This is a genomic window from Roseibium porphyridii, assembly GCF_026191725.2.
Classification (GTDB): domain Bacteria; phylum Pseudomonadota; class Alphaproteobacteria; order Rhizobiales; family Stappiaceae; genus Roseibium; species Roseibium porphyridii.
This window is the reverse complement of record NZ_CP120863.1, coordinates 910,001-1,025,343: the sequence shown is the minus strand read 5'-3', so window position 1 is coordinate 1,025,343 and position 115,343 is coordinate 910,001. Positions and strand designations below refer to the sequence as shown.

The window sequence follows — 115,343 nt, the reverse complement described above, 5'->3', positions numbered from 1 at the left end:
GTTCACCGGCCGCATTTGTCCCGCGCCTTGCGAAGAGGCCTGCACGCTCAACCTGGAGGACATCCCGGTAAACATCAAAAGTGTTGAGCAGGCAATCGCTGACAAAGGATTTGAACAGGGCTGGATTGTACCAGAACCGTCGGCGACCAAAACCGGCAAGGCCGTTGCCATCATTGGGTCTGGTCCGGCAGGCATGGCGGCTGCACAACAGCTCGCCCGTGCGGGCCATACGGTGCATGTCTACGAGCGCGAGCCTCGTGCTGGTGGATTGCTGCGCTACGGCATTCCCGACTTCAAGATGGAAAAACACTATATCGATCGCCGTGTCGAGCAAATGGAAGGCGAAGGTGTCACGTTCCATTATGGGGTCAATGTCGGCGTGACCGTCAGCATGGAAGAACTGACCGAGCGCCACGACGCCGTGATCCTGTGCGCCGGCGCTGAGCGCCCCCGCGACCCTGGCGTCACCGGAATGGAGCTTGAAGGCTGTCATTGGGCAATGCCCTATCTGGTTCAGCAGAACCGACGCGTTGGCGGCGAACCTGAAGGCGATGAAGCCCCGATCTGGGCAGGTGGCAAACATGTCGTCGTCATCGGCGGCGGCGATACTGCATCCGACTGTGTCGGTACCGCTTTCCGTCAAGGTGCACTTTCCGTCACTCAGCTCGATATTCGTCCGATCCCACCGCTGAAGGAAGACAAGTTGACGGTGTGGCCATATTGGCCGACCAAATTCCGTACGTCGTCATCGCAGGCCGAAGGGGCTGAACGTGAGTTTTCCGCCGCAACACTTTCCCTTGTTGGCGAAGACGGAACGGTTACGGGTGTGAAATGCGCACGCGTCGATGAAAAACGCCGGCCGATCGAAGGCACGGAATTTATCCTCCGCGCGGACCTGGTTCTGGCTGCCATCGGATTCTCTGGCCCCTTGCTTGAGACCTATATCGCTGAAGCCGGCGACAAGCTGGAACTTGACGGTCGTACAAACGTGAAGGCCAACACCGACGACTACAAGACCAGTCTCGACAAGGTTTTCGCTGCCGGTGACGTGCGCAAAGGGCAATCTTTGGTGGTCTGGGCAATCCGGGAAGGCCGTCAGGCAGCCCGCGCCGTGGACGAATTCCTGACCGGTTCGACCGATCTGCCTCGCTGATCGACTACCGACTTTAAAAAAAAGCCCGGTCTGCTCAGCTGACCGGGCCTTTTTTTGGAACTATCGCCTTTGCTCAGGAACCGCTTGGCCGTTGCCCTTCAGTAAGAGCAGAAGTGCCCTCAACCGCAACCCGCGGATCGTCAACGCGTCCGGGCATGGGTTTCAGCGGTTCGCCTTTGACAAAAAACCGATATGCGGCACTGTCGGGGTCTATCGCCTTGTCTTCCTCTCCGCCCAGGAGCAATGCTTCCGGAGACGTTGTTCGCCCCGTCAAAACGATGAAATTCGGATCGTCTTCGACGCCTTCAAAGGCCAGCCCTCCATAGCCACCAAGAATGCGTGAGAGCTCTCGCTCAACGAAGAACGCAACTTTTCGATAGCCTGCCCAGGTGAAGCCAATTCTGTCATTGGTTCTAAGCCGAGCATTTTTGCCATCGACATCCGGACCGAAGGAGGAATAACTGCCGTCTTCCGCCAGAAAGATATCCCAGATGTCGACATACCGAACACGCCGGTCAGCGGCGGCTCCCTGAAACAGCGAATTCAATTGTGTGAAATCACCGTTGGTCAGCTCGTTATTCGTCGGTGGAAGACCGGCCCAGATAATCGGTTTCTTCTCCTGCCTGACCACCCTGACAAGCGCTTCAACCTTATTGCGGTAGGTATCGAGCCATTCCGCGGTCATGAATTCGATTGGCGGGTCCCCGGGAAAGGTTTTTCCAAGATCGCGGCGCCCGATCATGACGACAACTGCCTTGACGTCCGCACCTCTGATTTTTGACAGAACCTGGGTTGACCAGTCCGGAGGCGTTTCACCTGTGAAACCAGCTTTGTCTTCGGTGATCCGCTCCACCTTGATCTGCGGTTTTTCCGCCAGTGTGAACTTCAGCCCTTCAGCCACTCCTCGTGCCATCCGGTCACCAACAACGAGGATCAACCCCGCATCCGGGTCTTTCGGCAAGACTTCAAATCTGGGTGCAGCACCTGCTGGTCGTGTTGCTCTGGGACGTTTCTTGACACGTTTCTGAGGCTCCCGGCGTCTTTCAGCGCCTCCGCCGAAGAGCCTTTGCAGTGGAGCAAACGGATTGAACCCGCGCAGCGGTCCGTTTTGCGCCACCACTATTTCTCCCGCTGGAGCGGACTGCGACAACGCGGTTGGCACCTCACCAAAGAGGATAGCCAGAACACAGGCCAGTCCAACCCGTGTTGACCGGATTGCCGGGGTCCAGTTTCTCGCCATCGGACCAGTAAAACGCAAGGAAGCCTCCTGTCCGGCGCCGTCATCTTAGAAGGCGCGATGGCGGCAGTTTAACTGTCGACTTTCAAACGTGCCAGCAAAACAACGGATGCATATCCATCCGGGATCATGCCACGCGAACGTTGATATGCCCGGATGCCCCGACGTGTCGCTGGACCGACTTTACCGTCCGCTGTCCCGACCGAGAATCCCCGGCTGTTCAGCAGTTTCTGGAGTTCTGCGGTTTCAGTTCGGTTGAGGGGCATGTGCTCGCGTGACCAGTCGCCGGCAAGCGGACCACCGCCGATGATCCGATCCGCCAGATGGCCTACAGCCAGAGCATAAGCAGTCGCGTTGTTGTATCGCTTGATGACGTAAAAATTACGCAGCATCAGAAATGCCGGACCACTAGCGCCTGCGGGCAACACAAGAATGCCCTTGTCCGAGGGACGCGGAAAACCCTTGCCATTGATCCGTTTAACGCCAGCCTTGCTCCATGCACCGAGCGTCTTCGTTTTCTCGCCATCGGCAAGATTATAGTCGAAACCTGCCGGCAGCCGCACTTCATACCCCCAGGTCTTGCCTGTCTGCCAACCATGCTTTTTCAGATAATTCGCGGTTGAGGCAAGCGCATCGGGTATCGATGTCCAGATATCGCGGCGGCCATCGCCATTATAGTCGGCAGCATAGGCTTTCCAGCTGGACGGCATAAACTGCGTGTGACCCATGGCACCGGCCCAAGAGCCTTCCATGTCCTTGAAGCGAACATGGCCTGCCTGCACGATTGCCAGGGCGGTCAGCAACTCTCGTTGCCAAAAACTCTTTCTGCGAGGCGCAGCATAGGCAAGCGTCGCCAGGGCTTGAATGACATTGTGGCGTCCCATGAAACCACCGTAGTTGGTTTCCATGCCCCAGATCGCCAGCACCGCTTCCCGGTCAACGCCGTAGCGAGCTTCAATCTGTCTGAGGACAGGACCATACTCCTGCAACAGTTCACGGCCTTTTTCGACCCGTGTGTCAGAAACAGCGCTGTCCAGATAGTCCCAGATGGGTTTGACAAATTCAGACTGCTTGCTCATCAGCCTAAGCGTGTCGTTGTCCGGCTCCATGCCGGTAAAGACGGCATTATAGGTATTGGCGGAAATCCCTACAGCCTGGGCTTTTGGCCAGAAACCTCGAACAAACTTATCAAATCCGGCATCTGCGAATGCTGTATTGGCAGAAACCGACAACACGCCTGCAAGAAACAGCCGCGTGAGCCGATGCTTTCCAGCAGACCGGTTTGGTTTTGTTCGCGACGCCATGAATCGGGACAGCGTCTTGATCACGTTAGAAGTTTGCCACGCAAAGCTCCGCATCAGGGCCTCCTTAACGCCCAAGTCCGTGTTGTACTGCCCCCGGCACTATCAATGCTGCTTATTTGGTTAGCTTATAGTTAATGCCGGAAACGAAGACCGGCTTCAATCGCATTTTCCGAGTAATCGCTACCGCTTTCGGAGCTGTCAAACCGGCGATGTGAGTAGTCGGCCGTAATCGCCACATTTTGCGTCAATGCAAATGTGACACCGCCAAAGCCGGTCAAAGTACTTTCCTCGATCGATATACCCTCATAGGTTCGATAGCTGTACCCTACCCCTGTTTCTCCGACCAGGCGGTCGCTGAATGCATGGGCAAGCCGAATATCGCCAGAATAGATAATCGACCCGCTGGCGCCGTCAATATCGGTCGCCTCAAAGCTTGTTCCAAGCCCTGCAGTTACGGATGTGAGCCGGCTTGGAGACCAGACCAGTGAACCATCGATAACGAGACCGGACAAACTGTCCAACCGATCATCGTCAATGTCTTCAATCCGCCAGCCAACGCCAACTTCCCCATTCATTTTGGGGCCCGAAGCAATTGTGACACCACCTCTCAACTCATACCCGTTTGCATCGCGGTTTTCGCAAAGACTGTCGTTACAGGCCTCTTCAAACCGGCGCAGCAACAACGACCCTTCCACAAAGGGCGCAATGACACTGCCTGTATTGGCGTCGAGCCTCAGGCTTGCCGAATAAAGTGTATTGTCGCGGTCACTGTTCGTAGTGCCACCTTCGTCAGCAGTATAGATGCTGCGGTCCGCGCCAAGCGCAGCGGTTGCGGCCAGAAGACCGACACTTCGCGTTGCGCTGAGGCTTCCGGATAGCTGGTGAACATTATCCGTTCCGCTGGCTGATTCTGCGCTGCCATCTTCTTCGCGGGTGAACGTATAAGCCAGGCCCGTCGTGACCTGTGTCGCCTCGCTGACATCCAGCCTCAGGTTCGCGGCTGCAAATATCGAGGCGTCATTGTCGTCGGAGTTTTCAGGGTAACCTGTATAGGTTCCGCGCAAAGAAGCGTCGAACTGGTGCCGTGACCATCCCGAGGTAAGCGAGATATCCGGTGAAATCCGGTAAAGCCCGCCGGCGGTTCCGTCCGCCGACTGGGCGGTGTTGTCCGAATAACCGGTCATGAACGTCACTTGCGGTACCAATGTGAACGAACCAAGGCGTATCCCGTCCGCCGCATCAAAGGTCGTGTCGCCGCCAAATACGCTCGTGTCGAGTCCAGGACCGGAAACCGGTACAGCCCTCCCGACAGCCGCAATCCGATCAGAAAACGGGCGGATTGGCGTCACCCGGCCATTGGTACCAAGACCGGTCGATCCGGTTTCAGCGGCAGCTGCATTAAGGGTGCGGCGAAGCGCGAAAACGTTGGCTTGTGTCGGGTTGGATTGAGAGTTTGCTGCCTGATCCGCTGTGTCTTCCGCATCCAGAGCGTCTGCCGGGTCACCGCTGCCGCGCAAATCCGTCACAGCAGTCTGCGCAGCAGCAGGTGCCACCTGCAACGCGGCGAAACAGACAAAAAGGGGCAGAATGCGGCGCATATAGCTTGTAGAACCAGTCGACGTCGGGATCTCGTTCAAACTGACGAAGGTTGGTTAATGCTTCGTTTCTTTTTCGCATTTTGATAGTTTGAACAAAGATTCAAATACTAATGCATTTAAAAGATCACAGGTTCTTGATCCTCTGAAGAGACTGGCCTAGAGCTACACCATTCAAGAAAAAGAAAAGTTGCATTCAATGACCAAGCCGTTGCTCGATGCCGTTTCAGAAGAGACAAATGACATTGCGTCTCATTGTCTTGTTTCCGCAGAACGCACATTGGAAACAGAAATCGCAGGCTTGAGCGCGGTTAGAGCCGCATTGAAAAACGGTCTTTCCGCCAGTTTCCAGCAGACTTTCGACCTGATCCGAAAGAGCCCAGGGCGCGTCATCGTTACCGGGATCGGCAAAAGTGGTCACATCGGCACGAAAATCGCCGCCAGTCTGGCGTCGACCGGAACACCTTCCTTTTTTGTGCATGCAAGCGAAGCCAGCCATGGCGACCTTGGCATGATTACCGATCAGGACGTTGTACTGGCTTTGTCGTGGTCTGGTGAGACCCAGGAACTTGCCGGTATCGTCAGTTACACCCGCCGATTTAAAGTTCCTCTTGTCGCCATCACATCGCGCCAGGACAGCACGCTGGGTCGCGCAGCGGACCTCGTTATGAAGTTGCCAAGCGTGACCGAAGCATGTCCTCATGGCCTCGCACCAACGACATCGGCGCTTATTCAACTGGCCATCGGCGATGCCCTGGCAGTTGCATTGCTTGAAGGCCGCGGGTTCACGGCGCAGGATTTTCGGGTCTTCCATCCAGGTGGGCGCCTCGGTGCAAGTTTGAAATCCGCGAAAGACATTATGCATTCGGAAGATCGGATGCCGCTGACACCGGCCTCAACCTTGATGAGCGAGGGGATCGTGCTGATGACTCAGAGAGGCTTCGGCGTTCTGGGTGTCACGGATGAGCTGCGCCAGCTGGTCGGGATCATTACCGATGGTGACTTGCGCCGGCATGTTGCTTCCAACCTGCTGGAAAAAACGGCCGGTGAAATCATGACACCGGCACCGAAAACCGTTACGCCGGATACCTTGTCCGCGTCTATCCTGGAACTTGTGAACTCACTCTCGATCACGTCCGTATTCGTTGTCGAGGATGGTCGTCCGGTTGGTATTGTGCACTTGCACGACCTGCTGCGTATCGGCGCGGCCTGACACCCGAATAGCCTTCACAATTGCGTCACGTACGGGAAAAACTGAATGTCCCGGCGCGCATTCTGCCGTTCATTAGGATTTGATTAGCCATAACCCACTTACACTGACCCGAAGTTTCAATGGCTTGAACGCCACAAACACTGGTGTGTGTACAGAATGGATCTGGCGACATTAATCGGCATAATCGGTGCATTCGGCGTCGTGATCACCGCCGTTTTCCTGGGCGGTAGCTTCGGTCAATTCATCGACATCCCGTCGATCCTGATCGTGCTTGGTGGCGGCCTTGCCGCCACTCTGATTCGATTTCAGCTATCGGATATCCTTGCCGCCTTCGTAACCGGCTTCAAGGTTGCTCTTGCGGGAAAAAACGCGAGTCCGCGAGATCTTATCTCCGAAATTACGAACCTTGGCGAAATCGTACGCAAGTCCGGTCCTCTGGGACTTGAAAACGTCGATGTTTCCGATCCTGTACTGGCAAAAGGCGTACAATATGTCGCCGACGGTTATGAACTGGAATTCATCAAGGAGGCGATGGAGCGCGAACGCGACCTTCAACTCTCTCGCCTGTCGGAAGGAAAACGCGTTTTCAAGGCACTTGGTGATTCGGCACCGGCCTTCGGAATGATCGGGACGCTTGTCGGTCTGGTGCAGATGCTGGCCAACATGGATGACCCTGCAGCCATTGGTCCATCCATGGCTGTTGCGCTTCTGACAACGCTCTACGGTGCGCTCGTTTCCAATATCATCTGTCTGCCTTTGGTGGACAAGTTGGACGCAAAGTTCGATGTCGACGACCTCAGTCAGACTCTGATCATCGACGGCGTTTGCCAAATCAGAGAATCAAAGAGTCCAGCGCTTATCAAAGAGATGTTGGTGGCATATCTGCCTGAAAAGATGCGAACCGAGCTTGCGGAAGCCGCCTAACGCGGACAGGAAACCATGGCTAAGAAGAAAAAGGCACAAGGCGGTGGCGGCGCTCCAGATTGGCTGGTCACATTCGCTGACTTGATGTCGCTGCTTGTTTGTTTCTTCGTTTTGATCATTTCCTTTTCCATTCAGGACAAGGAAAAACTGCAAGTCGTCGCCGGTTCGATGCGTGAAGCCTTTGGCGTCAAGGATTCAGCTCGCAAGACCGGGATTATCGAGGTCGAGGGCATCCCGATCCGCGATTACATGAAGGACATCAGTCAGGTCGAACAGGAAGTAGACTCCGACTTCGCCACGGAGCGTCACGAAAAGCGTCGCAAACAGGGACCGGAAGCGAACACGCACGACACGTTGGAAGCGGAAATCGAAAAACCGCGCCAGTTCGCGACCGCGGCTGCCTCTTTGCGCCAAGCCTGGCAGGAGATGCCCGAAATTACGGAGATCTCCAACAACATCATTCTTGAGGAAACCGAAGACGGGCTCAACATCATGCTGGTCGACCAGGACGGCCGGTCAATGTTCCGCGAAGGGTCCAAGTACCCCTATGAAACAACACGGCGTCTGATCGCAAAAATGGCGCCTGTCCTGGCAAAGATGCCGAACCGCGTGGAAATTACAGGCCACACGACCGCTGGCCAAATCCCTTCCAACCCGAGTTACACCGGTTGGGACCTATCCAGCGAAAGAGCCAATATCGCGCGTCAGATCCTGGCGGAATATGGTGTTCCCGGCGATCAGTTCTATGCAGTCGTCGGTAAATCGGATACCGAACCGCTCTTTCCAAACGACCCATATCTTGCCGCCAACAGGCGCATCGGCATCCTTCTCAAGGCAGAAGAGCCACCAATACCGCCAGGCCACAAGCCCTGAGTCTTTGAAAACAAGCCTCGGCAAACTGACCGGGAAGCACAAGTTCACTCAGCTGGTGAAACAACCAGGCGAGCGCCGTCGATCGAATCAACGCGCACTTTTGTTCCTGCCGGCAAATCGGGACCCGTAATCCGCCAGATCGTGTCGTCGATGGATAATTTGCCGGCGCCTTCATTCAGTGGCGCAGCCAGTGTGAATTCTCTGCCGATATACCGGCTGCCGCGTTGGTTGAGACCCGGGTCTCCCTTTTCTGAAGCCAGGTTTCTCATCAAGCGTCTGCCGATCAACAGGCTGGCCAACGACAGCACCAGAAACAGTCCGACATCGACCTGCCAGGCAAAATCAAAAAGGAGCGATACGACCCCAACGACCAGCGCCGACAGTCCGAACCAAAGGAAAATCGTACCGGGCGCCAGGATTTCCAACCCGAGTAGAAACAGGCCAAGAACGAACCAGCTCCATGGCCCGAGCGCCGCAATTGTGCTTTCGACCAGACTCACCGGTCATCCCCCTCGTTCGGGCCCGTATTCGGTATGCCGGACGCGTTTCTTGTTCCACCCTTGCTGTCACCGAACGCTTCCTTCGCGATTTCGCCAATACCGGTCAATGCACCCAGTAGCGATGTCGATTCCATTGGCAAGATCAGAGTTTTCTGATTTCTGGATGTAGCGAGAGCCTGGAACGCTTCGACATATTTATTGGCCACGAAGTAGTTGATGGCCTGAACATCGCCCGCCGCGATCGCCTCACTTACCATACGTGTCGCGTTGGCTTCTGCTTCTGCCTCGCGTTCGCGCGCCTCTGCATCACGAAACGCGGATTCCCTGCGGCCTTCGGCTTCCAGGATCAGCGACTGCTTTTCACCTTCGGCTTTGAGAACCTCCGACTGACGCTTGCCTTCAGCTTCCAGAATGGCGGCGCGTTTGTCTCGCTCAGCCTTCATTTGCCTGGCCATCGCATCAACAAGGTCGCGCGGTGGATTGATGTCCTTGATCTCGATACGCGTGATCTTGACCCCCCAGGGCTCCGCCGCAGCATCCACGACCCGAAGGATCTTGGCGTTGATTTCATCGCGGTTTGACAGGAGGCTGTCGAGATCCATCGATCCCATGACCGACCTGATGTTGGTCATTGTCAGGTTCAGGATCGCGTTCTGCAGGCCAAGCACTTCATAGGCGGCCCGTGCGGCATCCAACACTTGATAAAACGTCACCCCGTCTGCGCTGACCGTAGCATTGTCACGCGTAATCACTTCCTGGGTGGGAACATCCAGAACCTGCTCCATCATGTTCAGCTTGTGACCGATCTTGTCGACAAAGGGCACAATGAAATTCAGGCCGGGTGTCAGGGTCTTACGATACTTCCCAAAACGTTCGATCGTATAGTTATAGCCCTGCGGCACGGTTTTCACGCCTGCGAAGAAAACCAGAATGACCAGCAGCACGAGGCCGATCAGAAAAATGTCAAATCCCGCGATTGGCATGAATATCTCCCGGAAATAATTGAAGTCTGCGGCCACTATGCGTTGTTTCACCGCCCTGTTCCAGCGTCTTCCCCTTGTGACCCGAGCAAACGGGTGTTGCAACCGGTAATATGCAATTTTGTCAATGCTGTCGCCAAACGCAGTTAATCGCGAACTACCCCAACTTCAAAGAGTTTAACGCCGAAGGCTCCAACGCATTGCGCGCACTTTTTGATGGCTTGTGTTGGCACAAACCTAAAAACGCGCGCTCATTCTTGGGGGATGCGTCGTAACTTTGCGGATTTATGGCCGGATCTCAGAGCCGTTCTGTGGCAATTGGCCTTCAGATCCAGCCACCCAGTTCGCGGCGGACAATATGAGCAATCACGTCCATGCCGAGTTCGCTGTCATTCAGACACGGAATATGAGTGAAGTTCTCTCCTCCGCTTTCCTCAAAGATCTCTCCGGCTTCGCCGGCAATCTCTTCGAGTGTTTCCAGACAATCCGATACAAAACCCGGGTTCATGACGGCGACGTTCTTCACGCCGTCCTTGGCAAGTTTTTCGACGGTCTTGTCGGTATAAGGCTGGAGCCATTCCTCAGGCCCGAACCGTGACTGGAAGGTCACGCGCAGTTTTTGATCATCCCAGCCAAGGACCTCACGCATCAGGCGCGTCGACTTCATACAATGACAGTGATAGGGGTCCCCGCGCTTGAAGTAGGACTGCGGAATGCCGTGATATGATGTCAGAACGACATCCGGCTCGAAATCCAGGCTCTCAAGGTGGTTCTCAACCGATTTTGCAAGTGCCTTCACATATACGGGATCGTCGTGATAGGGCGGAACGGTGCGGATAGCTGGCTGCCAGCGCATTTTTAGAAGAGACTTGCAGACCACATCATTGACCGTCGCAGTCGTGGTTGCCGAATATTGCGGGTAAAGCGGGAAAACCAGAATTCGGTCGCACCCAGCGTCTTTCAGAGCCTTGAGCCGGTCCGGTATCGACGGCTGACCGTAACGCATTGCCCAGTCAACGTGGATCCGCCCGTTGTCATCGCCAAGGATGTCTGAAAGTTTGTCGGACTGGCTTCGCGTGATTGTGCGAAGCGGAGACTCGTCCTTGTCGTGGTTCCAGATTTCATCATATGCTTTGCCCGACTTTCCAGGTCGGGTCATGAGCACTATCCCGAAAAGGATCGGATACCAGACCGCCTTGGGCCACTCGATCACGCGTTTGTCCGTCAGGAATTCGCGCAAATATCGGCGCATCGACCAGTAGTCGGTTGCATCCGGCGTCCCCAAATTGACAAGCAAAATGCCGACCTTGCCGCTCTTTACCGAAGGGTGGTCTTCCGGCAATTTGACGGTCTTGAAATCTGCCTCGCTTTCAGCAGTCAAGGGAGCGGACGGTTGCACAGTCATCGGCGGGGGTTTTCCTCAATCTCTCGGTCACTCTACAGCCTTACATAAGCCACGCACGCGATAAGGCCAATGCGGCATATGTCATACGAGTGAGGAAAGCACCGGATCACCTGATGGCATGGGTTCCTTCAGCCCAGCCGAGGCTGGTGTCAACCATACTCCCGCTCATCAGCGATGACCTTGCCATCGTTTGGCAATCCTCCTGGTGGGACGAGATGAATTTCCCCCTTCAGGCGCGTGACATCGCGTAAGGTTGCGGCCACACGTTCAGACAATCCGTTCTCGACAGCCTCCGTTTCAACAGACAATGTCATCGCGTCTGCTTCACCTTGCCGCACAACGGCAAGACGCGCCTTTTGCACTTCCGGATGGGCCGCCACAATTTGCGCAATCTGCGCCGGGTCGACAAACATCCCCTTGATTTTGGTGCGCTGATCCGCGCGTCCCATCCAGCCCGCAAGCCGCATATTGGTGCGCCCGCAACCTGACCGACCAGGCACGATTTTGGAAAGATCACCTGTTGCAAAACGGATCAACGGATAGAGAGTGTTGAAATTGGTCACAACCAACTCACCCACCTCACCTTCGGCGACCGGCTCGCCCGTCCCTGGACGAACGATCTCAACGATATAGTCCTCATTGACCACCATGCCGTCTTGGCTTTCTGTTTCATAGGCAATCACGCCGAGGTCGGCAGTCGCATAGCATTGCCCGACCCAGATCCCCTGGTCTTCGTATTCCTGCCTGAGTGACGGAAACAGAGCGCCGCCGGAAACAAGGGCTTTCTTGATGGAGGAGACATCCCTGCCCTGTTCCCGGCCGCGGTCCAGGAGGACCTTCAGATAGTCAGGTGTTCCAACGAAACCGGCTGGTTTGAGCACTTCTATTGCTTCGACCTGCGTGTCGGTATTGCCCACGCCGGCAGGAAAAACCGTGCAACCAAGGGCAATTGCGCCTTGATCCAAAATGAAGCCACCGGGTGTCAGGTGATAGGAAAACGCATTCAGTACGACGTCTCCTTTCCGAAATCCGGCAGCAAACAGGCTGCGCGCGCCGTTCCAGGCGTCAAGACCCGGTGCCTGCGGCTCCCAGATCGGGCCTGGCGACATGAAAACTCTGGCAGCGCCTTCAAGCGTTCCGGCCAGAAAGCCACCAAAGGGCGGATTGGCCTTTTGCTTTTCCATGAGGTCGGATTTTCGCAGGACAGGCAAACCTGCCAATGCACGCCTGTCACCGATTTGGGCAATATCCTGGCCTTGAAGATGGGCCGCCCAACCGGGCGCGTTGGCTACCGCGTTCTTAAGAAGATCCGGCAGTTTGGCAAAAAGGTCCTGTTCGCGCTGAGCAGGGTCTTGCCGCTCGCGCGTGTCAAACTGTGTGTCGCTCATGGTCGTCTCCGCCTGTTTCGGCCTGCTTGGTCAGGCCAGCCAGCGCTTCCTTCGCTTGTAGTGCTTGACATTTCGGAACGAGCGGCGGCCTTCGCCACCAACGCCCAGATAGAATTCCTTCACGTCCTCATTCTCGCGCAGAGCCTTGGCATCGCCATCAAGCACGATCCGTCCGGATTCGAGGATGTAGCCATATGTTGCGTATTTCAGCGCAACGTTGGTGTTCTGCTCCGCCAGGAGGAAAGAAACGCCTTCATTCTGATTGAGCTGCCGGACAATCTCGAAAATCTCTTCAACGAGTTGCGGCGCCAGTCCCATGCTGGGCTCATCGAGCAAGATCATCTTCGGTCGGCTCATAAGCGCCCGGCCGATGGCACACATCTGCTGTTCACCACCGGAGGTGTAGCCCGCCTGACTGTTGCGCCGCTCGCGCAGGCGCGGAAAATACGTATATACCATGTCAAGGTCTGCCTTGATGGCACCGTGACCGTCTTTTCGAGTGTAGGCACCCGTCAGCAAATTCTCTTCTATGGAGAGGTGCCCGAAACAGTGGCGGCCTTCCATCACCTGGATACAACCGCGCCGGACCAGATCATTCGGCGAGAGCGCCTGAACTTCAGACCCGTCAAACAGGATCTTGCCCTTGGTGACTTCGCCGCGTTCAGCGCCAAGAAGATTGGAGACAGCCTTCAAGGTTGTCGTCTTGCCGGCGCCGTTGGCTCCGAGCAAAGCGACGATACCGCCTTGCGGAACTGTCAGCGAAACGCCCTTGAGCACGAGGATCACGTGGTCGTAGATAACTTCGATATTGTTGACCGACAGGATCGTTTCGGCCGTCTCAACGGCTGCTTCCCCACCAGGCTGTTCTGCATCCAGCAATGCCATTCCGTCTTCTCCTGTAAGGCCCCGCCGCACGATTGAGCGCGGCGGGGCAGACTGCCGATCAGTTCGGGCAGGGTTCAGTGCGTGCCGGCCAAGGCGCATTCTTTTCGGCATATTCAGCCGCGGCCTTTTCCAGCATCGGACGAACCAGATCGGTCATCGGCTCAATCCAGCCGGATGCCTGGCGCCAAGCCTTGCCGTCCCACTCCTGGATAAACACAGGATGGCTGCCGGCATGGTCCTCACATGTGACCTTCATCGGATGCGCGAAGCCTTTCAGGCCCAACTCTTCCAGACGAGCTTCATCCAGATTGAGGGCTTCAAGACCCATACGCATGTCTTCGCCGGTGATGACTTTCTTACCGGTCAATTCCTGTGCGGTCCGAATGCCTTCCGCAATGATCACGGAGTTCAGAACACCGCGGTTGTAAAGCGTACCGCCAATGGTTTCCGCGTCGGTGGAGCTGAGGCCAGCGTCAACGACATGTTTCTTGATGTCATCAAGCGCAGGGAAATCGCTGCCGACACCGGAGAAATTCATCGCCTTGTAGCCCTTTGCGCCATCGCCGCCAGCCGCTGCATCGTCGTCACCTGCGGACCACCACACACCGATGAACTTGTTCATCGGGAACCGGATCTTGACCGCTTCCTTGATGGCGGTCGGGTTCATTGCTCCCCAACCCCACATAACCATGTAGTCCGGACGGTCACGGCGCACATTCAGCCATTGCGAGGACTGGTTCTGCATTTCTTTCACGCCGACCGGATATTGCAGCAGTTCAAAGCCATATTTTTCGGCAAGCTGCTCCAGAAGCGGGATCGGCTCACGGCCATAACCGGCATCCAGGAAGATGTAGCCGATTTTCTTGCCCTTCAGGTTCTCAAGGCCGCCTTCCTGTTCACCGATATATTTGATGACGACGGAAGCGCCGTCCCAGTATGTATCAGGAACATTGAACACCCATGGGAAAACCGAGCCATCGGCAGCAGCGGAAAGACCGTAGCCCATGGACAGGACCGGGATCTTGTCGACGCCCGCCTTCGGGATCAGCTGCAGCGTAATACCGGTGGAATAAGGGTTATAGACCAGCGCTCCCTTGCCTTTGGTCGCTTCGTAGCATTCAACACCTTTCTGGGCGTTGTAGCCGGTCTCACATTCTTCCAGCTCCAGCTTGACACCGCCGATACCACCGTCGCGCTCGTTCAGCATCTTCAGATAGTCATGCATGCCGTTCGCGATGTGAATGCCGGAAGCTGCAAACGGACCGGTCCGGTAAGTCAGCAGCGGCACATAGTTGCTGTCTTCTGCCTGGGCCACCGTTGTCATGGCGCCGGAAAGCCCGACCCCAAGAGCAACAGCGGTTCCAAGCGCAAGTTGCATGATAGTTTTCATATTCACCTCCCATGCGGAGCCGGACCACCCGACACCGCCAGACCAGTTGCGCCATTCCTCCCCGGATCGGTCCAAATCCGGATGGCGGGCGAAAAGGCTGGCATTCCCTAGTAAGGGAACGGCCAGACCCTTAGCTTTTGCTTCGCGATTTGCCAGAGCCTGGCAAAACCATGCGGCTCGACAATCAGGAAGAAGATGATCAATGCCCCGACGATCATGAACGTGACATGTTCAACCGTTTCAGCAGCGATTTGGATACCAAGTGTCCCTGGAATGAATTTCAGGAACACAGGCAGGATCCAGATAAAGGCAGCCCCCATGAACGCACCGCTGAGGCTGCCCAACCCACCCAGGATCACCATGAACAGGACCTGGAAGGACAGCGAGATCGAATAGGAGGACGGCTCCGCGGCATTCAGCCAGAAGAACACCATCATCGCACCGGCAACGCCGCAGATGTAGGATGACACTGCAAAAGCCATCAGCTTGGTCTGTAGCGGCCGGATACCCATGAGTTCGGCGGCGATGTCCATATCGCGGATCATCATCCAGGACCGCCCGATACGGCCCCGCAGCACGTTGGCCATCAGAAATGCAATTCCCGCGGTGATGCATAGCACGATGAAGTAGCGAACAATCGGTGTTGCTTCCGCACCGGAGGCAACAATGCCGAACACTTCGCGGTGCGGGACTTCAATCGCACCGGAGGCGTTGTAGTTGTAAAGCCAGCCGATCCGGATGAAACACCATTCCAGAAAGAACTGGGCCGCCAGGGTTGTCACAGCCAGATAAAGGCCCTTGATCCTCAGGCTCGGCAAACCGAAGATTGCGCCGATAGCTGCCGAAAAGACACCCGATAGCAGAACCATCAAGATGACATTGGCGTCAGGGAAGATCGTGGTCAATTTGTAGGCCGCATATGCGCCAACACCCATAAATGCGCCGGTACCCAGAGACAGCTGTCCGCAGTAACCGGTCAGGATGTTGAGCCCGATCGCCGCCAGTGAGAACACCAGGAACGGGATCATGATGGACGTCAGGAAAAAGTCGTTGGCAAATGCCGGAATGATCACAAAGGCAACGACAAGGATGACGCTCAGACCGATCCGGTCCTGAAGGATCGGCATGAGAGCCTGATCCGCCTTGTAGCTTGTCTTGAACTGGCCAGCTTCACGATAAAACATTGTTCAGGAGCCTCTTTGTCTTAAATCCGCTCGATGATGCGTTCACCGAACAGGCCTTGAGGCCGGAACAGCAGGAAGATCAGTGCGATGATATAGGCGAGCCAGGATTCAATGCCGCCACCGACAAGGCCTCCCCAATAGAGCTCGCCAATCTTTTCGCCGAAACCGATGATGAGACCGCCGACAATAGCGCCCGGAATGGAGGTAAAGCCGCCCAGGATGAGAACCGGAAGGGCCTTGAATGCAACGATTTCAAGCGCGAAGGACACATCGGAGCGCGCGCCCCACATGATGCCCGTTGCCAGCGCGACCAGACCTGCAGCGAACCAGACAATCGCCCAGATCTGATTGAGTGAAATGCCGACCGACAGAGCTGCCTGGTGATCATCGGCAACCGCGCGCAGCGCGCGGCCAATCCGTGTCTTGTTGAAGAAGACCCCAAGCGCGGCCACCATGATGACAGCAATGACGGCCGCGGCAATATCGATATGCTGCAGAATGACAAGCCCGCGCTCGCCGAATTCAAACGCCGTCGACCCTGTTGGCAGACCGAGCTCCTCGGTAATCATCTGCTTCGGCTCACCACCGAAAACAAATTCGCCAAATCCGATCAGGAAGTATGTCAAACCGATGGTCGCCATCAAAAGGATGATGTCAGGCTGGTTCACCAGTGGTCGCATCACAACGCGTTCAACGCCATAGGCCAGTATGCCCATCACGCCGATGGTCAAGAGCAGGGCAACATAGGCGGGAACCCCGTTTTCGTGCAGTCCAACCAGTGTAAGACCTGCGAAAACGACCATAATGCCTTGGGCAAAGTTGAAGACACCCGACGCCTTGAAAATCAGCACAAAGCCGAGTGCAATCAGCGCATAAAGAATCCCGGCGACGAAACCTTCCCAAAGAACCTGCAGGAAGAAATCCGGCATCTCGTACATTTGGACGAAGGGGTCGATGAAGATGTCGTAAAGCATGGTCCAGTTTCCCCCTAGTGGCTCACGCCGAGATATGCATCGATCACATTCTGATTGGCCTGAACTTCCTCAGGCGCGCCATCAGCGATCTTTTTGCCGTAGTCGAGAACCACCACGCGGTCGGAAAGGTCCATGACAACTCCCATGTCATGTTCAATCAGCGCGATGGTTGTTCCGAATTCCTGGTTCACATCGAGAATGAACCGGCTCATGTCTTCTTTTTCTTCCAGGTTCATGCCGGCCATCGGCTCATCAAGCAAAAGAAGATCAGGCTCCATGGCGAGCGCTCTGCCAAGTTCGACCCGCTTTTGCAGGCCGTATGGCAAACGCCCGACCGGCGTCTTGCGGATTGCCTGAATTTCGAGGAAATCGATAATATCCTCGACCTTCTTGCGATGCTCGATCTCTTCACGCTCGGCCGGGCCGCGCCACATCAGCTGCCAGAAGAAATTCTTGTTCATTTTCAATGATCTGCCGGACATGATATTGTCCAGAGTGGTCATTCCCTTGAACAGGGCAACATTCTGGAATGTCCGGGCAATTCCCTGGCTGGCGGCCTCATAGGGTTTCATTTTCCGCCGCACTTTTCCTTGCCAGGTAATTGTCCCGTGCTGGGGATGATAAAACCCGTTTATGACGTTGAGCATCGACGTCTTGCCGGCACCGTTCGGGCCGATGATCGCGCGAATCTCTCCCTTCAAGATATCGAAGGAAATATCCGTGATCGCTTTGACCCCTCCGAAAGACAGCGAGACGTTGTCGACACGCAGCAATTCCTCGCGCGCGGACGGTTCAGAGGAGCCGGCCGGCTCCAGTTCCTTTTCCGATACCAGGGCATTCATTCGGCAGCCTCCTGAAAGCCCTTGCCGGCCTCGTAGGAATTCATGTCGCGGATCTCGACGGTGGCTTCGATTGCGCCCTTGCGGCCATCTTCGAAGGTCACTTCGGTCTTCACGTGTTTGGAAGTCGAACCGTCGTAAAGCGCTTCGATCAGCGGGTCATAACGCTCTGCGATGAAGGAACGACGGACTTTCTGCGTCCGTGTCAGTTCTCCGTCATCCGCGTCCAGCTCCTTGTGCAGGATCAGGAACCGTCTGACTTGAGCGCCCGCCATCATTGGCTCTTTGGAGAGGTCCCGGTTTACCTGATCGACATGACTTTCGATCATCGCATACACATCGGGATTGGCGGCCAGCTCCTGATAGGAGGCATAGTTGACGTTGTTGCGCTCCGCCCAGGACCCGACGGCTGTCAGATCGATATTGATAAAGACGGCAACCATGTCCCGCTCATGCCCGAAAGCAACGGCTTCCTTGATGTTGGGGAAGAACTTGAGCTTGTTCTCGATGTATTTCGGAGCGAACAGAGCGCCGTCATTGAGCTTGCCGACATCCTTGGCCCTGTCGATGATTTTCAGATGGCCGTTTTCGGCAATGATGCCGGCGTCTCCGGTGTGAACCCATCCGTCTGCGGTCTTGGTCTTTTCAGTCGCCTCGTCATTCTTGAAATAGCCCACAAACACGCCAGGCGACCGGTACATGACTTCGCCGCTGTCGGCGATTTTTAGCTCCACATCCGGGGCGGGCTTTCCGACCGTGTCTCCGAAGATCTCTCCATCCGGCTGTAGTGTGATGTAAACACTGGCTTCAGTCTGGCCATAAAGTTGCTTGAGGTTCAGACCGAGCGCCCGGTAAAACTGAAAAATTTCGGGGCCGATGGCTTCGCCCGCGGTGTAGCCCACCTTCATACGGGTCAGGCCCATGCGATTCTTGAGTGGCCCGTAGACGCAGAATTCTCCCAGCTTATAGAGAAGACGATTCTTCAGGCCGACGTCTTCGCCATTGAGGATTTTCTCGCCGACATTCCGCGCCAGATCCATGAAATAGTTGAACATGGAGCGTTTGGTTTTTCCGGCATCCTCCATCCGCACCATGATCATGGTGAGCATGTTTTCAAATACGCGCGGCGGTGCGAAGAAATAGGTCGGTGCAATTTCGCGACGGTCTACGTCAATGGTGTCCATGCCTTCTGGACAGTTGACGCAGTATCCAGCAGTAAAAGCCTGCGCCAGGGAAAAGACGTGGTCGCCGATCCAGGCCATGGGCAAATAGGCCAGGACTTCTTCGGTCTCATTCAGATGGTCGAAGACATTGGCGTTTCTGGCCGAGATCACCAGATTGTCGAATGACAGCATCACACCTTTGGGGCGCCCGGTCGTGCCGGACGTATAAAGCATCACCGCGATATCGCTGCCTTTGCTCTCGGCAAAGCCCTGCTCCCATTCGGCTGCAAGAGATGCGGATTTCGACAATTGCTCACGGCCCAGATCGCCGACGGAGTCAAAATCGTGCAGATGGGTGTGGTCGTAATCGCGAAGTCCGCGCGGTTCGTCATAAACTATGTGTTTCAGCGACGTAACTTCGTCTGTCATCGACAGCAATTTATCGACCTGTTCCTGGTCCTGAACAGCGGCAAACTTGACCTCGGCATGTCCGAGAACATACGCCATCTCTTCCGCAACACTGTCGGCATAGACGGGCACGGGCACTGCGCCGATGGCCTGCGCTGCGACCATGGACCAATAAAGTCGTGGCCGATTCGATCCGACGATTGCGATTTTGTCTCCTGGCTCTAAACCCAGAGTTTTCAATCCGATGGAGAATGCGCGTATTTCATCTGACACCTCGGACCAGGTCCAGCTTTGCCAGATGCCCAGATCCTTTTCCCGGAATGCTGTCCGGTTTCCGAATACCTTTGCGTTGCGCATCAGGATTTTCGGAAAAGTGTCCTCCCCGCGCGACGAGGCGCTGGCCGACCCTACCATATTCGTTTCTTCCCTTTAGAAGGCGCCCCGGTTTGTTCGAGGTCGTTTCCTATTGGGTATGAAACTACCTGAGGTAAGAACCTTCAACCGATAAATTCCTAAAGGCGAAGTCTCAGGTTGTCCCAGCCCGTTAAAGAGAAGCTAGTCCGGCCGATTTGCAGCAATATGTGTCAATCATTTCGAAATGTTTCATTCGCGCTGCACGTGCGAAAAACAGAGTGTCTTTCATTTGAGATCGAAGCCCGCCAGTGTCTCAGTAGTCTTCGCCGGCATAGCGGTTTGGCTGACCCACCGCAGCTTCGCTGCCAATGAATTGCGCCCAGTCATTTCCAGGCCGCCAGATGCCATCCATGAGAGAAAAGGCGTCTGCTTCGGAAAGTCCGCGTCCGGATTTCGCGTATCGGTAAAAAAAGGCGCTGACACGCGCGTTGTATATGCAATGCACATGGACTTGTGTCGCTGGAAGGCCTTCCAGAGCATCGCAGAAAGCTTCGAAATTTTGATCAGTCGGATCATCAAACTCCACTGGTATATAGATGTAGTCCAAACCAAGCTTTGAAAGGGTCCCCGGCTCGTCTTCAAGCGCGCCCTTGTTATGATGCGGTCCAAGATTAATGACATGGGTCACGCCCAGCTTCTTCAGATCTGCAAATTGCTCTTCCGTTGGCTGACCTGAAGATGTGATCCGCTCGGTCAGTCGTCGCCAGTTCAATATGTATGGCAAGTCTCGCATCACACCCTCCGGAGTTCATGCATAAAGGTCTGCGCATTCGGCATGAGCCTTCGTGAACCGTTTCGTGGATGCCGGGTTCTTCAATAGATGCCTTTCAGGGCGGATCGGCCGCTCAACGAGGTTCCCGCCGCAATTTGGGCAGATGTTTCCAAACCTCGTTTCGGCGCAATCTGCGCAAAGCGTGCATTCAAATGTGCACATGCGCGCATCGGCGGCGCTTGGTGGAAGGTCTTTGTCGCAACATTCGCAATTCGGTTTGAGCAACAGCATGACGTGTCTCCTTCATGTCTTCGCATAGACTATCAATCAGCATCATGGCATGAATGACAATATGACCTCGTTTTCAGCCAAATCCTCTGAGAGCACCATTAGTCCGAGACTGGTTGTCTTTCTCGTTTATCCCGACATCGTCCTCCTTGATCTTGTTGGCCCTTTGCAGGTTTTCAGTCACGCACTTGAGCAGACCACAGGTAAAAACGGGTATGCATGTGCCGTGGTATCCAGCAAAGGCGACATGGTCAGAACGAATACGGTGGTTCCAATCCCGAGCGAGCCGGTTTCCCGATACCGCGATCGCCAGATCAACACACTCGTTGTCGTCGGGGGAGACGGTGCCAACCAGGCCATGCTGGATGTGAGTTTTCTTCAGCAAGTAACGTTGCTGGCATCCAAGGCCGAGCGTGTCTGTTCCGTCTGCTCAGGTGCACTGGTCCTCGCAGCTGCCGGTCTGCTTGAAGGTCGCAGAGCCGTAACGCACTGGGAAGACTGCAAGATGCTTGCCGAAACGTTCCCAGGAGTGCATGTGGAAATCGACCCCATCTACATCAAAGACGGCCACATCTGGACATCCGCCGGCATCACCGCAGGGATGGATCTGGCCCTTGCTATTGTCGCTGAGGATCTAGGTCGGCAATCCGCGCTCAAGGTGGCCAGATCCATGGTCACTCATATGGTTCGATCTGGTGGTCAGTCGCAATTCAGCCCGGTTCTTGGCCGCCAGTTGCTTGATACGACCGGGCGGTTTGAAGAACTTCATCATTGGCTTGCCGATAATCTGCAATGCGACCTTCGAGTGGAGGTTTTGGCGGAGCGTGTGAACATGAGTGCCCGCAATTTCTCCAGGCTCTATTCCAAACAAATGGGACTGACGCCGGCCAAGGCCGTTGAGGCAATTCGCACGGAAATGGCCCGGGACCTTCTGGAAACCACGGACATCAGTATCAAACGGATTGCGGCACAATGCGGTTTCAACGACGAAGAACGCATGCGCCGGGCTTTTCTGCGCCTTCTGGGTGTTGCCCCCTCAGACTATCGGCAGGGCTTCAAGACGCAGTAGCCGTTGTTGACTTTTCCCTATCGTCTTGTTGCCCATGGACGTGTGGTGGGAAAAGACGGCCAATGCAGCTTGCCCCTCACTAAGTCAGTTCATTCTCAAGCCAGCCCAACAAGCGCTCCGTGCTCTTGTGTTCGTCACGTCCAGTGGCGCGATAGACGGAAATCTCGGTTGGTCGCGATACGAATTGAGCGCACGGTCGGACCAGTTTGCCTTCACTGATCATGCCTTCAGTTGTCCGCCGCCATCCAAGCGCAATGCCTTGACCCGCGACGGCTGCCTGAAGTGCAAGGGGATAGCTGTCAAACTCGACGAAACGGGGCTTTACCGGCATGGATGCACCAACACCTTTGAACCACTCCGGCCAGGTCATCCAGTCCTGTGGGACGACAACATGGGTCAGGAGCGGATAACTCACAAGCGATGCCGGTTCGACAGGCCGATTAGCTTGCTCGACTAACGTTGGTGCGCAAACCGGAAAGACCTCGTCAGCTGCTGTGAAAGCCAGGCGGGCGGAACCGGACGCGCGTCCGGACGTCTGGATCGCGACGTCGAAAACGCCTGAAGCGTGCGTCAATGGCTTTTGCGCACTCACGACCCGCAACTCGATACCCGGATTTTGTTGATGAAACCGGGAAAGGCGCGGCATGAGCCAATAGAATGCCTCACATAGCTGGCAATGAAGAACCAGTTCACCACCGCGTCGGTTACCGCGCAAGATCGCAATTTCCGCGGCAATTTCCGACAGAGCAGAACCGACGACCTGACCTAGCCTGCGTCCATCCTCAGTCAGGAAAACGGCCCGATTTCGACGTTCAAACAACGCCAATCCCAGCTCAGCCTCCAAAAGGGCAATTTGCTTGCTGACCGCTGTCTGTGTCAGCCCGAGCTCTTCAGCAGCCAGTGAAAAACTCTCACATCGGGCAGCTGCCTCAAAGGGCTTCAGACGAGAAAGAGGTGGCAAATTGGACGTTGAATTATCCATTCCATTTTCTCATGCAAATTGGAGAAAAACTCCTTTTTCTTTCGAGATTTTACATGATTTTTGTTCCTTTACGAGATCATTTGGAGCTGAAACGCAATGTCGCCCACACAAGTTGGCATAGTCTTTTGTCTTGCTTTTGTGACGCTTGAAGCGTTTCAGGCGGTCTATCTCGGCACTGTCTTTCAAAACGTGAGTTCGTTTCTCGTTGGAGCTTGGGTCTTTGGCATTTCTGTTTGCGGTTGCACGCTTGCGACACTGCTGGTGCGGCCAAATGAAATCGTGGCTTCCGTTCGCGCATGGAAAACGGTTGTTGCCCTCAACCTCTTCGCAGCACTCACATGGACATCCTATTTCGCTGCCGTTCAACTGATCGAACCTGCGGTAGTCTTCACCATTTTTTCCGGGATGGTTCCACTGGGAACAATCATGGGCGCCAGGCTTGGATTGCCGGAAGCAGCCTCCCCCTCGACACGGGCAAGCCAGGTCGGGCATCTGACCATTTTGATATCGTTGCTTGTACTGGCCGCTATAACCATACTCGGTTATTCCGGCTTCGTTCGCGGAGGCATGATCGATGCTCTGGTTGGCTTGGGCCTTTCAGCCTTTTCCGGTGGCTGCACAGCGTTCGTTATTCTCTACTCCGTACGCCTGAACACCCGAGGAGTTGGACCTCTTGCACAATTCGGTCTGCGCTTTGTTCTATATGCACTTGTCGCCTTTACAGCCTTCAAGTTTGGCATAGATGACAAAGCTCAAGAGACACCTGCAGGTGAGCTGACCTTGATCGTACTCGTCGGTTTGGCAGTTATCGCCTTCCCGCTATATCTGGTCCAAAAGGCCGTTCCACTGGTCTCTGCATCCGTTATTGCGGCCATCACCGCCCTCGGACCCGCAATGGTCTTTGTGCTGCAGCTGTTTGATGGTCGGACACATTATTCAATGCTAACCCTGACTGGTCTTTCCATTTATATGACCGGAGCGTTGTTGGCTGTCTTTGGAACGATCATGCCGAAGGCACAATCAACGAAATCGGCAGTCATCTATTTGGAAGCAAAGACCGAGCACTCCGACAAGGTCGAGCATGTCTCCGGTCAACTCTCCTGAAAAGTGATGTGCCAGCCAGCCCCCTTCTGGTCAGCCGAACTCCACCGAACTTTTGCGCACTTCGAGCCAGGGCTCAAGCAGGGCACTGCCTTCATCGGGACGCCCACCTTGAAGCAGTGTGAGCAATAGCTTGGCAGCCCGTTCGCCAATGGCACGCCGGGGCTGATGAACCGTCGTCAACGGCGGCACGAAATGGGCAGCGATATCGATGTCGTCGTAGCCGACGACCGAGACATCTTCCGGAACACGTACTCCCGCAGCACTGAGTGCCGATATGAACCCGAATGCGGTGCGATCGCTGGCGCAGAAAACAGCGGTTGGCCTGTCCTCCAGCTCCAACCATGCGGCAGCGGCCTGTGTTCCGATTTCCAGTGTGTAATCACCTTCAAATACCCAATTTGCCGCCGGATCGAGGCCCGCACCCGAGAGGGTCGCCTTGAAACCGTCGAGCCTGTCGCAACCCGGCTTGTGCGTGAGCAGCCCCGTGACATGCCCGATCTTCCTGTGTCCGAGTTCCAGCAAATGTGCCACGGCCAATTCCGCGCCGAGCAGATTATCCACCACCGCGATTGGTACGGCGGGATCATCACTCCATTCGCCTGCGGTGACGATAGGCGGCAGCTTGGGATTGGCTGCGCGAATGCCCGCTATCGAAAAGTGACCGTCCATAATAACGATCCCATCGCAATTGTTGCGGCTGAAGAAGTCGCTGAGACTGGAGCGTGACATGGAGGGTTTGCGTGTATCCGCAATCAGAACCTTCAGACCTTTTTCCGCGCAAACGGTTTCGATCCCTTGAAGAATGTTTGAAAAATGGGAATTGCCGATATCAGGCACAAGAGCGACGATGGCCCCGGTATCGCGCCGGCGCAAGTTGCGGGCGGCATGGTTCAGAACATAGCCGGTCTGCTCGATCGCCAGAGCAACCTTTTTGCGGGTTTCGACCGAGACACGGTCCGGCATGGACAGTGCGCGGCTCACTGTCGCCGAGGAAACCTTGGCGGCGCGTGCAACATCCTGGACCGTTGGATTTGTCTTCTTAAGGTCGGGTTTCGTCATTCTGCTCTTTTGGTCAATGGCAATCTGAATTCGTCGCCATTCTTCAAAATTCGACCTGAAATGCAATGTCTGTGACACGTTTCTGACTGAAAAGCGCAGCCCTCTTGGTCGAAAAGGCATTCTTGCGTCCTTCACAGGAGAGCGCAAAGGAAACTGAAATCAGCGCACCTTTAAAATGCTTACTGCCGTCTTTCCAAAACTCACCATCTGAGTTCTGATTGCCAAGAGATCGCGCCCAAACTCTGCGAAAGGCGGTCCAATTACGACCAAGCTGGGCCTGATATCGTCTAGATCGCTCGACTGAATTGCACACATCTTCAGAAGACTTCGGTCCTCAAGGCTCACCTTTCGGACTATGTTTCTTCAGTTCAGTCTCCATCGATTTTGAACTATTCTCGCCACATGGAGGAGACACAACAGCTGAGAGCACAGATAGACCTGCTACAGGCAGCGCTCGATCACATCAGTCAGGGGTTCACGGTGTTCGACAACGAGCTTCGGCTTGTTGCGTGGAACCGCGGGCTTTACGACATGCTCGACATGCCAAGGGAAATCGTCAAACGCGGTTCTCATCTGGAAGCGTTCATTCGCGTCAATGCCGAGCGCGGCGAATATGGCGAAGGTGACATTGAAGGCAAGATCGCCCGGAGGATCGAACGAGCCAAGCTGTTTGAACCACACTATTTTGAACGGGTTCGTCCGAACGGGCAAATAATCGCTGTCTCGGGAACACCTCTGCCGCAGGGCGGTTTCGTCACGATCTATTCCGATGTTACCGAGGAACGGCAGCGTCAGGAGAAGCTCGAACGCACGGTGCAGGAGCGCACACGTGCGCTGCAACAGAGCGAGGACTGGTTGCGTCTCGTCACCGACAACATTCCGGCTCTGATTGCTTATATCGCACCTGGACCTGTATTTCGGTTCGCCAATCGCCGGTATGCAGACTGGTTTGGACATTCCGTCGTTTCGATTGCTGGAAGACCAGCACCTGAGGTTGTCGGCGAAGATCTTTTTTCCGAGCTCGAACCGCACATCAACCACGCATTTGAGGGCAACGCGGTTTCATATGAATATCAGCGCAAGCGGCCCAACGGGTCCACTGCCTATATGCGTTCCACGCTCATTCCGGACATGACCCAGGACGGTCGAACGCTCGGCATTTTTGTGTTGTCTCTGGATGCAACCGATCAGAAACAGGCGGAAGCGGCCCTCGTCCAATCTCAGCGCATGGACGCGGTGGGCAAATTAACCGGCGGCCTTGCGCATGACTTCAACAATCTGCTCGCCATCTTGATGGGCAATCTGTTGAGCCTCAGCCGGATGGAGGAACCCGTTTCAAAACAGGCGCTGGACAGCAAGGTGGCGCCCATGCGCGAGGCGACAAAAAGAGGATCGGACCTCATCCAACGCCTTCTGGCATTCAGCAGAGGCGAAGCAATCGATCCTCAAACCGTACCTTTGGCCCAGGTTCTGACCAATGTCAGCGGATTGCTGGAAGGGTCCTTGCCGTCAGCCGTCAGGATGGAAACCGAGATAGCGGATGTGCACATAGCCGCGTGTATTGACCCCACCCAGATGGAAACGGCCCTCATCAATCTGGCTTTCAACGCGCGTGATGCAATGCCAGAAGGCGGCACGTTGCGCATTGCGCTTGCCGAGACGCGCCTCAACAAGCGAGAGGCCGACGATCTTGGTGTTCAAAAGGGACGTTTTGCGGAAATCCGCGTCGAAGATACCGGAACGGGCATGGATGAAGATACTCAGCTCAAACTGTTCGAACCATTCTTCACCACCAAGAATTTCGGCACCGGAAGCGGGCTTGGTTTGTCCATGGTTTATGGCTTCATGAGGCAATCCGGCGGTGCCATCAGTGTCAGCAGCGCGCTTGGCACAGGCACTTGCTTTACGCTTTATCTGCCTTTCACACGGCTCGAAAAACAAGACGGTCCACCTGGTCAGGAAGCTGATGCAAATGACTTCAAACAGGGTGAAGGCGAATTGTTGCTGTTGGTTGAGGACGATCCCGATGTTGCCACGACCGTCACCGATCAACTACAAAACCTTGGCTACAGTGTGCTGCTTGCGGAAAGTGCCGAGGATGCCCGTTCACTCGCTCTGGACCTTCCCGAGCTTCGCGGTGTCTTGAGCGACATTGTCATGCCAGGACAAATCAACGGTCTGGCACTGGCCCGCGAAATTCGTCAAAAGCGCACCGATCTCGGCATAGCGCTCATGTCGGGCTATGCAGACTGGTCCTCGCTTTCAGGTCATGGGCAACAATGCGAATTCCCGGTCTTGGCGAAACCGTTTGCAGATGATCAACTTGCGGACACGCTGCAGCAGATTCTTTCACCCAAGAGGTAGGCTTCCATTGCAGACACACTCGGTTCAAAGCGCCAAACGCTCGGTGTTCATCGTCGATGATGAACCGGAGATCGGCAATTTGCTGATTGACGCCATGCTTCAGTTTGAAATGGAAGGCAGGGTTTTTTCAACTGCGGCGCAGGTGCTTGATGCGCTGCAGCGGGAAACTCCGGACGCCTGTATCGTGGATCTGGGACTTCCGGACATGGAAGGCATGGCCCTCATCAACGAAATCAGACGTCAGTCCTCGGTCCCGATCATCGTCCTGTCGGCACGCGGCCACTCTACAGACCGCGTTCTGGGGCTGGAACTGGGCGCTGACGATTATGTGGTCAAACCATTCGACCCGCGCGAGGTCGTGGCAAGGATCAGATCCATCTTGCGGCGCAGTTCAGATCAGGTTCAGTCAGTATCAAAGGTCGAGATTGCCCGGTTTGACAATTGGGCGTATCGACCGGCATCGCACTGCCTGACGTCTCCCGAGGGAGAAGAAACATTCCTTTCAACCGGCGAGGCCACTTTGTTGGAAGCCTTGCTACGCGCGCCGAAGCGGGTCCTGACGCGTGACTATCTGCTGGAGCATGGCGGGCGGGATGAAAGCCTGGATCGCTCGATTGACGTGCGAGTCTCGCGTCTCAGAAAAAAGCTGACGAGAAAGGGCGAAGCTGAAGTCATCAGAACCGTTTATGGATCGGGCTATATGTTCGCAAGCGGCGTAAATTGGACCGGATGAATACCGGCAAAAGCCTGAAGCCTGCTTCTTCATTTACGAAATTTGTCCCTGAACTCGGCGGCCGTCAGGTGGCTGGTATCGTTTGAAAACGCATAATTTTCAGGCTTCTCGTCAATGAAGAACTCAGCCTTGAATGGCAGATCCGATTGATCGTCGAAAAGGCCAATCGGGATGCCATGCAACCCGCTGCCGATCGGGTGAAAGAAGAGGTTGGATCCGCAGGTCTCGCAGAATCCCCGCTCAAAACCTTCGCTTGAAGCATACCGTTTGACGGGTCCTTTGAACTCGGCCCTTTCGCAGGGAACGGAAAGGAACGGGCCTCCAACCCATTTGCGGCATGAGGAACAATGGCAAGCCTGAAAGCGCGGCATCGCCTCTGCCGAAAAGGTTACCTTGCCGCAAAGGCAACGTCCTGTTCGTCGCATATCGCTCTCCCCTGTCGATGAACTGGCCGCACTGTCTGGCCTCAAGGCCATCTTGCCGGGTCCAACCTATTTAACCGGAGAACCAAAGAAAAGAGCAGGAGGATTGTTCCTCCCGCTCCTTTAAAACGTGTGTTCTGATGATCAGAAGCTCAGGGAAATGTCCCTGTGATCGGACAGACAGGCTGCTACGTCCAGAGCCATGTCATTCGGCAACCGGTTTTGCTGACGCAAACCGATATTGTTGACAATCGCAGCGTCATAGGCGGCAATTTGCGGCAGGATTTCATTTGCCGCTTTCTGGCGCCAGGCAAGATCCGCATCGAGCGCCGCCAGAGATTTGTTGATCTCTTCAACGGCGGCTTCCGCATTCGGCTCACGGCTCCGCATGATCTTGCGTGCTTCGGTCAGACCCTTTCGGATATCGCTGGTCCCTTCTGCAGCACCGACCTTTGACCGCATGGCAGCAATGGCTTCCACTGCGGCATCCGGCTCAAGCTGGGGAACCTCCTGCTTCAACGCTTCCAGCTCAGGTTTGAAAGCTGCAACCGTATCGGCATCGGCCAGGATTGCCTTCAACTCCAGCATCGGTTCATAGGCCTGGTCAACTGTCCTGCGATAGGTCAGCCGGGCTGTGTTTTCCGCTTTCTGGATCTGGGAGAACTCGCCATAGACACTTTCCCAGGTCTCGGGGATCTCGGCCAACAGGGCGTCATGCTCTTTCTGAAGAGCCTCGATACGCGCCTGCGCACGCTCGCCTTGCTCAGGAGAATAGACACCCCCCTCGCCGGACCTGTCGACAACAACCTGCAGTTCTTCGATGCGTTCGTCGATCCGGCGCGCATCGCGCTCCAGCGCCCGCACCTGAATGTGCATCGGTCGGTAGTCGCCGGAGGCTGAAGCAACCTGGTTCTCTGCGTCCTTGATGGCTTGCATCAAGGGCAGAGCTTCTCTTGCCTTCGCAAAACCCTCGGCCATGTCTTCCTGGAGATCTTCCGGAAGATAACTCATGTCGATACTTTCCGCATTCTGGATCGCGGTCAGAATCGAGCTGCCGTTCTGCTGGAAATCCTCATGAACAAGGCGCTCCATGCAGTATTGCAGACGCGGGTTCTTGGGCGGCGGCGCAGTCTCAGACAGAAGTGTCGACCGGTTCGGCAGATAGTTCACCAGCTGCGGGTAAAGGCCGACAATACCAAGCGCCAACAATTGCAGGCAGATAAAGGCGATCACGCCCTTGTACATGTCCAGCGTCTTGACGACTGCCGGCGCAACGCCGCGCAGGTAAAACAGCGCAAACCCGAACGGCGGTGTCAGGAACGATGTCTGGATGTTGAGACCGATCATCACACCGAGCCAGACGGCCGTCACGTTTGCTGACGGATCTGCAAGCAGAATGGGCGCGACAATCGGCACGACCACCACGGCGATCTCAATGAAATCGAGGAAAAAGCCCAGAATGAAGATCACCAGCATGACGATCAGGAACTGAGCCCAGAAACCTCCCGGCAAACCCTGCAGGAAGTCCTTGACAAGCTCCTCCCCACCAAAGGCCCTGAAGGCCGATGTGAGCATGGCAGCGCCGAGCAGAATGATGAACACCAGTGACGTCGTCTTGGCGGTTTCCACCATGACACCACGCAAGGTGTTTTCAAGTTGCAGCGTACGCCAGCCGGACCAGAAAATGGCAATCAGCAGCAGAGAGACAGCTATGAGCGCAAGCACCAGACCAAGCACATCCTGGCTGGATGTAACCAGTTTGATGTTCACCGCTCCGATGAAGCTGATCACCATCGCAAGTCCAAGCAGAGCGATCACAGCAAGGATAGCCGGCGAATAAGCGCCCTTCTTGCCTTCGCGGAGACGGTAGCCGGCCATGATCATCGCACCGACAGCGCCAATGGCACCGGCCTGGTTCACTGTTGCAATACCGGCAATGATGGAGCCGAGCACCAGGAAGATCAGAGCCAGCGGCGGCACCAGGGTGATAACCACTTTGCCCGCAAACTTTCGTGTGAAAGTACCTTCCTCATGGACGGCCGGTGCCGCCTTGGGGTTGAGCAGGGCAAAGCCGAGAATGAACAGCATATAGAGGCCGACCAGAACAAGACCCGGCAGAAACGCCCCGAGGAACATTTCACCGGCGCTGGTCGAGACAACCGAGAAATCCGACGGCATGGAAATCTCGCCGGTACTGTCCTTGTAAAGTGTCTGGCGCAGCGACCCTGCCTGATCCACCGCACTTGCCAACTGGTCGGCCAGAATGATGAGAACGATGGACGGAGGAATAATCTGACCGAGCGTGCCGGACGCGGCAATCGTGCCGGTCGCCAAGGGAACCGAATAGTTGTTGCGCAGCATCGCCGGAAGCGAAATCAGGCCCATGGCGACAACAGTCGCACCAACGATACCTGTGGTCGCTGCCAAAAGAGCGCCCACGAACACCACCGAAATGCCGAGACCGCCGGGAACCGGACCGAACAGACGCGCCATCGTCACGAGCAGATCTTCAGCAATCTTCGAGCGCTGAAGCATGATGCCCATGAAAACGAAAAGCGGAATGGCGATCAGCGTATCTCGTTCCGCCTCCCAATAGATGCCTCGGAAGTTCGTGACACCTGCGCTGAGCCACTGTCCGGCTCCGCCATGGGCGAAATAGGCTGCCGGATCACCGGCAAACAGGTATCCCGATCCTGCAGCAATGCCGATGGTCAGAATGGCCGACCCGGGAAGGGCAAAGGCGACCGGAAAGCCGGACCCCAAGGCAAAAGCCATCAGGACGACAAGAAGGAAGAGGAAGAAAAGTTCCATATCAAGTGGTCTCGTCAGGCTCTATTGAACAGAATGGCTGTCATGATCCCGTCCGCCGGGCTCACCGCGAATGTCGGCGACAGCGTCTAGGAAATAGGCCACGAACTGGACCATCATGGTCACGGCAAAGACACCGAGGAAACCCGCCATGAGATACTTCACGTAAAGACCAAATCCGGCCTGGGTCACTTCGTAACTCAAGATCGGGCTGTTGATGATGTTTTGCTTGCCGCCCATGCCGATAACCAGGATCACAGTGCAAAGGCTCATGCCCAAGACCACGGAACCGACGGCATTGACATACCCCTTGGTCCTCGCAGCCATGCCCGCATAGAAGACGTCGACCCTCACGTGGCCTTCTTCCAAAAGCGTATAGGCACTGGCGAACAGGAACAGTGCCGCATACCAGAAGCGCACGAGGTCAGCCAGAAAGGCCTGTTCGTAGGAGAAAACGAAACGGCCGATCACGATCATGAGCTCGGCACCGACAACAAGCAGTGCCAGCCAGGTAAAACCGAGCGTTCTGGTGAAAGCGGCAATCACCACCGATGCAGCGATCAGCGGCATATGAACATATGCGCCACGGAAGCGCGATTTGCCGAGATCTTCCGCCAGCTGTTCGCCAACCACACCTGCGAGCAAACCTTCCACACGCAAAAATGAGATAGCAGCATCGACAAGGCCTACGATCAGCACGGCAAAAAACGCGGCTCGGATCAAATAGGCATTGATCTGACTGATCCTGGCGCTGTCTTCGCGCAGTGTTGCGCTTGATCGCGATACGTAGGAAATGCCCCAAAGAGCGAATGCCGCATAGATTGCCAGTTGCAGCCAGGACCAAAGGATCGGCATCGATCCGTTTGCCTTTCCACCGAAAATGGGGGAAATCCCGGGCAGGTTCTGCCAATACGTGAGGTAGTTGTTGATCAGAAACGCTGCCATGACTGCAAGCACAACCCACCCGAAAAGGCGGTAGATGCGAGCACTACCGGACGAATGTGAACCGTCGGAATTTATGGCAGACGAGCCGTCTTGAACCCCGTCCAAGGCCGTCATCGTGGCTTTGCCTTTTTTAGTCTTGTCAATGCGAAGAGGGACGGGATTTCTCCCGCCCCTTTAGCTCCGAACCATGTTTAGGACGGAATGCCCAGAACGCGGTTACGCTTGTTGGAATAAGCAACGTCGGAGATTGCCATCCAGCTGCCGATTTCCTGGCGCGCATTGACAACGCTTTCGAAGATCTTCTTGGACTCTGGAGAGTGATCCATTGCCTCTTCGAGAACTTCCTGTGCAGCTTCACCGAACGCATCGTAAATCTCGTCATTGAACTCTTTCAGTTCAACGCCGTGTTCTTCGATCAAGCGCTTCAGATAAACACCGTTGTTGGCATTTGTTTCCGCCATGGTGTTGGCGTTTTCTTCCGCACATGCTGCTGCAATGATGGCCTGGTCGGTCTTGGAAAGTCCGTCGAACCAGTCTTTGTTGCAGCCCATGGCCAACATGGCACCCGGCTCATGCATACCCGGATAGTAGTAGTACTTGGCCGCTTCGTAGAACTTCATGAAGTAGTCGTTGAACGGGCCAACCCACTCAGTCGCGTCAATCGCGCCGGAGACAAGGTTTTCGTAGATCTGGCCACCTGGCAGAGATACCGGAGATGCGCCGAGTTTCGCCAGAACGTCACCGCCCTGACCCGGAATACGCATCTTCAGACCTTTCAGGTCGTCAGCAGTTTCGATTTCCTTGTTGAACCAGCCGCCCATCTGAACGCCGGTGTTACCGCAAGCAAAGTTTTTCAGACCAAAGCCAGCTGCCAGCTCATCCCAGAGCTCCTGGCCGCCGCCGAACTTAATCCAGGCGTCCATTTCGGTGACAGTAAGGCCGAACGGTACAGCAGTGAATGCTGCCCAACCCGGATGCTTGCCTTTCCAGTAATAGTCGGCGGCGATGTAGGCCTGCGCGTTACCGGAAGCAACTTCGTCGAAGGAGTCAAACGCGCCAACGCGCTCGCCAGCAGCGAAATACTGAACGTTGATACGGCCTTCGGTCAGCTCGGCGATACGAGCGGCAAGGCGCTGTGCCGGAATACCCAGTCCTGGGAAATCCCGCGGCCACGTGGACACGATCACCATGTCGGTGGTGCCCTGCGCAATTGCCGGAGCAGCAAGAGCGGAGCCAGCAGCAATACCGCCAGCGCCCAGGCCAGCCTTTTTGATAAACGAACGACGATCCATTAGTTTCCTCCCTAAACGGACCCGATTTCAGATCGGAATACACACTTGCACCGATCTCGACGTATGTCTAGTTGACGGAGTGACCGCAAATCTATTCGTGGTTCTGCGCAACTTCTCAGTAGTTCTACCGAGATGTGCGCAAGAGATGGCAAGAGCAATGAGTATTGGTGCAACAAGAGGGCGAATTTAGTGACATTTAAGACCAAATTGCTGCTCATCACCATTTTACCGCTGATCGCGGTCTCGCTGCTGATCGGGGGGGCGACCTACTATCAATCGCTTGAACTCATCAATGCTGAAACCCAGTCCGTCGAACAACGTATTCTCGCCGCCAAGCGGCAGGAAATTCGCAACTATGTCAGCCTGGCACTGACGTCCATTGAACAGATTTACAGAGACGAGCCGGACGGCCGTGAGGCAGCCCAGGCCGAAGTGAAGGAAATCCTCCAAAACCTCACCTTCGACTATGATGGATACTTCTTTGTCTATCAGCTGGACGGCACCAATGTGGTTCACCCGAAACTGCCGCATCTGGTCGGGGGCAACTGGTGGGACCTGCAGGACAACAACGGCGACTACGTAATCCGCAATCTGATAGGAGCAGCCAAGGAAGGTGGAGGATTTCATCAGTATGTCTGGCACAAGCCTTCAACCGGGTCGGTGGAAGAAAAGCTCGGCTACGCGATCCTGCTGAGCAAGTGGGACTGGATGCTCGGTACCGGTCTCTACACGGACGATATTGCACGCGAAGTTGCTGCGATCCGGACGGAGTTCGCTCTCAGTATCCGACAGACCCTGTTTGTTATTTTCATGATCACGCTTGCGGCCATCGTGATTGCAGGCTCGCTGATCGCCGGCGTGCGCTTCTCCGAACAACGGTTTGCTGACAGCAAACTGAAAGAGTTGACCAACCGGATTTTCCAGGTCCAGGAACAGGAGCGCAAGCGGGTTTCAACGGAACTGCACGACAGCATCTCGCAATTGCTTGTCTCCGTGCGCTATGGCGTTGAAATGATCCATAGCGAAGCGAACAGGGATCCGGATCTTCAAGTCCAGGCAGCCAAGTGCCTGAAGACACTCGACGGCACGATTGCAGAAGTTCGGAGGATCTCCCGCGACCTTCGACCAAGCGTTCTTGACGATATGGGACTTGCCGCAGCTCTCGGCAGTTTGGGCAAGGAATTTCAAAATCAGTCCGGCATAACCGTAAATGTGACCGCAGAGCAATGTCACAGCCGATTGTCGGAGGGTGCAAAAACCGCCCTTTACCGCGTGGTCCAGGAATGTATGACGAACGTGGCGCGACACTCCCAGGCAAACGAGGTCAGCATCAGCCTGAAAGTCGGATTGCAGTCGCTTGTTCTGTCCGTCGAAGACAATGGCGTCGGACTTCCCCGACCGCTGCCGAAATCCGGCGGGCTAGGCTTCCGCAACATGCGCGAACGGATCGAGACCTATGGCGGCAGCCTCTCCCTGAGCCGGCGTTCCTCCGGCGGCACCCGGATCAAGGTTCAGATGCCGCTCGACAATGCGGCAGCAAAGGCGGCATGATACCGGCATGACGATGCATCCACCGCCGCCACAAGCCACCACCAAACCCATTCGAGTGTTGTTGGCTGACGACCATGAACTGGTTCGGGACGGTATCCGCGCCCGTCTCCAGAAAGTTCCGGAGCTGGAAGTCGTCGGTGAAGCAAAAAACGGTCGGGACGCGCTGGCGCTCGCGCAGGAACTCAGACCCGACGTTCTTCTCATGGACGTTTCAATGCCGGTCATGAATGGCCTTGAAGCGGCTATGCAGATCCGCAAGACAATGCCCGGCATCGCCGTGTTGATGCTGTCGATATACGACAACCCGGAATATGTTCGCGGCGTCGTTCAGGCAGGCGCGCGCGGCTATATCCTAAAAGACATCTCAGCAACGGAGATGATCACCGCGATCACAAGCGTCGCAACGGGCGGATACTATTTCTCTTCCGCGGTTGGTCCAACACTTGTGGGAGCCGGAACGTCAGCACCTGTTGAGGACCCATACGGGCTGACAGATCGGGAAAGGCAGGTCCTGACCGCTGTGGCAAAGGGCCAGCCGAACAAGGAAGTTGCCAAGGAACTTGGCATCAGTGTGCGCACTGTTGAGTCGCACCGGTTGAACCTGCGCGAAAAAGTCGGCAACAAGAATGCAGCCCAGCTTTACAAAGTCGCACAAGATCTGGGATTGCTGGACTAACCCGACCTCCGCTACATCTGGCTCTCAATTCACACTTGAGACCAATGCCTCCTTTTTTCGGAATTCAACATGACAAAACCTCTCGTCCTGGTCACTGCTGACGTGAAATCCATAGACGGCTTCAATTGGCACGCCGTCATCTCGACTTACCTGCATGCGATTCTCAAAGGCTCGGATGCAATCCCGATGATCCTGCCATCCCTCGGCGTGGAAATGGACCTGGATGCAGCCCTTGATCAGGTAGACGGTGTGGTTGCGACGGGCGCCCGGTCCAATGTCAATCCGCAGCTTTACGGCGAAGTTCCGACTGAGGAGAACGGTCCTTACGATCCGGACCGGGACGCGACCACTTTACCTCTCTTGAAAAGAGCGATTGAACGCGGCATTCCCGTCTTCGCGATCTGCAGAGGGATGCAGGAACTCAATGTCGCGCTAGGCGGCACCTTGCACACCGAGATTCAGGCCATGACCGGACGGCGGGATCACCGCGCGCCGCAATCGGACAATCAGGATGAACGCTTCCGCATCGCGCATCCGATTGAGGTTGCACCGGGCGGCTGTTTGGAAAAGGTGCTGGGTGCAGAACCCTTTGAAGTCAATTCTCTCCACAGACAGGCTGTCGGCGATCTCGGCAACGGCCTCACGATTGAAGCGCAGGCCGAAGACGGCACGGTTGAAGCTGTTTCGGTAAAGGACAGCCCAGGCTACGTTCTCGCCACACAATGGCATCCCGAATATTGGGTGACCACCGATGGACCTTCCAAAAAACTGTTTGCTGCGTTTGGCGATGCGGCCAGAGCCTATAGGGAAAAAAGACTGGCGCTTTAAAGACAGAAGAGTGCGCCTTAGCCCCAGCCCACTGATGCAATCAACAGCGTCAGGCCGAGCAGAAACACAATCGCCGCTCCCAGAATCTCGATCGATCTGTGGATGCCGATCGACATCGGGCTGCCTTCACCGAAAAGCTTGACGGCAAGCTCTTTAGCGCCGACGGCGAGACCGGCGAGCAGTGAAACGGTAATGCCTGTGCCGACGGCCATGGCGAGAGTGGATGCCACACCGGCAAGGATCATTCCTTGCGAAAGGGCGAACACAAGAACAACAAGAGCACCTGTGCAGGGCCGCAATCCAACTGCAAGGATGATCGAGGCCGCACGAGCCAAAGTAATCCTGCCCTGCACCATGTCAGGTGTCGGTGCGTGCGCATGCCCACAAGTGGAACAGATGCCATCCGCCCCGATCTCATGATGGTGATCATGGTGGTGGTGATGACCGTGATGATGGCCACCTGCGCCAGCAAAGGCCAGTTCACCGCCAGAAGATCGTGAGGCGACCATGGCCGCAAACGGGCGCACTGCTTTCTGCCAGAGCAACCACCCACCAAGCCCGGTAATCAGCACATAGGACCCGATTTCGAACCATCGGGCCGTATCCTGAATTGCAATGCTCGTCAGGTTGAACAGAACGGCGAAACCGCCAACCAGAACGATCGCTGTCACCGCCTGGGCAAATGCTGAAGCAAAGGACAGAACAATACCCTTGCGCAGCGTTTCGTTGTTGGCAACGACATAAGAGGTAATGATCGCCTTGCCGTGTCCGGGACCGGCCGCATGGAACACGCCATATGCAAAGGAAAGGCCGATCAAAAGCCACATGGCATTCGGGTTGTTCCTGAACGACCGGAGGCTCGACACAAGGGCCTGATAGAATTCCTTTTGCTTGACGGCAATCGTCCCGAAAACACGGTCGAGGATGCCTGTCGGAACGGTGGCGGCATCAGAACCGTCAATCACTGTCACGACGGACTGGGTGGACTCGACAACGTCTGCCGCCCTCGTGTCCGTTGCATCGGCTTGCTGCTGTAGAGCTTGCGAAACATCGGTCTCAGGAACAGATGCCGTACCTGTTGGCACCGCTTGACCGGCACCTTCGTTCATGCTGGAAGCCGTGGCGGCCACAGCACTGCAATTTACGATCATCTGATTGACCTGCGAGGCGGCCGCCGATTGCAATTCCGGCGGCAGATCGCGCTGCTCGGGACCGATTTGCGCAAGTGCGTATGCGGTTGCGTCGTCGAGTGGCGGCGGTTCCTTGCGTGTGACCTGACAGGTTCCTGGTGGATTTACGGTGCCAACGGCCTCATCTTCGCTGCCAAACCGAAAGTCGACATAATAAGTCGGATCGTAGACATCCAGCGTGATCACATTGTCCGCATCGCTTGGATCCTTGAGCGGCAACGTGAAATGCAATTCCAACAGCTGAACGTCTTCAGGAGCAGTACCACCGTTCATACGGACATCTTCCTGAATGGCTTCAAAGTCTTCAGGCTTCATTGTCCAATAGTCTGAAAGCGGGACCGTCGTCACTTCCAGCCAGTAGTCGGTGGGCGTGTTGAAATCCAGTTCGACCCGGGTGTTGTCACCAAATGTGAAGTAGCCGAAGTCGGCCATGCTTTCGACATTGACCTGGGCAAGTTCGGCAAGCTCTTCGCGTGAATAAACTCCGTCTCCGTTCGTATCGAAACCCTGTATAGCGAATGCGGAGAAGGCATCGTCAAACCGAAAGATATGATTGACGGCAACGGCTTGACCGTTTTCGTCAAAAACCAGTTTCGTCCTGGCTTCGACAAAAACATGAGGGTGTGCCGCTACAACAACAACCGACAGCATCAATGCAAAAATGCACATCAAAATCCGGCCGCCGACGGCAGGAAGGGCCGAAACTGGGTTCAAGTTGAGAAGATGCAACGGTCTCATCCAAAAGAACGAATGCAATATTTTTACATTGCCTGCGCACTCCTTGGCCAGAGAAGACGGCAGGAAGATGGCAAATCGTCTACCGCGTCGCAAAACTCCCCTGGAACAAATTTCACATTATCCGACAAAAATTGGAATGTATCTCCTAATTCTGACCGCAAATTGAGGATAAGAAAGACAATTTACCTCTATTTCTGGCTAAAATATTTGCAATGACAACAACCTTACAGAGCCAACAATGAATGCCTTGCACACATCTGTTCACCACAGCGCGGTTTTCGATCATCCGGAAATGGGTGAACATGAGAACATCGTTTTCGTACAAGACAAGGAAACCGGGCTGAACGCCATCATCGCGGTTCACGACACCACACTGGGCCCGGCGCTTGGCGGGTGCCGTGTCTGGCCCTATGACAATCCCGCTGATGCGTTGACTGACGCACTTCGCCTGTCGCGCGGCATGACGTACAAGAACGCACTTGCCGGGCTTGATCTTGGCGGTGGCAAGGCGGTGATCATCGCAGACCCGCGAAAACACAAGTCTGTGGAATTGATGGAAGCCTTCGGGCTGCATGTTGACCGTCTGTCAGGCACCTATGTCACGGCGGAAGACGTCGGGGTGTCGCCAGAGGATATGGAGGCTGTGGCAAGGTTTACCGAGCATGTGCGCGGCACAAGTGCCACCGGACTTGGCGACCCTTCCCCCTATACGGCGCTCGGCGTGTTTCAAGGCATTAAGGCCTCCGCACAGCATGTATTCGGCAATGATGACCTGAGTGGCAGAACCGTTTCGGTACAGGGCCTTGGGCATGTCGGATTTGACGTTGCCCGGCAGCTGCATGACGCGGGCGCCAGCCTCATCGTCTCGGACATTCATGCCCCAGCGGTCCTCAAGGCAATTGATGCGTTTGGCGCGACAGCAGTCGATCCGGCGGAGGCTCACATGGCTGAAGTGGATATCTTTGCTCCCTGCGCACTTGGTGCCGGCCTCAACGCGCGAACCATTCCGCAGATCAAGGCTAAGGTCGTTGCGGGAGCCGCCAACAATCAACTTCAAACCCCCGCCGATGGCATCGCCCTCAAAAAGCGCGGCATTCTTTATGCGCCGGACTACGCAATCAACGCCGGCGGCGTGATCTCCATTGCACTGGCATCACCTGGCGAAGACGACCAAGTGGTGCGCGAAAAGACGATGGCGATTGGTGACACGCTGTCTGCTATCTTCAAGCGTGCAGAAACCGAAAATTCCACGCCGGAACAGGTTGCCGACACAATGGCGGAAGAACGGCTTGCGAAGGCAAGACTGGCATAAGCCAATAAAATCAAAAACAGAAACGGCGACCTGAGTCGCCGTTTTTTGTCCGTATCGGTTGAATTCAGGAATATTTGCGCGCGTTCGATGTTTTGAACATCTGACGAACAAGGGTCTTTGCATCTTCAACCGCCTGTTCTCCCATTTCCGCGTAGCAGGCAGTTACCCCTTCGTGAAGCAAGTAGAGTGTCGACGCAAATTCTTCCTGACCGCTCAACTCGCCGAAGAACTTCACCAGTTCACCTTTGTGGCGTTTCACTGTCGCTTCGATATCCGTGCTGTCAGGGTTGGCAGCAAGCGCCTGGCGGAAGAAACACTCCTTGCCGTTTGTCATGCGCATCCAGCCGCCAAGCTTGTCGAACAGCTGTTCCGCAGCTTCCAGGCCCGGTTGCGACACGCCTTCATGGACATATTTCAGGTATCGCCGATGGCGATGTTCGAGAGCACCGAGGATCATTGCTTCCCGGGACGGGAAATGCCGGTAGAGCGTCCTCATACTGACACCAACGCCAGCACGCAATTCAGGCACGCTCGGTTCTGCAAAACCACGGCTCCAGAACACCTGTTCCAGGCCAGCTGCGATTTGTTCCTGTGCTTCGTTCATAGTTTGAGTGTGGTGTGTATACATTAACTTTGCAAGACAAAGCGTCGAACAAATCCAATTAATACGCCTAAACTTAAGAATTGAAGGTGAACTACGTCAAAAATCTCCAAATAAGTATGTACTTAATATTTCAATCAGTCAGTTTCAAATGCACTTACCTAAGGCGAATCTCTGACATGTTGGGAAAGTTTGGCCTCATGCCTTTGCGGCACCGGATGAGAACCAGTCGACCAGAAAATCGACAAACGCACGCACCTTAGCGCTGAGGTGCCTTCTGTGCGGATAAACCGCGTGAATGCCCCTCATCGGCTCTTCGTAGTCTTCCAATAGGGTCACCAGCCGTCCTGCTTCGAGGTCCTCTGCCACGAAAAACTGAGGCGTTCTGAGGAACCCCAAATCGCACAGAGCCGCTTCCCGCGCTGCTGCTGCACTGTTGACTTCCAAAGGACCATTCACCGACACGGAAAGCCGCTCACCATCGTTCTGAAAGGCCCAATTCTGCTTGTAACGATAGTTCGTATCGATAATGCACGGGCGGCTTGCCAGATCTGATGGAACCCGCGGGGCACCATGCGCTTCGATGACCTTGGGGCTTGCGCACACGACCGTTCTGAAAGGAGCGATTTTTCGCGCAATCAGGCTTGAATCCTCCAGTTGAGAGACCCTCACGGCAAGGTCGAATCCTTCTTCCACCAGATCGACAAATCTGTCTTCCAGGCGCAGATCCAGGTTGATTTCAGGGTATTGTTTCAGGAACTGCATCATCGCACGATTCAAACTGTCATCACCCATCGACCGTGGAGCGGATACCCTTAGGCGGCCACGTACCTCCTGATGTGACGACTGGACGGACGCCTGCAGATCATCGATCCGTTGCAGAATTTCGATGGCTTCCTTGTAGTAGGCCTCCCCCACTTCCGTGAGTGACACTTGGCGGGTGGTTCGGTTCAACAACCGGACACCGAGCTCATCTTCCAGTTCACCTACATATTTGGAGACAAGTGCCTTGGAACGTCCCATTTCCCGGGCAGCTGCGGAAAATCCTTTGGAATCTACAACTTGAATGAAACATCGCATCCGGGTGATTGCATCCATCCGGCTTTCCTTCCGCTCAGGCATATACAAATGAAATGCTTACAGTTTGCGTGCCTGCCGGTCAAAACCGTCCTTGGTCCAATAGGTCCACGACGGCTCTCCTGCTTGCCGCGGCGATGTGACCACACCCGCGAATAACGCACTGAGGGACTCTATACCCTTGCCGGAGCCCGGTTTTTCTTTCGCGCATAATGGCGCGCCGCTTTTGCGCGGTTTCCGCAGCTTTCCATGCTACACCAGGTCCGTCTTCCGTTTTTTGTTTCGTCTATGAACAACCAACCGCAATTTTCACCCGGGCACATTTTGATCCGTTCATGCTCCCTGGAATCGGCCAGCAGTGAAACAGCTGAGGCGGCGAGCAAGGCCTGGAGCGGCTGACGTCTTGTGATGGGGTCGCTTGAGGCGTCTTCAAAACAGAGAGCCTGAACGGCGTTCAAACTGCTGGGATCACCACCAGACAGGAGGACCTGCCGAAGTGATGCCCGATAACGGATGAGATTTGCCAAACTGTCCAACGGCTTTGAGTCCAGATTGACGGCCTCAAGCCAAAGCGTAAGATCGGCCAAGCTGCGCAGTTTTTCATGTGCAATATGCCCGTCGGCAGTCCAATCGGCCGTATTGACGAAATCAAGCGCGAGCCTGCCGCCGATCAATCGCACGGGATGTCCTTCGGAATAACACATGCGCAAATTCTAACCGCTACTCTGGTTGACACTCAACAGGAAGTTTTGTCTAACCAGAATTATGGTTAGAAATTCTGAGCACAACACGGTTCAGCCAATTACCACGCTGACCCGTGAAGGGGTCGTTCGTGGTATGCACAGGCTGCTGCCGGTCTGCATCTTTGTGATCCCGTTCGGCATTGCCTTTGGGATCGCGGCAACCGAAAGAGGTCTAAGCCCGTTTCAAGTGACAATGATGAGCGTCTTCGCCTATACGGCAACAGCGCAATTCGCAGCACTGGAATTCCTGCAAGACCCAATAGCCTTCTTTTCGCTTGGCCTCGTAGCGCTCGCACTCAGCGGCAGGCACATCATCATGGGCGCAGCGTTGTCGAAATGGGTCAACCAACTGCCTGTCGGACGGCGTCTCTTGACGCTCGCATTCTTGAGCGATGCAAATTTTGCAGATTCTCAAAGAGCGCTCCAACGCGGCGAAACCGATCTCGGTCCCTTGCTGGGTGGCGGTCTGATGTTGTGGGTCTTTTGGGTTGGCAGCACAGCCGCAGGCGCTTATGGCGGTGATTTGCTGGGCAACACAGAAGCCTACGGGTTCGGGGTTGTGATGCTCTGCTTCTTTGCTGCGACGGTATTTGGGATGGTACGCAGTTCACCCTCGATGGTGATCCCCGTTGCTTGCGCCATGGCAACATCCGGACTGACCTATTCTCTGCTGCCAACGGGTTGGAACATCATACTTGGAGCCGTGATTGGTGGCGTTACCGCAGTTTTCAACCATGACAGATGATTGGTCCTATGCCCTGGCCGTGGTGATCCTGGCTGCCGCGGCCTTCGCCACCCGCATTTCAGGGGCCGTCCTGATGTCGTTTGTGACCCTAACCCCAAAAACGGAGCGGTTTTTGGAGGGGCTTTCCGTATCGGTGATCGCGGCACTTGTTGCGTCAAATCTCGTCACCGCGGACCTCAAGACGGTGACCGCAACCTTGCTTGCCGTAGCCGTGATGGCGCTGTCGCGGAGCGTAATCTGGGCGATGTTCGCAGGAATGATGATAGCTGCCGCCTTCCCCTTTGTGTTGACGCCCTAAGGAAAGGCGCACGGGAACTGCAGCTACAGGAAGCCTCGGGTGCGTATCCTAGACACGTTCATCGGAAACCGTCCTCCGACGGCGTCCGAGGCGCAGGACGCCCGCAAGGACACGAAGCACAAGAAAACCGATGAGAGCACCGACACCAGCACTCGCAAAACCTGCGGTCGTAACCGGTACGGCCGGCTCATAGTCTTCCGCCGTTGCCTGGGCGAGTTGAGGATCAAAACCGCGCGTGAAAATCACCAGCCGTTCGATCGGCCCCGCATTTTGCAGATCAACTTCCTGCTCTTTGAGCCTGCTTAACCGGATCTCCGCATTGAGCATACTGTCACCACGCGCACGTACAAAGGGGTCTTCAGACGACTGTTGACGCGCAATTGCTTCAGCGGAGGTCAATCCGTGCGCGGACGCATCCCGGTTGAAATCTGCAAGGATCTCTTCCAGCGCGTCGATCGCACCGCCAAGGCGTTGCCGGTACTGCTGTGAGAATTCCGGCAATTGAGAAGTGGCTGTTCCGCTCATCACCATGACAACCAGCATGAAGATACGCATCATTTCTGCCACTCCAGCTCTAGGCGCGCTTGCTCGCTTAGTCCTGCAAGGAAATCAATCCGGCTTCGGCTTCCTCGGTTCCGAAGGCCAGTCTTTTGCCTTCCTTGTCCCAGTCCATTGTGGAAATGGGGCCTTTTCCGGGCCGTCGCAGCTGAACTTCGGCTTTGTCCGCAAACCGGATCATCATGATCATGCCGTCCTGATACCCAACAGCAACGACATCTTCTTCCGGGTGGCACGCAACAGCGCTAACAAGAGTTTCGTTACGCGTCCCCAGTTGTAGAGGCGTCTGCCCCATTGGACCGGTCTTTCCAGAGAAAGGCCACAGGATTGCAGCGTTGGCACCGGATGTTGCAAGGTATTTTCCCTTGGCCGACCAACTGAAGGATTTGACCTTTGCAGGATAACCGGTCATGCGCATGTCTTGCGCGTCTGAAAGACGCCAACCGTGAAGGGCGTTTTCCTGCATCGCCGTAACCAGGTATTTGCCGTCAGGCGAAAAGCTGATCCCGAGATGTGCGCCCTTCCAACTGAGTTCGACGGGATCTCCATCGGTCCCCGCCCACCACATGGTTGCACCGTCATATCTGGATACGGCAAGCCGCATTCCTTTTGGCGCAAACGCGAGACCGCCCACGGCACGCTCAAGGGCGAACTCTTTTTCTCTGCCGTCAGCAAGGTGGACCCAGGCTGTGCGCCCACTTGCAAAAGCGACCGCACCGGAAGGCCCGGTCGCGATGAGATCAATCCATTTTCGAGCGCGTTCTGCGACCAGGACAGGTGTCCCATCCGACCCAAACTGATAAATGCATCCATCGTCGCCGGAGGTCACCAACGCGCTGCCGTCAATGCTCGGCACCGCTGCAAGCAACCCGGCCTTGTGTGGCCGGAGCCTTGTCTCGCCCTGGCCTGACAGCAGAATCTCGCCTTCGCCGGACGCAAAATAAGCGCAGTCTTTCAAAAACCCGGCACGAACAACAAAACCGTCGATCTCGACGGGAGCTACGGTAGGCAAGATCGAGAATCCTTATTGAGCGGCGCAGGCGGCAAAGCTGTCTCTAAGCACATCCCAATTGAGATCGCGACCAATGAACACCAACCGGCTCTCACGCGGCTCGCTTTCTTTCCAGTCACGCTGATGATCACCTTCCACAATCATGTGAACACCCTGGATGACATATCGTTGCGGATCGTCCTTGAAAGCAAGAATGCCCTTCATGCGCAGGATGTTCGGCCCTTGCACCTGTGTCACCTGATTGATCCATGGAAAAAACATGTCGGGATTGAGGTCGCCGGCTTTGAGCGAAATACTCTTCACCGAGTGGGTGTCCCCATGATGATGGCGGCCATGCGCATGATCGTGACCGTGGTGATGTTGGTGATCGTGATCGCAATTCGAGCCACACTCATCGGAGTGGTGATCGTGATCGCAGTTCGGGCCACACTCATCGGAGTGGTGACCATGTGCAAGAAAATGAGGATCGAGGGACAGGATCCTGTCGAGATCAAAAGCTCCTCGGTCTAGAACCTTCGCGATCTCGACACCGCAACGCTCGCTCCGGTGCAACACGGCGTACGGATTGATCGACTGGATCCGGGCTTCGACATTGGCCAATTCTTCGGAACTGACCAGATCCGTCTTGTTGATCAGGATGACATCAGCAAAAGCCACCTGGTCTTCAGCTTCCTCAGTGTCTTCCAACCGCTGAAGCACATGCCTTGCATCGACGACGGCAACAACCGCATCTAGACGCGCCGCGGCCCGAACATCATCATCCATGAAGAAAGTCTGGGCGACGGGTGCAGGATCTGCAATTCCCGTGGTTTCAACTATGATCGCATCAAACGCATTTTTGCGTTTCATCAGGTTCTGCACAGTCCGGATCAGATCGCCGCGGACCGTGCAGCAGATGCAGCCGTTGTTCATTTCGAAAATTTCTTCGTCGGACTCCACCAGGAGATCGTTGTCGATACCGACCTCTCCGAACTCATTCACGATCACCGCATAACGCTGGCCGTGATTTTCAGTTAAAATCCGGTTCAAAAGAGTGGTTTTTCCGGCTCCGAGATACCCCGTTAACACGGTAACAGGGATCTGTGCAGAAGCGTCCTGTGTCGCAGACATTGCGCAACTTCCTGGAATGAGGAGTGATGGTCAAGCCTGCGAAGCAGGCGTCTTGGCCGCGAATATAAGCACATACGTGGCGCAATGGGAGAGCCTGCTCGAAATTTCCGCCACTCACCCGAACCGATTCACCCTCATGCCGCCTTTCCAAGGATTTGCAGAAGACACTACCTTTGCTGGAAGGACAGATTGAAACGGGAGATCCCGATGCTGAAAACAATTGCCGGCTTTGACCGGATCGGCGAAGAAAATGCCTTCGCCGTATTGGCTCGCGCAACCGAGCTGACCGGTCAAGGCCGAGACATCATCAATTTGGGCATCGGACAGCCGGACTTTAAAACGCCGGCTCACATTGTCGAAGCCGCCATCAAGGCGCTGCAGGACGGACATCACGGATACACACCGGCGACGGGGATCGCGCCGCTGAGGGAGGCCGTTTCGGCTGACCTTCTAAAACGTCATGGAACCGAAACAGATCCTGGCCAAGTCCTGATTGTGCCCGGCGGCAAGGTCACGATGTATATGGCCATCCTGATGTTTGGCGAAGCCGGCACAGAGATCCTATATCCAGATCCCGGCTTCCCGATCTATCGCTCAATGATCGAGTTCACAGGTGCGCGCCCGGTTCCGGTGCCGATCCGTGAAGAGAATGACTTTGCTTTTTCAGCCGAAGAAACGCTGTCTCTGATCACAGACAAGACACGCTTGCTGATCTTGAATTCACCGGCAAACCCGACGGGTGGTGTAACACCGCGATCTGAGATCGAAAAACTGGTCAGTGGCCTGGAAAAACACCCGAATGTCGCGGTTCTGTCCGACGAAATTTATTCTCAAATGACCTATGATGGCATGGAACATGTTTCGTTACTGCAATTCCCGTCATTGCGTGACCGCCTGATCCTGCTTGACGGCTGGTCGAAAACCTATGCCATGACAGGCTGGCGTATCGGCTTCTCGCTCTGGCCGGAACAACTGATCGACAAGGCGCGTAAACTTGCGGTCAACGCCTGGTCTTGTGTCAATGCGCCGACCCAATACGCCGCGCTGGCGGCACTTGAGGGCCCTCAAGACGCAGTCATCGACATGGTCGCGCAGTTCGATGCGAGGCGGTCGGTGATCGTCAACGGGCTGAATGCAATTGACGGCATTACATGCCGGACCCCACGAGGGGCCTTTTACGCTTACCCGAATATTCAAGAAACCGGCTGGAAGGCGAAAGAGCTTGCATCTGCACTTCTCGAGGACGTAGGTGTCGCCACGATCGGAGGCCCGGACTTCGGAATTCTGGGTGAAGGATATGTCCGGTTGTCCTACGCAAATTCAACCGAAAACATCAAAATCGCGCTTGATCGGGTCAAAGACTATGTAGAAACCAACTCAAAACCTTAGTTGGTTGTGTAATCACAAATACTCACCCACGACTGAATTTAGAAATCTCTGAATAACTGCGGTATTTTCCTTTACGTAGTCTATTTCTTAAACTTTTATCCCCTTGATAACGTCGAACCCGAGGTATTCGCGTGGAACGGGGGCATTGATGATCGAAAGCATAACTCTGAATCTGGATCAGTCGTTTGGCGATCTGAAAGAGTGCGTGCTCGTGACCGATGCCGAACGAACCATCGTCTTCGTCAACAAGGCGATGGAGACACTGTTCCGCGTCGACAGGACGGAGCTGATCGGTTCTCAAACCAAGCGCTTCTTCGCCGACCCCACCCAATTCGAACAGATGGCAGATCTCTATCGGGGGCCGTCAGAAAAACAGCACAAACTAACGCACACGATCGACCTTGTTCTTGGCGATGGGTCGAAAACAACGGTTGAAGTTGTCAGCGCACCTTTGTTCAACGCCGAACGGGATGTCTCCGGCATCTTGTTCATTGCCCGAGATATCAGTGAACGCAAAGCACTTGAAAGCAAACTCAGCGACATTGCCCTCACACTGGAAGACGCACTGGACGCCATTCTGGAAGGGTTTGCGATATTTGATGCCGACGACCGGCTCGTCCTTTGCAATGACAATTACAGGGACATTTACGCCCATTCGGCTCCGGCAATGTTTCCAGGCAACCGGTTCGAAGACATCCTGAGATTTGGCCTCGGAAAGGCTCAATATGACACCGGTGACCTGCCGCAAGAGCAATGGCTCAGCGAGCGGCTGAAGTGGCACCAGAAAGCCGATGGCAAGGTCCTTGAACAGAAACTGCAGGACGGGCGCTGGATCAGGATCTCGGAGACCCGCACACGCACGGGGGGAATTGCCGGTATTCGCGCGGATATCACCGAATTGAAGGAAGCCAGAGCGCAGGCCGAAAGCGCCTACAAGAACCTGTCGCTGATTGCGGATAATGTGTCGGCCAGCATCACGGAAGCGGACAAGGACGGGAACTGCCTTTTCATCAACAAAACCGGCTGCCGTTGGTTCAATGGAACACCGGAAGAACTGTTGGGAACCCGGCTTCGGGACAGATTGCCCTGGAAGGAAAGAGAAATCGTTCGCACGGTTTTCCAAAATGCGTTGGCAGGCGACAAGGTAACCCATGAAGCAAGGTTCAGCTTTCCGGATGGCGTGAGCAGGGAGTGTTTTCTGGAGGCGACGCCCCGTCTCAATGAAAGTGGTGAAGTGGACGGTCTCGTGGTGCTTGTCACCGATATTACGGATCGGAAAAAAACCGAACGAACGCTTGCTGAACTCTATGCGATAACGTCAACGCGCGAACTCGGACACGAAGACAAGATCGCAGAAATCCTGAGGCTCGGCTGTGAGCATTTCGATCTTCCCTTCGGCATCATCTCGCATGTGATTGACGAGCACTACACGATCACCCACGCCCTAAGTCCGAATGCCGAACTCGTCCCGGGAACGTCCTTTGACCTTAAGGACACCTACTGCACGGTTGCCTTGTCGGCCGATGAGCCGATCGCAACGTCGAATGCAGCAGAGTCACCTTTCGCGAAACACCCCTGTTACGGCATCTTTGCGCTGGAAAGCTATATTGGCGCTCCTTTGCTGGTCGACGGTGTTGTCCACGGAACGATCAACTTTTCTGCGCCTGAGAAAAGAACACGCGACTTCACGCCGGAAGACATTCAGATCATACGTCAGTTCGCCGACTGGGTAGGCCACGAAATCGCCCGGCAACGAGATCATCAGGCGCTCATGGATGCGAAAATCAGTCTTGAACGCGTCGCCAGCATCGATGATCTGACCCAGATTTTGAACCGACGTGCGTTCCTTGAACGTGCCAACACGGAAATCCAGCGCTTCCGGCGAACCAAGCGCCCGTTTACTGCGGTGATGCTCGACATCGACAAGTTCAAGCAGATCAACGATATGCATGGTCATTCCACCGGCGACGAAGTGTTGGCGAGATTTGCCCACACGGTCGGCAGTGAACTGCGCGCTGTTGACGTGTTCGGCCGGGTCGGCGGGGAAGAATTCTGCATGATCCTCAACGAAACCGACATGGACGACGCCATGCAGGTTTGCGAACGCCTGCGCGAGAAGATCGTGAATGAATGCCAGTTCGACAGGGTGAAGCAGACGATAACCTGCAGTCTCGGGCTTGCAACCGCATCACGCGAAGACGTGGAATTCTCGACGCTGATGCAAAAGGCCGATACGGCGCTCTACGAAGCCAAATCCTCCGGGCGGAACAAGTGCGTTGCCTATCAATCCGGCAGGGACTCAGCACTGGCATCAAGAATCTGATCACTCATTCCGAGCTTTAACCGGCTCACGCCGATCCGCGTCGCCTTCCAATCTCCAGATGCCGTATTTGACTGCTCGCCCCGCCTGCTTCACAGTAATTTAGATCGGTGGCGGAGCGCACCAAGACCAACCAAAAAAACTTCAAAATTTCCGAAATAGCGGCCACCGCTGGAAGATCTTCTCGAGCGTATTCCAATCGTTTCTCATCGAGCAGATCAGGGAGGGAATTTTGATTGATCATCTTTACGCCCTTTGCGATCTGACATACCCGTCCAAATTGGCGAGAGCGCTGGCCGCAGAGCCTTGCGTTGCAGCCAAAGGGTCTATCTGCCGTGACGCGGTCAGTCTTATTGGATCCGGTCATACGACACGCACCCAGGGTGCTCGTACCATGCGATTCTCCGGTGCAATTCCGGGTCTGGACAAAGTGGCCCGAATGCGAACTGTTATTCCAACGCCGGTCGAATCTGGACCTAAATCAATGATTTCCACTCCGGCCACGATGGCATTGCCGTATTCCACGTCAAACAACGCCTTTCACCCAACACAAGGAACGCGCCCATGAGCGACAGCGACACATCCCAGGGCATCCGCAATCCTGAAGGCGATGCCAATATCATCGACACGGACTATGAAATTGGCCAGGACAATATTGAAGCCAAGGTCGGCCCATTCAATCTGGACATTCACAATCCGGTCTTTCTGGTGTCCGGCCTGACAATTGCCGCGTTCACCTTCCTCACGCTGGCTTTTCAAAATGATGTTGGCCCCCTGTTTGACGCTTTGCGCAAATGGCTGACATCCAATCTGGACTGGTTCTTTATCATCTCCGGCAACATCTTCGTCGTTGCCTGCCTCGCGCTTATCGTCACCCCGCTCGGCAATGTGCGTATAGGCGGTAAGGACGCGGAACCCGACTACAGCTATTTCGGTTGGTTCGCCATGTTGTTCGCCGCAGGGATGGGCATCGGGCTGATGTTTTTCGGTGTTCTGGAGCCGGTCTATCACATGGCTTTTTCCTCACCGGTCGGCGTGCCTGCTCCGTTTGATGCCGACGGAAATCTGATCGCAGAAAATGTCGCCGCCGCAAAGGCCATGGGAATGGCGGCAACAATCTTTCACTGGGGACTGCATCCTTGGGCGATCTACGCCGTTGTCGCGTTGGCTCTTGCCTTGTTTTCATTCAACAAGGGTTTGCCGCTCACAATGCGGTCGGTCTTTTACCCGATTTTCGGTGAGCGCACCTGGGGATGGCCTGGGCACATCATCGATATTCTGGCGGTTTTCGCGACCCTGTTCGGGCTCGCGACATCTTTGGGCTTCGGTGCGCAGCAAGCGAATGCCGGCCTCGATTTCGTTTTCGGAATTCCGATCAGCAACACGGCGCAGGTCGTCTTGATCATCGGCATAACGGCAGTTGCACTGATTTCGGTTTTGCGCGGCCTTGATGGCGGCGTGAAGGTACTGTCGGAAATCAACATGCTGATTGCGGCCCTTTTGCTCCTCTTCGTGATCTTTGCAGGGCCGACTGCGACGCTGGTATCGGGTTTCGTGTCCAATCTCGCCTCATATGCGCAAGAGATCATTCCTCTTTCGATGCCGTTTGGTAGAGACGATGACGGCTTTCGTCAGGGCTGGACCTCCTTTTACTGGGCCTGGTGGATTTCCTGGTCGCCCTTCGTCGGCATGTTCATCGCCCGTGTCAGCCGGGGAAGAACCGTGCGGGAATTCGTGGTGTGCGTGCTGATCATTCCGACCATCGTTTCGGTCATCTGGATGACGGCGTTCGGCCAAACCGCAATCGAACAGGTTCTGGCTGATCCTGAAGGCAGTCAGGTCCATCAATACGTGATTGCGAGTTACAGTCCCGAGCTTTCGCTTTTCGGCATGCTCGCCGACCTGCCACTTGCTTCGATCACCTCGTTTATCGCCATTGTTCTGGTGATCGTGTTCTTCGTTACCTCGTCCGATTCAGGCTCGCTGGTAATCGACACGATAACCGCTGGAGGCAAGGTCGACGCGCCGGTGTCACAGCGGGTATTCTGGTGCACTTTTGAGGGCCTTGTTGCGATCGCCCTGCTGCTCGGCGGAGGATTGGGCGCATTGCAGGCAATGGCGGTCTCCACGGGCTTTCCCTTCACCATCGTCCTCCTGCTCGCCTGTTATGCCATTTTCAAAGGCCTAGTGGACGAACCGCGATGATGGTTGTCGAAAAAATGAAAGGGCGGCTACAGCCGCCCATTTTGACGTATTGACCCTAAATCTGGGGGCTAATCAGCCAATTTCTGAGCCAGGCGGACACCCGGAGGAGGAGAACTCTCGCGAACCTTGAGTTCGGGTTCAATCACGATGGGCGTGTTGGGAACGCGGTCACCAGCGATTTGCCGCAACAGGGTCAGGGCAGCCAGTCTGCCGATCTTGTCGGGTTGGCTGTTGACGGATGTCAGCGCAGGTGTCCGGGCATCAGCCCCGTCGATATCGTCATAACCCGTCACGGCAATATCCGGTCCGGGCTCGATTCCGGCGCGACGGAAGGTCGTCATCAGACCGAAGGCAACCAGGTCATTGAAACCGACAATGGCCGTCGGCCGCTGCTGAACTTCAAGAACCTTGGACACGGCCGCACGTCCGTCGGCCTGCGTCATCAACTCAGGCAGATCAAGCTGGCTGTCTGGATCGAGCCCTGCCTCACTCATCGCCTTGCGCCATCCCGCGTTTCGATACTTGCCGGTGGAACTGTCGCGGCGCCCGCCAATCATGGCGATATCCTTGTGCCCCTGGGCAAGCAGATGCCTGGTGATTTGAAAAGTCCCGGACAAATCGTCACCACGCACACACGGAGCCCAGACGCCCTGAACCTCGCGAGCAACAAGAGTGACGGGTATACCCTGGTCCACCAGTCGATTGATCTCCTCAGCCGAGGTGCCAACCGAAGGGCACAGGATCAATCCATCTGCGCGATGCTGCAAAAGCGTGTTCACAAACGCCCGTTGCCGTTTCACGTCGTCCCGGTGATTGCAGATGAAGATCATCTGTCCTTGTTCTTCAAGAACATCTTCGAGAGCGGAAAAGACTTCGGCGAAAAACGGGTTCAGAATGTCATGGACAGCCACGCCGACAATCTGACTGCGCGCTGTCCGGAGCGACGCAGCCGACCGATTGTAGATATAACCAATTTCCTGCGCGGTCTGCTTGACCTTTTCACGCGTTTCTTCTGCGACAAGCGGGCTGTCACGAAGCGCCAGCGAAACCGTCGCGGTCGAAATGCCCAGCTGGTCTGCGATATGTCCCAGTGTCAGCCGCTTGCCGGGTTTCGGCGGAAGGTTCGGCGTAGGAGACGATGATCCGTTGTCTTCAGACATTTATTGTTCTCAGGTGACCGCTGCGGCAGTGGCAGAGAGCGTTACAGCCCTCTGCCTTCGCGGTAAACAGATTTTTGTTATTTATCTGAGGCACGCGCCTTATCGACGCGCCTGAGGTGCAGAATCGTCATACTCCTCACGCAAATTGACCACGACGCGTCGATTTTGCGACTGACAGGCCACTTCGTCACAATCCGTCACCGGACGCTCGACGCCATAGCCTTTGGCCCAGACCCGCTGCGACGGCACGCCTAGCTTGACCAGTTCAGCCACAACGGCATCGGCCCGCTTGGTGGAAAGTGTTTTTTGCGCTGCCTCGCTGCCCGGATCGTCTGCATGACCCTGAACTTTCACCAGCCACTTCCTGTTGTCTTTTAGCCATTTGGCCTGGTTCTGAAGCGTCATCTTCGCCTCATCGCTGACGACCGACGACCCTTTGGCGAAATATACCCGGCGACCGACATTCATGATGAACTCTTCTTCGGACCCAGGTTTGATTTCAACAAAACCTGCTGCAGGCGCATTTGTAACGTCAGGCGACGTCAAACCGCCCGCGCTGTTGCACCCTGCCAACCCCAACAAACATATGCCGGCGACAATCACGCCCTGGCCTGACCGGCCCAACCACTTACCCAACGAAGCCCCCAAATTCTTTGCAAAACAGCACCGCGCCAGACTTATCCGGCGTTGGCACCAAGATGTTCAAGCACCAGTACGGCTGTTCCCTTGGGGCAGCGCTGGTAAAGATCGATAACGTCTTCGGGCAACATGCGGATACATCCGCTGGAGACGTCATGTCCGATGCTCCACGGCTCCAGAGTTCCGTGCAAGCGGTACCCGAGATCTTGTCCGTTCCGGTAAAGGTACAGAGCCCGTGGGCCAAGCGGATTGTTGGCTGCACCGCCATCCACCTTGCGCGGCAAATCGGGTTGACGCTTAAGCATCTCAGGCGGCGGCACCCAGCGCGGCCAAAGGGCCTTGCGGTCAATTCGCGCTCGGCCGTACCATTTGAAGCCTTCACGACCAACACCTACGCCGTAGCGAAGCGCTGTGTTGTTTTCCCAGATCCAATAGAGAAAATGGTTGGTGGTGTCGACAACGACGGTACCGGGCGGTTCCGGACTGAAGTACTTCACCATCTGCTTGCGCCAGACGGGTTCTATCCGGTTCAGATTGGTTCGCCTGTATTGGAAACCATTGTCATCCTGATAGCCGTTGAAATATGCATTCGCTGCGGCATTTGCCCGCGCGACGTGCGGCATGGCAAGCGTGCCCGCAATGGCGGCAGCGCCTCCCAAAAACGTGCGGCGGCTCAAGTCCATCCCATTCCTCCTAAACAGGCTGGCGGCCCTTTCTGGCCAGTCGGTAAATCCAGCTCGTATTAAGAGGGAAAGACAGGTGTCGCGTCAACCGCCACTCATGATTGATTCCAAGCGTGCCATTGCCCGCAGCAACAAAGTCAAAGCGACTTCACGCGCTCGCGGTAAAGAATATAGAGCCCGGAGGCAACCACGATTGCCGCCCCGATCAAGGTCGTCACGGTCGGGACGTCATTGAAGAACATGAGGCCAAGCCCGATCATCCAGATGATTTGGGAATACATGAAAGGCGCAAGCACCGGCGCAGGTGCAAGCGTGTGCGCCTTTATGAAAAGCATGTGTCCGCCGGCGCCAAGTACACCAGTCCCGAGCAACAATATCCATGTCCAAAGGTCGGGTGGCATCACCCAGACGCTCAGACCGGAGGGTGTCATCAGGATCGACGCAAGCAAACCGGAGATGATCAGCATCCCTGCGGAATTTTCGGTTGCAGTAAGCTGCCGGGTCAGCAGCGCATAAAGAGCATAGCTTATCATTGCTGCAACGGAATAGATCGCAGCCCAGTGCATGGCGCCTGTACCTGGCTGGGTTACGAAGAGAACACCACCGAAGCCGACAAGAATGGCCACCCATCGCCTGGGACCCGCCCACTCTCCAAGCAAAGGTCCGGCCAGTGCAGTGATGAGCAGAGGTCCGGCAAACATGATGGCAGTCGTCTCTGCCAGCTGGAGATAACGGACAGCGAGAAAATTGAAAACTGTGGTGCCAAGCAGGCAGAGCGTTCTGATGATCTGAAGAACGGGTCTCTCGGTCTTGAGCAATGACGGAGCGTTCCATACCCTGAAGGCAATGATCGCCAGAACAGCATGACTGACAAATCGCATCCAGGCGATCTGCAGCGTCGGCAGAGTTGCCGAAAGATACTTCGCCACAGCATCCAGAATTGAAAAACTCAGGGCCGCAAGAACGATAAGCCCGATGCCCGCCAAGGGTGCTGACGGCAACTCGACGCCTGCAATTGGCTTCTGCCCTTTGTTTTGCCTCATACGCCTTGCGTCCTCGCAATTCTATCTTGCTCACTTGGGCGCATTCGAACGGCACGCTCGGCCTGATGCATAGCTTGCACTTGAAACGGTCACCGGATACAGAAATTGAAGAAGGCCGGAGACAGGCATGCCCATTTTGGAAATAGAAACGTGGCTCGGGCGCCTATCCATCCGGGAGGATGAAGGCGCGATTACCCAGTTACACTGGAATGGCACCCCAGGCAAAGAGGAAACGCCTTTGCTGCTTGAAGCAGCAAATCAGATCCAAGCATATCTGGATGGAACGCTGAAAGACTTTGACTTGCCGCTTGCCCCGAAAGGCGGAGAACTTCACCAGTCGGTCTTCCAGGCAATGCTGGCGATCCCGTATGGCGAAACCAGAACCTATGGCGATGTCGCCAGGGAATTGGACACCTATGGTCAGCCCGTTGGTCAGGCCTGCGGTGCCAATCCCATCCCCATCATAATTCCATGCCATCGTATTCTGTCGGCAAATGGACTTGGTGGATACTCGGGCTCAGGCGGCACGGACACCAAGATTGCGCTTTTGAAACTGGAAGGCGGCTACCCGTTCCTGCTGTGATCAGTTCCACCTTTGCAAAACAGATTTGATGATACGCGGTCAATCCGGAAACACAAATTCCAGCGGGCTCGATTCCACGGGCCAGATGCCCCGTTCAATGGCCTTGTTTCCAGCATAGGTCACATAGCTTTGGCGCCCGTAGTGAGGCAGCGATCGTACCAGCGCGCTCAGAGCGTCACCATCACGGGCCGAGATCAACATAACAGGCAGATCATCTTCCAATCGGGTCACCCAGGCAGCTGCCGTGTTGCCGGTATCATTTTGAGGCAAACCTTCCAGCCCATTCGCTGTAGCAAACTCTTCGATGACCTCGCTCGGACCGAGTACCACAGTGGCTTTTTCTATCTGCCCATTCCTGCTGATGTGTGTGGTAACTGTGTCGTCGCCTAAAAGCCGCGCCAACAACCTTTGCGACGCGTCGACAAATGGGCTTTGTTCGGAAAGAAGAAGCACGTCCACTGCAGGCGCTAGCGTCACATCTCGAAGGATCGCTGGGCTTTCGCCCGGCAACAGACGGCGAAAAACATCGAAAGATGGATCGACATTGAGCCGCAGCGGTTTTGTTTCAGATTGAATCCGGAAGGTTTGTTCGCGCTCAGACAGCCTGACATGTTCACTGACAAGGCGATCTCTTGTTTGAATCACAATTGGAATATTCAGGCTGTAGACCGAACCGGTCTGGCGGATTGTAAACTCGCTGACATAGCCATTGGAACCGCGGTGAACATCGGCCATCGACAACTGGATTTCCGGAGCACCCTTGCTTTCAAGCCATTGTTCGAAAAACCAGCCGAGATCACGGCCCGTCACGGTTTCAAACGCGTGACGCAAATCAGACCAGTCAGCATATGAAAACTTATGCTCTGCCCAGAAATGCTTCAGGCTCTCTGTAAACTTCTCATCGCCGATTTCGCCCTTCAACATGTGAAAAACAAAGGCGGCCTTGTTGTAACCGACGATTTGCGACGCATCGTGTCGCTTTGACCGGAACGCTTTCACCGGCATATCGCGCTCGGGAGGCAATGCGGCAAAGTCTCTAAGCCAATCAAGGCGCATCTGTCTCGCCGCTTCCGGACCCTTGTCAGCCTCAAGCGCGTAGTCCGCCATATAAGTTGTCAGACCCTCGGCCCAGTTGCCCTCCCGATAGTCGACAAAGACGCCATTGCCCCACCAATTGTGCAAAACCTCATGGGCAAGTGAGCGTCCCTGCATAAACGGGAGCGGCACAATCATACGGCCGACATATGCCAAATTCACAAATCCGTACCCAACGGGAAGCGGTGATGAAACGACGTGGAAATCCTGATACGGATACGGGCCGATCTCGCTTGAAAAGCGGTTCAGATAAGCTTCGGACTTTTGCAGATACTGATCTGAAAAGTCCTGAATATCCTTGTGAAAATATGTCCTTAACCTGACATCTGAGGAGACCCGTTCTGCCAGGGCATAAGGCCCAATGAACACAGAAGGAGGCTCCAGCGCCATATCCGAAATGAAGGTTACTGATGTCGACGAGGCCGTTTCTGTTTCCTCAGACAAGCGGCCTGAGGAAACCGCCCGATAGGGACGAGGTACGGTCACCTGAAGTTCATAACTCAAGTCTTCCGCTTGAGTGATGGGAAACCAGCCTGAACTGCCGAAAAGAGTCGCCCCATCCGGTCCCGCTGGTATGGTTTCGGGAATGTCGCCGCTTAGCGTCAAGAATACGATTTGACGATCACGTCCTGGCAACGAAATGACGCCACCGCCACTCTGCCGATCTAGCTCAACAGAAGTTCCGTCTACGGTCACCCGATCCACATCTAGCCAGTCAGCGAACCGCAGTATCAGCCTGTCGGTTCCATTGACCGTGATCCGATTTTCAATCTCAATCGCTCTCGCATCTGGATCGACATCCAGGTTCACGTTGTAGTGGATCGTCCTGTCCGCGGCGATGGAGGGCAAAGCAAAGGTGAGCCCGCAAACAACGGCAAAGGTGACCCGGATAACGCCCTGCATCAGTTGGTGTCCGAAAGAGACGGAAACTTTGCAACCAGGGTCTGGATTTTCCCGTCACGCTCTATCTCAAGTGGAAGCCATGTGCCCGGCGCCTGTCGCTGGATGATCTCAACAAGGTCTGCCGTCGACGACAAGTCTTCGCCGGCAGCTTTTAAAACCACATCGCCACTGCGAAGATCTGCCGCCTGCGCGATGCTGCCATCCGACACGTGGCTCAACAAAACACCTCCGTCGCTTGCCTCTTCAATAAAAACACCAAGCCTGGGGCGTTGCGGTTGGTCTTGAACCGTCTCGCGGTCGTCCACGAGAAAGACCAGATCTGCGATCGACGCCTCGATCGTCCGGCACTCGTCTGCGACAGATACCGGCAACAATGAAACGATCTTTTCAGCACCTAGGCTTTCGAGTTGATGTGGAACACCAAACCCGTGTTCAACATGACCGCGCCCCAGAATGCCTACGACAAGCGCGTCCGGATTCTCTTCGCTGGCTTCGAACAACGCTTCGGCCATGGCCCTGTCCCAGACGAGCTGTGCATCAACGAATTTGTTGAAGTCGGACCGGGCAAGAATATCTTCGACGGTTGGTTCTTTTGTTTCCGTCTCACTGTCACTGTCGGCCACCCGCCCGATACCATGCGAAAGCTTGCTGGAAAAAACCGCTGCGAGCGCTTCCCGATAGGCCTGGCTTGCGGGCGTCGGTGTGCTGATCCCTTGCCGGTCCGTTTCCGCAACAGCCTCCCAACCTTCGCGGCCAACTGTTGAAACAAGATTGCGATCGACATTGATCGCTTTCATATCGAGTCGGTTCTGGCGGGCGAAATTGAAGAGCGGCAAATAAAAATCGGCGTCATAACCCCAAACGTCGTTCCAGCGCGTTTCTTCAAGAAACGCGTCCTCGAGCAGATCGCCAGCGGTCCATTTGTCGAGAACCGGTTGCGTGTCGCGCGGAAAGGCCTCGAAGCCGACGATGATGTCCGGATTATGCGCAAACAGTCCCGCGAGCGTATGGGTTTGCCAGAGATGATCTTCCTTGGAGGTATGAGATTCTCCCAAGAGCACTATCGAGCCTTTAGCCGTCTGCAACAGTGCATCTTCTGGCGGCACAGTGTTGCCCGTTGCTGGATCAATCCATTGCCCGGCCGGTCCGCAAATTTCAAAGTGTAAACTTGAGTCATGCCCATCGGTCTCACCGGAGTGTGCAGGACTGAAGGAAATGCTCGCAAACACCAGAGCACCGCAGACGATCCTGGCAGTTCTTTTCGTGAGCGAGGACCTGTGTAAATCAGAGATACCGGTTGTAGATCCCAAGTCACTCTCCTAAGGCTTTTGTCCCCGATGGCAACTGACAGGGACTGAATGACAAACAAGGCATTTTGCGCAGGGCCCTGCTGCCGGCTGACCGGGATCACATCGAATGCGAGCGCAAGGTCGTTTGAACCAGCGTGACGCTGTGACGCCTTTGGACGAGTCTGCACTCAAGTGTCGCCGCCCTGACCTTTGCAGGTCAAACCGTCAAATTGTCACTTGCGACAAGACGCGCCATTCCTGAAACAAATAGGCTCGGCAACGAAAAGCGACAGCCGTCAGAAGAGAACAAACCCGAAGAAGACGACGATAACAGCCAAAGTGAGCCAGATCAGAAGGTCATTCACATGCGAACGGCGCGACTTGATTTCAGACCATGCGGCAGCCTCAGGCTCTGATCTTAGCCCGAAGGCCGGTCTCTTGATGGCGGTGTTGGAGACATGCGAAAATCGACGGCGAAGCTCTGCAGCCCTGCGAGCTCCCCGTTCCTCATTGAGGGTCTGATATCTCGAAACCATCTCGAATTCCTCCGATCAATCGACAGCAACGTCTGTCGGAAATCTGGTCTCCGACAAAGCCAATTTCAAATGACCGTTTTGTAATGTTTCCGAAGTTGGGTATGCATCTGAAAAACAACGAGCTTTCCATGTCTTATGATCTTCATCATCAGACAGTAGGAAAGTCCGTCTTCAAGTAGAAAAGTTGTTAATGTCATCTTCTAGCAAACAAGACGGATCGGCACTCGATCAGAACTCCGCACCACCTCTTTCCGAAGTGATCGCTGTTTCCCTGAAGGTCGGTATATTGTCTTTTGGAGGGCCTGCCGCTCAGATCTCGGTGATGCACAAGGAATTCGTCGAAAACCGAAAATGGCTTTCAGAAGACCGGTTTCTGCACGCCCTGAACTACTGCATGTTGTTGCCCGGGCCGGAAGCCCAACAGCTGGCGACCTATTGCGGATGGTTATGCGCGCGCACTATTGGCGGACTGATCGCTGGACTGCTTTTCATACTTCCCGGCGCCTTCGCTATGGCGGTCGTGAGTTTCGTGTATGCAGCATATGGCGACACGGACGTCATCATTTCCGTGTTTTACGGCGTTAAGGCTGGTGTTCTGGCAATTGTTCTCCAGGCCTTGTTGAAAATCGGCAGGAAAGCCCTGAAATCGCGTCTTGCCTGGACTATTTGCGGTTTGTCCTTCGTTGCGCTGTTTCTCTTTTCGATACCGTTTCCGTTAGTCATCATTGCTGCGGCAGTCAGCGGCCTGATTTTCGGAACCCCACCGGGCTCCATACCTGCAGAAGAGGGTGCGCGATCTGAAAGCACGTCGCTTCGTTCAACCCTCCGAACGGTTGTCGTTGGGCTCCTGATCTGGATGGCTCCCCCAATGATGGCAGCATTGGTGCTTGCGCCCGACAACGTCCTATTGGAGGTCGCAGAGTTCTTTTCTGTGTTGGCTGTCGTCAGTTTCGGTGGCGCCTATGCCCTTCTCAGTTACATGGCTCAAGTCGCCGTTGAAACGAAAGCCTGGCTGAGTGCGGGAGAAATGCTCGACGGCCTCGGGCTTGCCGAAACCACGCCGGGACCGCTGATCCTGGTGACTCAGTTTGTCGGCTTTCTGGGCGGCTGGCGAGACCCGGGCGCGTTCTCGCCGCTTACAGGCGGCCTGCTGGCGGCAGCGATGACCACGTGGGTAACCTTTGCACCCAGCTTCCTGTTTGTGCTTGCCGGCGCTCCCTGGATGGAACGACTCCGCGGCAACAGGGTCCTTGCCAATGCCCTGTCCGCAATCACTGCCGCGGTTGCGGGAACCATTTTGAATCTGGCCGTCTGGTTTGCGATCAACGTGCTTTTCACCGACACAAGCACGGTTCGATTTGGTGCGCTGGAAGTCATTTGGCCTGATCTTGCAACCATTGACCCGGTTCTTGCCGGAATTGCCGTTTTGGCAATCGCCATGGTTTTTGTTGGCGGACGCGGCATGGCGAGCGTTTTGGCGGTCACCGCGAGCCTGGGGTTTTTGGCGAGAAACTTTCTAGGCTGAACAGATCGAAACTCAGAAACGCTCGCCTCTGAATATGCGGTCAGGCAGCAGTGCGCGCCTTTTCCTTTGATTTTGTCTGCTTTTCCGCATTTGCCGTTTCGTCTTCGGTGTCGAAATCAGCTTCATGCTCGGGATCGTCATCAATCGAGATGGAAAGGTTCTTCTCAACTTGCCGCAACAATTTACGCAGTTTCTTGCGATCCTTGTCTTCAATGCCTGCCATCGCCTCCCGCTCAAGGCGTTTCCAAGCCTTGTCGACGGAAGTCACCAGGTCACGGCCCTTGTCCGTCAGATGAACCCGGGCAAGACGTCCATCCGTGTCGGACACCTGTCGACGCACAAAGCCCTGGCTGGACAGACGGGTCACCATTTTTGTGACGGTCGGTGGCTGAACACCCAGAGCGAGCGCCAGCTGACTCATTGTACGCCCGTCGGAATCTGCAAGCACCTTCAGAACAAGCTCCTGTCCCGGATGAAGTCCTATCCGCATCAGATGCGCTCCGGCGCGGGCACGTTGTGCCTTCGCAGCCTGAACCAGGCGGAATGTAATGCTCTTTTTGTAGTTAAAAGCCATCGCCTAAACCCCGTAATCAAATCTATCCGAATCACCTTCGTCTTCAACGCGGCTGCAACATAGAGGGAGTATTTAACCGTCAAATGACATCGCGGCCACAATCAGCCTTTTTTGATAATAAGCCGACGCTTGAAATAACTTAGTTGGCTCAGCAATGCCTCAGCGACCGGTAATGAGCCCACCTGCATTGATTGCCGGGCTTCCATTCTTGTTCTCCGCTCTGAGAGCTCGAGCGTTAGGATTTAACCTGAAGCGTACCGGCTAGAAACGGTATCAGCAGTGTCAACAGTGCGACCGCACCAAAGGAAGCCCGAAGCGACCAGACTTCACCGATAAAGCCTAGCAGTGGAGGTCCAAGAAGAAATGCACCGTATCCTAGCGTTGCGACAGCGGCGAGCGCCGGACCTTTGGACATGTGTGGATCAGCGGCAGCGCGCGACATGGCAAGGGGAAACAGGACTGCATACCCAAGCCCCATGACAAAACAGCCGGCCCAGACTGACCAGATGTTGATGCCCGACACGAGCAGAAGGCAGCCGAAAAACGCCACGACGCCGCTTATCCGGGCGACACGGACCGGACCGAACCGGGCAACAACAGCGTCTCCCGTTAAACGCATCACCACCATGGCGATCGAAAAAACCGTGAAAGCGGTCGGTGCAATAGCCTCCGAATAGCCAAGTTCCTCGATCTGGAAGAGGGCCGCCCAATCAGTGACCGCGCCTTCGCCCAAGGCAGCAACCAGCGCCACCAGACCGGCAAGGACAAGAGCCCCCTTTGGCAAGGCAAAGAGGGGGGCTTTGGTGCCCGTTTCCGAGACGCTGTCCATTTTCGGCCAGCTCTGCCACCAAAACCAGAAGAGAAAAGGAACCGTTGCAAGGCTCCAGGCGCTGAAATGCTGGGTTACCGACAAGCCGAATTCGATCGCAAGACTGCCAGCGGCGGCGGCAACGCCTGCCCCCAAACTGAAAAGGCCGTGAAAAGACGACATGATCGGCCGCGCACGGACTTTCTCGACCTCCGTCCCCCATCCGTTCATGGAAACGTCAAGAGCGCCAAAAGAAAATCCGGCGAAGAAGAGCGTCAACGCAAGCACATAAGTTGTTGGCGCAAGCCCGACCAGGACGAACGAGACAACCGTCGCGACGGCGAGCGCCTTTGACACCGGGGCCGCGCCGAGCCTGTCAATCAAGACCCCGGTGAACGGAAAGGCCACGAAGGCGCCGCTGGCCATGACAAGCAGCAAAACACCGAAACCGCCTTCACTCAGACCGGTTGCCGATTTGATGTCCGGGATCCTGGAAGCCCAGAGCCCTATGAAACTGCCGCACATGAAGAAGATCGCCGAAACTACACGGCGTGCGGCAATTGCCTGTTCCTGGTCGGGAATACGCATCGTCTGACCTGAAAAGGGGAAGAACCCGTAAAAGTGAGGGAGTATCTTTTGTCACGTCTGGCTTGCTTTCACAAGCGCATGAAATCGCGACAGGTCTTGAATTCCGATGAGCCTGGTTTTCGATCCTGAGGAAGATCTTCAGGCGATCAAGGCTTCAATCAGGCGCTGGCTGTCGTTGTTTTGCTCAATGAGCGAACGATAGGCAGCTGCGGCTTCCTCACTGGCACTGCGAATACCAGTTTCGGCATCCTTACCGGCGTTACTGTCTGAGCGCTGTGAACCGTCTACGTCCGTTTCGTTGCTGTCTTCATCTATGGAACCAGACTGTTCCGAACTTGGCCTGGTATCGGTGTCGGCGGGATCGACAGGCGCATCATCGTCACCTCTCAGTTCTTCGGCCTTTAGCTGGCGCGATTCTGCCTGAGCTTCAGACAGCTGGGATCGCGCCTGCTGAGCAACCTTCAGATCTTGGGACGAAGGTTCTGCGGGAGCCAGAGCGGCCCGGATGACAATCTGCATCTTGCGGATTGTAGCTTCCGGCGTGCGCTCTTTGGCAGTGTCGATCTGCACTTCTCCTCCAACGGCATACCGCTTGCCGTCCGGGCCCTGCTGAAAGGTGTAGCTTGGGGCAGACGCATAGGCTCCTCCAACGCGTGCGTGTGCCTGCTCATGTGCCCTGACCTCGCGATCACGCTTGGCAAGTTCCTGGACTTGCTTTTCCTCTGCTTCATTAAGACCATCTCCGTCCGGATCTTCTTTCTTTGACGAGTTTTGTTGCTGTGCCAGTGCACCACCGATGCCTTGCGCGGGTGCTGGAGCTGCCCCCTGACTGTTCGCATTGGAGGCGCTCTCTGGTGCAGTCTCCGCGCCGCCGGCGTCGTCGCCGGTGGCCTCTTGAGCGCTATTTGATTGAGCGGCATCGGGATCAGATGCGCTCGTGCTTTGAAGCGCCAGAACCGCAGCAGAGGTCAGTGGTTGGACGCCGCCGGATCTGGCAGCAGCACGCCGGTTGCTCACAAGACTTTCGCGCGCACTTTCCTGTGCCCGGTCCGAACTGTTTATGCCCGTACCAGGTTCCACCTCTCCGGCGACACCGCTGCTTCTCAATAGGTTCGCCGGCGTATTCGACAAGAGAGCGCCGATCATGCCCTTGAGTGTCTCAAAGACACGTCGCCAAATTCTAAACGGCAGTTAAGGCTAATTGATCATAAATTCGTGAGCTCCGTTCCACGGCCAATTGGAACTCGCCTTGCCCGGTCCTGACAGGTATGCAAAGCAGGTTGACGACCCGGCGATGACTTATCCAGCAGGACCTGACCATGCTTCCCAAACATTTCTGGCAAGACATGATTGCCACGGATTTTTTAAGCCCAAACTGTCGGAACTGGATTGCGGTCTTGCCGGTAGCCGCGATTGAACAGCATGGCCCTCATCTGCCCATCTCTACGGACACCACCATAGCAGAGGGGCAAATAGCACGGGTTCTGGAACTTCTGCCCGCAGAATTACCGGCAACTTTCTTGCCGATACAAACCGTCGGCAAATCCGATGAGCACATTTCATCTCCCGGAACGTTGACACTTTCCTGGGACACCGTCACCCGCTCATGGCTGGAGATTGGCGAGAGCGTTGCCAGAGCGGGAATTCGGAAAATGGTTCTGATCAATTCCCATGGCGGCAATGTTCCGGTTCTTGACATCGTCGCTCGTGAACTGCGTATCAAGCACGACATGTTTGTAACCGCGACGAACTGGTTGCGCTTTGGCCAGCCCGTCGACCTCTATCCTGAGAAGGAGTTCACATATGGCATTCATGGTGGAGATATCGAAACATCGCTGATGCTGCATCTGCGGCCCGATCTTGTTCGCATGGAACATGCGGAAGATTTTAGATCGGAGCAACAGGCGTTCCTGACCGAATTCAAACATCTGCGAGGTCACGGCAAGGCGCAATTCGGCTGGAAGGCCCAGGACCTCAATACAGCGGGCGTACAAGGCAACGCAGCAATGGCAAGCGCTGAGAAAGGGAGACGCTCGCTGGACCACGCTGCAAATGGGTTCATTGAGCTGCTGGCGGATATCAATTCTTATGATCTGGACAGACTTTGGACACCACAGAATCAAGATTAGTATTCTGATCGACAAGTCATGAACAACCAGAAACCCGCTCTAGCCTTCACCACAACCCGCCTACACGCTTTAAATGGCCATCAGTCAAGCAAAGTGGCAATCCATTTGTGAAAATACGTAGAATTCATTTCAGTAAAAATGACCTAAAGGTCAAAAAATATCTGGTCATGTGCGGTGTATTGCCGAACTGTTGACCTTGGACAAATTAACAGACACAGTATTTGGAACTAAAATCGGGAGGGTGCGCTCGCGGAACCATGAACCTGTCAATCCGGCAACTGGCGACTTTTCGCGAGGTTATGCGCAGCGGATCAATTTCTGAAGCTGCTCGTACGCTTGGCAGAACACAACCAGCCGTGAGTTCAACAATCGCGGGGCTGGAAACCGAGCTTGAGCTAAAACTTTTTGTTCGCGAACAAGGTCGTTTGGTTCCCACTCCTGAAGCAGAATTCTTCCTGGAAGAAGCTGAGGCAATTCTGAAGCGGCTGGAGGTCTCCAAGAGAACCTTGCGGGGTTTGGCCAACCGGGAACACGGTCAATTGCGCATTGCTGGCATTCCCGAAGCTGCAACGGATTTTCTGCCCAGGAGCCTCTCCCGTTTCATCGCAGACAAACCAAGCGTCAAGGTTGCTCTTGCGAGCCGCACGTCTGGCGAAATTGAAGAGCTGATCGCGGCCCAGCAATTCGACATCGGCTTTGCCGAAACCCCGCGTGCGCGCAATTCCTTCGATCAGATAGATTTTGACTTGGAATGCATGTGCGCAATCCCCGCAACGGATCCACTTGCTTCCAAGGAAGTCATCACACCAGCCGAGCTCGATGGTTATCCGCTCGCATTGCTGCATTCCGAACACCGAAGTCACAAGCAGACACTCGCCCGCTTCCGGGATGCCGGCGTTCGCTTCAATCAACGCTTCGAACTTCAAACGGCGCTGCCGGGTCTAAGGTTCGTGGAGGCCGGATTGTGCGCCCTTGTCTGTGACATGATCACCGCCTTCAAGGCCCAGGAAGAAGGGCGTCTCGGCTTGGGGCCACCGAGGATCGTGTTCCGCCCGTTCAGGCCACGCATTCAAAACAGCCTGTCGATCCTGACACCGACCCATCGACCGATTTCCATCGTGGCGAAGGACTTCTGCGATTTCCTGGCTGCAGAAGTCGAGGCGATCCGGTCTTCCATGATCAAGAGAACCGCCTGATATTGGTTCCAAACCTTCAAGCAAGCGGCACGATCAGCGCCGACAGGCAACGCCTTTTGGCGTAACTGCCCGTGTTCAAACGGCAGCGTGCCGGAAACTTGCACTGTTGGCGGCAACAATTGCGACAGCATTCACACGGTTCTTGGCACCAAGGCGTGTGATGGCATTTCGAATATGGGCTTTCACGGTTGCCGTGGTGACATCCAGTTCCCAAGCGATTTGCTTGTTGACCTTGCCTTCGCACAGCTTGAGCATGATCTCCAGCTGACGCGGAGTAACCATTTCACTCAGGTTCAGGGGCCAGCGGATATTGCTTGCAACCAACCTGTTATCTGTACCGGTCGCAGCGCTAGAATTCAGGGCAAAATGGGCAGTCATGTCTGTCGCTCCACCTATTTGTCATCTGTTTTCGAGTGCGGGGACTTTCACCTAAGTGACTAATTTTGTAAAATGTTAAAATGCATAATGAGACTTGTTAAATATTTGCAATTTGATTGAACGGAGACCCATCGTGAGCAAAAAACTGTATTCCGGTCACACGGTGCGACAGATCAGATCGGACTTCGGCCTGTCTCAGGTTGATTTCGCGAAAAAGCTGGGTCTTTCAACGGCCTACATCAATCAGATTGAAAACAACAACCGTCCGGTCACCGCTTCTGTCCTATTGACCATCAACCGGATCTTCGGAGTGGACCTCTCGGCATTTGAAAAGAATGACCTTGATCGGGTGACACAGGATTTACAGGAAATCTTCGCCGATACACAATTTCACAACGCATCGATCACCCGTCAGGAACTGAACGAACTGGTAACCCGGGCTCCCGGCATTACCCAGGCGATCATGGATCTCTATGGTTCCCTGCGCAGTTTTCATGACCGGGAAGCCAACGAAGACGAATTGGCGCACATGAACGGGCCGCAAGATGGAACCCCAAGCCTCAAGAAATCTGCTTATGACGAGGTGCGCGACTATTTTCACTATATGGACAATTACGTCGACACGCTCGACAGGGCAGCCGAAAAGCTCGCGCTGGAAATCGGTCTGGAAACGGCCGGAACCAAATTCGACAGTCTCGTCACCTGGCTGGCGGAAAAATTCAACATCGAGGTGGAGCAGTTTCCAGACTACACCGGCACATTGATCCGTCATGACGAATACACCCGGAAAATCTCGATTTATAGGGCCAGCCCTCAATCGACCAAAAATTTCCTGCTTGGATCGGTAATCGCCGAATTATGTGTGAGAGACCTGATCCTGGAAGAGGTCAAACGGGCGCGTTTCAAGACGAAGTCCGCTGAAGGCATCGCCCGGCTGGCACTGCGCAACTATTTCGCCGGAGCACTGTTGTTGCCCTATGACGCGTTCCTGAAAGCGGCCACGATGCACCGTCACGACATCCAGCTTTTGTCCAACCGGATGGACGCGAGCGCGGAAACAATTTGCCATAGATTGTCGACACTGCAGCGCCCCGGAGCCAACGGACTGCCATTTTATTTCGTAAAGATCGATCGCGCCGGCAATGTCGTGAAACGACACAGCGCGACCCGGTTTCAGTTCGCCCGGTTTGGCGGTTCCTGTCCCCGCTGGAATGTGCACCAGGCATTCGAACAGAACTCCAACAAATTTACTGCCCAGGTCGCGCAGATGCCGGACGGTGTTCAATATCTTTGCATTGCGACCAGTGTCAGCAAACACCAGCCTGACTACAGCACTGGTGAGCGCCGTTACGCACTCGGCTTTGGCTGTGAAATCAAATATGCGGATGCGATTGTCTACGCGGATGGCCTGGCGGTCGACGAAATATCAGCACCCGAGCCAATTGGCGTAAACTGCCGCATCTGCCCTCGGGACAATTGCGACCAGCGCGCCTTTCCTGCGATTGACAAGGATCCGTTCATCGATCCGGGCCAACGCGGCATTGTGCCTTACCGGGTAACATCCAACGGCTGACATTTGCAGGAAAGACATTCCCAGTAAGAAGAGCTTCGCCGTCATTTTCCAGAAAATCAGAACGCTGCCATCGATTTTCTTGTTTTTTTGAAAAGATCTCGTTTCATAAAACCCATGGTCTCCAGCCTGGTCAGGCTTCATAGTTCCATTGGTGAAATCGAAAAAGAGGCTCCCTGTGTCCCGTCCCCCTTCCTATTACGCGCCCAAAGGTGGCCATCCTGGCCAGGAAACCCTTTTGACCGATCGCGCCGTATTCACCGAGGCCTATGCCGTAATCCCTCGCGGAACCATGCGGGACATCGTCACGAGTTTCCTTCCGTTTTGGGAAAAAACGCGCCTGTGGGTTCTCTCCAGGCCGCTTTCGGGTTTTGCCGAGACATTCTCCCAATATATCGTCGAAGTTCTGCCGGGTGGTGGGACCGACAGGCCGGAGACCGACCCGGCAGCAGAAGGCGTTTTGTTTGTCGTGGAAGGCGAAGCCACACTGACCATCAATGGCATGGCAAACAGACTTCGTCCCGGAAGCTATGCCTACGTTCCGCCGGGCTGCGATTGGGCGTTCCAGGCCATCGGCGACGAAGCTGTCCGTTTTCACTGGATCCGGAAAGCCTATGAAGCGGTTGACGGGCTTGAGCGGCCGGACTTTTTCGTAACACACGAAAATGACGTCGATCCGATTGCAATGCCGGGCACGGACGGCAAATGGGCTACAACGCGCTTCGTCGATCCGCATGACCTTCGCCACGACATGCATGTCAACATCGTCACTTTCCAACCAGGTGCGGTTATTCCGTTCGCCGAAACCCATGTCATGGAACACGGTCTTTATGTGCTGGAAGGCAAGGCGGTCTATCGATTGAACCAGGATTGGGTAGAGGTGGAAGCAGGTGATTACATGTGGCTGCGCGCGTTTTGCCCGCAAGCCTGTTATGCCGGAGGGCCCGGCCCGTTTCGCTACCTTCTTTACAAAGATGTCAATCGTCACATGAAGCTTCGCCCGGTAGGCAGCTGATCTGCGCGATTGTCCCTCAGGACAATATAATTGAGATTGCTGCATTTTTTGGTGCTAATTGTTCTGGCCGTGCCCGAATTTCTGGACCTAAGGTTCACCGGGCACAGGCGCCGGATACGATTTTTGCAACCGGTATCGACACCTGTCGAAACGGTTTTCCATTGGGCGCTGAGAGAACGACGAATTTCTGAAGCGGACCCTTGGAATGCAGATTGTCATCAATGGGTTTGGCCGCATAGGTCGAACAGTGTTGCGGCAGGTTCTTGAGGCCTCCAAAGATGGAGACGTCGAAGTTGTTCGCATCAACGATATCGCGTCTTTGGAAACCTGCGCCTATCTCTTCAAATACGACAGCGTCTTCGGACCCTGGCCCGGCAACGTGACAGCGCATGATGGCGTGTTGGCAATTGACGGGCGCCAGATCCTTTTTTCGTCAGAAGCCGATCTCTCGCAAGCGGATCTGACCGGGGTTGACGTTGTGATGGAATGCACCGGCAAGGCCAACACGCGCATAATTGCCGAGAGGGGGCTAGTTGCCGGAGCAGCCAACGTTTTGATCTCCGGCCCGTCGGATGCGGCAGATGTGACACTGGTGCTTGGAGCCAATGAAGACCAGTTGGCGGACCAGCAGGTAGTGTCTAATGGATCTTGCACAACGAACGCTTTGGCGCCGCTCCTGAGAGGATTGGATGACGCCGTTGGAATCGACAGTGGGCATATGACAACCATCCACTGTTACACGGGCAGTCAGCCTATGGTTGACGCGCCAAGAGGACCGCTGGAACGCAGTCGCGCAGGCGGCGTCTCGATGGTCCCAACGACAACAAGTGCGACCAAACTGGTTGGCAAGGTGTTGCCCCAGCTCGATGGCAGGGTCAGTGGCGCGGCAGTGCGCGTACCTGCCATAAGCGTATCGGCTGTAGACCTGACAGTGACACTCAACCGTCCGGTCAATGCGCCATTCAATGATTGGCTGCAATCCGTGTTTGCCGACAATCCCGTTATCGGCTTCACCGAGGACAGGGTTGTTTCCACCGATATGCGAGCTCGTCCGGAATCACTGATCATAGCCTTGCCCGAAACGCTGGAAACCAATTCTAGACAGGTACGCCTCTTCGGCTGGTACGATAACGAATGGGGGTTTTCAGCCCGCATGATCGAGATGGCAAGACTGATGGCTGCGAGGAAGGCTAGCGTGAATGTTGTGGCTTCGCTGGCCTCTTAAGTAACTTCCGACTTTGAAAGTCCTGCAAGCACACGCGCAGCCACCAATCTACCGATCTGGGGCTTCGACAATCCATGGTTCGGGAAACCAGTGTTCTTCAAGATTTTCCCCCTGCCCGATACGATCGACGACGACGAAGCGTCCTGCACGATCCAGCGGTGCAAGCACGCCGTGCCAGGTGCCCCGATGAAGATTGACCGATTGTCCCGGCTGACTGATGAACGCCTTTAGGTTCACCGGCTGCCCATCTCTGTCATTAGCTACAACGACAATCATCGGAACGCCATCGACCGGCACAAAAGCCTGACTACCTTCCGGATGCCGCTCCACCAATTCGACTGTATAGGGTAACGTCCTCGCCTTTGCGTCGAAGAGGCTGATCCCCGCCTGTCCTGTTCCGAAATCCAGTTTGGCAAGATCATGGTGCCGACCGCACATGCCTTGATTGATGATCTTGTCTGGTGAGCCGCCAACCTCGATGACGTCGCCATAGTCCAAAAAGGCTTCCGATGTCAGCGGGGCGGGAATGATTGTCTTCATCGCGCAAAAAGGTCCTCGAGCCTGAAACGGGCGATCCGTTCGACTTGTCGACAGGCTTCGCTGAACTCTTCGTCACGGCCATGGCCGATCCTTTTGTGGAAGGCTGCCAGGATCGAGGCCTTGTCATGATCGCGCACTGCGATGATGAACGGAAATCCGTGCTTTGCCACATAATCGGCATTCAAGGTCGAAAAGGTCTCACGTTCCTCATCTGTCAAAAGGTCCAACCCGGCGCTGGCCTGTTCTGATGTGCTTTCGGAGGTCAATCGTCCGGCCTGTGCCAGTTTCCCGGCGAGATCCGGGTGAGCAGTCAGGACACCAAGGCGTTCTTCTGCTGTGGCAGATCGAAACACACGGCAAAGTGCGTTGTGAACGCCTGCTGCACAATCATGTGCAGGGCCGAGTTGCAACGCGAAGGCACGCTCTGCGATCCAGGGCGAATGTTCGAAAATACCGCCGAAGTGCTCGACGAAATCCGCCCTTGTCATATTGCTCGGGCTTATGCCTTTTTGCGGTGGGTGATGGGCAGCCCAATGTTCTGCGATTTCAATCCTGCGCGGACACCAGACACCCTCATACTTCTGAATATGCTCAATGAACTTCCGGAGCGCGGCCGTCTTTCCCGGACGCCCGGCCAGCCGGCAGTGCAAGCCGATGGACATCATTTTCGGCGTATCCGACGTTCCTTCAGCGTAGAGTTCGTCAAACGCATTCTTCAGATACTGGAAGAAGTCCTCGCCATCGCTCCAGCCGGGAGAGACTGCAAATCGCATGTCATTGGCTTCAAGCGTATAGGGAATGACCAATTGATCACGGCCACCTGTTTCCAGCCAATACGGCAGGTCGTCGTCATAGGTGTCTGAAACATAGGCAAGGCTGCCTTCTTCAGCGACAAGCCGAACTGTGTTCTCCGAGCAGCGACCGGTATACCAACCACGCGGTGGCTCACCGACGACTTCTGTGTGAAGGCGAATGGCTTCGGCGATTGCAGCGCGCTCTTCTTCCTCGGGCATATCCTTGTGCTCGATCCATTTCAGGCCGTGGCTGGCTATTTCCCAGCCGGCTTCTTTCATGGCATCGACTTGTTCGGGATTGCGTGCCAGCGCTGTGGCAACACCATAGATCGTCAGCGGAACACCGGCTCGTGTGAACAGGCGATGCAGACGCCAAAAGCCCGCGCGTGCGCCATATTCATACATGGATTCCATGTTCCAGTGTCGCTGACCCTGCCATTGCGCAGCACCTGGAATATCGGACAGGAATGCTTCAGAAGCGGCATCCCCATGCAAAACGCAGTTTTCACCGCCTTCTTCGTAGTTGAGGACAAATTGCACAGCTATTCGCGCATTGCCGGGCCATTTCGGGTCCGGTGGATTGGCACCGTAACCGCGAAAGTTTCTGGGATAGCGATTCAAGGTGAGCCTCCTTGCAAAACCTGGACTGTTCAAACCTGGCAAAGAGCATGCCCGACCAAGCAGATGGTATAGGACTTTCTTTTAAAGCAGAAAAGGAGCGATGATTTTTCGGTCTTTCAAGAAAGTGCTTTCAAAGTTTCGAAAGCCACCGTTAGCAACCTCTCTCAGCCATCTGAACCTTCGGCCAAAACTGACTGAATCTGCGTGACCATGAAGTCCAGGAACAATCGCACCTTTGGATCCTGAAGCCGTCGATGGGTGAAGAGGCACGCCATTGTCACCGGTAGTGGCGGTTCATCCTGCAAAACGGTGACAAGCCGCCCGGATTTTAGATGGTCAGCAACCTCAAAGACCGGCTTCAGAACAATTCCGTGACCATCCAGCGCCCAACCTGTGAGGACATCACCGTGATCGGATTCGAATGGTCCGCTGACCGCAACCCGCTTCACGCCGTCCTGCGTTTGGAGCGGCCACTGGAACTCCGGTGCACCCGGATACCTTATGTTGAGACAGTCGTGGTCTCCGGAGGCTAGCGCTGCGTGGCTTTCGGGACTGCCTTTCCTTTGGATGTAGTCAGGTGAAGCGCACAGCACTCGTCTGCAATCGGCAATCTTTCGGATCTTGAGCGCGGAGTCTTCCGGCTGCCCGAGAAAGAAGGCTGCATCCAAACCTTCACCTGTCAGGTCGACTTTGCGGTCAGACAACCGAAGCCGGATGTCGATCAGCGGATTGGCATTCTTGAATTGTGGTATCGCCGGGGCGATGAGGCTTTGGCCCATGCCGATGGGCGCCGCGATGAAAAGCGTGCCACGTGGTGCGCGTGTAACGTTGCTGATCTCAGCTTCCGCTTCTTCCACTGCATCGATAATCTTGGTCGCACCCCGGTAGAAAAGCTTGCCTTGCTCTGTCGGGCTCAAGGCGCGCGTCGTGCGCTGAAAAAGTCGAACATGCAGGTGTTCTTCCAATTGGGAGATGCGAGACGAGGCAACTGCTGAAGATATCCGCAGGTCACGGGCAGCAGCGGACATGTTTCCCAGTTCATAAACACGCAAGAAGGTGCGAATGTTCTCCAGATAGGCCATCAGGACTTCCAACGGACAGGTATTGTTCCGTTTTTTTTGAAACTGCTCGGAATTATACCGAGATACCAGACAATGGATTCCTGCGCTAGCTTGGTCCGGTTGATTTTGGAGGGTTTGCAATGCTGGACATTGCCATCATTTGGGACTGGTTTGCATTCGCGGTCCGCTGGCTGCATGTGATCACGGCAATGGCCTGGATTGGGTCGTCCTTTTACTTCATTGCTCTTGACCTTGGGCTGCGCAAAGCGCCGGACCTCCCGCCTGGCGCTCATGGCGAAGAATGGCAGGTTCACGGTGGTGGATTTTATCACATCCGCAAATTCCTGGTCGCGCCCGAAAACATGCCGGAGCACCTGATCTGGTTCAAATGGGAAAGCTACTCGACCTGGCTGTCTGGAGCTGCGCTCTTGATGATCGTTTACTGGGTCGGCGGTGAACTCTATCTGATCGATCCCGCCAAAGCGGACCTGGCGCTATGGCAGGGTATTTTGATATCCGCTGCCTCACTCACACTCGGCTGGATCATTTATGACAGGCTTTGCAAGTCAGGCCTGGGAAATCATCCGACACTTTTGATGGTGTTGCTGTTCGCACTGCTTGTGGCGATGGGCTACGGTTACAACGAGGTCTTCACTGGCCGTGCCACGATGCTGCATCTGGGAGCGTTTACCGCCACCATCATGACGGCCAATGTCTTCTTCATCATCATTCCCAATCAGAAGATTGTCGTCGCAGACTTGAAAGCAGGACGGACGCCGGACGCAAAATACGGCAAGATTGCCAAGCTGCGGTCGATGCACAACAACTACCTGACGCTGCCCGTTATCTTCCTGATGCTGAGCAATCACTATCCGCTCGCGTTCGCGTCTCAGTACAACTGGTTGATCGCCGCACTGGTCTTCCTGATGGGCGTGACGATCCGGCACTATTTCAACACGCGGCATGCCGGCACCGGAAACCCGACTTGGACCTGGCTGGCGACGGCCATTCTGTTTGTAGCCATCATCCAGCTCTCCTTGTTGCCTCTCCAGCAAGAAACCTTCGACGCGTCCGAAGCCCGCAAACTCACTGCAACAGAGGAGGTCTTTGCCAGCGCAGACGGAATTGACGATGTCTTGGCAATCGTGCCGGGCCGCTGTGCCATGTGCCATTCGCGCGAGCCATTTTATGAAGGCATTCACTGGGCACCCAAGAACGTTCTGCTGGAAACAAAGGCCGACATCGCGCGAGCGGCCAAGGAAATCTATCTTCAGGCTGGCGTAACAAACGCCATGCCACCGGCCAACGTCTCCTTCATGGAAGAAGAAGAGCGGAGGAAAATCATTAGATGGTATCGCGGTGCGCGCGAGAAAATCCCCTTCGGGGTCGCGCTTCAATAGCAGCCAGCATCAGGCGTGTCGCGCGCCGGGGTCTGGCAACATGACGGCGCACATTCCGAGGTGAGACAAAGCCCGCCAAAAGGCGGGCCGTGCCAGCTAAATGTCAAATTCGACACCTTGTGCCAACGGCAATTCAGCCGAATAGTTCACTGTCGAGGTCTGACGTCGCATATAGCCCTTCCAGGCATCTGACCCCGACTCGCGACCACCGCCGGTTTCCTTTTCACCGCCGAATGCGCCGCCGATTTCAGCCCCTGACGGACCGATGTTGACATTGGCTATGCCGCAGTCGGATCCGAGTGCCGACAGGAAGGTTTCCGCTTCACGCATATTGAGCGTGAAGATGCAGGACGAAAGTCCCTGGGGGACATCGTTCTGAAGAGCGATCGCTTCTTCAAGGGTCTCGTAGCTCATCACGTAGAGAATGGGCGCAAAGGTTTCCGTTTTTACGGTCTCGCTCTGTTCGGGCATTTCAACAAGCGCAGGAGCTGCATAGCACCCGGCTGGAACGCCTTCGTTCACCTTGCTGCCACCGTGGACACGCGCACCTTCAGAACGCGCATTTTCAAGGGCAAGCTGCATTGCATCAAGCGCCCCCTCGTCAACCAGGGGACCGATCAGTGTGCCCTCCTGGCGTGGGTCGCCGATTTTCAGGCTGTCATAGGCATTCCTGAGCTTGCCGACGAGTGCGTCCTTGATTGTGGAATGCACGATCAGTCGGCGCAAAGACGTGCAACGCTGGCCGGCAGTTCCCACCGCGGAAAAGACAATTGCCCGCACGGCCATTTCCAGATCAGCACTCGGTGCAACGATCATTGCGTTGTTGCCACCCAGTTCAAGGATTGAACGTCCGAAACGTGCGGCGACTTTTGGTCCAACAACAGAACCCATGCGGGTCGAGCCGGTCGCCGAGAGAATTGGTACGCCTCTTGACGTTACAAGTGCATCGCCAATGTCTGCACCGCCGATGACGACTTGCAACAGGTGCTTAGGTGCATCTTTTCCGAAACGCGTCAGTGCCTTTTGGAAGATTTTCTGGCAGGCCAATGCCGTCAGCGGCGTCTTTTCAGACGGTTTCCAGATAATTGGATTACCGCAAATAAGCGCCAAAGCCGTATTCCAGGACCAGACGGCGACGGGAAAGTTAAACGCGGTGATGACACCACAAGGTCCCATCGGGTGCCAGGTTTCAGACATTTTGTGGCCTGGGCGCTCCGAGGCGATTGTCAGGCCGTAGAGTTGACGGGACTGACCAACCGCAAAGTCACAGATATCGATCATCTCCTGAACTTCACCAAGCCCTTCGGATGTGATCTTGCCGGCTTCAAGCGTAACAAGCGCACCAAGCGCCTCTTTTGCATCTCTCAACTCTTCGCCAAGAAGGCGGACCAGCTCACCTCTGCGTGGCGCCGGGAGGGCCCGCCAGCTTGCAAACGCGGCCTGTGAACGGGTGATAATTTTCTCCATATCGCCCAATGGTGTCTCATGCACCTGAGCAATCTGAGCACCGTCGATCGGCGACCTGACGGCAAGTGTTCCGCCTGTCAGTTCACTTGTGCTGAAGCCAAGCGCGCTCAGGACCTGGGAATGTTCCATGTCTAACTCCTCGGACAATGTGATTGTTTGCGCTATTGGCTAGGCGTTGTAGCGAGCGCCGTTATGTGTCTTCAAAAATGTCTCGAGCGAGACATCTTCCTGTTTGAGAAAGCCGTGGTCGGGCAAAGTTCCCTCACGAACCATTTCGATGATTGCGACCACTGACGAGGCAGTCGTCCAGGCTATGGCTGTCCGTTCCTGACCGGCAATCTCAACCGGTTTCAGGCCGCGAACGAATTCCTTGCGTTGCATACGCCCGTTGATTTCGCCTTCGGCTGATACGTGGACAAAAACGATATCGTCGCTGACAGGCGGCTTGGCGTTGACCAGGATTTCTCCGGCCTCCTTGCGTCTGTCACGCATCAGAAGTTCGTGGAAGAAGAAATTCATCAACTGCACGTGCCCCGGATAGCGCATTGTCTTGTAGTCCATGTTGGGAACACGGCTTTTGTAAGTCTCGCACATCGTCCCGAGACCGCCTGACGTAGTAAAGGCCTCCAGTTCGATGCCCCCAATGACAATCTTTTCAATCCATTCCATCGGCGAGACCCACTTGATCTCTCCGTTCTCAAGAACTTCGCAATCGTTGAGATATTCGTTCACCACCCCTTCAGGCGACCAGTTGAAGGAATAGCCCATGAGGCCGGTAGGGTTCTGGGGCAAAGCGCCGACACGCATGCGGCAAGACCGGCAGGTTTCAAAAGCATCAATAAGGTGGGCGCCAACAATACCCACAAAACCTGGAGCCAGTCCGCATTGCGGTGCCATAATGCCTCGTGAAGTCTTGGCGAGCTCCTGGATTGCCTTTGTGGTCGGCACATCCTCGGTCAGATCGAAATAGTGAAGCCCAAGGCTGTGCGCAGCAGTCGCAACACCGGTGTTCAGGAAATAGGGCAAGCAGGACAACACCGAGTTGAAGTCCTTGAGGACGTCTTCAAGAGCAGCGTTGTCACCAACATCGATCTGCCGTGTTTCGAACGGCAAGTCCGGCACCGCATGCGCATCAAATCCCGTCACGGAAAAACCGGTTGCATGCAACAGTTCGGCAGCCAGTGTGCCGACCTTGCCGAGCCCCAAAACCGCGATCTTCTGCATGTCCGTTTAATCCCCGTTGTCGATTACTTTGGAGAATACTCTTCCTTGACCTGCACAAAAATACCTGAAAAAGAGTTTTATTCATGACTAAAACTCATGATTGGAGCGGTCTAAATGAAGCGTGACATCCCTTTGCCGAGCGTTTCGGTGCTGCGGTGCTTTGAAGCCGCTGCGAAGCATCAGAGTTTCACCGCAGCGGCCGAAGAATTGGGCCTCACACAAAGCGGCGTCAGCCGGCAGGTGAAGGAACTGGAAGATCAGATCGGCGCGGCTCTTTTCCGGCGTGAAGGCCGCGGCATCCGATTGACGCAGGCCGGAAGATCCCTCGGAGACAGCCTGGCGTCCGATCTCACGCGACTGCGGGCGACCATTTCCCAAGCTGTTGCAGCTGGCAGCACGCAGGAAATGCTTACAATCGGCGTACTTCCCGCGTTTGGGGAACGCTGGCTGGTTCCGCGCCTGGGAGAGTTCAAAGCCAGACGCCAAAATCTCGACTTGATGCTCTACAGCCGTTCAGAGCCCTTCGATATTGCCGAACAGGGGGTCGATGTGGCCATTCATTTCGGTGCAAATGATTGGCCTGGAGCAAAACTGACGCCGCTTTGCCCGGAAGACCTGATCGTTGCGGCGGCCCCGGCCCTGATCGAGGAACATCGTGTCTCCAGCCGCGAGGACATATTCCGGATGCCTTTGCTTCACCTGACAACACGGCCGCATCTTTGGAGCGTTTTCCGCAAATCAGTACCCGGCTCAGAGGAACGGGCACAAATAGGCAGCTATTTCGATCAGTTTCCGCTCATCATCTCGGCCGCGGTCAACGGCATGGGAGCTGCAATCCTGCCGACATATCTGGTGGAAGCCGAAATCACATCAGGCGCCCTGAAGCAGCTCGCACCGGTCAAAGACGGTTCGGGACATAACTACTATGTCGCGACGCCCGCAGGAAAGCTCAGCCCGGCGGCTAGCGATTTTGTCAACTGGATCAAAACGCAGGTGAGCAGACGCGTTCCGCGCCCTTAGCGTGGCAATCGGTGCATTATTCCTGAAAATATTCAGGCTTTTCATCGCGAATTTGCGCGAGCGTGAGTTCGATCCGGCCGAGATGTTCGTTCAAGATAGGTTCCAGACGCGTGTGATCGCGCGCGCGCATGATTTGAAGCAGCTCGATATGGTCGTCATACGCTCTTTGCGCTGCTCCAATCGTCAGGGAAATGAAGCGGACGCGGTCCATATGCGCCTTTTGCTCGCGGATGAATGACCAGGCATATTCATGTCCGGCGATTTCGCAGATGCGCCGATGCAGATCGTCGTCCAGCGAATGGAACCCCTTCAGATCATTGGCGCTGACAGCATTGGCCTGCTCCTTGAGCAACAGCTCAAGATCATCAATTTGTGCATCGGAAATCACACTCATTGCCGCCTTCCAGCATGCCAGTTCGAGAGCGATCCGCATGAATTTCGCACGCAGGACCGCTTGTTCCGAAATCTTGGAAATTACAGTTGCGCGCTGAGGCCGGATCAGAATAAAGCCGAGCTGAGACAAGCGAAAGAAGGCATCGCGGACCGGTTGCCGCGAAATACCCAGCGCTTTCGCCACCTCAATTTCTGACACCTTTGTTCCAGGCGGCAGTTCCAATGACAGGATCTGCTGATGCAGTTCCTCAAATACCGTGTCGGCGACTTTGGGAATTTTAAGTGGTTCCAGCGCCTTTAAGGCACTTGAGTCTGTCATCAGCCTCTCTCCGTTGACTTATCCATTCAACTAGCATATCAGTTTACTAGTAGCAACATGTGCTAGCCGGTTTGCGTGAACGGGAGAATAGTATGGCCCTGGAGAATTCGATAGTTCCGGAAACGGCAATCAAAGGGTTATCTCCAGACCGCCTCCTGCCAACCGAGCCCAAGGCTCTTGAAATCGCGCGCAGGCTCTACGAGAGCGTTCGGGACTTGCCGATCATAAGCCCGCACGGCCACACCGACCCGCAGTGGTATGCCGAGAACGAGGCTTTTCCTGATCCGGCGCAGCTGTTTGTCATACCAGACCACTACGTCCTTCGAATGCTGGTTTCGCAAGGTATTGACTTGACCGAGCTTGGTGTTCAGCGCAGGGACGGCGGCCTTACGGAAACAGACAGCAGAAAGGTCTGGCAGACCTTTGCTGAAAACTTCCACCTCTTTCGCGCAACCCCATCCCGCATGTGGCTTGAACACGCCTTTCAGGAAGTGTTTGGCTGGACAAAGCGCCTGACGGCAGAAACCGCTGAAGAAGCCTATGACCATATTGCCGAACGGCTGGTCCAACCGGACTTCAAGCCCAGAGCCCTGTTTGAGCGCTTCAACATCGAAGTCATCGCCACAACTGAATCGCCCCTGGACGACCTCAAGTGGCACCGCGCCATTCGAGAATGCGACTGGCGGGGCCGGGTTGTTACGGCGTATCGGCCGGATCCGGTGGTTGACCCGGAGTTCGAAGGATTTCAGCAAAACATCGAGCACTTCGGAGAAATCACCGGAGAAGACACGTTCTCCTGGCAGGGTTATCTGAACGCTCACTTGGCAAGACGCGCCTACTTCAAGTCTTTCGGCGCAACGTCATCTGACCATGGTCACCCAACTGCCAGAACCGAGAACCTGTCCTCGGCAAAGGCACAGGAATTATTCCAGAAGGCACTCAAAGGCACCTGCACAGTTGATGAGGCCGAAGCTTTTCGGGGGCATATGCTCACCGAAATGGCAAGAATGAGCCTGGATGATGGACTGGTGCTTCAGATCCATCCGGGCAGTCACCGCAACCATTCAAATCCGGTCATGGATACATTTGGGCGTGACAAGGGCTTCGATATTCCAACCAGAACCGACTACGTCAAAGCGCTCAAGCCCCTGCTCGACGCCTATGGTCTGGAAAAAGATCTTTCCATCATCCTGTTCACCCTGGATGAGACCTCTTATTCGCGTGAATTGGCACCGCTTGCCGGTGCCTACCCGACGCTCAAATTGGGTCCGGCCTGGTGGTTCCATGACAGCGCGGAGGGCATGCGCCGGTTCCGCGAAATGACGACCGAGACCGCTGGTTTCTACAACACCGTCGGCTTCAACGACGACACCCGCGCCTTTTGTTCGATCCCTGCCCGCCATGATGTGGCGCGCAGGGTCGACTGCGCATACCTCGCATCACTCGTGACATCCGGGAGGCTGAACGAGGACGAGGCATATGAGGTCGCTTACGACCTCACTTACAGGCTTGCAAAACAGGCCTATCGGCTCTGACAAGCCATTCATCGGGAGGAATAAATGAACGTACTGAAGACTTTGGCGATGTCGCTTCTAGCGACAGCCGCTTTCGCGACCACTGCTGTGGCTTGCGAAGTCACCTTGAAGTCATCTGACACCCATCCAGACGGTTATCCGACCGTCGAGGCCGTAAAGCATATGGGGAAGTTGCTTCAGGAAAGCACCGACGGTCGCATTTGTGTTGAAGTTTTTCATTCAGCGCAGCTGGGGCAGGAAAAAGACACGATCGAGCAAACAAAATTTGGCGTTATCGACTTGAACCGCGTCTCCATGGGACCGTTCAACAACCTTGTTGAGGAAACAAAGGTTGTTTCGCTGCCTTATGTGTTCAAGGGCGTCGACCACATGCATCGCGTTATGGATGGTCCGATCGGCGAAGACATTCTGAAAGCCTTCGAACCACATGGCTATGTTGGCCTTGCTTTTTATGACGGCGGATCTCGCAGTTTTTACAATCGAGTTAAACCAATTAAATCGATTGAAGACCTCGACGGCATGAAAGTCAGAGTGATGCAGTCCGACATTTTCGTCGACATGATGTCTGCCCTTGGCGCCAATGCGACGCCCATGCCATATGGCGAAGTCTATTCGTCGATTCAGACCGGCGTTATCGATGGTGCTGAGAACAACTGGCCGTCATACGAGTCTTCAGGCCACTATGAAGTTGCCGGTTACTATACCCTGGATGAGCATCTGATCGTTCCTGAAGTGCTTGTTATGTCCAAGGTCTCCTGGGACAAGCTGTCACCGGAAGACCAGGAAGCCGTCAGGCAGGCAGCACGCGCCTCCGTCCCGGTAATGAGGGACCTGTGGCAAGCGCGCGAAAAGGCGTCTGAGGAAAAAGTGCGTGCGGCAGGCGTTGAGGTGATCACCGAGATCGACAAGGAACCTTTCATGGCCGCGATGGACAGCGTCTATGAAAAACATGTCACGTCCGACAAGCTGAAAGATCTGGTTTCCCGCATCCGCGCAACCGACTGACGGCAACACCTGTCTGTGGCCGGCTTGCCGGTCACAGACCACCTTTCAGGACGACGACGTGAACGCACCTCTCTTATTGGCCGCAACATCAATGCGGTACGTTTCAACGGCAGCTCTCTGGTTTGCCGGTGGCGGGCTCATCCTCATGACGATGTTTATCAGTGCGCAGGTGTTCATGCGCTATGTGATGAATGACAGTCTGGTCTGGAGCGAACCGGCATCCGTCATCCTGATGGGTTGGTTTATTTTTCTGGGCGCTGCGGTCGGCATTCGGGAAGGTTATCATCTCAGCTTTGATGTCCTGCTCTACTTCTTGCCCGCAGGTGCAAAGCTCGCCCTGTTCAGCGTTTCAGACATTGTGGTCGCCGCCTTTGGTGCCGGCATGGCCTGGTTTGGAACTGAGCTCGCTTTATCCGCCTGGAACGTCAAGCTTCCATCGCTCGGCATTTCGGGGGCGGTCGACTTTTTGCCCCTGGTCGCAGGAGGCTGTCTGATTTTCGTGTTCTCGCTCGAACGGCTTGTGCGTCGTGCAGCGGGTTTGCCGACAGCTCGTTTCGGCGAAACAGAGATGGAGGACGCCTGAAATGGAACCTTTCATCTTGTTCGGCACATTTACATTCCTGCTGCTGATCGGCACGCCTGTGGCGTTTTGCCTGGGCGCTGCATCCCTTGCCACAGTTCTCTACATGGGCCTGCCGCCGGTTATCGTTTTCCAACGATTGAACTCCGGGGTCTCCGTTTTTGCACTCATGGCAATACCATTTTTCATCTTCGCCGGTGAATTGATGGTGCGCGGGGACATTGCCCGCCGTCTGGTTGCACTGGCGGGCGCTGTTGTTGGTCATCTGCGAGGTGGTCTCGGTCAGGTGAATATTTCGGCTTCAGTTCTTTTCGGCGGCATATCCGGTTCGGCAGCGGCCGACGCAACCGCCATCGGTGGCCTGATGATCCCGCAAATGAAAAAGAAGGGATACTCAGTCGAATACGGCGTGAACATAACTGTGATGTCTTCAATCATAGCGTTGATGCTGCCACCATCGCACAACATGATCATCTATTCGATTTCTGCAGGTGGGCGGCTGTCGATTGCAGACCTCTTTACGGCAGGGATCCTGCCGGGTCTTCTGCTTGCCACCACGTTGATGACGACGGCTTGGTTTGTGGCAAAACGGGCAGGGTATCCGACAGAGTCATTTCCAGGCTGGTCAGCACTTGGTGGTCTTTTGCTGAATGCCATTCCCGGCCTGTTGTTGATCGGCATCATCTTTGGTGGCGTGCGCTCAGGAGTGTTCACAGCCTCAGAGAGCTCCTGTATCGCAGCTGTTTATGCGTTACTTGTGACCACTCTTGCCTACCGCACCATGCACTGGCCTGAATTTGTTGCTGCCACCAAGGCTGCGGTCAGAACCACCGCCATGGTGTTGCTTGTCATCGGTTGCGCCGCATCTTTCGGCTGGTTGCTGGCATTTCTGAAAATCCCGGCAGAGCTGGTCGCCTTCATGAAGGGTGTATCTGAGAACCCTCTGATCATTCTACTGATGATCAACATCGTTCTTCTCTTCTTGGGCACCTTCATGGACATGTCGCCGTTGATCGTGATCACAACACCAATTTTCCTGCCGGTTGCCACGGCCTTTGGCGTCGATCCTGTTCATTTCGGCGTAATTCTGGTTCTGAACCTCGGGATAGGCTTGTGTACACCGCCCGTGGGAACTGTCCTGTTTGTCGGCTGTGCCGTCGGCAAGATCTCCGTATGGGATGCCATTCGTACGATCTGGCCTTTTTATGGAGCAGCGATCTTCACCTTGGGCCTTGTGACCTACATCCCCGCGCTATCGCTATGGCTTCCGTCTTTGTTTCATTGAGGTCGATTCATGTTTGTGAACTCTTATCCGGAAGTGCCTGCAGACGAGGGCGTTACCCGTCAGGTACTTTCTGAAAATTCAGACCTGATGGTGGTTGCGTTCCGCTTTCAGGCAGAAGGTGCTGAAGGAAAACTGCACCGTCACATCCATGTTCAATCCACCTATGTGGAGAGCGGCTCTTTCCGCTTTTCGATCAACGGATCTGAGTTTGTCGTCGGGCCGGGAGACAGTTTTGTCATTCCCTCCAACGCCGAACATGGGTGTGTTTGCCTGTCGCCCGGCACGCTGATCGACACTTTCGCACCCCGCCGCGACGATTTTCTCTAAGCCTTGCAGACAATTCAGAAAGCGCATCACATGCTGAATGTAGAAACCCGCTATGCCATAGACCCTGAAACGGCCAAGTCGCTGGACACCAGCGGCATCCGGAAGAACTTTCACGTCTCCGGCCTGTTTGAGGACGACAGGATCAACCTCGTTTATAGCCACTATGACCGATTGATCCTCGGTGGCATCGTTCCGGCAAACGGAGACCTCGTTCTTGACGAAGTCAAGGAAGCCGGCACATCGTCGCTGCTCGACCGGCGAGAACTCGGCATCCTCAATATCGGCGACAAGGGCAAGGTGACAGTTGGCGGCGAAATCTATGAGATCGACCGGGGCGAAGTCCTTTACGCCGGAATGGGTTCCGGCCCGGTGACCTTTGGCGGAGCAGGCCGATATTACGTTTTGTCTGCTCCGGCGCATCACAGTTACCCAACACGTCTGATCAGACTTCAGGACGCCAGACGCGTCGAACTGGGCTCTGCGGAGACCTCCAACAAGCGCGTGATCCTGCAATTCCTCCATCCAGAAGTTGCCGACAGCTGCCAGCTTCTGATGGGCTACACTGAATTCGCGCCCGGGTCGGTCTGGAACACGATGCCGGCACATGTGCACGACCGACGCATGGAAGCCTATCTCTATTTCAAGCTCGGGGTTGATCAGCGTGTTTTTCATTTCATGGGCAAGCCGGAAGAAACCCGCCACCTTGTTATGGCCAACGAAGAAGCCGTTCTCTCACCGCCTTGGTCGATCCATTGCGGCGCCGGCACAGGCGCTTACACATTTTGCTGGGCCATGGCCGGTGACAATGTTGATTTCACCGATATGGACATGGTTGCGATGGAGGATTTGCGGTGAACGCGTTTTCGCTTGAAGGGAAACGAGCGCTTGTAACCGGGGCCAATACCGGAATTGGTCAAGCCATCGCCATTGCCATGGGCAATGCAGGTGCAGAAGTGCTTTGCGCCGCGCGTCGCGACTGCGAAGAAACTCTGAACCAGATCGGGAACGGGAGGCATGTACCGCTCGACTTTTCCGATCCGATGGCTGCGGTGCCCATCTTCGAAAAGGAACCCATCGACATCCTGGTCAACAACGCGGGAATTATCCGGCGTGCCGACAGCGTCGACTTTACCGAAACGGACTGGGACGACGTCATGGACGTCAATCTCAAGGCAGTCTTTTTCACCTGCCAGGCATTTGGCAGAGCGACACTTGCTGCGGGCCGGACCGCGTCCATCGTCAATATCGCCTCCTTGCTGTCCTTTCAGGGTGGCATCAGAGTGCCGTCATATACGGCTTCCAAACACGGCATTGCGGGCTTGACCAAGCTGCTGGCCAACGAATGGGCGGCGCAGGGCATCAATGTGAATGCTATCGCTCCAGGATATATTGCGACCAACAACACAAAGGCCCTGCGGGAAGATACCGAGCGCAACAAACAGATCCTCGAACGAATCCCGGCAGGACGCTGGGGCGAAGCGTCCGATATCGGTGAAGCAGCGGTGTTTCTTGCATCTTCCGCGGCAAAGTATATTCACGGTGCCGTACTCAATGTTGATGGAGGCTGGCTTGCCCGCTGAACAACCGCGTCTGACCAGACAACGCGGCCCCGCGCAAAAACCAGGTATTGTCCACCTCGGTCTCGGAGCGTTTTTTCGAGCCTTCGGGGCCATCTACATTGAAGAGGCGCAACGAAAAGACGGTGGAGACTGGGGTATTGTCGGGGTCAGTCTGCAAAGCACTCGAACGCGAGATCAACTGGCACCACAGGACTTCGTCTATACCGCGAAGGAACTTGGCGCTGAGGCGTCATCGCTTCGTCAGGTTGAGATCCTTTATGACGTACTTGCGGCAAGAGAAGATCCAGAAGCCGTCCTGAGCGCCATGGCCGATCCGACAACACGGATCGTCAGCCTCACGGTGACCGAAAAGGGATATTGCCATGATCCTTCAACCGGTCAGCTCAATCCACAACACCCGGACATTGCGGCAGACCTCAAAAACCCGGTTCCGGTCTCAGCTCCTGGCTACCTTGTGCGGGCACTTGCGAGGCGCAAGGCAGTGGGTGAGCCTCCTTTTACGGTTCTGAGCTGCGACAACCTGCCGGACAACGGCAAGCTGGTGCGCGGTGTTGTGATCGAACTTGCTAGACTGATTGACCCTGACCTCGCCACATGGATTGAACACGAAGGACGCTTCCCCTCGACAATGGTCGACCGGATCGTGCCCGCCACGAAACAGGAAGACATTGACGCACTTGCCGCTGAAACCGGCCGATTTGACGACGCGCCCGTATTCCACGAACCGTTCCGTCAATGGGTAATTGAAGATGACTTTGTGCCCGCATTCGGCACCGGGAAGCGTCCCGATCTTGGAGCCGTCGGTGTTCAACTGGTTGATGACGTTGCCCCATATGAACATATGAAATTGCGTATGCTCAACGGCACGCATTCTGCAATTGCCTATCTCGGCTACCTGGCGGGTCACGAAACCGTTGCCGACACTGTCGCCGATGCAGTCTTTGCTCCTTTCCTGAAAGCCCTCTGGCGACAGGAAATCATTCCATCATTTGAAGCTCCGCCAAGCGTCGATCTTGAGATCTATGCCGACGAACTCCTGGCCCGCTTTGCCAATCCCGGGATCAGGCATCGAACCTGGCAGATCGCCATGGACGGCAGCCAGAAACTGCCGCAACGCATTCTGGGAACCTTGAAGGACAACCTTGCCGCAGACCGCCCCACGTCGAGATTGGCAACAGTGGTGGCAGCCTGGATGCACTATGCCGGTGGCACTGACCTTAACGGTCAACCAATCGATGTGCGTGACCCCATGGTTGATAGGCTAAAATCCATTTCGGACAATCCGGCAGACGATGCTGAGAAAGTGGCGGCTTTCCTGAATATTCGCGACATCTTCGAACCGGATCTCGCCGGCGTTTTGAAACCGTCTGTGACGCGCGCTTATCAGGACTTGAAGACCGATGGTGTTCAGAGCGTTTTGAGGTCTCTCGGATAACCGGTGTCAAAACTAACTGACCGCGCGAAAAAGACCGTGCCAGTCAAGAAAAAGAAGGCCGGTCTTCGAGCTGGGCTCGCTAATCAGACGTTTGGGCTTCTATGCGGATTTCGCTGTCCGCGTCGAAAAGATGGACAGCCTTGGATGGGATCGCAAGTTCTATCGGCCCACCCGCAACCACACCATTGTCGCGCGCCATCGTCGCCACAAGATGTGCCGTGTCGCTCAGGTCGACATGGATATTGACGTCTGCCCCCGTCTTCTCAACGAGTTTTACGGTGCCTGAAATTTGGCCGTTTTCCGCGGTCACGAGATCGGATGGACGCAATCCGCAAATGACTCTTTGCCCTGGCTCGGCGGCGAGGCTTTCATCGAGCGGCAGATTGATATGAGGCCCAATGAATGCCGGTTTGCCATTCTGCGCATAGATTTCTCCTTCAACGAAATTCATCGAGGGAGATCCAATGAAGTCAGCCGCAAATTTGGTCGCAGGCCTGTCATAAAGGTCGTCAGGTGTCCCGACCTGTTCAATCTTCCCGCCTTTCATGAGGACGATCTTGTCCGCCATGGTCATGGCTTCGATCTGATCATGCGTGACATAAATCGTCGTCGCCTTGAGCCGTTCATGCAGCTGGCGAATTTCAACACGCATATGTGCACGCAGCTTGGCATCGAGATTGGACAACGGTTCGTCAAAGAGGAACACCTTGGCATCGCGCACCATTGCGCGTCCCATGGCCACTCTTTGCCGCTGACCACCTGAAAGCTCACGCGGGTACCGGTCGAGATAGTCAGTGAGGTTCAACACTGCGGCCGCCTCATTGACCTTGCGCTTGATCTCTTCCTTGCTCAAACGCTTGACCTCCAGACTGAAGGCGATGTTGTCAAAGACTTTCATGGTCGGATAGAGCGCGTAATTCTGAAACACCATGGCGATGTCGCGATCCCGCGGGTGCACCTCATTCATCACCTGACCGTCGATTGTCAGGTCTCCGCCGGTGATGTTCTCCAAGCCTGCCGTCATGCGGAGCAACGTCGTCTTGCCGCATCCGGACGCCCCCAGAAGCACTGCGAACTCGCCATCATGGATAGACAGCGACAGGTCGCGCATGACCTCAAAGGACCCGTAGGATTTGGAGATATTGTGGTAGGCGACTTCGGCCATAAATGCAGACTTCCTCAGTAGGTTTGCCGTGTCGGTGTCAGGCAGATCTCCTGCACCAGTGCCTTTTGCGGCAATTGATAGGCATTGAGTATCAAATCGGCGACGATGTCAGCGCCAATGCCACCACCCATTTTGACCTTGTTGCTCTTGTAGTTTTCAAGCGTTTCTTCATCGAGGACACCGGACAGCACTTCGGTTTCGATCACGCCCGGCGAAAGCACCACGACCCGCACGTCGTAGGCGGAAAGATACTCGCGCAAACTCTCCGAAACCGCGTGAACGAAATACTTCGTGCCGCAATAGACCGTGTGATCGGGATAGACCTTTCGCCCTGCGATGGAGCTCATCATGACGAGCGTGCCGTGACGCCGATCCATCATGCCTTTCATCACGGCATGCACCGTGTTCATCACACCTTTGGTGTTGATGTCGATCATCTCGTCCCATTCCTCGGGAGGCTGACGACCGATATCAGCCAGACGCGCAATGCCCGCATTCGCAAACATCATATCCACCGGTCCGAATTCGGCTTCCGCATCGCGCACTGCTGCGGCAATCGCATCCCGATCACGGACATCCACCTGACGAAGAACCGCATTGGGAAGCCCAAGCGCTTCCATCCGGTCCATGCGGCGTGCCATCAGCAAGACCGGATGCCCAGCTTCGGAGAACGCACGCGCAGTTGCTTCACCGATACCCGAGCTTGCCCCTGTTATTGCGACAAGAGGTTTATGTCCCACAGGATCCTCCCAACCGTCATAGATGGGAAGGGTGGATCCACCCTTCCCTTAGCTTTTGCTTCTGGAACGGTTATCCAGACACGATCTTGTCGACCGACTGGGCAATATCGTCCATTGCCTCTTTCGGCGAGCCGTAGTCGCCGGCAAAGTACTTGCCGAGCCTGACCGGGATGGTGTCGTTGGACAATTCCGCCCACTGCGGCAGATCAGGCTCAGACCCCATGTCCATGGCGATGGTGTCTCTCACCACATTGAGGTGGCGCGTTGTGCCTGGTCCGACGCGATTGTTGGCGATGATGCGCGGATCGTCATAAACGCTTTCGCGTGTCGGGCCAGTGCCACCGCCCAGCGCCGTAATCAGGACCTGGGTATCGTAGCTTGTCGCCCACTGCATGAAGATCCATGCCGCATCCGGGTTCTTGGAGTTCTTGGAAACCGCGAGCGAGGAACCGCCCTGGTGACCGACACCAGGGATTTCACCAAAACCGGTCTCTTCGCTTGTGCGAAGCGCACGGACGGGTGGCGGACACCTGACAGCCTCCATCAAACCGGAAACCTTGGTCGCCGAAGGATCGTCGAAATACGGGAAGAACTCACCCCAGCTCATCATGGAAGCTGCAACGCCTTGAGCAACGGATTGCCCCTGGCCATCCCACGTCCACCCTGTCACGCCAGGCGGCATGGTTTTCCAGAGTTTGGTCCAGTAGTCCATGGCCTCCAGGCCGCGTTCATCATTGCCCGAGAACTTGCCGTCCGGAGTGAAGATGGACCCGCCATGTCCCCAAAGCCAGGCGGTCCAGTCACACTCAAGGCTGTAGTGACCGGACTTCATTTGCCCCGTCGATCCGTAAAGATCCGGGCCCTTGGCATCCGTGATTGCCTTGGCCTGCTGGTAGTATTCTTCAAGCGAGGATGGCGCATTGAAACCCATCTCTTCCCAGATGTCCTTCCGGTACATCATGATGAAGATCGGAATGTCGTACGGCACACCGACCCAACGGTCCTCGTATTTCGCGATGCCGTCAACGAGTGCCGGCAGGAAATCATCGATGTTGTAATCCGGCATTGCCAGATCCGGTTTGGCTTCAATCTGCTCGCGCGGATCGAAAACATCCTGGCTTACGGACGCAGCCCAGCTCTGGTCAATGTAGTAGAGATCATAGGTGCCGAGCTGGGAAGCGATATCGAGGGTCATTTTCTGAAGGACCTGCTCAAGTGGCAGAACCTCGATCTCAACCGTCATGCCTGAAGCTTCTTCGAAATACTTTTTCAGCTGACTGTTGATCGCATTCGAAGGAGGAGTGGACTCGGTCGCCAGCTTCAGCGTCGTACCGCGAAACGGGCCCGAAACGTCCTTGACCCACTTCAACACCTCGTCTGAGGGCCGCAGATCGTCAGAAGCATGCGCAAAAGGCATGGACCCCAGACCGAAGGGCCGGCGCATCCCCGCACCGAACGCAGCTGCACCCAGACCGAGCAACCCCGCGTTCCTGAGAAAATCCCGTCGCCCCATTCGGCGGTGCACATAGGCGTCCACCACATTGGCCAGGTATTGTTTCTTGTCAGTGTCTCTCATGACTAACTCCTCCCATGATACTTGATTGATGGTCCCGTAAAGACAGTTTCTCCTATTGCTTGAGGGAACCGAGCGTCAGCCCACGGACCAGCTGTTTCTGGACCAGCAGGATGAATAGAAACGCCGGAGCCATCGCAGCCACTCCCAAGGCCGCCATGTTGCCCCAGGCGGTGCCTGTGGATGTTACGAAGCTCGAAGACACGACCGGCACCGTTTTCAGTCCGGTCTGCGTCAAGGTCAGAACAAAGATGAATTCAGTCCAGGAAAAGATGAAACAAAGGACGGCCGTCGCAGCGATTCCACCCTTGGCCATCGGCAAAATGATCCTGCGGAAAATCTTCCAGCGCGACGCTCCGTCGACAATCGCGCTTTCATCTATCTCTCTTGGAATGTCGTCGAAGAAGCTCTTCAGCAGAAGCACAGCCAGCGGCAGGTTCATCAGAGCGTGGATTAAGATGATGCCCGTGTAGGAATCCATCAGTCCGATGTCCTTGTAGATGAAGAACATCGGGATCGCGACGGCAACCGGCGGCATCATCCGGGTGGAAAGCACCCAGGCGACAAAGTGGTGTCGACCGCGAAAATCCATTCGGCTCAACGCATAGGCCGCAAAGGTCGAAATGGCGATCGCGAGCGCAGTGGAAAACAGCGCAACGACAATGGAGTCCCAAAGCCGCGGCGCCATGTAGAAATTCCCGCCACCGGGCAATACCTCCTGCTGGCGCAGGAAGCCGAACGAAATGCCGAAGACCTCTTCAAAATTTCGGAGCGTTGGCGTGAACGACCAGACCGTTGGCGGAACGGAGAAGATCTCCTTGGCTTCCTTGAACGCCGTTGTGCCCCAGTAGTAGAGCGGGAACACGAACAGCGCGGTAATAAACCACGCGGCGGCCATGCGCGAATAGCGCCGATATTTGCTCTCGACAATCACCAGCGCACCTTCGCAATCCAGATAAAGAGATTGGCGATAACCAGGATCAGCACCAGGCTGACAAGGCTGATGGTCGCGCCATACCCCCATTTGATGAAGCTGAACGTTTGCTGCCAGGCGTAGAGGGACAATGTGTAGGTAGAGGTTCCCGGGCCGCCTGAAGTCATGACGAACATGTAGTCAAACGCACGGAACAGATCGATCCCGCGGATCAGAACCGCAACGGCGATGACCTTGGACATCATCGGCAAGGTGATCCTTCGGAAAGTCTGAAAGGCAGATGCACCATCCAGCATCGCGGCCTCGTAAGGCTCTTGCGGCAGCGATCGCAGCCCGGCCAGAAAGATCAGCACCATGAAGGGTGTCCATTGCCAGATATCGGCCAGCATGACACCGGCGAGTGCCGTCGAGCTTGTTGCCAGAATCGGGTCCTGACCGCTCAAAATCCCCATGGCCTCAAGAATATATGTGAGGACACCGAACTCCGGATCTTCCATTAGCAGGAACATCATGCCGGTGATGGCTGGAGGGATAACGAGGGTCAGCGTTAGAAGGCCCCGAAGCAGGCCGAACCCGGGCTCGTCTGAATCAAGAAGAAGCGCAATGATCATGCCCAGCACGACCTGGATCGCCAGAAGTACGAAGAAGTAGGTGAACGTGACAGAGAGCGCTTCCCAGAACCGGGGATCGGCAAACAGGTTGTTCCAGTTCTCCGTTCCGACATAAACCAGACGGCGCTTGAAGGGAGCGTACTCGTGGAAGGAAAGCCAGATGTTGTAGAACAACGGGTAGATCGTGAAGACCACAAGCATGGCAACCAGCGGCGCAAGCCAAGGCACCGGGCTGTCGCCGGTGATATAGCCTCGCAATCCTCTGGTTCTCACAAACGCCATGTTGACCCTCCCAAGTTCATGGCATCTCTACTTCTTTTTCGCCGGTGTCTTCTTGGGGGCCCGTCGCCTCGGCTTCGGCTTCTTGTCAGCCTCACTGTCCTGAAGGCCATAGCCCGCGAACCCGCGGTGGGTGTCATCGATGGCGGCATCACTCAAGAGAACCGGACCGCCAATGACGAGGCTGAGGTAATATTGTTTTGCGATCGTTTCGAGCTCGATTGCCCGCCACATGGCCTTGGCAAGATTTTCGCCGATCGCGATCATGCCATGATTGGCAAGCAGGCAGGCCGTACGGTCGGTCATTGCCTCAATGGCAAGCTCGGACAGCTCCTCAGAACCGAATGTCGCGTATCCTGCGCAACGGACGTTGTTCCCGCCAAACGCGGCGACCATGTAGTGGCAGGACGGGATCTCCTTTCGGGCGATTGCAAGCGTCGTGCAGTAGGTCGGGTGCGCGTGAACCACCGCGCCGGCATCCGGCCGGCCACGCAGAAGTTTTTGGTGGAACCGCCATTCCGTCGACGGTTTCAGCGGCCCTTCATAAGCGCCGCTTGTGTCGTCCAGTCCGACGGACGCGATCATATCCGGCGTCATCTGATCGTAAGGTGTCGCTGACGGCGAGATCAGCATCCGGTCTTCAAATCGAACGGAAATGTTTCCGGACGTACCCTGATTGATACCGCTGGCATTCATCTCCTTGCAGCGAGCGATGATCTCCTCACGCAGAGCCAATTCGGCCTTTTTCATGCACTTATTCTCCTGTCAGAGGTTTTCTTTGCGGCAATCAGCACGTCCGCCAGTTCGGCAAATCCGGCTCCTCCGCGCTCGGAGGCTATCCAGCCAGGCTCTGCCTCGATACGGCCCTTGAAATCCAGAACGTTTGCGACGCCGCATGCGTTGGGAAAATAGCCGAACATGGGTGCGTCATTGGGACTGTCTCCGCAAAAAACGATCCGGTCTTTTTCGGTTTCAAGATCCACGCCCAGCACATCGGATGTAAACCGCCGCGTCATGGTCAGCTTGTCATAGGCTCCATACCACCCATTGACGTGGATTGAAGACACCTTGGCGACCGCGCCTTCGTCTTCAAAAATTGCCTTGATCCGTTCGACATCCTGCTGACGCAAAGGGGCGACGTCTTCACAAAAGTCGATGGCAAGATCCGCCTCGCGAAAGGACTGATCTGCCGAGACTGCGGATCCGGGAACTTCTTTCAGGATGCGCTCTGCTATTTTTTCATAGCGAGTCTGATTGTGTCGGCGCACGGTATCGCTTGTCGCAAACACCCGGTTCATTTTCCGGGCAGTCCGGTCATAGGCGTAGTAAAGCGCGCCGTTTTCCCCGACCACCCCGTCAACCGGCCAGAATCGCGCAATCATATCGCACCAGCCAGCTGGTCTACCTGTAATCGCCGCAACATGGAATCCGGCAGCTTTCAATCTCTCAAGCGCGGAATATGCTTTTGCCGGTAGGCTGCCATCTGTCGTCAGCGTATCGTCTATGTCCGCCATGACCGTGTGGATTGAGGCGGCGGTTTCAGCTGGCATTGCATCGAGAGGCCTCACGCGTCAGACCTCCCTTGCCGCAAAATCGTCCAGCAGACCTGCATCGCAGGCGAGATCCGCAAACGAGAACCGGTTCCGCATTTCATGGGCGTGGCGCACCGCCTCGCGATAGAAATCGGCCGAAAGCCCAAGGTCGCTCCCGCTGGTCGCACCGCCTACCTGGGTGAGCTTGGCAAGCATTGCCTCAACCGGATCGACCAGTTTTTTGCAGTCCGCGCGCAGCTCCTGCCAGATGTCCTGGAGATGTTCATTCAGGCGGGCGGCACCGTCTTCATCCAGCGCTTTCTTTCGATATTCCGCTTCGCATTGCGCCGCGATTTCGGGACCCATCCGGCGCGCCATATCTTCGCCGTCAACTTTCGTCGGGCGAACTTCCGGCGGCTTCTCCTGATCGAGATACCATTGCTGAATGCGACCCATGCTCAAGGTTGCAACGCCGACCTGTTCTCCATGAAGCGTTCCCTTGTGCTGATCGCGCGCAAAACAATCGATGTAGTGGGAAATCTGATGCTCGCCCATGGAGCCGTGATTGGAGACCTTGGTGAACGCAACCCCAAGCCCAGAGAGAACCAGCGCTCTTACAAGGTACCCGACCGCCGCAATGTCGCCTTCCTGCAAACCGGAGGCATGAGCTTCCAACATGCCTTCGTCCGGCTCACTGATGAGATAGGGCTCCAGCCAGAACTGACTGCCCAGCAGCTTGTGGGACATCCACCAGTCGATCCTGGCAACGCTGTTGCACAGACAGTCACCGAACCCGGCCGCTGCCATTCGGTTCGGAGCGCGTGAAATGACATCAAGATCTAGAAAAACGCCCTTAGGTGCATGTGCTGGCAACGAAATTTTCAGACCGCTCGGCAATCCCATCGAGGCTGTCGTCGATGCATACCCATCCATCGACGCAGCGGTTCCAAATACGCAATAGGGACGCCCGGTATGAGCCGTCACATATTTTGTCAGGTCATTGACAGTGCCCGAACCGACCGCGATGACGGACGAGAAGTTTTGCAGGCGCTGTTCGAGAGCATCCGCTTCTGCAACGGTCGCATGCGGTCGTCCAGATAGAATGACTTCGCTCACCTTGAACCCGTTCTGGCCGAGGTTTCGCGCAATCCGTGCTCCTGCAGCATCCCAAGTGTTGGCATCGGCGACCATCGCGGTTGAATCGCCGATGCCCACGGAGCGGGCGAGGTCCGCCTCCTCTCCGTCAATTGATTCCGAAATCAGGATCTTGTCGACCGGAGCTCTTGGTCCCGTTTCACCTGTTGCCGGGTTGACCCAGCGACCCAGATAGACGTCCTCGATATGCTCCATCCAACCGTTTTCCGGTCGTTCTGGTAAAGATGAAGACTGACGACTAATTGAGGACATTTACTAACCTTCGGCTCACACATGACAAATGACAGCATCTATTGACATTTGTCAAATCGAAATTCAGACTCCCAGGATCACAAAGGCAAAAGAACGAAAATGTCAGACACTCCAAAGGACGGATCGGGCGGAGAAAGCGCAAGGTTCATCGAGGACACAACGGCCTGGGCAACCTGGCTTTACTACGCCGAGTCCCGGACGCAGGCCGAAGTTGCCAAGGCACTTGGGGTTTCACGTGCATCGGTCGCGAACTATCTCGCCGATGCCCGGCGGCGTGGACTCGTGACCATCAGTCTCGCACCCGACCTTCTTGAGCAGGCCGATCTCAGCCGGAAGCTGGCCACGCGTTTCAGTCTCAAAGGTGCCTTCATTGCACCTGAGGTTTCAGAAGAAGACAGTGACCCCAAATCGCTTCGAAAGCGTCTGGGCATTGCCGGTGCGCAAATTCTGTTGTCACGACTGAAAAAGGACATGACACTCGGTGTCGCCTGGGGTCGGACAATGCTGGAGTTGGCGAACGCATTGCCGGAAAGCCGTCAGGAGAGCCTGCGAGTGGTGCAGGTCTCCGGAAGTTCTCTTGGTGACGATGCCTCCTCCCCGGAGGCCTGCACCTTGTTCATTGCGAACCGCCTCGGCGCCAGGTGTCACAATTTTCATGCGCCTGCTGTGGTGACCACACCCGATCTTCGAACGGCCCTCCTGGGGGAGCCTTCTCTGAAACGCCACTTTGAACGCGTGCACAGCTGCAACACTGTGGTCTTTGGTGTCGGGGAACTGAACGACGAGACACGATGGGCGGACGGCAACAACCTCATCCAGCCCTCTGCCGAGGAATACATGAAATCTGGCGCAGCCGGAATCGTCATCGGACGATTTATCGATGACCGGGGGCATGCTCTGGAAGGGCCACTCACCGGACTTCAGATCGGCATGGAGCTGCACGATCTTAAAGCCGTTCCGGAGCGTATTTGCGTCGCAGGTGGCCAAGAAAAACTTGAGGCACTTCATGCGTGCCTCACCGGTGGATATGTGACAGATCTTGTGACCGACAGGACAACGGCCGAACATTTGTTGAGGGAGGACAAATGACACAGGATCTGGTCATCGGGCTGGACAGCTCAACGCAATCAACCAAGGCGATTGCCTGGACGGCATCCGGAAAACCGGTAGCAGAGGGGCGTGCTTCAATTCCCTTGTCGCAACCGAAACCCGGCTGGGTTGAGCAGGATGTTGAAGACTGGTGGACAGCTGCGTGCAAATCACTGCGGGCGTTGTCGGAAGAAATCGACATGAACCGGGTTGCAGCACTCGCGATCTCCAATCAACGCGAAACGGTTGCGTTTCTGGATGAACAAGGTCAGGCGATCCGTCCCGCGGTTCTCTGGCTGGACGAACGTGCGAAAAAGGAAGTCGAGCTTCTGTCACAGGAAATCGGACAGGACCGGCTGCACCGGACTTCCGGAAAACCGATAGACATCACTCCGGTGATCTATCGTCTCTCCTGGTTTCAACGCCACGAACCGGAGATCATGAAAAGAACCGCGAAATTTGCTGACGTTCATTGCTTTTTGTCAGGACGGCTTACAGGGAACTGGACCGCCAGCTGGACAAGCGCAGACCCGTTCGGCGTTCTCGACATCGCAACCATGTCCTGGTCCGAGGAGTTTCTCGATCATTTGAGCGTCAGCGCCAGCCAGTTCGGCACTCTGGCACGTCCCGGAACCCTGGTTGGCCATGTAACCGCGCAGGCCGCTGAAGCGACAGGGTTGCCTGAAGGACTGCCACTCATTGCCGCCGGTGGCGACGGACAATGTGCAGGGCTCGGGGTCAATGGCGCTCGAGAAGGTGTCATATATCTCAACCTCGGCACCGCGCTCATCACCGGCGCCTGGGCTCCTGATCCCATGATCAGCCTCAATTGGCGGACAATGACGTCTCCAACAGGGAACGGCTACTTTCTCGAAGGTTGTCAACGCGCAGGCGCTTTTCTGCTGAATTGGTTTGTCGACACATTCGCCGGTGGCAGAGAGGATGCTTCCGTGTTTTCGAAACTGGAAGCGGAGGCTGCCCAAATCCCGATCGGTTCTGAAGGGGTCACCGTTTGTCCTTATCTGACCGGCTGTATGGACCCGCATTGGGACACTGGCGCACGCGCAAGCTTCAACGGCCTGTCCCCGAACCATGGTCTGGGCCATATATATCGAGCCATCCTCGAAGCAATGACGCTTGAAAGTGCCAGAGCCATCACTGCCATGAAGGCAAATGGTCTTAAAATCGAAAAGATCGTTGCCGTCGGAGGCGGCGGCAACAGCCCGCTCTGGACGAGGATGTTTGCGGACGCGACCGGACTACCGGTTCATATCAGCCAAAGCCTTGAAGCGTCGTCACTTGGCGCTGCGATGAGCGCAGCCTTTGGTGCTGGCTGGTTCCAAAGCCTTGATCAAGCCGCCGCGGCAATGAGCGAGGAAAGTGCGCCTGTTGTGCCGGATCCTGACAAGTTTCAGGTTTGGAATGACCTGTCCTCCAGACAATTTGCCAGCTACCGGCCGGAATACACCGGTCCTTAGTGTTGCACGATCAATAGCGAAGTGACGGGATGGCAAAGTCAGGTGCAACGTCGACAGTGTCAGCCTGCGCCTGAACGCCATTTGCGATAAGCAGGGTCTTGCATCCGACAGCTGCCGCTCCGGCAACGTCGTGATGATGACTGTCGCCGATCATAAGGACCCTGGACGGCTCCAGTGACCCCAAGATCTCCAATGATCTGACAAAAATCTCCGCCCCGGGTTTTCCGACAAAAGTGACTTGCCCACCGGCTTGTTCATAGTCGGCGGCAACAAGACCGGGACCGAAGGCAGCCTTGCCATTCACATAAACCATATGGTCCGGATTGGCGCAGATTGCCGGAACACCCTGTTCCGCCAAGGGGCGCAACATCGTCAGATAGTCTTGACGTGACAAGGCCTCCGGCTGCAGTCCGGAAATGAAAACCAGCTTGGTCGAGGAACTGATTTCGTCGGAGAGTTCCAACCCAAGCCCCTCCAACACCGTCACATCGTTTTCACGGGTCAGATTCAGGACGCCATCACCCTGCGAAATCGTGCCGTCTTTCAGCATCTTCAAGACCTGATCACGTGCAACCATACCCGATGTGACAACATCGGGGATCAAGTCGGGCGTAAAGCCAAACCGATCAAGGCGTCGCCGGTTGGGCTCTTTCATGCGGCCCGAATTGGTAATGGCGACAACCGGAACCCCTGCCGCTGCTACCTTTTTAAGACAAGGCGCCGCGTCCTCGAACGGTTCGACGCCATCGTGCAGAACACCAAACTGGTCAATAAGAATGCCGTCGAATTGTTCCAGGATATCTCCGAGGCCGGAGATTTCTTTCGTCATGTCTGTCCCTTCAAGAATGACCAGGCAATGCGCGCGGACCCCGCAGCAGCCTCTCCAGAGGCAACCGGTGCAACCGGTACAGACAGCAATCGTGCACGCAGACTTGTCCAGACTTCGTTTTCAGCGCCACCACCGACCGACCGGATCGACTTCAGTTTCGGTCCGCCGAGTTCCATCAATCGCTGATACCCCAGCAACTCGATATTGGCGATGCCTTCAAGTAACCCGTGCAGAAACATGTGTGCTGCATCAGGACGGGGGCTGACCCGCGAGGCAAGATCAGGGTCACTGATCGGGAATCTCTCACCCGGTTTTGGCAAGGGATAATAGTCGAGCCCGCATGAAACGTCCGGGTCAATCGACTGGCTCAGAGCAGCAATTTCGTCGGGTGAAAAATGCACCGCCAAAGCGCCACCGCCACTGTTCGACGCTCCACCGGCAAGCCATTGGTTGCCGATACGGTGACTGTAGATACCGAACTCGGGTGCAAAAATCGGATGGTCCGACAAGAGTTTGATTGTCAGTGTCGTCCCGAGTGCAGTGACACCGTCCCCTGGGCTGGAAGCGCCTGTTGCCAAAAAAGAAGCGCATCCGTCCGAAACGCCGGCCACCGTTGGAATGCCTTTTGGCAAACCGAACGCGCCTGATGTCGTCCCGGTTTGTGTGCCTGTGGCGACGACATCGGGTAACAGTTCTGCCCGGAGGCCGCTTTCGGCCATCCAGTCAGGCCACTTTCTGGCAATCGGATCATACCCGGTTTTCAGCGCGTTGCTTTCATCGCTCGGCATGGCTTTGTCTGTGAGACGCTCGGCAATCCAGTCCGCCTGGTGCGCTATTCGGGCGATACCCTTCCGCCGCTGCAGAGACATCGACCTCGCAAGTGCAGAGCTTGATCCATGCGCCGCACTTTGCCTCGGTGCTACTTTCGCAATCGCTTGCGGGATCTCCGGATCGTCAACCGCATCATTGTACATCAACGCCGAACCGATCGGCTGATCATCGGTATCGAGGGCCAAGACAGTGCCTGACGTACCGTCAACGCAAATCGCTTCGATGTCGTGGGGCCGTATAGTCTGAAGCATAGATGCAAGCGCTTCGTCCAACGCTGCAGACCAGACCGCGGGATCGTTCCGTTCTCCCGCCGACAGATCCATGGCGGCTTTCGAGACGGAGACCACATTGAACTGCGGATCAAGGGCTGCAATCCGCACGCCCGATGTGCCAACGTCAATCCCGATGGCAAGACCCTGGCTCATGCCTGCTCGCTTTCGGCCTTATTGAGGGCCTGACGAAGCTTCTCGGCATCCCAATTGATCAACTCGTCTTCCTGTTCATCTGTGAGGCGCTCCAATTGAGCTCCCGGATCCACGCGCACAAGCACGTCACCGAAAGCCCGCACCAGCGTAAGCGTTGCCGCGTTCGCGGTCTCCGGCACGGCGACACCCTTGCCCGGACAAATCACGAGCTTTCGCTCCGACCGTGCCATCGAACCTCGAGCGGCTGCTTCGACAACCGTTTCAGCGTCATTCGCAACCACACATCCAGGTCCTAAAAACACGACATGATCAGGGTAGAGCGAATTGCCGTTGGCGAGTGCCAACAATTGGTCGTCAAACGCCACTGATTGTGTTGTGGGGAACGGGGCTGCTATCCAGCCACTGCCCTCAAGTGAACTCTGCCAATCGGAAACCGGTTCTGCCCCTGATGCAATCGCTACGGGTTCGAGCCGGCGCGAGACCTCATATATCCTTTGCGACGCTTCAATGACTGTGGCACCCGTCGCAACCAATCCATGATTGCCCAGGATCAACACTTTCGTCTCCGCGGTGGTGCGTTCCATGATACCACGCGCAAGATCCAGACCCGGCTTGAAATAGGGTATGAACACCGCGTCCAGGCCAGCCAATTTGTTCCGCACGATTTCTTCAGCATCAGTCCTTGCAGCAACCGCGATCGTCGCAACGCAATGCGTATGCAGCACGACCGGTCTGTCAAGGATGGCATGAACCGAGGTCTCTATCGATGAATGAAGCTCAGGTGCGCCTTCGACAGTCGCAAGGAAACTGGCTGTGTGTTCTGCGCTTTCGTCCCCGGTGTTAAGAGCCGCGCAAAACCGATCAGCATCAACCGGGACCATGATATCGCGATCATCTGCTTCCGCCAGCCAGGTTCCCGAGGCTTTTATCCACATTCTCCCGTTTTTCTTCAGCGAGGTATTTCCGCCGGGTCCTTGCACTTGCAGCGGGTTCTTTCCCAACTCAGCTGAAACGGCTCTTAACCTTGCAAATTCCGCGCTGTTCCGCAGCTCAAGAAACGGGTTCATGGACCGCCTGTCTCCTTTCAAGCCAGTTTTCAAATCCTGATTTTTCCGCAGGGGTCAAAAACAATCCGTGTTTGGTTCGGCGAAGCAAAAAATCTTCCGAGCTGACGGCCCACTCCTCGCGCAACAACCAATCAGCTTCTTTCTCGAAAAAGACGCCACCGAAGTGCTCACCCATGTCGCAGATATCATTGACACCATCCAGCAACCGCACAACGTCCGTGCCGTAGCATCGCGCCAGGTGAAGCACTAGCGCCTCCGGCAAATAAGCAAAGCGCCTTTTTAGGCCTGTGAACCAGGCATCGAAATTCTTGTCCGGCAGATCTCCACCCGGCAGTGGCGTGTCGGCAGTCCAGGCATCGCCCATCTCCGGAAAATACGGCGAAAGCATTTGAAGCGCTTGTTCCGACAGTTTTCTGTATGTCGTTAGTTTGCCGCCGAAGGCGGAGAGCAGAGGCGGTTGATCGCTGCCCGGTTCCAGCGAACCGTCCAGCTCGAACTGATAGTCGCGTGTGACAGCCGATGCGCTCTTGTTTGCGTCATCGTCGAAAAGCGGCCGCACACCGGAATAGTTGAACAGTACGTCTTCTGACTTGAATTCGTGCTCGAAGTAACTCCTCAGGATTTCCAGCAAATAGTCGACTTCGGATGCCTCGATTTCAACGTCCTCTGCCCGACCTTCAAACGGAATATCCGTTGTCCCGATCAAGGCCATATCGTCAAAATAAGGATTCACGAATATCAGGCGTTTGTCCGGTGCCTGCAGGACGTAACCGTGATCTCCCTGCCACCATTTCGGCATGACAAGATGGCTGCCTTTCACAAGGCGGACACTCATCCTGGAATTCACGCCTGCCACTTCACCCAGAACCTTTTCGACCCATGGCCCAGCCGCGTTGACGACAGCTTTTGCATAGACGGTCGTTGGCTTCCCGTCCCCTTTCAATTCCGCACGCCACACATTTCCCTGCCGGCGGGCGGAAACACACGCCGTTCTGGTGAGGACCTGTGCGCCACGCCTGAAAGCGTCAACGGCATTCAAGGCCACAAGACGCGCATCGTCGATCCAGACGTCCCAATAGCTGAAGCCCTTGGTGAACCTTGCCTTCAGCTGTTCACCGGCCAGATCTTTGCGCAAATCGATTGCGCTGGAGCCCGGGACCCGCTTACGCCCCCCCAAATTGTCGTAAAGGAACAGCCCTAGTCGAATGAGCCAACGAGGTCTTTGTTCAGGACTGTGGGGAAGAACCAGCTGCAATGGCCATGACAGATGTGGGGCTGCTTCCAGCACAACCTCCCGCTCGTTCAACGCCTCACGAACCAGTCTGAATTCGTAGTATTCGAGATATCGCAGACCACCGTGAATGTACTTTCCTGAACGCGATGAAGTCCCCTCGCCAAGATCTCCCTTTTCGCACAGGATAACGGACAGTCCCCGTCCAGCAGCATCGCGGGCAACCCCCGCACCGTTGATACCGCCGCCTATTACAAGCAGATCCACAGGCCGATCCGGAGATCCCCCCTCCGGTTCATACTTGGAATGGTCAGGCGTCATCAGGTTCATGGAAACCTCAACACGGACTGAGTGGTGGCTCGTCGGAAATCCATCGCCGGATTTCTTCAGCAATCCTTTGTGCGGCAATTTTTACGGTCTTCTGGGATGCACCCGCTATGTGCGGGGTGAGCGTCACATTGGGGAGCTGCAGAAGGGGATCATTCGGATCGGTCGGTTCAACCGCAAATGTCTCCAGCATTGCGCCGCCAAGTTGCCCGCTCGACAAGGCCTCGAAAAGCGCCTGATAGTCCATCAAGGGACCGCGTGCGGTATTGATGACCACGGCTCCGGGTTTCATTGCGGCGAATTGCTCCTTGCCGATCATCCCGGTGGTTTCCTTGGTGACCCTAGGATGGAGCGTCACAACGTCGGACTCGCTCAGCAAACGGTCCAGCGCGACCTGCTCTACACCGTCCTGGCTGTCTTCTACCGACAACTGAACATACGGATCTGTGACCAGGATCTTGCTGCCGAAGGCCCTCAACAGCTTAACGACGCGGGTTCCGACATTGCCGTAGCCAATGACACCAATGCACATGTCGGACAATTCGTTTCCGACAATATCGGCGCGATAAAGGTCCCCTCTGTAGTCGCCTCTCCGCAACGAGTCATGGCCTTTGGTGATGTTGCGCGTCTCCGCAATGATTGCACCGATAGTGAATTCAGCAACGGCCGACGCGTTGCGGCCAGGTGTGTTCACAACAAGGACACCTCGTTCGCGTGCTTCATCCATTGCGATATTGACGGGCCCACCGCGAGACACTCCAACCAGCTTTAGATTGGGTGCGGCTTCCAGAACGCCGACGGAAACCGGGGCAAGATGGGTTACGAGCACCTGCGCATCCTGCAAATGATCAAGCACCATCTCAGGCGTGCCCATGTATTCCTTCAGACCCTCCAATCCTGGCGTTGCGTAGCCGTGCTCCATCGGTTCGTCTGGCCAGGCAAGGTCGATGCACTTGCAGGTTACGCGATCACCGCATGAGGCGAGAATTTCCCGTTCAAATACGGACGAACCCATGAACCTGTCGCCAATGATTGCCACTGTTGTCATCAACTCAGCTCCCGCCTGGCTTTCGATTGACTTGACCACACGTGCGGCAGTGCACGTCGGGTTTCCAGATATGTGTCGAACAGACCGCTATAGAGATGCGTCAACTCTTCATCAGGCAGTTCGGCATCGTTGAGATGCGGCATAACCCAGATATCAACCGCCGACGCCACATCTTCAAAAAGACCTTGTTGGACCGCGGCAATCATCGCCGCACCGGCTGCGCCAGCTTCCGGCTGCGCAATTGTGCGCACGGGTGCTCCGAGACCTGCGGCAAGCAGCGTCCGAAACGCTTTCGATTTTGCCGCCCCTCCTGTAAGCCTGATTTCCCCCGGCACGGTGCCCATGGTTTCGTAGCAGTCTCTTGCTGCGAGTATGAGGCCATCGAAAACAGCACGCAGCATATCGGCCCAGGTTGTTCCCTGATCGAGTCCCGTCCAGCTTGCGCGCGCATCGGGATTGGTGAAAGGCCCTCTTTCACCTGCAGACGAAATATAAGGATGATAGAAAGCGCTGCCCGGTCTGGCTCCGATCACAAGATCATCCATTGCGGCAAGAAACTTTTCCGGTTCCACGCTCACATTCTGCGTGGCGCAGACCTGAGAGGCGATCCCGAGCGCCCAATCGATGTTCAACGTGGCGGCCATGTTTGTTTGCATCTGCGCAAAAGAACCGCCCGGAAACGGCATGGTGTAACCACATTTTGCATCGTTCAAAACCACAGCCTCTGCGTCCGGAACGAAACGCATATGCATTCCTGTCGAACCAAGAATGGTCAGTCCGGGTTCGACCGCCGGATCATAAAGCCCCGCACCAAGCGCACTGCACATGACATCCACTAGTCCGAGACAAATCGGTGTTCCCGCCGTCAGGCCGCACGCTTTCGCCGCTTCGTCAGACAAGCCGTGGGAAACAACCGACCCGTCTATGATTGGTGGCAACAGTTCCCTGTAGTCCGCCAGTCCGAGAGCATCAATCACTTCAGGGCTGTAGTCCCTTGTCCGGTAGTCACCGAACGTGAATACGCCTTCTGAAATATCGGATGCCAGAACCCCAGTGAGTTTGAAATAGAGCCAATCCTTGCAGTGAAGTGCCGTCGAAGCCTGCTTCAAGAGTTCAGGCGCATTGTCCCTCATCCAGCAGAGGTGGGTTCGCATCTGACAGACATTGAGACCAGTAGCGGTACGCTTATAAATGGCGTGGCTTTCAGCCCCTTCGGCCAATTGCGTTGATGTTTCGGCTGCGCGTGCATCGAGCCACAACCAGCCGTCATGTACAGGGTTGCCGTTCCGGTCGATGAGCCAGGTCCCGTCGCCTTGACCTGTGACAGCAACGGCGGCGCATCTGGAAGCACACGCAGGGACTGCTTCAACCAGCTCACCCAGCACGGCGACCGTGTCACGCCACGTTCGGTTCATATCCTGCTCAACACCGCCATTGGCGAGCGACGTATATTCGTTTCTCCGGCTCGCAAGCGCGATCTGGTGCCCCGACAAATCAAATGCCACGGCCTTGATCACAGAAGTGCCGGCGTCGATCCCGATGATGAGATCTTTGTCGCTCATGCCAGGCTCCCTCCATGGCTGAGCGCGTCACCTGATTTGGTATCGAATATGTGCAGATCATCCGCCGCGATAGAGACCTTGATCTGGTCACCTGGCCTTGGCAGCGCCAGGTCGTGAACAACTGACACAATGCTTGCTCCTGCAAACCGCGCTGCAATGTGCGTCTGGTCGCCTAGCCACTGGTTTGCAAAGACCTCTGCCGGCAATCCTTCTTCGGTCAATTGTACCGAGTGTGGACGAATGCCGATCATGATCCCATCGTCATGCTGAATACGTTGGCGCAATTCTTCTGAAAATGCGGACGCCGGATAGCTCAATGCTGTGTCAGCCGACAAACGAAGTTCAACCCGATCGGCCGAAACACCGGCAACAGCCGAGAAGAGGTTCATCGGCGGCTCTCCGATAAAGGCTCCGGTAAAAATATTCGCTGGCCTGTTTTTCAGATGTTCCGGCGTATCGAACTGTTGAAGAACACCGCCTTCCATCACTGCGATACGGTCAGCCAGCGCGTTCGCTTCTGTTTGGTCGTGGGTGACCAGGATCGCCGTAAGCTCATGCTCCTTGATATAATGCTTGATCCTGCCACGAAGGATCGCCCTCAGCTGAGGCTCGAGCTGACCCATGGGTTCGTCCAAAACATGCAGATCCGCGCGCCGTATGAGCGCCCGGCCCAAACTTGCTCTTTGCTGCTGACCACCGGAGATGGCATTGGGACGCTTGTCGAGAATATCGCTGATTTCCAGAAGGGCCGCGATTTGTTCAACCCGATTGTCGACGTCAGATTGCGGAAGCTTCTCGGATTTGAGCGCGAATGCAATATTCTCCCTGATGCTCAAAGGTGGATAGAGAGAGTATCCCTCGAATGCCATGGCAACACCGCGCTTGGCCGGAGCAAGTCGGTCAATGCGGCGTCCATCAATCAAGACTTCGCCAGCGCTTACTTCTTCAAAACCGGCAATCATCCTCAACGTGGATGTCTTTCCGCAACCGGACGATCCAAGCAGTGCCACAATCTCTCCACGCACGACTTCAAGGTCGAGATCCTGCACAGCATGCACTTCGTGGTCTGTACCGGGATTGTAGCGTTTGTTGACAGATTTCAGATGAAGTTGCGATGTCATGCTGCCTCCTCCACCTGGTGTCCGTCGGGTTCGGGCGCAATACGATCCCCCGTTGCACGGTCAAACAGGATCGCGTCTTGGGCTGCGATCTGGAGGTTTACGTCCGGGCCGTCCGGAACCGCATCTTGGGCGGGCTGTGACAACAGGATTTCCCGACCGCGCAAGGTCGTCGCCAAAGTGACAGTCTTTTCGTTGAAGGGGGTAACCGCCTCAATCGTCACCGGAAAGCCACCTTCATCGGTAAATGAGAGTGCTTCCGGTCTCAGGCCGACGATGCAATCCCTGCCGGCGACGCCCGGAAACCGGCCGTGAAAATCGACCCGCTGGTCGGAGAGAAAGGCATGCAGGCCGCGATCATCTTCCTTTGGCACCACATCGAGAAGGTTGATTGTCGGGTCACCGAAAAGTTGGGCGATTTGCGTGTTCGCCGGCCGTCTGTAGATGTCTTCGGGCGATCCGATTTGAACGATGTTCCCCTGGTCCAGCACGGCAATCCGATCCCCAAGGGCCATGGCTTCTTTGTAGTCCTGGGTAACATAGATAATCGTCGCCCCACGGTCCGCCAGCAATCGCGGCAATTCCAGCCTCATTTCAAATCTCAGCTTCGCGTCGACATTGCGCAGTGGGTCATCAAGCAGGAGGATCTTCGGTTCCGCAACGAGTGCCCTGGCAAGCGCGGTTCGCTGCTTCTGACCATTGGAAAGTGCCTTTGGCGCATGCGAAAGCACATGCTCAATCTTCAACAATTGGGCAACGGCATCTACCTTCGTGCGGATTTCTGACGCGGACATGCGTTTAGAAGTCAGCGAACTGGCGATATTGTCGTAGGCCGTCATATGCGGGAACAGCGCGAAGTTCTGAAAAGCCATGCCGATACCGCGATGTTCTGGAGGCACAGAGGTAACGTCTTCCCCCCCGATCATGATGGACCCGCCATCAGGATCTATAGCTCCTGCGATACTGCGCAAAAGGACAGTCTTGCCGGCTCCGGACCGCCCGAACAAAACCAGCGTTCCGCCTTCCGGGACGCTGAGCGACACACCGTCCAGAACGATCTCGTCTCCGAACGACTTTGACAATGATTTGAGTTCAAGAAATCCCATCTGGTCAGCCCTTCACCGCACCGAGGGAGAGCCCTTCGACAAGATATCTTTGTGCCCAAAGTGCCAGCGCCAGCGTGGGTGCGATCGACAGCACGATTGCAGCAGCGATCTGCCCATACTGGATGCCGGACGCGGTGACGAATGCAAGTGCACCGACCGTGACCGGTTGCTTATCTGCAGAGGCCAGCACGAGCGCAAATATGAAGTTGTTCCAGGCGAATATGAACGCAAGCAGGCCTGCTGCCGCGATGCCCGGACCGGCAAGTGGCAATGCTATTTTTCGGAAAGTCGAGAACCAGCTGTGGCCCGCAATCCTGTAGGCATATTCAATGTCTGGAGAAATGTCCTCGAAATAGCCGCGCACGATCCACAAGATCAACGGCAGACAAATCAACTGATAGACCCACACGAGGCCAAGATAGGTGTCTGCCAGACCGATTTCCTGAAAGTAGAGCGTCAGCGGCAACAGAACCAATAGCGGCGGGGCAAATCGAAAGGAGAGCAAGGTGAAGGCGATGTCTTCCGAGCCTTTGAACTTGTGCCGGGCGAAGGCGTAGGCCGCAGGCACACCCAGACAAAGTGCAACCGCTACCGAGCAGACGGACAGGATGATCGAATTCATCAGATTGTTCACAAAATCGATGCCCATGCTGGCGACGTTGGAGTCCAGGCGGCCCGCAAGAATTGCCAAATAGTTGTCGAATGTCGGTACGAAGGACATTGATGGCGGCGAGCGCAGGATTGTTTCATTGGTCTGAAGGCTCATGAGCACGATCCAGAAAATCGGGAACATGAAAAAGATCACGATGATCGAAAGCGCAACACGCCGGAACCAGCGTTCCAGGAAAGAAGTATGATCCATGTCACGCGCCCCCTTTTGCGCGTTCACGCAGTCGCAGCCAGTTCTTGACGAATATATTCGAGAGCACATAGGTGATGGCCCAGAGGATCAGCAGCAGTGCTGCAGACCGCCCGACATTCGTCGATTGGAAGAAGTTCAGATAAGCCTCAACCTGAAACACCATCAAGGTATCGCCTGGCCCACCCTGGGTCATGGCGTAAATGATGTCGAATTGCTGAATTGAATCGAGAAGGCGGAACAGGGCGGCCGTCAGGATGTAGGGCATCAGCATAGGCAGAGTGATCCGCCAGAACTGCTCAAGTTGCGGCACACCGTCCAAAGCCGCTGCCTCGAAAGGCTGGGTTGGGAGCGAACGCAAACCAGCCAGAAGCAGGATCATCATAAAAGGCGTATAGACCCAGATATCCACCAGGATCACTGTAAAGAGCGCCGTATCCGGCGAGGACCCCCAGCGGAAGTCGTCAAAGCCGATGACCTGCATGAAATAGCTCAGGATACCGAAGTTCGGATTTGTCATCAGCTTGAACATCAGCGCAGCCAGTGCAGGCGCTGTCATCAGTGGCAGAAGCAGCATGATGGAAATGAAGTTGTTGACACGGCTACGCTTTTTCAGAAGCAGAGCAATCGCCAGCCCAAGCAAGAGTTCCAGAACCACTGTGGACCCGGCATAGACAAGCGATACCTTCAGCGTGTTCCAGAAATCTGCGTCAGTCAGAAACTTGACGTAGTTCTCACCCCAATTCATTTCCCGGTTCCAGGGCTGGGACATCCGGTAGCGCTGGAGTGAGTAATAAATTGCCGTCACGAACGGAATGAGAATGCCGATGCAAACGATCAGTGCCGGCAAGCTCAAAACATAAGGAAGCACCCTGGGCGAAATCAGTTGGCGTCGCCGGGTCATCACGGTGTCGGTCATTAAAACACCAGACTTGAAGAATTATTGTCGAAAGGATCAGAACGGCATACGCGACGTTGGGAGCCGCGTATGCCGCAGGCTGCGACCTATCTCAGTCCCGCTTCACTGAGCTGAGAATTCATGCTCTGAGCGAGTTGATCAAGGCCTTCATCGACTGGCACCTCGTTGGCGACCATCCTTTGCAGAGTGGCTGCCCATTCGGTTGTCAGGTCGAAGAACAAGGGCTGTGCGGTGAACTTGATCGATGCGCCGGGCGCAGAGACATCATGCATCTCGACATAGCCCGGATAGTTCTTGTTCAGTCGTTCGCGGAAAAGGTCGCTGTCCCAAACCGACTTGCGGACCGGGTTGACGAAATCCATTTCCGTTGCACCGAACAAGCCGTGCTCCGGACCCGAAGCCCACTGCATGAAGTACCAGGTCGCATCCAGGTCCTTGGAGAACTTCGACATGGCAAGCGACCAAATCCAGATATTTGGCGTTGGCGCGGAGGCTGCCGGGTTAGCCGCAAATGGCGCGAACTGCAGTTGGCCTGCCATTGCGTTCTCACCGCCATTCATGAAGTAACCCAGAATATCGGCATCGAAGATCATTGCCGACTTACCGGCTCCCAGATCCGTACCCACCTGATACCAGGTATGGGTTGACCAATCGCTGGCACCGCTTTCCTGGATCATCTTGACCCATTTGGCGTGGAATTCCTTTGATCCTGCCGTGTTCATTGCAGCGCTCAGCTTGCCACCATCATTGCTCAGATCGGATTCGCCGAAATTCGCATAAGCGGAAAGGAAGCCTGGATGGATCGTTGCCCAAGAGCGAGACCCACGCACGCCAATTCCGTAAACACCGTCATTTCCGGCCTGAACAGCAGCTGCTGCTTCCAGCATCTCGTCCAGATTGGCCGGTACTTTCACACCGGCCTTTTCGAACATGGCGGCATTAAAGGTGAGATTGTTCTGCTCATAGCCCCAGGGAATGCACCATTGCTTGGCATCATCAGAGCCAAGCTCACCACCCGGAACACCGTTCCACGCACAGGATTTGCGCACGCCTTCCAGCATGTCATCCCAATTGTAGTTCGGATTGGTTTTTGAAGGATCGTTGATCCACTCATTGTGATCGACAATCCACCCCGCCGGGCCGTAGGTCCACGTCATGTAGGCGCCGGTCATGAACGCATCATACTCACTGGAGCGAGATGACAGCGCCGCAGTTACCTTGTCGAAATAGACGTCTTCAGGAAAGATGTCGTAGCTGACATCCATACCGGTCAATTCCTTGAAAGCCGGCAGATTGGCAATCATGGCATCCGTATAGGGATGCTTGTTCAACAGCAGCTTGACACTTTTGCCCTTGTGCTTTTGCCAATCGAAATCAGCAGCAAGCGCATTCGATGCCATCATGTTGTAGAGCGTGCCAGCGGAGGCTGCGGTCATCCCGAGCCCACCAAGACGTCGGATGAGCGCTCTGCGATCCATTTCCCCACGCAAAAACGCCCCTATGGCATCTTTTTCCTTGTCGTACATCCTTATTTCCTCCCTGGTGAAATCTGGCGCACCGCGTCATTTTTGATCTTCTAGAAGCGCCTTGGCTGTTACCTCGTCAGTCAATAGTCCAGTCAGATGCCCATTTTTGAGTGCAGCTGTGATCGCCCTGACCTTGTTTGCTCCTCCAGCAATCGCGGTCACTTCCCGGCCATTCAGGCTCGCTATTGGCGGCGCCATGACGCGCTGGTCAAACTCCGTTTCAATCTGCCGTCCTTCAATGTCGAAAAACTGGCCTAGCAGCTCCGCGACAGCCCCGCTTTCGCGCAGCTGCCTCGTGCGGTTTGGATCATCAATGGCCGTGTCAATGATGCTTCCCTTGTCAGGGTCAAGGCTGCCGACGCCAAGAACAACAAGTGACGCCTCATCAATCAGAGCCATTGTGTCCGCAATGCCGAACTGTTTCGTCATCACTTCCTTATCCGCGGCGCTGTTGGCGTAAAGCGGAGCAGGCAGAAGATGGGCTTCCGCACCCGTTTTTTGGGCCAGGCGATAAATGACGTCATAGGGGTTTGCGGCATAAGAGCGTGTCAGACCGCCAAGAACCGACACAAACTGCTTTCCGACGACCGGATCCCGTCCCATCGCATTCACGGAAGCGGTCAGTGTACGGCCATTCCCAAGCCCGATGATCTTGTGACGGCTTCCGCTCGATACTTCCATCAGGTATTGGGCACCGACAGTGGCAAGCGAACGCAACGGCATGGGACCACTTTCCGGTATTTCCATTGCAACACGGCAGAATTTCAAGTCGAACCGCTCCATAAGCTGGCGTTCGAGCATGACGCATTCGGTGGCCTCAACATCGACGAATATCTGAACCAGACCATCAGCTTGCGCACGCGCAATCAATCGGTGCGCACGCGTATTGGTGACGTTGAGATGACGCGCAACTTCGCCCTGTGTAAGTCCCCCGACAAAATGCAACCAGGCAGCACGTGCCGCCACATCAGGATTGTTTTTTGTCTCAACCACCATCCACATCACTCAAAGTGCAAAATATTGCGTTCATGCAAAATATTGCACTTTGAGTCGAAGAGGTCAAGTTAATGGCGTCACATGCGGCGCAAACCAATCGAACAAAAATGAAATCCGCCTGGAAATCGACCATCAAAGCTAGAAAATTGGTGCAAGCATCCAACCTGGATCAAAGGTTATTCTCATTGGCCAAACGGCCTATTTTTGAACCTTGCGGGGGAATGAAATTGAAAGGAAATGCCAACAGACACGTGTTCTGGTGTTTGATCGTCAGAAGGAAAGCTGAGGTTCCTAAAGTCCAAATTTGAGACTTTCAACGTCATTAGATTTTGTGCGTTTCGTTCAACAAAAAAGCCGCCCGAGATGGGCGGCTGTTTTTTGGTTGCGGGAGCAGGATTTGGGAGTTTTTTGCCCTTCTGCGTCGGACGTTGTCCTCCTTGATGGGGCCCGGGGAGGTCCGCATCGTGTATTCCACTGACCGAATACGACAACAGCCCCACCCCTTACGGGATGAGGCTGTTTTATTTGGTTGCGGGAGCAGGATTTGAACCTGCGACCTTCAGGTTATGAGCCTGACGAGCTACCGGGCTGCTCCATCCCGCGTTATTTTTGTTTTGCGCGTCCTCGATCTTTTGGATCTTCGGTTGTCGCGTGGGCTGCTCCATGTGGGGCATGCCCGTGATTTCGGGTTGACCGGAGGACTGCGCTGATAGGGGGACAAGGTATCCGGAGCGCAGCGGAGGCAAGGCCAAGAGGCCGCCGGCCGGTCAGGCCGCCCTCGCGGAGCGCAGCCCGAAGGGCGGTACGCGCGTGAGCGACAGCAAATTGAAGAGTTTCAAACTGCGTTTAGCAGGCCTGGCGGCGACCTACTCTCCCACACCTTAAGATGCAGTACCATTGGCGCTGGGGAGTTTCACGGCCGAGTTCGGGATGGGATCGGGTGGGGGCTCCCCGCTGGGGCCACCAGGCCGGCGAAGCGCAGTTTGTTGTGAACTGGTCTTGGTTTGATCATCTTGAACGCGCTCAAGTAGCCCGAAGGGCGGTAGCGCACTTAAGATGATCTTTTTAATGCGCCTTTTGGCGCATTTAAAAGATGAACATTGACTAATGAGAGGATCAAGCCGAACGAGCTATTAGTAAAGCTAAGCTTCATGCGTTGCCGCACTTCCACACGCTTCCTATCGACGTGGTGGTCTTCCACGGCTCTTCAGGGAGAGCTGGTTTTGAGGTGGGTTTCCCGCTTAGATGCTTTCAGCGGTTATCCCTTCCGTACATAGCTACCCTGCAATGCGGCTGGCGCCACAACAGGTCCACCAGAGGTACGTCCATCCCGGTCCTCTCGTACTAGGGACAGATCCTCTCAATTCTCCTACACCCACGGCAGATAGGGACCGAACTGTCTCGCGACGTTCTGAACCCAACTCACGTACCACTTTAATTGGCGAACAGCCAAACCCTTGGGACCTGCTCCAGCCCCAGGATGTGATGAGTCGACATCGAGGTGCCAAACAATGCCGTCGATATGGACTCTTGGGCATCATCAGCCTGTTATCCCCGGCGTACCTTTTATCCGTTGAGCGATGGCCCTTCCACGAGGGACCACCGGATCACTATGGCCGACTTTCGTCTCTGCTCGACTTGTCAGTCTCGCAGTCAGGCAGGCTTATGCCATTGCACTCAACGAGCGATTTCCGACCGCTCTGAGCCCACCTTCGCGCGCCTCCGTTACCATTTGGGAGGCGACCGCCCCAGTCAAACTACCCGCCACACACGGTCCCGGATATTGTTGTACCGCGGTTAGATATCCATGACGACAAGGGTGGTATTTCAAGGGTGACTCCACAAGAGCTGGCGCCCTTGTTTCAACGTCTACCACCTATCCTACACATGTCGTGACGAATACCAGTGTGAAGCTGTAGTAAAGGTGCACGGGGTCTTTCCGTCTGACCGCAGGAACCCCGCATCTTCACGGGGAATTCAATTTCACTGAGTCTATGCTGGAGACAGCGGGGAAGTCGTTACGCCATTCGTGCAGGTCGGAACTTACCCGACAAGGAATTTCGCTACCTTAGGACCGTTATAGTTACGGCCGCCGTTTACTGGGGCTTCAATTCGGTGCTTGCACACCTCCTCTTAACCTTCCAGCACCGGGCAGGCGTCAGACCCTATACGTCGCCTTGCGGCTTCGCAGAGCCCTGTGTTTTTGATAAACAGTCGCCACCCCCTGGTCTGTGCCACCCCAATCCGGTTGCCCGAACTGAGGTCTCCCTTCTCGCGAACTTACGGGAGCATTTTGCCGAGTTCCTTCAGCATAGTTCTCTCAAGCGCCTTGGTATTCTCTACCAGTCCACCTGTGTCGGTTTCGGGTACGGTTTATACGGTGGAGCTATTTCCTGGAACACCTTCGCTGCACCCCCAATCCAATAAGGAGATACAACACACGGCATCCGTCACTACCACCAAGCTGCAGAATATTAACTGCATTCCCATCGACTACGCCTTTCGGCCTCGCCTTAGGGGCCGGCTAACCCTGCGCCGATTAGCGTTGCGCAGGAACCCTTGGACTTTCGGCGAGAGTGTCTCTCACACTCTTTATCGTTACTCATGTCAGCATTCGCACTTCTGATATCTCCAGGAGCCCTCACAGGTCTCCCTTCGCAGACTTACAGAACGCTCCGCTACCGCGCATCAAAGATGCACCCGCAGTTTCGGTGTATGGCTTGAGCCCCGGTACATTTTCGGCGCGGGACCCCTTATTTAGACCAGTGAGCTGTTACGCTTTCTTTAAATGATGGCTGCTTCTAAGCCAACATCCTGGTTGTTTTGGGAGTCCTACATCCTTTCCCACTTAGCCATAACTTAGGGACCTTAACTGGCGGTCAGGGTTGTTTCCCTCTCCACAATGGACGTTAGCACCCACTGTGTGTCTGCCGGATAGTACTTCTCGGTATTCGGAGTTTGGTTAGGATCAGTAAGGCGGTAAGCCCCCATAGCCCATCCAGTGCTCTACCCCCGAGAGTATTCATCCGACGCTCTACCTAAATAGATTTCGCGGAGAACCAGCTATTTCCGAGTTTGATTGGCCTTTCACCCCTAGCCACAGCTCATCCCCGACTTTTTCAACAGGCGTGGGTTCGGTCCTCCAGTGCGTGTTACCGCACCTTCAACCTGGCCATGGCTAGATCACTCGGTTTCGGGTCTAATCC

Annotated in this window: 101 protein-coding genes, 1 tRNA gene and 2 rRNA genes (2 of these 104 running past the window's edge); 36 read left to right on the top strand and 68 right to left on the bottom strand. The window is 55.4% G+C overall.

The window, feature by feature from the left end; all coding sequences use genetic code 11:
• Positions 1 to 1,153: the 3' portion of a glutamate synthase subunit beta gene (locus K1718_RS04855; RefSeq protein ID WP_152499856.1), read on the top strand. Its footprint begins 278 nt before the window's first position; the window shows 1,153 of its 1,431 coding nt (coding positions 279-1,431); its start codon lies beyond the left edge, outside the window; the stop codon is at positions 1,151 to 1,153.
• A 73-nt stretch (positions 1,154 to 1,226) separates the two neighbouring features.
• Here K1718_RS04855 and K1718_RS04850 read toward each other — a convergent pair whose 3' ends face one another.
• From K1718_RS04850 to K1718_RS04840, 3 genes are all read right to left on the bottom strand, one after another.
• Positions 1,227 to 2,411 (bottom strand): SGNH/GDSL hydrolase family protein, encoded by a 1,185-nt coding sequence (locus K1718_RS04850; RefSeq protein WP_265682740.1) that lies wholly within the window; start codon positions 2,409 to 2,411, stop codon positions 1,227 to 1,229.
• Between the two features lie 50 nt (positions 2,412 to 2,461).
• Positions 2,462 to 3,748: a lytic murein transglycosylase gene (locus K1718_RS04845; protein WP_265682738.1), complete on the bottom strand. Its 1,287-nt coding sequence runs from the start codon at positions 3,746 to 3,748 to the stop codon at positions 2,462 to 2,464.
• A 77-nt stretch (positions 3,749 to 3,825) separates the two neighbouring features.
• Complete coding sequence (locus K1718_RS04840) at positions 3,826 to 5,292, bottom strand: outer membrane beta-barrel protein (protein WP_265682736.1); 1,467 nt, start codon at positions 5,290 to 5,292, stop codon at positions 3,826 to 3,828.
• Positions 5,293 to 5,488: 196 nt separating this feature from the next.
• Between K1718_RS04840 and K1718_RS04835 the strand changes: the two genes are divergently transcribed.
• The 3 genes from K1718_RS04835 (at position 5,489) to K1718_RS04825 (ending at position 8,299) form a co-directional block, all read left to right on the top strand.
• A complete protein-coding gene (locus K1718_RS04835; RefSeq protein ID WP_152499853.1) occupies positions 5,489 to 6,502 on the top strand; it encodes a KpsF/GutQ family sugar-phosphate isomerase in 1,014 nt (337 codons plus the stop codon).
• Between the two features lie 156 nt (positions 6,503 to 6,658).
• Positions 6,659 to 7,426 (top strand): motility protein A, encoded by a 768-nt coding sequence (locus K1718_RS04830; RefSeq protein ID WP_152499852.1) that lies wholly within the window; start codon positions 6,659 to 6,661, stop codon positions 7,424 to 7,426.
• A gap of 15 nt (positions 7,427 to 7,441) precedes the next feature.
• The gene (locus K1718_RS04825; protein WP_152499851.1) at positions 7,442 to 8,299 is read left to right on the top strand and encodes a flagellar motor protein MotB; all 858 of its coding nucleotides are present in this window, start codon (positions 7,442 to 7,444) and stop codon (positions 8,297 to 8,299) included.
• Between the two features lie 44 nt (positions 8,300 to 8,343).
• Here the strand turns inward: K1718_RS04825 and K1718_RS04820 are convergent, their stop codons facing one another.
• From K1718_RS04820 to K1718_RS04765, 12 genes are all read right to left on the bottom strand, one after another.
• Entirely contained in the window at positions 8,344 to 8,799 is a 456-nt protein-coding gene (locus tag K1718_RS04820; RefSeq protein WP_152499850.1) for an NfeD family protein, read from the bottom strand.
• A complete protein-coding gene (locus K1718_RS04815) occupies positions 8,796 to 9,776 on the bottom strand; it encodes an SPFH domain-containing protein (protein ID WP_265684666.1) in 981 nt (326 codons plus the stop codon). The genes K1718_RS04820 and K1718_RS04815 overlap by 4 nt, the downstream gene beginning before the upstream one ends.
• Before the next feature lie 328 nt (positions 9,777 to 10,104).
• Positions 10,105 to 11,184 carry a ferrochelatase gene (gene hemH, locus K1718_RS04810; protein ID WP_265682731.1) on the bottom strand — a complete coding sequence of 360 codons (1,080 nt, stop codon included), beginning with the start codon at positions 11,182 to 11,184 and terminating at the stop codon, positions 10,105 to 10,107.
• A 149-nt stretch (positions 11,185 to 11,333) separates the two neighbouring features.
• The gene (locus K1718_RS04805) at positions 11,334 to 12,572 is read right to left on the bottom strand and encodes a phenylacetate--CoA ligase family protein (RefSeq protein ID WP_265682729.1); all 1,239 of its coding nucleotides are present in this window, start codon (positions 12,570 to 12,572) and stop codon (positions 11,334 to 11,336) included.
• A gap of 30 nt (positions 12,573 to 12,602) precedes the next feature.
• A complete protein-coding gene (locus tag K1718_RS04800; protein WP_152499846.1) occupies positions 12,603 to 13,457 on the bottom strand; it encodes an ABC transporter ATP-binding protein in 855 nt (284 codons plus the stop codon).
• Positions 13,458 to 13,515: 58 nt separating this feature from the next.
• A complete protein-coding gene (locus K1718_RS04795) occupies positions 13,516 to 14,847 on the bottom strand; it encodes an ABC transporter substrate-binding protein (RefSeq protein WP_152499845.1) in 1,332 nt (443 codons plus the stop codon).
• Positions 14,848 to 14,954: 107 nt separating this feature from the next.
• Complete coding sequence (locus K1718_RS04790) at positions 14,955 to 16,031, bottom strand: branched-chain amino acid ABC transporter permease (RefSeq protein WP_265682725.1); 1,077 nt, start codon at positions 16,029 to 16,031, stop codon at positions 14,955 to 14,957.
• Positions 16,032 to 16,051: 20 nt separating this feature from the next.
• The gene (locus K1718_RS04785) at positions 16,052 to 17,005 is read right to left on the bottom strand and encodes a branched-chain amino acid ABC transporter permease (RefSeq protein WP_265682723.1); all 954 of its coding nucleotides are present in this window, start codon (positions 17,003 to 17,005) and stop codon (positions 16,052 to 16,054) included.
• Positions 17,006 to 17,019: 14 nt separating this feature from the next.
• Positions 17,020 to 17,847, bottom strand: a complete 828-nt coding sequence (locus tag K1718_RS04780; protein WP_152499842.1) for an ABC transporter ATP-binding protein — start codon at positions 17,845 to 17,847, stop codon at positions 17,020 to 17,022.
• Positions 17,844 to 19,772 (bottom strand): AMP-binding protein, encoded by a 1,929-nt coding sequence (locus K1718_RS04775; protein WP_265682720.1) that lies wholly within the window; start codon positions 19,770 to 19,772, stop codon positions 17,844 to 17,846. The genes K1718_RS04780 and K1718_RS04775 overlap by 4 nt, the downstream gene beginning before the upstream one ends.
• Positions 19,773 to 20,082: 310 nt before the next feature.
• Positions 20,083 to 20,562 carry a protein tyrosine phosphatase family protein gene (locus K1718_RS04770; protein ID WP_265682718.1) on the bottom strand — a complete coding sequence of 160 codons (480 nt, stop codon included), beginning with the start codon at positions 20,560 to 20,562 and terminating at the stop codon, positions 20,083 to 20,085.
• Between the two features lie 15 nt (positions 20,563 to 20,577).
• Complete coding sequence (locus K1718_RS04765; protein WP_265682716.1) at positions 20,578 to 20,832, bottom strand: DUF1272 domain-containing protein; 255 nt, start codon at positions 20,830 to 20,832, stop codon at positions 20,578 to 20,580.
• A 49-nt stretch (positions 20,833 to 20,881) separates the two neighbouring features.
• Here K1718_RS04765 and K1718_RS04760 point away from each other — a divergent pair, with 49 nt between their 5' ends.
• Positions 20,882 to 21,898, top strand: coding sequence for a GlxA family transcriptional regulator (locus K1718_RS04760; RefSeq protein ID WP_285806062.1), 1,017 nt, complete (start codon positions 20,882 to 20,884; stop codon positions 21,896 to 21,898).
• 79 nt (positions 21,899 to 21,977) lie between these two features.
• Here K1718_RS04760 and K1718_RS04755 read toward each other — a convergent pair whose 3' ends face one another.
• A complete protein-coding gene (locus tag K1718_RS04755) occupies positions 21,978 to 22,880 on the bottom strand; it encodes a LysR substrate-binding domain-containing protein (RefSeq protein WP_152499837.1) in 903 nt (300 codons plus the stop codon).
• Between the two features lie 96 nt (positions 22,881 to 22,976).
• Here K1718_RS04755 and K1718_RS04750 point away from each other — a divergent pair, with 96 nt between their 5' ends.
• Positions 22,977 to 23,984, top strand: coding sequence for a hypothetical protein (locus K1718_RS04750; protein WP_265682710.1), 1,008 nt, complete (start codon positions 22,977 to 22,979; stop codon positions 23,982 to 23,984).
• Between the two features lie 30 nt (positions 23,985 to 24,014).
• Here K1718_RS04750 and K1718_RS04745 read toward each other — a convergent pair whose 3' ends face one another.
• Positions 24,015 to 25,043: a LacI family DNA-binding transcriptional regulator gene (locus K1718_RS04745; RefSeq protein WP_265682708.1), complete on the bottom strand. Its 1,029-nt coding sequence runs from the start codon at positions 25,041 to 25,043 to the stop codon at positions 24,015 to 24,017.
• 402 nt (positions 25,044 to 25,445) lie between these two features.
• On the opposite strand from K1718_RS04745, the gene K1718_RS04740 reads away from it, so the two are divergent.
• Both K1718_RS04740 and K1718_RS04735 read left to right on the top strand, forming a co-directional pair.
• Complete coding sequence (locus K1718_RS04740; protein ID WP_152499834.1) at positions 25,446 to 27,407, top strand: PAS-domain containing protein; 1,962 nt, start codon at positions 25,446 to 25,448, stop codon at positions 27,405 to 27,407.
• Between the two features lie 7 nt (positions 27,408 to 27,414).
• Positions 27,415 to 28,140 carry a response regulator transcription factor gene (locus tag K1718_RS04735; RefSeq protein WP_265682702.1) on the top strand — a complete coding sequence of 242 codons (726 nt, stop codon included), beginning with the start codon at positions 27,415 to 27,417 and terminating at the stop codon, positions 28,138 to 28,140.
• 29 nt (positions 28,141 to 28,169) lie between these two features.
• On the opposite strand, the gene K1718_RS04730 is transcribed toward K1718_RS04735, so the two are convergent.
• From K1718_RS04730 to K1718_RS04715, 4 genes are all read right to left on the bottom strand, one after another.
• Positions 28,170 to 28,565, bottom strand: a complete 396-nt coding sequence (locus K1718_RS04730; protein WP_265682700.1) for a GFA family protein — start codon at positions 28,563 to 28,565, stop codon at positions 28,170 to 28,172.
• A 141-nt stretch (positions 28,566 to 28,706) separates the two neighbouring features.
• Positions 28,707 to 31,373, bottom strand: coding sequence for a TRAP transporter large permease (locus tag K1718_RS04725; protein WP_265682698.1), 2,667 nt, complete (start codon positions 31,371 to 31,373; stop codon positions 28,707 to 28,709).
• Between the two features lie 21 nt (positions 31,374 to 31,394).
• A complete protein-coding gene (locus K1718_RS04720) occupies positions 31,395 to 32,429 on the bottom strand; it encodes a TRAP transporter small permease subunit (RefSeq protein WP_265682696.1) in 1,035 nt (344 codons plus the stop codon).
• A gap of 77 nt (positions 32,430 to 32,506) precedes the next feature.
• A complete protein-coding gene (locus K1718_RS04715) occupies positions 32,507 to 33,607 on the bottom strand; it encodes a TRAP transporter substrate-binding protein (RefSeq protein ID WP_152499830.1) in 1,101 nt (366 codons plus the stop codon).
• Positions 33,608 to 33,796: 189 nt separating this feature from the next.
• Between K1718_RS04715 and K1718_RS04710 the strand changes: the two genes are divergently transcribed.
• From K1718_RS04710 to K1718_RS04700, 3 genes are all read left to right on the top strand, one after another.
• The gene (locus K1718_RS04710; RefSeq protein WP_152499829.1) at positions 33,797 to 35,158 is read left to right on the top strand and encodes a cache domain-containing protein; all 1,362 of its coding nucleotides are present in this window, start codon (positions 33,797 to 33,799) and stop codon (positions 35,156 to 35,158) included.
• Positions 35,159 to 35,165: 7 nt separating this feature from the next.
• Entirely contained in the window at positions 35,166 to 35,834 is a 669-nt protein-coding gene (locus tag K1718_RS04705) for a response regulator (RefSeq protein WP_209006823.1), read from the top strand.
• A 69-nt stretch (positions 35,835 to 35,903) separates the two neighbouring features.
• Positions 35,904 to 36,662, top strand: a complete 759-nt coding sequence (locus tag K1718_RS04700; RefSeq protein WP_265682694.1) for a gamma-glutamyl-gamma-aminobutyrate hydrolase family protein — start codon at positions 35,904 to 35,906, stop codon at positions 36,660 to 36,662.
• Between the two features lie 17 nt (positions 36,663 to 36,679).
• On the opposite strand, the gene K1718_RS04695 is transcribed toward K1718_RS04700, so the two are convergent.
• Positions 36,680 to 38,521 carry a HoxN/HupN/NixA family nickel/cobalt transporter gene (locus K1718_RS04695; protein WP_265682692.1) on the bottom strand — a complete coding sequence of 614 codons (1,842 nt, stop codon included), beginning with the start codon at positions 38,519 to 38,521 and terminating at the stop codon, positions 36,680 to 36,682.
• Positions 38,522 to 38,828: 307 nt separating this feature from the next.
• Here K1718_RS04695 and K1718_RS04690 point away from each other — a divergent pair, with 307 nt between their 5' ends.
• Complete coding sequence (locus K1718_RS04690) at positions 38,829 to 39,902, top strand: Glu/Leu/Phe/Val dehydrogenase dimerization domain-containing protein (RefSeq protein WP_265682690.1); 1,074 nt, start codon at positions 38,829 to 38,831, stop codon at positions 39,900 to 39,902.
• 64 nt (positions 39,903 to 39,966) lie between these two features.
• Here K1718_RS04690 and K1718_RS04685 read toward each other — a convergent pair whose 3' ends face one another.
• The 3 genes from K1718_RS04685 to K1718_RS04675 form a co-directional block, all read right to left on the bottom strand.
• Positions 39,967 to 40,506 carry a TetR/AcrR family transcriptional regulator gene (locus K1718_RS04685; RefSeq protein WP_152499825.1) on the bottom strand — a complete coding sequence of 180 codons (540 nt, stop codon included), beginning with the start codon at positions 40,504 to 40,506 and terminating at the stop codon, positions 39,967 to 39,969.
• Positions 40,507 to 40,701: 195 nt separating this feature from the next.
• A complete protein-coding gene (locus K1718_RS04680; protein WP_265682688.1) occupies positions 40,702 to 41,601 on the bottom strand; it encodes a LysR family transcriptional regulator in 900 nt (299 codons plus the stop codon).
• Positions 41,602 to 41,753: 152 nt separating this feature from the next.
• Positions 41,754 to 42,284 (bottom strand): CGNR zinc finger domain-containing protein, encoded by a 531-nt coding sequence (locus K1718_RS04675; RefSeq protein ID WP_265682682.1) that lies wholly within the window; start codon positions 42,282 to 42,284, stop codon positions 41,754 to 41,756.
• Between the two features lie 61 nt (positions 42,285 to 42,345).
• On the opposite strand from K1718_RS04675, the gene K1718_RS04670 reads away from it, so the two are divergent.
• Both K1718_RS04670 and K1718_RS04665 read left to right on the top strand, forming a co-directional pair.
• Positions 42,346 to 43,068 carry an AzlC family ABC transporter permease gene (locus tag K1718_RS04670; RefSeq protein ID WP_265682681.1) on the top strand — a complete coding sequence of 241 codons (723 nt, stop codon included), beginning with the start codon at positions 42,346 to 42,348 and terminating at the stop codon, positions 43,066 to 43,068.
• A complete protein-coding gene (locus tag K1718_RS04665) occupies positions 43,058 to 43,366 on the top strand; it encodes an AzlD domain-containing protein (protein ID WP_152499821.1) in 309 nt (102 codons plus the stop codon). Before K1718_RS04670 ends, K1718_RS04665 begins: the two co-directional genes overlap by 11 nt.
• Positions 43,367 to 43,414: 48 nt before the next feature.
• Here the strand turns inward: K1718_RS04665 and K1718_RS04660 are convergent, their stop codons facing one another.
• From K1718_RS04660 to K1718_RS04650, 3 genes are read right to left on the bottom strand one after another with little or no spacing between them, the layout of a single operon-like run.
• Positions 43,415 to 43,924 (bottom strand): DUF2937 family protein, encoded by a 510-nt coding sequence (locus tag K1718_RS04660; RefSeq protein ID WP_152499820.1) that lies wholly within the window; start codon positions 43,922 to 43,924, stop codon positions 43,415 to 43,417.
• 34 nt (positions 43,925 to 43,958) lie between these two features.
• Positions 43,959 to 44,936 (bottom strand): WD40 repeat domain-containing protein, encoded by a 978-nt coding sequence (locus tag K1718_RS04655; protein WP_265682679.1) that lies wholly within the window; start codon positions 44,934 to 44,936, stop codon positions 43,959 to 43,961.
• A gap of 12 nt (positions 44,937 to 44,948) precedes the next feature.
• Entirely contained in the window at positions 44,949 to 46,046 is a 1,098-nt protein-coding gene (locus K1718_RS04650; protein ID WP_265682677.1) for a CobW family GTP-binding protein, read from the bottom strand.
• A 207-nt stretch (positions 46,047 to 46,253) separates the two neighbouring features.
• On the opposite strand from K1718_RS04650, the gene K1718_RS04645 reads away from it, so the two are divergent.
• The 3 genes from K1718_RS04645 (at position 46,254) to K1718_RS04635 (ending at position 51,960) form a co-directional block, all read left to right on the top strand.
• Positions 46,254 to 47,435 carry a pyridoxal phosphate-dependent aminotransferase gene (locus K1718_RS04645; RefSeq protein ID WP_265682675.1) on the top strand — a complete coding sequence of 394 codons (1,182 nt, stop codon included), beginning with the start codon at positions 46,254 to 46,256 and terminating at the stop codon, positions 47,433 to 47,435.
• A gap of 148 nt (positions 47,436 to 47,583) precedes the next feature.
• Positions 47,584 to 49,758, top strand: a complete 2,175-nt coding sequence (locus tag K1718_RS04640; RefSeq protein ID WP_265682673.1) for a diguanylate cyclase — start codon at positions 47,584 to 47,586, stop codon at positions 49,756 to 49,758.
• A gap of 561 nt (positions 49,759 to 50,319) precedes the next feature.
• The gene (locus K1718_RS04635) at positions 50,320 to 51,960 is read left to right on the top strand and encodes a BCCT family transporter (protein ID WP_265682671.1); all 1,641 of its coding nucleotides are present in this window, start codon (positions 50,320 to 50,322) and stop codon (positions 51,958 to 51,960) included.
• Between the two features lie 68 nt (positions 51,961 to 52,028).
• Here the strand turns inward: K1718_RS04635 and K1718_RS04630 are convergent, their stop codons facing one another.
• From K1718_RS04630 to K1718_RS04615, 4 genes are all read right to left on the bottom strand, one after another.
• Entirely contained in the window at positions 52,029 to 53,120 is a 1,092-nt protein-coding gene (locus K1718_RS04630; protein ID WP_152499813.1) for a LacI family DNA-binding transcriptional regulator, read from the bottom strand.
• 99 nt (positions 53,121 to 53,219) lie between these two features.
• Positions 53,220 to 53,756, bottom strand: a complete 537-nt coding sequence (locus tag K1718_RS04625) for an OmpA family protein (RefSeq protein WP_247649344.1) — start codon at positions 53,754 to 53,756, stop codon at positions 53,220 to 53,222.
• A 41-nt stretch (positions 53,757 to 53,797) separates the two neighbouring features.
• On the bottom strand, positions 53,798 to 54,442 hold the full coding sequence (locus tag K1718_RS04620) for a L,D-transpeptidase (protein WP_152499812.1): 645 nt from the start codon (positions 54,440 to 54,442) through the stop codon (positions 53,798 to 53,800).
• A gap of 137 nt (positions 54,443 to 54,579) precedes the next feature.
• Positions 54,580 to 55,485 carry a DMT family transporter gene (locus K1718_RS04615; protein ID WP_265682668.1) on the bottom strand — a complete coding sequence of 302 codons (906 nt, stop codon included), beginning with the start codon at positions 55,483 to 55,485 and terminating at the stop codon, positions 54,580 to 54,582.
• A 127-nt stretch (positions 55,486 to 55,612) separates the two neighbouring features.
• Between K1718_RS04615 and K1718_RS04610 the strand changes: the two genes are divergently transcribed.
• Complete coding sequence (locus K1718_RS04610; RefSeq protein ID WP_152499810.1) at positions 55,613 to 56,068, top strand: methylated-DNA--[protein]-cysteine S-methyltransferase; 456 nt, start codon at positions 55,613 to 55,615, stop codon at positions 56,066 to 56,068.
• A 39-nt stretch (positions 56,069 to 56,107) separates the two neighbouring features.
• Here the strand turns inward: K1718_RS04610 and K1718_RS04605 are convergent, their stop codons facing one another.
• From K1718_RS04605 to K1718_RS04595, 3 genes are all read right to left on the bottom strand, one after another.
• Positions 56,108 to 58,066 (bottom strand): M1 family metallopeptidase, encoded by a 1,959-nt coding sequence (locus K1718_RS04605; RefSeq protein ID WP_265682666.1) that lies wholly within the window; start codon positions 58,064 to 58,066, stop codon positions 56,108 to 56,110.
• Positions 58,066 to 59,376, bottom strand: a complete 1,311-nt coding sequence (locus K1718_RS04600) for a ChaN family lipoprotein (RefSeq protein ID WP_265682663.1) — start codon at positions 59,374 to 59,376, stop codon at positions 58,066 to 58,068. The genes K1718_RS04605 and K1718_RS04600 overlap by 1 nt, the downstream gene beginning before the upstream one ends.
• A gap of 275 nt (positions 59,377 to 59,651) precedes the next feature.
• Entirely contained in the window at positions 59,652 to 59,891 is a 240-nt protein-coding gene (locus K1718_RS04595) for a hypothetical protein (protein WP_152499807.1), read from the bottom strand.
• 190 nt (positions 59,892 to 60,081) lie between these two features.
• Here K1718_RS04595 and chrA point away from each other — a divergent pair, with 190 nt between their 5' ends.
• A complete protein-coding gene (gene chrA / locus K1718_RS04590; RefSeq protein ID WP_265682660.1) occupies positions 60,082 to 61,416 on the top strand; it encodes a chromate efflux transporter in 1,335 nt (444 codons plus the stop codon).
• A gap of 40 nt (positions 61,417 to 61,456) precedes the next feature.
• On the opposite strand, the gene K1718_RS04585 is transcribed toward chrA, so the two are convergent.
• The 3 genes from K1718_RS04585 to K1718_RS04575 form a co-directional block, all read right to left on the bottom strand.
• Positions 61,457 to 61,990, bottom strand: coding sequence for a MarR family winged helix-turn-helix transcriptional regulator (locus K1718_RS04585; protein WP_152499805.1), 534 nt, complete (start codon positions 61,988 to 61,990; stop codon positions 61,457 to 61,459).
• Positions 61,991 to 62,225: 235 nt separating this feature from the next.
• Positions 62,226 to 63,386, bottom strand: coding sequence for an MFS transporter (locus K1718_RS04580; RefSeq protein ID WP_265682657.1), 1,161 nt, complete (start codon positions 63,384 to 63,386; stop codon positions 62,226 to 62,228).
• A gap of 138 nt (positions 63,387 to 63,524) precedes the next feature.
• Positions 63,525 to 64,532 (bottom strand): putative metalloprotease CJM1_0395 family protein, encoded by a 1,008-nt coding sequence (locus K1718_RS04575; protein ID WP_265682655.1) that lies wholly within the window; start codon positions 64,530 to 64,532, stop codon positions 63,525 to 63,527.
• Positions 64,533 to 64,705: 173 nt separating this feature from the next.
• On the opposite strand from K1718_RS04575, the gene K1718_RS04570 reads away from it, so the two are divergent.
• Both K1718_RS04570 and K1718_RS04565 read left to right on the top strand, forming a co-directional pair.
• The gene (locus K1718_RS04570; RefSeq protein ID WP_265682653.1) at positions 64,706 to 65,515 is read left to right on the top strand and encodes a creatininase family protein; all 810 of its coding nucleotides are present in this window, start codon (positions 64,706 to 64,708) and stop codon (positions 65,513 to 65,515) included.
• A gap of 257 nt (positions 65,516 to 65,772) precedes the next feature.
• On the top strand, positions 65,773 to 66,711 hold the full coding sequence (locus K1718_RS04565) for a LysR substrate-binding domain-containing protein (protein WP_152499801.1): 939 nt from the start codon (positions 65,773 to 65,775) through the stop codon (positions 66,709 to 66,711).
• Between the two features lie 75 nt (positions 66,712 to 66,786).
• Here K1718_RS04565 and K1718_RS04560 read toward each other — a convergent pair whose 3' ends face one another.
• A complete protein-coding gene (locus K1718_RS04560) occupies positions 66,787 to 67,089 on the bottom strand; it encodes a helix-turn-helix domain-containing protein (RefSeq protein WP_152499800.1) in 303 nt (100 codons plus the stop codon).
• Positions 67,090 to 67,222: 133 nt separating this feature from the next.
• Between K1718_RS04560 and K1718_RS04555 the strand changes: the two genes are divergently transcribed.
• The 3 genes from K1718_RS04555 (at position 67,223) to K1718_RS04545 (ending at position 70,899) form a co-directional block, all read left to right on the top strand.
• Positions 67,223 to 68,662 (top strand): helix-turn-helix domain-containing protein, encoded by a 1,440-nt coding sequence (locus K1718_RS04555; RefSeq protein ID WP_265682649.1) that lies wholly within the window; start codon positions 67,223 to 67,225, stop codon positions 68,660 to 68,662.
• Between the two features lie 175 nt (positions 68,663 to 68,837).
• Positions 68,838 to 69,674: a bifunctional allantoicase/(S)-ureidoglycine aminohydrolase gene (locus tag K1718_RS04550; RefSeq protein ID WP_265682647.1), complete on the top strand. Its 837-nt coding sequence runs from the start codon at positions 68,838 to 68,840 to the stop codon at positions 69,672 to 69,674.
• A gap of 205 nt (positions 69,675 to 69,879) precedes the next feature.
• A complete protein-coding gene (locus K1718_RS04545; RefSeq protein WP_265682645.1) occupies positions 69,880 to 70,899 on the top strand; it encodes a type I glyceraldehyde-3-phosphate dehydrogenase in 1,020 nt (339 codons plus the stop codon).
• Between the two features lie 48 nt (positions 70,900 to 70,947).
• Here K1718_RS04545 and K1718_RS04540 read toward each other — a convergent pair whose 3' ends face one another.
• The 3 genes from K1718_RS04540 to K1718_RS04530 form a co-directional block, all read right to left on the bottom strand.
• On the bottom strand, positions 70,948 to 71,439 hold the full coding sequence (locus K1718_RS04540) for an ureidoglycolate lyase (protein WP_265682644.1): 492 nt from the start codon (positions 71,437 to 71,439) through the stop codon (positions 70,948 to 70,950).
• Positions 71,436 to 72,854 carry an allantoinase PuuE gene (gene puuE, locus K1718_RS04535; protein ID WP_265682642.1) on the bottom strand — a complete coding sequence of 473 codons (1,419 nt, stop codon included), beginning with the start codon at positions 72,852 to 72,854 and terminating at the stop codon, positions 71,436 to 71,438. Before puuE ends, K1718_RS04540 begins: the two co-directional genes overlap by 4 nt.
• A 164-nt stretch (positions 72,855 to 73,018) precedes the next feature.
• Positions 73,019 to 73,936, bottom strand: coding sequence for a LysR family transcriptional regulator (locus K1718_RS04530; RefSeq protein WP_265682640.1), 918 nt, complete (start codon positions 73,934 to 73,936; stop codon positions 73,019 to 73,021).
• A 119-nt stretch (positions 73,937 to 74,055) separates the two neighbouring features.
• Between K1718_RS04530 and K1718_RS04525 the strand changes: the two genes are divergently transcribed.
• Positions 74,056 to 75,315 carry a urate hydroxylase PuuD gene (locus tag K1718_RS04525; protein ID WP_152499793.1) on the top strand — a complete coding sequence of 420 codons (1,260 nt, stop codon included), beginning with the start codon at positions 74,056 to 74,058 and terminating at the stop codon, positions 75,313 to 75,315.
• Positions 75,316 to 75,411: 96 nt separating this feature from the next.
• On the opposite strand, the gene amaB is transcribed toward K1718_RS04525, so the two are convergent.
• Together amaB and K1718_RS04515 are read right to left on the bottom strand one after the other, a co-directional pair.
• Positions 75,412 to 76,911, bottom strand: coding sequence for an L-piperidine-6-carboxylate dehydrogenase (gene amaB / locus K1718_RS04520; protein ID WP_265682638.1), 1,500 nt, complete (start codon positions 76,909 to 76,911; stop codon positions 75,412 to 75,414).
• Positions 76,912 to 76,950: 39 nt separating this feature from the next.
• Complete coding sequence (locus K1718_RS04515) at positions 76,951 to 78,006, bottom strand: saccharopine dehydrogenase family protein (RefSeq protein WP_152499791.1); 1,056 nt, start codon at positions 78,004 to 78,006, stop codon at positions 76,951 to 76,953.
• A gap of 114 nt (positions 78,007 to 78,120) precedes the next feature.
• Between K1718_RS04515 and K1718_RS04510 the strand changes: the two genes are divergently transcribed.
• On the top strand, positions 78,121 to 79,026 hold the full coding sequence (locus tag K1718_RS04510) for a LysR substrate-binding domain-containing protein (protein ID WP_152499790.1): 906 nt from the start codon (positions 78,121 to 78,123) through the stop codon (positions 79,024 to 79,026).
• A gap of 16 nt (positions 79,027 to 79,042) precedes the next feature.
• Here the strand turns inward: K1718_RS04510 and K1718_RS04505 are convergent, their stop codons facing one another.
• On the bottom strand, positions 79,043 to 79,738 hold the full coding sequence (locus tag K1718_RS04505) for a GntR family transcriptional regulator (protein ID WP_152499789.1): 696 nt from the start codon (positions 79,736 to 79,738) through the stop codon (positions 79,043 to 79,045).
• 92 nt (positions 79,739 to 79,830) lie between these two features.
• Between K1718_RS04505 and uxaC the strand changes: the two genes are divergently transcribed.
• The 8 genes from uxaC to K1718_RS04465 are packed head-to-tail and all read left to right on the top strand — an operon-like array spanning position 79,831 to position 87,485.
• A complete protein-coding gene (uxaC, locus tag K1718_RS04500) occupies positions 79,831 to 81,273 on the top strand; it encodes a glucuronate isomerase (protein WP_152499788.1) in 1,443 nt (480 codons plus the stop codon).
• A 24-nt stretch (positions 81,274 to 81,297) separates the two neighbouring features.
• Entirely contained in the window at positions 81,298 to 82,278 is a 981-nt protein-coding gene (locus K1718_RS04495; protein ID WP_265682635.1) for a TRAP transporter substrate-binding protein, read from the top strand.
• A gap of 58 nt (positions 82,279 to 82,336) precedes the next feature.
• Positions 82,337 to 82,861, top strand: coding sequence for a TRAP transporter small permease (locus tag K1718_RS04490; protein ID WP_371419568.1), 525 nt, complete (start codon positions 82,337 to 82,339; stop codon positions 82,859 to 82,861).
• Between the two features lies 1 nt (position 82,862).
• Positions 82,863 to 84,143, top strand: a complete 1,281-nt coding sequence (locus K1718_RS04485) for a TRAP transporter large permease (RefSeq protein WP_265682632.1) — start codon at positions 82,863 to 82,865, stop codon at positions 84,141 to 84,143.
• A gap of 9 nt (positions 84,144 to 84,152) precedes the next feature.
• Entirely contained in the window at positions 84,153 to 84,470 is a 318-nt protein-coding gene (locus tag K1718_RS04480) for a cupin domain-containing protein (RefSeq protein WP_265682630.1), read from the top strand.
• A 30-nt stretch (positions 84,471 to 84,500) separates the two neighbouring features.
• Positions 84,501 to 85,325, top strand: a complete 825-nt coding sequence (gene kduI, locus K1718_RS04475) for a 5-dehydro-4-deoxy-D-glucuronate isomerase (RefSeq protein WP_265682628.1) — start codon at positions 84,501 to 84,503, stop codon at positions 85,323 to 85,325.
• Positions 85,322 to 86,050 (top strand): 2-dehydro-3-deoxy-D-gluconate 5-dehydrogenase KduD, encoded by a 729-nt coding sequence (gene kduD / locus K1718_RS04470; RefSeq protein WP_265682626.1) that lies wholly within the window; start codon positions 85,322 to 85,324, stop codon positions 86,048 to 86,050. The genes kduI and kduD overlap by 4 nt, the downstream gene beginning before the upstream one ends.
• Entirely contained in the window at positions 86,040 to 87,485 is a 1,446-nt protein-coding gene (locus K1718_RS04465) for a mannitol dehydrogenase family protein (protein ID WP_265682624.1), read from the top strand. The genes kduD and K1718_RS04465 overlap by 11 nt, the downstream gene beginning before the upstream one ends.
• Positions 87,486 to 87,564: 79 nt before the next feature.
• Here K1718_RS04465 and K1718_RS04460 read toward each other — a convergent pair whose 3' ends face one another.
• The 8 genes from K1718_RS04460 to K1718_RS04425 form a co-directional block, all read right to left on the bottom strand.
• On the bottom strand, positions 87,565 to 88,650 hold the full coding sequence (locus K1718_RS04460) for an ABC transporter ATP-binding protein (RefSeq protein ID WP_265682622.1): 1,086 nt from the start codon (positions 88,648 to 88,650) through the stop codon (positions 87,565 to 87,567).
• Positions 88,651 to 88,664: 14 nt separating this feature from the next.
• On the bottom strand, positions 88,665 to 89,390 hold the full coding sequence (locus tag K1718_RS04455; protein ID WP_152499781.1) for an SDR family oxidoreductase: 726 nt from the start codon (positions 89,388 to 89,390) through the stop codon (positions 88,665 to 88,667).
• Between the two features lie 70 nt (positions 89,391 to 89,460).
• Entirely contained in the window at positions 89,461 to 90,966 is a 1,506-nt protein-coding gene (locus tag K1718_RS04450; RefSeq protein ID WP_152499780.1) for an ABC transporter substrate-binding protein, read from the bottom strand.
• A gap of 52 nt (positions 90,967 to 91,018) precedes the next feature.
• Complete coding sequence (locus K1718_RS04445) at positions 91,019 to 91,861, bottom strand: carbohydrate ABC transporter permease (protein ID WP_152504120.1); 843 nt, start codon at positions 91,859 to 91,861, stop codon at positions 91,019 to 91,021.
• A 32-nt stretch (positions 91,862 to 91,893) separates the two neighbouring features.
• Positions 91,894 to 92,790, bottom strand: coding sequence for a carbohydrate ABC transporter permease (locus K1718_RS04440; RefSeq protein WP_152499779.1), 897 nt, complete (start codon positions 92,788 to 92,790; stop codon positions 91,894 to 91,896).
• 27 nt (positions 92,791 to 92,817) lie between these two features.
• The gene (locus tag K1718_RS04435) at positions 92,818 to 93,537 is read right to left on the bottom strand and encodes a class II aldolase/adducin family protein (RefSeq protein ID WP_265682618.1); all 720 of its coding nucleotides are present in this window, start codon (positions 93,535 to 93,537) and stop codon (positions 92,818 to 92,820) included.
• Positions 93,534 to 94,355, bottom strand: coding sequence for an HAD-IIB family hydrolase (locus tag K1718_RS04430; protein ID WP_152499777.1), 822 nt, complete (start codon positions 94,353 to 94,355; stop codon positions 93,534 to 93,536). The genes K1718_RS04435 and K1718_RS04430 overlap by 4 nt, the downstream gene beginning before the upstream one ends.
• 3 nt (positions 94,356 to 94,358) lie before the next feature.
• Positions 94,359 to 95,726 carry a sn-glycerol-1-phosphate dehydrogenase gene (locus K1718_RS04425; protein WP_152499776.1) on the bottom strand — a complete coding sequence of 456 codons (1,368 nt, stop codon included), beginning with the start codon at positions 95,724 to 95,726 and terminating at the stop codon, positions 94,359 to 94,361.
• A 99-nt stretch (positions 95,727 to 95,825) separates the two neighbouring features.
• On the opposite strand from K1718_RS04425, the gene K1718_RS04420 reads away from it, so the two are divergent.
• Both K1718_RS04420 and K1718_RS04415 read left to right on the top strand, forming a co-directional pair.
• Positions 95,826 to 96,815: a sugar-binding transcriptional regulator gene (locus K1718_RS04420; protein ID WP_152499775.1), complete on the top strand. Its 990-nt coding sequence runs from the start codon at positions 95,826 to 95,828 to the stop codon at positions 96,813 to 96,815.
• Positions 96,812 to 98,293 (top strand): xylulokinase, encoded by a 1,482-nt coding sequence (locus K1718_RS04415; protein ID WP_152499774.1) that lies wholly within the window; start codon positions 96,812 to 96,814, stop codon positions 98,291 to 98,293. The genes K1718_RS04420 and K1718_RS04415 overlap by 4 nt, the downstream gene beginning before the upstream one ends.
• A gap of 10 nt (positions 98,294 to 98,303) precedes the next feature.
• On the opposite strand, the gene K1718_RS04410 is transcribed toward K1718_RS04415, so the two are convergent.
• The 15 genes from K1718_RS04410 to K1718_RS04340 form a co-directional block, all read right to left on the bottom strand.
• Complete coding sequence (locus tag K1718_RS04410; RefSeq protein ID WP_152499773.1) at positions 98,304 to 99,122, bottom strand: TIGR01459 family HAD-type hydrolase; 819 nt, start codon at positions 99,120 to 99,122, stop codon at positions 98,304 to 98,306.
• Positions 99,119 to 100,378, bottom strand: coding sequence for an FGGY-family carbohydrate kinase (locus K1718_RS04405; RefSeq protein ID WP_152499772.1), 1,260 nt, complete (start codon positions 100,376 to 100,378; stop codon positions 99,119 to 99,121). The genes K1718_RS04410 and K1718_RS04405 overlap by 4 nt, the downstream gene beginning before the upstream one ends.
• Complete coding sequence (locus tag K1718_RS04400; protein WP_152499771.1) at positions 100,375 to 101,445, bottom strand: class II aldolase/adducin family protein; 1,071 nt, start codon at positions 101,443 to 101,445, stop codon at positions 100,375 to 100,377. Before K1718_RS04400 ends, K1718_RS04405 begins: the two co-directional genes overlap by 4 nt.
• A complete protein-coding gene (locus K1718_RS04395; protein WP_265684665.1) occupies positions 101,429 to 102,997 on the bottom strand; it encodes a glycerol-3-phosphate dehydrogenase in 1,569 nt (522 codons plus the stop codon). The genes K1718_RS04400 and K1718_RS04395 overlap by 17 nt, the downstream gene beginning before the upstream one ends.
• A 16-nt stretch (positions 102,998 to 103,013) precedes the next feature.
• On the bottom strand, positions 103,014 to 104,051 hold the full coding sequence (locus K1718_RS04390) for a 2-hydroxyacid dehydrogenase (RefSeq protein WP_173005892.1): 1,038 nt from the start codon (positions 104,049 to 104,051) through the stop codon (positions 103,014 to 103,016).
• Positions 104,051 to 105,613, bottom strand: a complete 1,563-nt coding sequence (locus K1718_RS04385; RefSeq protein WP_265682611.1) for an FGGY-family carbohydrate kinase — start codon at positions 105,611 to 105,613, stop codon at positions 104,051 to 104,053. Before K1718_RS04385 ends, K1718_RS04390 begins: the two co-directional genes overlap by 1 nt.
• Complete coding sequence (locus tag K1718_RS04380) at positions 105,610 to 106,734, bottom strand: ABC transporter ATP-binding protein (protein ID WP_265682609.1); 1,125 nt, start codon at positions 106,732 to 106,734, stop codon at positions 105,610 to 105,612. The genes K1718_RS04385 and K1718_RS04380 overlap by 4 nt, the downstream gene beginning before the upstream one ends.
• The gene (locus K1718_RS04375) at positions 106,731 to 107,837 is read right to left on the bottom strand and encodes an ABC transporter ATP-binding protein (protein ID WP_265682607.1); all 1,107 of its coding nucleotides are present in this window, start codon (positions 107,835 to 107,837) and stop codon (positions 106,731 to 106,733) included. Before K1718_RS04375 ends, K1718_RS04380 begins: the two co-directional genes overlap by 4 nt.
• 4 nt (positions 107,838 to 107,841) lie before the next feature.
• Positions 107,842 to 108,699: a carbohydrate ABC transporter permease gene (locus tag K1718_RS04370; RefSeq protein ID WP_152499766.1), complete on the bottom strand. Its 858-nt coding sequence runs from the start codon at positions 108,697 to 108,699 to the stop codon at positions 107,842 to 107,844.
• A 1-nt stretch (position 108,700) separates the two neighbouring features.
• Positions 108,701 to 109,615 (bottom strand): carbohydrate ABC transporter permease, encoded by a 915-nt coding sequence (locus K1718_RS04365; RefSeq protein ID WP_152499765.1) that lies wholly within the window; start codon positions 109,613 to 109,615, stop codon positions 108,701 to 108,703.
• A gap of 86 nt (positions 109,616 to 109,701) precedes the next feature.
• A complete protein-coding gene (locus K1718_RS04360; RefSeq protein WP_265682605.1) occupies positions 109,702 to 111,141 on the bottom strand; it encodes an extracellular solute-binding protein in 1,440 nt (479 codons plus the stop codon).
• Positions 111,142 to 111,177: 36 nt separating this feature from the next.
• Positions 111,178 to 112,137, bottom strand: coding sequence for a sugar-binding transcriptional regulator (locus tag K1718_RS04355; RefSeq protein ID WP_265682604.1), 960 nt, complete (start codon positions 112,135 to 112,137; stop codon positions 111,178 to 111,180).
• A 526-nt stretch (positions 112,138 to 112,663) separates the two neighbouring features.
• Positions 112,664 to 112,740, bottom strand: a tRNA-Met gene (locus K1718_RS04350).
• Between the two features lie 250 nt (positions 112,741 to 112,990).
• Positions 112,991 to 113,105, bottom strand: a 5S ribosomal RNA gene (rrf, locus tag K1718_RS04345).
• A gap of 144 nt (positions 113,106 to 113,249) precedes the next feature.
• Positions 113,250 to 115,343, bottom strand: a 23S ribosomal RNA gene (locus K1718_RS04340) (it continues 630 nt past the right edge of the window).

Excerpts from the sequence above, each read along its gene's own strand:
- K1718_RS04725 (WP_265682698.1), bottom strand. The coding sequence starts at position 31,373 with ATGGAACTTTTCTTCCTCTTCCTTCTTGTCGTCCTGATGGCTTTTGCC.
- K1718_RS04770 (WP_265682718.1), bottom strand. The coding sequence starts at position 20,562 with ATGCGAGACTTGCCATACATATTGAACTGGCGACGACTGACCGAGCGG.
- K1718_RS04460 (WP_265682622.1), bottom strand. The coding sequence starts at position 88,650 with ATGGCCGAAGTCGCCTACCACAATATCTCCAAATCCTACGGGTCCTTT.
- K1718_RS04615 (WP_265682668.1), bottom strand. The coding sequence starts at position 55,485 with ATGAGGCAAAACAAAGGGCAGAAGCCAATTGCAGGCGTCGAGTTGCCG.
- K1718_RS04410 (WP_152499773.1), bottom strand. The coding sequence starts at position 99,122 with ATGACGAAAGAAATCTCCGGCCTCGGAGATATCCTGGAACAATTCGAC.
- K1718_RS04525 (WP_152499793.1), top strand. The coding sequence starts at position 74,056 with ATGCTGGACATTGCCATCATTTGGGACTGGTTTGCATTCGCGGTCCGC.
- K1718_RS04585 (WP_152499805.1), bottom strand. The coding sequence starts at position 61,990 with ATGGCTTTTAACTACAAAAAGAGCATTACATTCCGCCTGGTTCAGGCT.
- K1718_RS04790 (WP_265682725.1), bottom strand. The coding sequence starts at position 16,031 with ATGTTTTATCGTGAAGCTGGCCAGTTCAAGACAAGCTACAAGGCGGAT.
- K1718_RS04385 (WP_265682611.1), bottom strand. The coding sequence starts at position 105,613 with ATGAGCGACAAAGATCTCATCATCGGGATCGACGCCGGCACTTCTGTG.
- K1718_RS04660 (WP_152499820.1), bottom strand. The coding sequence starts at position 43,924 with ATGATGCGTATCTTCATGCTGGTTGTCATGGTGATGAGCGGAACAGCC.
- K1718_RS04365 (WP_152499765.1), bottom strand. The coding sequence starts at position 109,615 with ATGACCGACACCGTGATGACCCGGCGACGCCAACTGATTTCGCCCAGG.
- K1718_RS04480 (WP_265682630.1), top strand. The coding sequence starts at position 84,153 with ATGTTTGTGAACTCTTATCCGGAAGTGCCTGCAGACGAGGGCGTTACC.
- K1718_RS04355 (WP_265682604.1), bottom strand. The coding sequence starts at position 112,137 with ATGGTGGTTGAGACAAAAAACAATCCTGATGTGGCGGCACGTGCTGCC.
- K1718_RS04415 (WP_152499774.1), top strand. The coding sequence starts at position 96,812 with ATGACACAGGATCTGGTCATCGGGCTGGACAGCTCAACGCAATCAACC.
- K1718_RS04505 (WP_152499789.1), bottom strand. The coding sequence starts at position 79,738 with ATGACAGACTCAAGTGCCTTAAAGGCGCTGGAACCACTTAAAATTCCC.
- K1718_RS04805 (WP_265682729.1), bottom strand. The coding sequence starts at position 12,572 with ATGAGCGACACACAGTTTGACACGCGCGAGCGGCAAGACCCTGCTCAG.
- K1718_RS04700 (WP_265682694.1), top strand. The coding sequence starts at position 35,904 with ATGACAAAACCTCTCGTCCTGGTCACTGCTGACGTGAAATCCATAGAC.
- amaB (WP_265682638.1), bottom strand. The coding sequence starts at position 76,911 with ATGGAACATTCCCAGGTCCTGAGCGCGCTTGGCTTCAGCACAAGTGAA.
- K1718_RS04750 (WP_265682710.1), top strand. The coding sequence starts at position 22,977 with ATGTCGCCCACACAAGTTGGCATAGTCTTTTGTCTTGCTTTTGTGACG.
- K1718_RS04800 (WP_152499846.1), bottom strand. The coding sequence starts at position 13,457 with ATGGCATTGCTGGATGCAGAACAGCCTGGTGGGGAAGCAGCCGTTGAG.
- kduI (WP_265682628.1), top strand. The coding sequence starts at position 84,501 with ATGCTGAATGTAGAAACCCGCTATGCCATAGACCCTGAAACGGCCAAG.
- K1718_RS04685 (WP_152499825.1), bottom strand. The coding sequence starts at position 40,506 with ATGAACGAAGCACAGGAACAAATCGCAGCTGGCCTGGAACAGGTGTTC.
- K1718_RS04605 (WP_265682666.1), bottom strand. The coding sequence starts at position 58,066 with ATGCAGGGCGTTATCCGGGTCACCTTTGCCGTTGTTTGCGGGCTCACC.
- K1718_RS04375 (WP_265682607.1), bottom strand. The coding sequence starts at position 107,837 with ATGGGATTTCTTGAACTCAAATCATTGTCAAAGTCGTTCGGAGACGAG.
- K1718_RS04640 (WP_265682673.1), top strand. The coding sequence starts at position 47,584 with ATGATCGAAAGCATAACTCTGAATCTGGATCAGTCGTTTGGCGATCTG.
- K1718_RS04675 (WP_265682682.1), bottom strand. The coding sequence starts at position 42,284 with ATGTGTTATTCCGAAGGACATCCCGTGCGATTGATCGGCGGCAGGCTC.
- K1718_RS04695 (WP_265682692.1), bottom strand. The coding sequence starts at position 38,521 with ATGTGCATTTTTGCATTGATGCTGTCGGTTGTTGTTGTAGCGGCACAC.
- K1718_RS04835 (WP_152499853.1), top strand. The coding sequence starts at position 5,489 with ATGACCAAGCCGTTGCTCGATGCCGTTTCAGAAGAGACAAATGACATT.
- K1718_RS04360 (WP_265682605.1), bottom strand. The coding sequence starts at position 111,141 with ATGTACGACAAGGAAAAAGATGCCATAGGGGCGTTTTTGCGTGGGGAA.
- K1718_RS04530 (WP_265682640.1), bottom strand. The coding sequence starts at position 73,936 with ATGGCCTATCTGGAGAACATTCGCACCTTCTTGCGTGTTTATGAACTG.
- K1718_RS04825 (WP_152499851.1), top strand. The coding sequence starts at position 7,442 with ATGGCTAAGAAGAAAAAGGCACAAGGCGGTGGCGGCGCTCCAGATTGG.
- K1718_RS04665 (WP_152499821.1), top strand. The coding sequence starts at position 43,058 with ATGACAGATGATTGGTCCTATGCCCTGGCCGTGGTGATCCTGGCTGCC.
- K1718_RS04730 (WP_265682700.1), bottom strand. The coding sequence starts at position 28,565 with ATGCGACGAACAGGACGTTGCCTTTGCGGCAAGGTAACCTTTTCGGCA.
- K1718_RS04740 (WP_152499834.1), top strand. The coding sequence starts at position 25,446 with ATGGAGGAGACACAACAGCTGAGAGCACAGATAGACCTGCTACAGGCA.
- K1718_RS04440 (WP_152499779.1), bottom strand. The coding sequence starts at position 92,790 with ATGGCGTTTGTGAGAACCAGAGGATTGCGAGGCTATATCACCGGCGAC.
- K1718_RS04630 (WP_152499813.1), bottom strand. The coding sequence starts at position 53,120 with ATGTCTGAAGACAACGGATCATCGTCTCCTACGCCGAACCTTCCGCCG.
- K1718_RS04450 (WP_152499780.1), bottom strand. The coding sequence starts at position 90,966 with ATGAGAGACACTGACAAGAAACAATACCTGGCCAATGTGGTGGACGCC.
- K1718_RS04760 (WP_285806062.1), top strand. The coding sequence starts at position 20,882 with ATGAATGACAATATGACCTCGTTTTCAGCCAAATCCTCTGAGAGCACC.
- K1718_RS04765 (WP_265682716.1), bottom strand. The coding sequence starts at position 20,832 with ATGCTGTTGCTCAAACCGAATTGCGAATGTTGCGACAAAGACCTTCCA.
- K1718_RS04570 (WP_265682653.1), top strand. The coding sequence starts at position 64,706 with ATGCTTCCCAAACATTTCTGGCAAGACATGATTGCCACGGATTTTTTA.
- K1718_RS04580 (WP_265682657.1), bottom strand. The coding sequence starts at position 63,386 with ATGCGTATTCCCGACCAGGAACAGGCAATTGCCGCACGCCGTGTAGTT.
- K1718_RS04670 (WP_265682681.1), top strand. The coding sequence starts at position 42,346 with ATGGTTAGAAATTCTGAGCACAACACGGTTCAGCCAATTACCACGCTG.
- K1718_RS04785 (WP_265682723.1), bottom strand. The coding sequence starts at position 17,005 with ATGCTTTACGACATCTTCATCGACCCCTTCGTCCAAATGTACGAGATG.
- K1718_RS04445 (WP_152504120.1), bottom strand. The coding sequence starts at position 91,861 with ATGGCCGCCGCGTGGTTTATTACCGCGCTGTTCGTGTTCCCGCTCTAC.
- K1718_RS04650 (WP_265682677.1), bottom strand. The coding sequence starts at position 46,046 with ATGTCTGCGACACAGGACGCTTCTGCACAGATCCCTGTTACCGTGTTA.
- K1718_RS04545 (WP_265682645.1), top strand. The coding sequence starts at position 69,880 with ATGCAGATTGTCATCAATGGGTTTGGCCGCATAGGTCGAACAGTGTTG.
- K1718_RS04635 (WP_265682671.1), top strand. The coding sequence starts at position 50,320 with ATGAGCGACAGCGACACATCCCAGGGCATCCGCAATCCTGAAGGCGAT.
- K1718_RS04705 (WP_209006823.1), top strand. The coding sequence starts at position 35,166 with ATGACGATGCATCCACCGCCGCCACAAGCCACCACCAAACCCATTCGA.
- K1718_RS04510 (WP_152499790.1), top strand. The coding sequence starts at position 78,121 with ATGAAGCGTGACATCCCTTTGCCGAGCGTTTCGGTGCTGCGGTGCTTT.
- K1718_RS04420 (WP_152499775.1), top strand. The coding sequence starts at position 95,826 with ATGTCAGACACTCCAAAGGACGGATCGGGCGGAGAAAGCGCAAGGTTC.
- K1718_RS04715 (WP_152499830.1), bottom strand. The coding sequence starts at position 33,607 with ATGGATCGTCGTTCGTTTATCAAAAAGGCTGGCCTGGGCGCTGGCGGT.
- K1718_RS04370 (WP_152499766.1), bottom strand. The coding sequence starts at position 108,699 with ATGGATCATACTTCTTTCCTGGAACGCTGGTTCCGGCGTGTTGCGCTT.
- K1718_RS04780 (WP_152499842.1), bottom strand. The coding sequence starts at position 17,847 with ATGAATGCCCTGGTATCGGAAAAGGAACTGGAGCCGGCCGGCTCCTCT.
- K1718_RS04395 (WP_265684665.1), bottom strand. The coding sequence starts at position 102,997 with ATGACGCCTGACCATTCCAAGTATGAACCGGAGGGGGGATCTCCGGAT.
- K1718_RS04610 (WP_152499810.1), top strand. The coding sequence starts at position 55,613 with ATGCCCATTTTGGAAATAGAAACGTGGCTCGGGCGCCTATCCATCCGG.
- K1718_RS04575 (WP_265682655.1), bottom strand. The coding sequence starts at position 64,532 with ATGATCGGCGCTCTCTTGTCGAATACGCCGGCGAACCTATTGAGAAGC.
- K1718_RS04515 (WP_152499791.1), bottom strand. The coding sequence starts at position 78,006 with ATGCAGAAGATCGCGGTTTTGGGGCTCGGCAAGGTCGGCACACTGGCT.
- K1718_RS04755 (WP_152499837.1), bottom strand. The coding sequence starts at position 22,880 with ATGGATAATTCAACGTCCAATTTGCCACCTCTTTCTCGTCTGAAGCCC.
- K1718_RS04680 (WP_265682688.1), bottom strand. The coding sequence starts at position 41,601 with ATGGATGCAATCACCCGGATGCGATGTTTCATTCAAGTTGTAGATTCC.
- K1718_RS04840 (WP_265682736.1), bottom strand. The coding sequence starts at position 5,292 with ATGCGCCGCATTCTGCCCCTTTTTGTCTGTTTCGCCGCGTTGCAGGTG.
- K1718_RS04560 (WP_152499800.1), bottom strand. The coding sequence starts at position 67,089 with ATGACTGCCCATTTTGCCCTGAATTCTAGCGCTGCGACCGGTACAGAT.
- K1718_RS04565 (WP_152499801.1), top strand. The coding sequence starts at position 65,773 with ATGAACCTGTCAATCCGGCAACTGGCGACTTTTCGCGAGGTTATGCGC.
- K1718_RS04830 (WP_152499852.1), top strand. The coding sequence starts at position 6,659 with ATGGATCTGGCGACATTAATCGGCATAATCGGTGCATTCGGCGTCGTG.
- hemH (WP_265682731.1), bottom strand. The coding sequence starts at position 11,184 with ATGACTGTGCAACCGTCCGCTCCCTTGACTGCTGAAAGCGAGGCAGAT.
- K1718_RS04390 (WP_173005892.1), bottom strand. The coding sequence starts at position 104,051 with ATGACAACAGTGGCAATCATTGGCGACAGGTTCATGGGTTCGTCCGTA.
- uxaC (WP_152499788.1), top strand. The coding sequence starts at position 79,831 with ATGGCCCTGGAGAATTCGATAGTTCCGGAAACGGCAATCAAAGGGTTA.
- K1718_RS04400 (WP_152499771.1), bottom strand. The coding sequence starts at position 101,445 with ATGAACCCGTTTCTTGAGCTGCGGAACAGCGCGGAATTTGCAAGGTTA.
- K1718_RS04745 (WP_265682708.1), bottom strand. The coding sequence starts at position 25,043 with ATGACGAAACCCGACCTTAAGAAGACAAATCCAACGGTCCAGGATGTT.
- K1718_RS04495 (WP_265682635.1), top strand. The coding sequence starts at position 81,298 with ATGAACGTACTGAAGACTTTGGCGATGTCGCTTCTAGCGACAGCCGCT.
- K1718_RS04405 (WP_152499772.1), bottom strand. The coding sequence starts at position 100,378 with ATGAGCCAGGGTCTTGCCATCGGGATTGACGTTGGCACATCGGGCGTG.
- K1718_RS04845 (WP_265682738.1), bottom strand. The coding sequence starts at position 3,748 with ATGCGGAGCTTTGCGTGGCAAACTTCTAACGTGATCAAGACGCTGTCC.
- K1718_RS04795 (WP_152499845.1), bottom strand. The coding sequence starts at position 14,847 with ATGAAAACTATCATGCAACTTGCGCTTGGAACCGCTGTTGCTCTTGGG.
- K1718_RS04425 (WP_152499776.1), bottom strand. The coding sequence starts at position 95,726 with ATGTCCTCAATTAGTCGTCAGTCTTCATCTTTACCAGAACGACCGGAA.
- K1718_RS04595 (WP_152499807.1), bottom strand. The coding sequence starts at position 59,891 with ATGGTTTCGAGATATCAGACCCTCAATGAGGAACGGGGAGCTCGCAGG.
- K1718_RS04645 (WP_265682675.1), top strand. The coding sequence starts at position 46,254 with ATGCTGAAAACAATTGCCGGCTTTGACCGGATCGGCGAAGAAAATGCC.
- chrA (WP_265682660.1), top strand. The coding sequence starts at position 60,082 with ATGTCATCTTCTAGCAAACAAGACGGATCGGCACTCGATCAGAACTCC.
- K1718_RS04435 (WP_265682618.1), bottom strand. The coding sequence starts at position 93,537 with ATGAAAAAGGCCGAATTGGCTCTGCGTGAGGAGATCATCGCTCGCTGC.
- K1718_RS04620 (WP_152499812.1), bottom strand. The coding sequence starts at position 54,442 with ATGGACTTGAGCCGCCGCACGTTTTTGGGAGGCGCTGCCGCCATTGCG.
- K1718_RS04540 (WP_265682644.1), bottom strand. The coding sequence starts at position 71,439 with ATGAAGACAATCATTCCCGCCCCGCTGACATCGGAAGCCTTTTTGGAC.
- K1718_RS04690 (WP_265682690.1), top strand. The coding sequence starts at position 38,829 with ATGAATGCCTTGCACACATCTGTTCACCACAGCGCGGTTTTCGATCAT.
- K1718_RS04775 (WP_265682720.1), bottom strand. The coding sequence starts at position 19,772 with ATGCGCAACGCAAAGGTATTCGGAAACCGGACAGCATTCCGGGAAAAG.
- K1718_RS04380 (WP_265682609.1), bottom strand. The coding sequence starts at position 106,734 with ATGACATCGCAACTTCATCTGAAATCTGTCAACAAACGCTACAATCCC.
- K1718_RS04485 (WP_265682632.1), top strand. The coding sequence starts at position 82,863 with ATGGAACCTTTCATCTTGTTCGGCACATTTACATTCCTGCTGCTGATC.
- K1718_RS04720 (WP_265682696.1), bottom strand. The coding sequence starts at position 32,429 with ATGACGGCCTTGGACGGGGTTCAAGACGGCTCGTCTGCCATAAATTCC.